We start from the raw sequence: 115,343 nt of genomic DNA on the forward strand, positions 1-115,343 counted from the left end.
TGAAGTAGCGCCCGCCGCGCTACCTCGAGGTAACGGCCGAAGCGAGCCGAAGGCTTCGAAAGGCTTCGGCAAGGGCGTCTGGCTGGTGAGAAGCATTCAATCCGCTCGGATTGGGCAAGACCCAGAGCCGGGCGCCCGAGATGAGTTCCGGCTGATGCCCTGGCGTGGCGGCCGGTTTCGCAAAGGCGATCCGGTAGGCACTGATGCCAAGGATGGCGACCCAGCGGGGCTGGTATCTGGCCACCTTGCGCTGCAGCCGACGGCGCCCGGCGACAAGTTCCTCCCGCGTCAGCTCATCGGCACCGGCCGAAGCGCGGGCGACGAGGTCAGTCAGCCCGAGTCCGAGTTCCAGTAGTTCCCCGCTCTCCTCGGGCAACAGGAGACGGCGGGTGAAGCCCGATGCGTGCATCGCCTTCCAGAAGCGATTGCCGGGGCGGGCGAAGTGCTGGCCGAGCGCCGCCGAGTAGAGCCCCGGGTTGGTGCCGCAAAAGAGCACCCTCAGGTTGGGCGCGATCAGGTCGGGTAGCCGGCGGTGGACTGCTGCCTGAAGTTCTGCTTTGGTGGGTCGGCGACGTTCTGCCACGGCCATCCTCCTCACGCTCCGCCTGCAATGAGCCCGCATGATGTGACGCCACCGGCGTTAGTCGGGTCCCCTCGGAGATACGATACATACCGCCGCAGACCCGTCCTCTGGAGCCATCATGTTCTCGAATCGCCCTTCATGGAAGAATCTTGCTGTTCGCGGTGCGATGGCCGCAACCGCCGCCCTCGCCCTCGGCTGCTCTTCCAGCCCAACGGACCAACGGATGAGACACACCAGCCCCCCACCGGCGATTCGTTCCTGTTGACGCCGGGACAGGTCTCGGCGCTCGACAGTGTGGGCCAGGTGGTCGTCGGGGCGAATCCCGGGAATAGTTCGCTCAAGTCACTGCTCGATTCCACGTTCCAGGTACTGACGGCCGGAATCACCGCGACGCGAATCAACGTCACCACCGATCTCACGACGGCACCGCTCTACTTCGTCGGCATCCACCGGGTCATCGAGCGCGCGACCGGGTCGTTCTCGACCTGGAACGTCGTGGGGATGGACGACCCCCAGGCGCTGACCAGTGTGATGGAAGTAAGCGGCTTCGCGCAGAACCAGACGGCGACGGCGCCCACCACGGTGTCTGGGCCCATCGGCACTGGCGCGGTCAACGCGCTCTTCCTCAACGTCGCGAACGGCGGTGCGGTGACGCAGTGGAACGGCAACAACGGCACCATCTCCTTCACGTCAGATGCGCCGACCAGCGCCTGCCCAGTGCCCAATCCGTCGGCGAACATGACCTGCACCATCGAGACGATGCACGTGCGCTTTGACGTGACCGCTGGCGGTGGCGCGACGACGCGTCACGCCGCGATTGCAACCGATGTGGCGATTCCGACGATGCGGCTCACCTACACGGGGCCGTGAGCCGGCCTACCCCCGACGCTTGCTCGCAGTTGTCGCACGAACCACCACCGACCCGATGCCGGTGGTGGGGTACGGGAGCTTGTTGCGTGCGATGGCGGCCTCGATCAGCGCCGTGACTGCCGGCTGAGTGAGCGTCGAGGCACCCTCCACCACAATCCATCGCGTCGTTGCCGCCCCGTTCAGTAATTTCTGGGGATCCGGCAACCCCTTCCCACTCAGGTAGAGCCTGATTTCGTCCGCGCTTGCGCGGATGGCAACCACGCCATCCTTCCCTTGCCCGTTCGGCGTGAAGCTGAGCACGACACTGTCGGCGTATTCGTAAACCAGTTCCTGCGACGTAGGAAGTCTTTTCTGCACGAACTTCCGTACCGCGGCCGCGAGCCTTTGATGGTCGGGAGCGATCCTGGCGAGGAGCGCCTTCAATTCGGCCTCGGCCGCGCGTCGCTCTGCTGGGGATTGGGGAGTTGGGACTGCAGGACTCATGGAGTGGTGCTCCGCGTGAGATGATGCGGTGCCTTGGCGGGACGCCGAACTGGTCGTCGTCCCGCCCTGAAGCATACTGCACTCCATTTCTTACCGCCGCAGCGGCACCAGACTCATCAGGCTCTCTACCAACGCCTGCGTCGCGGGCCCCTGCTCCGTGTTCGAGAGCAGGTAGACCTCGTCGCCCGCCCCATTCGCGGTGCGGGTGAAGATGAAGCCGCGGTCGGAGCCCCCGACCACCGAGCCGAGGCGATTGACCGGGTGGTGATCCGCGAAGAGTGCACCGCGCGCCATGCCGTCGTAGTAGCGGCGCAGGTCATCAAGGGTCGAGAACATCCCGCCACTCCCCATCACCAGCCAGGAGACCGGGCCCCACTTGGGCGGGATATTCGGGGTGCCCTGGCTCCTGGTGCCGTAGCCTGGCGCAAATTCGTGGTCGGCAAGGCCGAGCGATTCGCCGTAGAACCCCGTCCGGGTCATACCCAGCGGCTTCAGGATCTCGGAGCGCACGAATTCGGGATAGCTCTTGCCACTCACCGACTCGATGATGGCCGCGAGCAGCGCGAACGACGAGTGCGATGGTTGCCGCTGCGCTCCCGGCGCGAACAGCAGGGGCTGCGTGAGAATGCGGCGCAGTGCAGTCGCGCGATCGATGTAGGTCAGGTCGGGATCGGCATCGCCCTCACGATGATGGAAGTTCGGCAGCCCGGAGCGGCCCTCGAGAATCATCCGGATGGTCATCGGTGCCTTGTCGGCGGGGACATCCGGCAAGTACTTCGCGATCGACTCGTCGAGGCCGAGGCGGCCACGTTCGATCAGCAGGCTGGCGGCAGTCATCGTGAAATCGATCGGGGTCGAGCCGATGCAGTAGATCAGGTTTGGAGTCGTTCGTGCCCCGGACGTGCGATCGGCGATGCCGAAGGTCGTCCGGGTGGCATCCTGTCCGGCCCTGTGGGCATAGATCTGCCCCGCCACACCAGCGGCCTCCGCTTCACGCAGCCGCGCGGCCAACCCGTCCCAGGTCAGCGGTGGAGCAGCGGGCGGACGGTCGGCGGCACCCATGGCACGGAGATGAAGCGTCGCGATGCCGAATGGCGTCGCGTTTTCCATGGTGAAGTCCACCATCACGCCCGGTGAGCCTGGACCTTCGAGCTGGATATGGACGCCCGACGCATCCTCATTGGCGCGGACGTTGCCCGCGGCGGCCGCGGCCTCGCGCACCTGACCCAGAAGCGCTCGCCGCTCTGCGGGGGTGGTCGACTTGAGGTAGGCCGCACTGAAGTGCTGCCGGTCGAAGAGCGTCATCGCCGAGTCGAGGGAGATGCTGCCAACTCCGAAAAGCGCGCGGACGTGGAAGGGCCGCGCATCGGCGCGAGTCGCCGGGGGGTAGCTGATCTGTTTCGGAGGCGCCGGCTGCTCGGTCGGCCCTGCTTTCACCGGTTGTGCGAGCTCGAGCCGGGTGACCTTACCGCCGTCGCCGAGCGCGAGGCGGACCTTCACCCCTTGTTCACCGCCGAGCATGAGGATGAGCACATCATCGTCGCCGCGCTCCACGCCGACGCCGTCGAGATGGCCGCGGGCTGCGTCGCGCAGCGAGCGGAGATGTCGGGTGAGCGCGTCGCCCGCGAAGCTGGTCCGGTACGATGGCGCGAGATGATCGGCGGCGAACGTGGCGAGCGACGCATCGTCCGAAGCGCGGAGCATCGCGAGGACGCCGTCGATCGCGGCGCGGACCTCGGGCGGTGGACCGTCTTGCGCCGCTGCCGGGGCCGTGGCAAGGATGGTGCAGAGACCGGCGAGAAGTGTGAGTCTGCGTTTGAACATTGTTGCTGCCTCACCGCGTGCGGGACGTTGCCAAGAGCGAACGTCACGCAAGCTAGGGCGCGCGAGTTAAGACGGTGTGAAGATGCGGTGGGTGTACCGGACCCGCAGTTACGGCTGGTAGGCTCGCGCCCGCTTTACGCCTGCTTTCGCCTGAACAACTGCAAAGCTGTCAACGCGAATGCGCAGTGAGAGGTCAGCAATGTTCGCGGTCAAGGCCAGGTAGTCACGCGGAAAGCCGAATTGTGGGTCGAGCTGAAGCCGATCCACGATGCGACCAGGATCAACAAGGTCTCGTTCGACAAACGCGAAGAGGGAATCGATCGTCGTGAGCTGGGGAATTCCATCCGCCGGCCGGCCGGTGGCCCGACCAACAATCTTGCCGTTCCTGACAACTACCAGTAGGAGCGGTGTCGTCGAGTCCGGTTCCTCGAAGCAGAAGCATTCCTGGTGTGCCTGGATCTGGTACTCGATCACACCGGCAGCAGCCCAGCGCCGCCGCCCGGCGGCGAGCGAGTCCAGATAGCGCTGGCGCACGCGGAGCACGGCAGGCGTTCGGGCCTCAGCGGCGACGGTGGAATCCCGGACGTGCTCAGGCAGGAGGGTACTGACCTGCGCGTGGAGGGGTCCGCCCACAAGCAAGCCGGCGAAGGCGAGCGTGAGCTTGGTGACCACGCGGCTCACGGTTTCGACTCCGGTCGCATGAGCGTCCGATCGATGGCATCCATCACGACACCGATCCGTTCGCGCGCCTTGCGTGTCGACGATACCCAGTAGCGACGTGCGACAGTGAGGATGCTGGTGACTCCAGCGATGAAACCGCCAATCCCAAGCGCCGGAGCCACAGGGTACAGCGCGAAGGTCGCAATGATCACTGTGAAGAAGATCAGGATTCCGGAGATCAGCGCGACCATGCCGAGGGTGCCGCGGCGGTCGAGGACGACGGACACGCCGACATCACTCTCGTCGGGGCGTGCGGTGACGCTGAGTGGTTGGGTGTCGCCACCGTCGTGCCAGGTCATGCCTACTGCACTGGAGTGCCCGACATCCTGCCGGCCAGCGAGACTCGAGCCGACACGAACGGCTGACAGCAGCCGAGCCGCTGTCGTGTCGTCGAGCATGACGGGGAAACGGGTCTGGCGTTCGTGCCGCATCGGTCCACCGATCAGCCGTTCGAACGGAGAGAGCGCGACCGTGGTGGCGAGCATCCGTGCCGCGCGCTCGACGAGCGCGGGGTCGAAGCCGACCTGCGCAGCCGCGGCCTTCATTTCGGTGAGCGTCAGCCCGGTAGATGATGGGAGCGCTGGCTCCGCCTGCCGCCCCAGTTCCGCCGCCTTCCGCAGCACGAGCGCGAACTCTTCGTCGCTGTAGATCCGTGGACCATCGGACATCAGGAACCCCGGCGCCGCAGGACGACGTGCGTGGCCTTCTCCGACGGTACCAGTTCCACGCATTCGTATCCCAGAGCGCGCGAATCGACGCCTTCGAAGAGCCGTTCTCCTGTGCCAAGTAGCACCGGCGCAATCGCGAAGTGCATCTCATCGATGAGGCCGGTTCGAAGATATTGCCGAATGGTGTTCGCGCCGCCGCCGATGCGCACATCCTTGTTCCCGGCCGCCTCGCGTGCCCGCTCGAGCGCCTCGTGAATGCCGCCGGTGATGAAATGGAAGGTGGTGCCGCCTGCCATCTCGATGGATGCGCGAGGGTGATGCGTCAGGATGAAGGTCGGCACGTGATACGGTGGGTCGTCGCCCCACCACCCTTTCCAGTTCAGGTCCGCCCAGGGCCCGCGATCGGGGGAAAACATGTTCCGCCCGAGGATCCAGGAGCCGATGTTCTCGAAGCCACGCGCGGCGAAGTCGTCGTCGACGCCGGTGGTACCGTCGTCCTTGCCGAAGAGCATCCGCTGGAAGGTGCGGGTTGGAAAGACCCACTGGTGGAGATCTGTCCCGCCGAGCCCAAGCGGATTGTTGAGGCTCTGCTGAGGGCCGGCTCCATAGCCGTCGAGCGAGATGGAGAAGCTTGCGACGCGGACTCGTGACATGTGATTCCACTCCGTGCGGCCACCAGATGGGCGACTTCGAGGTTAGCTGTCCTCCGACAGGGCGAAATCTACTGCGGCCGCCGCGTGTATCTGAGTAGTGTCGAAGACTGGTACGGTGGTATCGGCGGCTGAAAGCAGCAATGGCAGCTCGGTGCAGCCCAACACGATCCCCTCCGCGCCCTCGGCGATGAGTTCATCGATGATCGTCAGGTAGGCGGCTTTCGTTTTCGGCAGGCAGACGCCTGTGCCCAGCTCGTCGCGGATGGTCCGCTGGATGAAGTCCCGGGTCTCCTGGCGGCCAGGCACCATTGCCTCGATCCCGGCATGGCGCAGTCGTTCACGGTAGAACGGCAGTTCCATCGTGAACTTTGTGCCAAGCAAGCCCACTCGGGTCAGCCCACGGGCGGTGATCGCTGAAGCTGTCGCGGAGACAATATGGATCAGCGGCACCGACAGCTCCTGCTCGAGCCGATCGGAGACGGCGTGCGCGGTATTGGCACAGAGGACGATCCCCTCGGCCCCGGCCCCGGTCAGGGTGGCGCAGGCATCAGCCAGGAGCCGATAGGTGGCGTCCCAATTGCCAGCCGTATTGTTCCGCGTGAAGTCGTCGAAGTTCAGCGACTCGATGACGCACTGGGCGAAGGTGAGGCCGCCGCAGCGCGCATTGATGCCTTGATTGATCAGGCGGTAGTAGTCGATCGTGGAGACCCAGCTGATTCCGCCTACCAGGCCGAGCTTCTTCATCGCCTTCTCCGCAGGGTTTGGGTCGCTATTCAGGGACTCCCCGATCAATGCGCAAACGGCGGTTGAATGGCGACATCACCCCTCCCGACGCCGAGCCCGCAACTTCGAGAGTGTTGTCTTCAGGTAGCTACGGTATCCTGCCGGGCTCATCCATCCCTCCGGCGTCTGGACGCGGCGTAACTGACTCGGCGACAATACCAGGAACTGGTTGCTCGCGCTGGTGGTGCGGCGGACACGGACGCGCCATTGCAGAGCAACGCGCTCACGCACCCGGCCTATTCGGCCGTCCGGCACCCGCACGCAGTCGCCAACGGTGAATCTCGCAGCCATCAGCTATCCCCGGTGATGCGCTCGCGCTGACTCAGGTTTGATCCTTGCCGGACCGCACCACCCGAACGGTCACAGAAAGCTGCCCGACATGGCGCATCGCGTGCTCTGCCCCATGCACGAGGCAGCCAATGACCGTGGAGGGGAGCTGGGCCCGCCCTACCCCGCGGAAGTCGCCGAGTGTGGTGACATCGATGCCGCGAAGCTCAGCAACGGCCGCGTCGACTCGCGCAGACAGTACACCCAGCGCTGTCGCGACGTCGGCAGTGAGAAGCTCCTGACCCTCCAACGGAATCGACGCCAATTGCTCTGCCGAGAGTGCGTTGCCGCGGGCGTAGGTGAAGAGGCGATCGATGACGCCGGCCATATGGCGCACGTGAAATGCGGCGGAGGCCACGCCAGCGGGGCGGGCGTTCCATTCCTCCTCCGTCAACGGCTCCACGATCTCGCCGACACTCTCGCGCACTTGCAGCAGGATGTGCGCAACTGGCTGCAGGACGGCAGGGACCCCTTCGACCGGGCCACGCTGCCACCACTCGGTATTTGCCATGTCTCCTGGACTCCCCTGTGCTGGCCAGCCGACCATGTCATGTGCCACAGCGCGCTAACGACAGAAACCTACCTCGCAGCCGGCCTGGCAAAGGTTCCTGCGCCATGTGTTCACACGGCGCCTCGACCGCGTCCCCGCGAGTGGATGCCGGATGACAATGCGCCTCAACCAGGATAGCGAATCATGAGCAAGGACCAGAGCGGCTACAAGCACAGCGCCAGCGACAAGGCGCTCGATGCCGCAGCCGAATCAGACAAGGCCCCCACCGAGGCCAAGTCGCATAACCACCCCGGGCACGACCCCGAAGAAATTGCCAAGCACGACGACAAGGGTAAGGACCGGATGTTCGAGGGCCGCGAGCAGCACGATGATGCCGACATGAAGAGCGAGAAGAATCGACTGACCAAGGATCTGGCGCGCCACGATCATCCGGTCGAGGGCGAGGATGCAGTCACCGAGTCGAACATGCACGTGAAGCACAAGGAGTGAGTCAGCTGGGAAGCGTCTAGGTCCCGATTATCTCGTTGAGCCCTTCGACGACGGTTGCGAGTTCTTCTGGTGATACCTTCGCAAGCCGTTTGCCGATACGTTCCACCGAGAGAGTGCGAATCTGACTGATCTTGACCCAGGATTGCTTCGGCAGCGTGGAGGAAGCGAGTTCAAGGGTCAGCGGGAAACCCGCTCGCTGCGGCTGGCTGGTCAGCGCTAGGGCGATGACCGTGCCCGACCGTTCGTTGAAGACATCCTGGCTGAGAATCAGGACCGGACGCAAGCCGGCTTGCTCCCGACCGCGACCTGGGTCGAGGTCGGCCCATCGAATCTCGCCTCTCAGTATGCGGGCCATGCGCCCACATCCGCGCCGAGGCCTTCTTCAGCGAGTGCCTGCTCGGACGCCGGATCGAGCTTTGCACATTCGGCCGCGAGTCGATGCTGTTCCAGGCGATCGAGTTTCTCCAGGACTGCGGCTTCGATCGCCTGGCTGCGGTTCGGGTAGAACCCTCCCTGCACCATGCGGTCGAGCCGAGTCAGCACCGGCTCGTCGAGTGTGACGGCAATCTTCGCTTTGGCCATGGCCTCCTCCCTGGTATGATGATATGTCATACCAGCGGACGACCGCAAGCCGGTGCAACAAACCCGGTATTTCTCAACGAATGGGCCATGGTTCGAAAGATGGCTTGGGACGCGCGTATCGCTTGGTACTTCGAAACGGCACGTGAACACTTCCGCTACAACGCCGACCTCAATCGTTCGCCTAGCTTGGCCAAGTCTGTCCCCACCTCCAGGAGCAGGCGCGCACCGTCGCCGACCTCCTGGCTTATCACGGCGTACCAGAGATGCAACGGGCCGACCCCCGGGCGGCGGCGGGAATCTGCTTCGCGCGTCGCCACGTTGAACGCCACCTCGGCCTCTGCGTCTCTGTGCAGTTCCTCACCGAGAAGCGGGTCGAGGTCGGGCAGTAGCCTGCTACCCATCCGGGTGCGCAAGAGCGGCATATCCGCGTCAGTGCCAAACAGGAACTGGAGGAATATTCCCTCCTGTACCCTGAGCACGCCGATGAGGATGTTCTCGACGATAATCGACCCCTGCCCCTGGCGTGCGGCGTCATCGGCAGCGAGTTGCAGCACACGGGTCGCCATCTCGTTCATCGGAGGTGGCGATGGCCGGGTCGCGTCGAGCGCCGCCTGAATTTCTTCGAGCGGACCCGCACTACAGATCGCGAGCAGCTGTCGGACCGACTCCTGCCTCGGATCGTGCAGGTTCTTGACAAGCGACCTGGCAGCCGCGCGCGCGGAGCCGTGATTCGGCCATTCCCGGTCGAGGTCGGCGCCGCGGCTGACGAGATACTCGGCGAGCGACACTGTCAGGTTCTCCACGGCATCGAGAATCAACGGCCATCCAAATGGTGAATAGTCCACACAGAATCCTGCTGCGAGCAGGGCATCCATCGACGCCCACCGCTGATTCCATCCGGCGATCTGGAACGCCTCGTACATGATCTCGAGATCATCGGCGTCATGCAGCGGCGGCGGGTAGCCCGTCGGGCTGGCCAGTGCCATCAGGTCCGGTCGATTGAGGCGCCCTTCGGCAGTCAGCCGCCCCCGCCCCGCCGTGAAACGACGGATACCCGCGACATCACCGAGGCCCGCTGCGATCCAGAGTCCCGACCGAGGAGTCACCCGGGCAGCGATCAGGTCGACGGCGGCGGGATTTCGGTAGCGAACGATGGCGTATTCGAGGATCGGGATACCGCTGGGGGGCAGCCAATCCGGGTCGGCGCCGCGATCGAGGTACCAGCGCACGGTCTCCGCCGGCATCGGGCGAGCCGGAAACCCGCCGTCGTGAGGCCAGCCGAGGAGGAGCTCATTGAGGTCATGCTGGAGGTCGAGGCCGCGGGCAGCAAGCAGTTCGGTGACGTGCCGGGCGTCGGGGGTTGTCGCGTCGCGCTCAGCCCGAAGCGCCTTCGGTCCGAGGGTATTGCGCCATTCACGGTCGGCGATCGATGGGGTGAGCACTTCTGGGTGCGCATCGAGCAGGGCCGTCAGCCCAGCGATGTCATGATGCTTCACCGCGTGCGCAGCGCGCGCCAATGGAGTGTTCGCAAGGTCCCATACGTGGTCACCGCCACCCGGTCGTGGGTCCTGCCCGCGAAGGATGAGTTCATCCCAGCTGGCCCGCCGGCGTTGGCGCGCCACTACCAGCCGAGCCTCGTCGTCGGTGATGGGTGTCGCGAGAATCTCTCCGATCGGCCGCGCAAAGAAGCGTGGAACGAAATGCGCGAACTGCCGCGCCACCAGCGGATTGCCACCCTGATGCCCGCGCACCACCTGCTGGGCAAAGGATTCCAATCGGTCGACCCCGTAGTTGTCGACGTTATAGCGCGGGGCGTTCCGATGCCTTTCCAGCTCCTCGAAATACTCCACCATTCGGGGCCAGCTCGTGAAGCCGTACTCTCTCGCAATCACATGCTGTGCGTCGGCAAGCTTCAGCTGACCTGGGCCGTGGTCGCGCAGGGAGGCGGGATGCGTCGTCCCCACGCGAGTGAGCGCCGCGGCGTCGCCAGCGTGTAGCTGCTTGAGGAACGCCTTGGCGTTCTTCCGTTCGTACTCGAGACTGGGATTGTTCGGGAGGGGGCGCGAGCTGACCGGGATGGGGTCGCGCGAGCCGGGGGTGCGGCGGGTGCCGGACATGGGATCTCCTTTCGTGGTGACCCGTGTCCGCCAGGTGGGTCCGAAAAGAGAGAGTTGTCGGGGCCCTGCGTTGCTGGGACTACATCGGAGGGGACCATCCCTTCCCGCGGACCGGGGGCGCTCCGACGGGCGCCTGGATCCAAGCTAGCACGGAAATTCGGAGGGCGAAAGCGTGGTGGCGCCTACCACTTCCGCAGCACCCACGTCGTCATCGCTCTCATATTCTGCACCACTGTCGTCTTGATCGGGTCGACGAGCTCGGCGCCGAGCTCCTGCGTCACCTGCATCAACATCGCCTCGTCGACCAGATATCGCTCGCTGCCGTCGGCCACCGCGTACCAGCGATCGTGCAGACGTCGGACGAGCCCTTCAGCGCCAATGGTGGATGCGAGCCGACAGAAGAAGAGCCCTCCCGGCTTGAGTGCCCGCCAGCAGCCGTGCAGCATCGCCTGGAAATGTTCGTCGTCTCGCGCGAAGTGCAGGACGGTGTTGATGATGACCACGTCGGCGAAGCGATCCGGGAACGAATGTGCTTCGACGGCCTCGACCCGGAAATTGTCAGCCGGCAGGTGCGGCGCGAGCCGGCGGACGGCGTCGATCGCCTGGCGGTCGGGATCGACGCCGAATACCTGGTACCCTTCGCGGAGCAGGTACACGATGTTCCGGCCGGTGCCACAGCCGGCGTCGAAGATCGTCATCCCCTGCGAGACATTGCCACGCAGGAGCTGATCGAAGAGGTAGATGTCGATCGCGCCAAACTGCTCCTTGAGCGTGGGCACCCGCTCAACGCCTCGGAGTGTCGTAGACGGCCACGCTCTGGACACCGTCCGCATCCGTCCGCAGCACCAGCACCTGTTGATCGTTGCCGCCGAGGACCTTTGCGGTAGCAGGCAGCGCAACCCGCCCGATGAGGGTCTCATGCCGCGCATCCACGATCCACCACGACGCGAGCGAGTCCTGCGGCTGCCGGAACTCCTGGAACCAGACATTGCTACCTACAGCGACCGCGCGTTGCGCAACACCCTGCCGCTCCACCATCGGGAAATCCGACCCGAACATCAGGCGGATCTTCCGCACCCATTGCGGGTCGGGAGCCTTCTCGGCGGCAATCATCGCATCCCCATAGACCTTCGCGCGTTCGCGCCCGGTCACGGGCTTGATCGGCAGGGTGACACTGCCGCGAGTTCCGTCGGCGTGCAGGAGCGCGACGCGCGCTTCACCCAGCGTGAGTAGCGCGATCTTTCCCGCTGCCGATTCAACGAGAGACTCCCCCAGGAACGGGGTCGCGTACGAGGCCGAGCCGCTCTTCTCGCCGTAGAAATAACTGTAGGTCCACGGATGCTGGCCGAGAGAGGTGCGAGTCGTGCCGTCGGCGGCGAAGAGCGCGACGGTGTTGAGATAAACGCCGTTCCGCGGTTGCTTGTCGTAGACGCGCACCGTCGCGACGTAGCCCGAAGGCGACTTGATCGACTCGAGCGAGACCAGACCTTTCAGACCTGGAGGCGCCTCAGGAGAAAACGACCGGATCACCGTGCCGTCGGCTCGCCAGAGCGTGATCCGAAGCAGGAGCCCGTCCCAGGTGACGATGGTGTCGCCGAACGTGGTGAGCCGGTCGAGGCCACCAAAGTCACCCGGCCCCGCCCCGGCCCGGCCGAAGCGCTTGTCCACTGTTCCGCGTCGATTCAGGATGACCACGTTCGATGTGCCGGCATTCGCGATGGCGATGCGACCGTCCGGCAGGAGGCCGGCACCGCGGACCCGGTCGAGCTCAAGCTGGTCGGTGGTGAACCGCGGCTTGCCGAGAGTGAGGGTGGGCGCGCCGCCCTGACCTGCGAGTGCAACCGGGATCGCCATCAGGAGACCGGTCACGAGATGCCGAATGGCCCGCACGAAGCTCTCCGTTGACAGGGAGTACGTCCTCTGTTTCTGCTGCGCCGCTAGCGCCGCGCGAGCCAGGTGAGCACCGCCGTCTGCAGCGCGATGCGCTTGTCGGACCAGGAGTGATCGGTCGGCTGATGCACCGTCGTGACGCGGGTATTTCCCAGTGCACGCATGCGCTTCACGAGCGGATCAGTGTGCGCCGCCAGCCCGTCGTCGGACGTCAACACCAGCATCGGGAGATGAGCCAGGCCTTGAGGTGCAGTATCGAATCGCCAGCGTGCCGCACCGGCATTGAGTTCCTCGGCCATACTCAGCGCAGTGACCCCCGATAGTGACTCCATATTGTCGGCCATCTCGACTGCCAGTGAGTCGCGCCGCACGGTGCCGTAAAGACCCATGTCAGCCGCAGAAATCAGGATGGCGCCACGTAGTTCCGGGTGGTGAGCGGCGGTGAGCGCCGTGACCCAGCCGCCCATGCTGTGACCGGCGATGACGATGCGCCGTGCATCAATGCCAAGCAGCCGAGCATTGGTTGAATCCCGCACAAACGCGAGCACCGCATCGGCATCCTCGAGATTACCACCGAAACGGAACTCGCCCGGACTGCCCCACGACCCGCGGTAGTTCACGGTGATGGCGTTCCACCCGGCACGCCGGACTGCCTGGGCCAGATCGAGGTTCTTTTCGTTGCCGGGGAGCCCGTGAAAGAACACGAACGTGGGGTGCCTGCCAGCGCCCGAGGCCAGATAGGCGACCCCGTTGATCTTCACGCCGCCTGAGGGGATATGCAGCACCTCCATGCGAGCTGGATGGGCACGATCGCGCGGTGGATCGGCACTGATCGCCCGCGGCGCCTGTGCGGAGAGGGACGACACCGTGAGCGTTACGACAGTCAGACCAAGGAATGCTCGCATCCGGATCTCCTCAAAGTGGGTTTCCATTCCTGCTGCACACCTTTAGAACACGATTCTCACGCCCGTGCCGATGCCATCGCCATCACCGGCGATCGGCTTCCCGGCCTTGTCGAATATCGTCAGCTTGATTGTTGAGGTGTACGATTGCGCATCCTCGGACAACGTGATCGTCTCGGTGAGGACTCCGTGACCAGCCGGCCACCAATCGCCACCCTTGACTGCAGCATCACCTGAATCCGGCGTCGCCGTCGTGAAGAAGAGGTATTTCGTTTCGAAGGTTCGTGGCTTGACCGCTTTCCAGACACCATACGCCGGCGGCGAGGAGTTCGCGGCTTCGTCGTAATTGGACGACTCGGTCATGGTGCCGCCCGCGTTGTAGGCATACAGGAACTCGAGATTCTTCATCCCGGCCAACGGGCCAGTTCGAAAGGCAATCGTCGAGCGCCACGCTCCGACGAGCGTGCTGGCATCAACGGACGCGGCAGGCTGCGCGGAAGGGCCGTTCCTGCAACCAGCGATCAGGAGAACTGCAACAAGGGCAACGAGCCGGGACGGTACGCCGAGATTCACTTGGGCTCCATTTGCGGTGCGGGATTTACGGGCCCGCCCAGCAGGTCGGGGTAACCGGCGATTCTCGCCGCGATATCAACGTACACCCCAGTGAGCGGGCCTGAGAGGAACGCCGCCAGGATGTCGGCCGCGGCCTGCTGGGTTGCCGCGGGCCCACGTTCGCCGCCCGTCATTTGGGCCAGGAGCCAGCGACCCGGCGGGGCGAAGAAGAACGGCGCATCGGTGAAGGAGAAGTGGTTCGCGTGCACCAGCTCGTAGCGGAAGCCTGGTGCGGTCATGTTCGCGAGCAGCTTGCCGTTCCCGCTGCGGAACAGGTCGCCGTGGGGGGATTCGATAAGGTCGCTCTGCAGCAGCAGGAAGGGGCGGGTCAACTGGCGGTCCGGCAGATCACCATACGGAGTGCCGTCAATGTTCGCGGCGGCGACGACGCGCGGGTCGTCGCTCAGCACCATCGCCGAGACCGCTCCCCCGAACGAGTGGCCGATCACCGCCACCTTCGAGGTTTCGATTCTGCCGCCCCGCAACGTCGGCGACAACACGTCCGGACGCGCGATCTGGTCGATGACAAAACGGATATCTGCGGTCCGCACGAGCTGCTGGTCGGCCATGTAGCGGGTGCGGTCCCGCTGGCCCGGCGCGAAGTTCTCCTGAGTTCCCACCACCTTGCCGTTGGGCAGCTGCGTCACCCCCGACTCGAAGGGATGATCGAGCACCAGGACGACGAAGCCGCGGCTCGCGAGTCGGGTCACCAGGCCGGTGTAGACCGCGCGCGGCGCGCCGTATCCCGGCGAAAAGATCACCACCGGCCAGGGCCGAGCGCTCTCTGCCAGCGGCGCCGACGCCTCGGCGTGGGAGTCGATCTGGCCGTAGCGATGCAGCAGGAAGCCGGGGAGGCCGCTGACCTGGCTCGGCATGTTGTCAGTGCCGTCGATGTAGGGGAGCCGCGCACCATGGCCCGATTGCTCGGAGCGCGTCGTGGGATACCAGGCCTGAGCAATCACGCTGCGCCGGTCGCTCGAGTCGGCGGTATGCGGCTCGCTGCGCGATGTATCGGTCCAGCGGTAGACCTCGGTTCCCACAGCGTAGCGGCCATCTGGCGGCGGCAGTGTCGGGACTGCAGGGAGGATCCAGACGCCGACGGATGCTGCGGCTATCGCGACGAGACCGATGCGACCTGCCAGTCGGATCAGGGTGCCGGTGTGCAGCGGCGGCAGGGCGCAGAGCGCTAGCAGCAGACAGGCAGGGAGATCCTGCCAGGTGAAGCCGAGGAGAAACCACTTGGCCGCCACCAGGCAGAAGCCCACGCAGGCGGCGACGATCCGCTCCCTCCCGCGCCATTCTGGCGCGATCAGCCGCCACGTCGCGAGCGCCAGCACGGCGGCGAGAAGGAGCAGATCGGGAATCAGCATACGCGAAGCAAGATACGAAGCTCGTTCACCGCGGCGAGGTGAGTACCACTTTCCGATACTCGATCGCCGTGTGATCACCCTGCAGCATCAGTGGCCCCGGCCCCCCCTCATCGCTGTCGAGCGCGCCACCGGTGATGCCAGGAATCTCCTGTTGCACGATGATCGCGACACCGTTGAGGACGACGGTCACGAGTCGCCCGACCAAGGTGATGTCGCACGATTGCCATTCGCCAGGTGCGAGCGCCGCGTCGCGGTTGGGCGTCAGGAATCCATACACGCCGCCCAGGTGATGACTGTCGAGTTCCATCCCCTTGCTGTCTTCCACCTGCACTTCGTAACGGCCGCGAAGGTAGATGCCACTGTTGCCGCCCTTCGGAACCCTGAACTCAACGTGCAGCTTGAAGTCGGTGAAGCGGGCCTCGCTGATCAGATTCGACCCAGGCTTGGCACTCGTGAGAATTCCGTCCTTCACGATCCACTGGTTCAGGCCGGTGGCCTTCCATCCGGTCAGGTCTTTGCCATTGAACAACGCGACTGCAGCTCCCCACGCGGGTGCCTCGTGGCGGAGCGCAGGCGCCCGCACGGCCGAGAATGGCGAGCGTGTCCCAGCGGGGTCAGTGAGGAAGCCAGTGAGGGTGCCGCCGTCCAGCGCTCCTTCGACGACGAGATCACCGGTGCCGCGTTCCCACTGAGGTGGAATCGCGAAGTGCACAGCGCCGTCCTTGAACTCCACTCGGGATATCGGACGCGCGCTGCCGAACTGACCGACGAATCGGCCGACGAGGGTGCTGTTCCCCGACAACTCGACCTCGAGCCACGACGGATAGGAGCCACCGGTAGAACGCACCGTGAGGTCCCAGCGACCGACGATCGCGGGCGGCGCAACCGGTGCCCCTTGCGTGGGCGGGGTGCGCGGCGATGCCAACGGGATGAAGAGCGCGAGCCCAAGCCCCATCAGGAGGTGGTGTCTCTTCTGAGGGCGATCGACCGTGTCTTGCTGCTGCATGCGCGGGCTCCGTTGGCGACCTGTCATTGCTTGAGATGACGTTTCAGAAAACCGATGGTTCGACGCCAGGAGTCCATCGCGTCCCGCTCCGAGTAACTCGGAGCCCAAGGGGCATTGAAGACGTGCTGTGCGCCAGGGTAGAGGTGCATCTCGACGTCGCCACCACGGGCGCGCATCCGGTCGAACAGCCGATGCGCGAGCGCGACCGGGACTTCGCTGTCGGCCTCGCCGTGCAGAATCAGCAGGGGTGGAAACCGTGGTATCTGGTCGTCCGGGGGGTCCGCGTCGCTCCCGGCACCATAGAAATCTACGACGGCCTTGATGTCCGGTGTCGAGCCAGCAACGGAGATGGCCAGGAACGCCCCGCGGGAATAGCCGACCACTCCGACAGGCATGTCAGCGACGGCTGGTGTGTTCTCGAGGTAGGCTACGGCATTGCGGACGGTGGCCTGCCACACGGGCCAGTTGCGGCCCTCGGCCGTCGGTGATGCGCCCCGACCACTCTCCGCGTAATAGTCGATGGCCAACGCGACGAAACCAGAGTCGGCAAAGCTCCTGGCGAACCGCGCGTAATCCGGGCGCCAGCCATACGATCCTGGCAGCAATAGCACGGCAGGGTGCGGGCCCGGTGCTGCGGGCACTTCAAGGATGCCCCACACCGCGGGAGAAACGCCGGGACCAGTGAGCCGACGCGGTGCCGGCACTCCGCTGGTGCAAGCGGCAAAGAGGAGTGGCAGGGGAAGCAAACTCAGCCCTGAAAGCCGCACGAGTCCTCGCGACAGAGGTTGGGCACCGCCGTGGTCCGCGAGTGCCGAATGAATCTAGCGCGCGCAGGCGCCCCCTCTGCATTGACAGGAAACCTCGGCCCCGGCAGCCCTGGCCCCCTGCAACCCTTTTCGCCCGCCGGTTGTCTTATCTTCAGATCATCTGAAGGAGGCACAAATGGCGACCGACAACGGCGAACTGCTCCAGGGCACCCTCGAAATGCTGGTGCTCCGGACCCTGGCCCACGAACCGATGCACGGCTGGGGCATTGCCCACCGGATCGAGGAACGTTCGGGCAATGTCTTCCTGGTCACGCAGGGGTCGCTCTACCCCGCCCTCCTGCGGATGAAGCGCCGAGGCTGGCTGAAGACCGAGTGGCAGATCACCGAGAACAACCGCCGCGCCAGGTACTACGCCCTCACCGCCGCCGGACGGAAACAGCTCTCCGTTGAACACGGCGGCTGGCTCCGCACCGTCGCCGCCATCAACCTCATCATGACCGCAAACTGGGCCGGGGCCGACGCATGAGCATTCTCTCCGACATCGCCGTCCGACTTCGCGCCCTCTTCTTCCGTCGTGCAGAGGAAGCCGAACTCGAGGAAGAGCTCCGCTTTCACGTCGAGATGGAAACCGAATTCCGGGAGCACGCCGGCGTGAGGGACCGCGAGGCCGCTCGCCAGAGTCGCATCGCCCTCGGCGGTGTGGAGCAGGTGAAGGACGCCGTCCGCGACGCACGCGGGACGCAGATGTTCGAGGAAGCGCTCCGCGACATCAGCTACACCCTGCGCAACCTCGGCCGGAATCGCGGGTTCGCGGCGGTGGTGATCCTCACGCTCGCCGTTGGCATCGGCGGCACAACGGCGGTCTTCAGCGCCGTCGACCACGTGCTGCTCAAGCCACTGCCGTATCAGGAGTCGGGTCGGCTGGTGCGGATCTACGGCACCAGTACCCAGGACCTCGCCGGGCACAACTTCCTCTCGCCGGTCTACTTCGGTGCCTACCGGAGCCAGCTCACCACCGCTGAAGGCGTTGCGGCGATCTACACCTACAGCAATGTCGGCGCCGACATCGGCAGTGGCGATCAGGCCCGCCGCGTTCGCCTGCTCTACACCAGCGCCAACTACTTCGACGTGATCCGGGTACGCCCCTCCCTCGGCAATTCGTTCGCGCCGGAGGACGAGATCGGCCCAGGAGTTGAGGACAATCTCGACGCAGCCCCGGTGACCGTCATTTCGCATCAGGTCTGGCAGGACAATTTCCAGAGCGATCCCGGCGCTGTGGGCAAGTCATTGCTGATGAACGGCAAGTCGTATCGGGTCGTCGGCGTGATGCCCGCAGGATACGAGGATCCGATCGCCGGCGCCGTCGACGCCTGGGTGCCGATTGACCTCCGGCTGGCGACGGACCCGACACAGGCGGGCAACCACTACCTGACGGCGATTGCTCGGCTCCGTGGGGGCGTATCGATCGAGCAAGCGCAGGCTGAGCTTGGTGGTGTCGCGGTCCGGCTGGGAGAGCAGTATTCGGGGCAGAAGCTCGAGCGTGCCCGCCTCGATCCCCTCAAGGACGACATCGTCGGTTCCTCGAGCCGTGCGCTGGAGGTGATGCTCGGCGCGGTCGGGCTGGTGCTGATTCTCGTGTGCGTCAACATCGCCAACCTGATGCTGGTCCGCAGCTCGGAGCGCACCCAGGAGTTCGCGCTGCGATCGGCCCTCGGCGCTGGCGGGACGCGGTTGCTCCGCCAGCTGCTGGTCGAGTCACTGACGCTGGCGATCGCCGGCGCGCTCGCTGGCTTCCTGGTCGCGCGATTCGCCGTATCGGCAATCGTGGTGCTCGGCACCGGCACGATTCCGCGACTCAATACCCTGACACTCGACCCGCGACTCCTCGGCTTCTCGCTCGTCCTCGCCGTGGGCTGCGCCGTCCTCTTCGGGCTGACGCCCGCCATTCGCGCCGCGAGAACCCAGCCAGGCAATGCGCTGCGCGATCAGACCCGCGGCGGCACCAGTGGTGGGCGCGCGCTCCAGTTTCGCGAATGGCTGGTGATCTCGCAGGTCGCCATGGCGCTGGTGCTGATGGTCGGCGCAGGACTACTGCTCGCCTCCTTCCGCGCGCTCGGCGATCTCGATCTCGGCATCAAACCCGCGAACGTGCTCACCTTCGAGCTCAACCTCCCCAGCGTGCGATATGACTCCACTGCGCGGGCCGCATTCTTCGAGCGCTTCGCCGGAGAAGTTGCGGCGCTTCCGGGTGTCAGCGCTGCCGGCGGAATCTCCAGATTGCCCGCGACCGGAGCGTACCATCAGTGGGGAATGGCCGTCACCAGCGGGCCGCTCGTGGGTGACGCTCAGCGGGGCCGGACCGGCGCCCAGAACCGCGTTGTCTCCGGGGAGTACTTCCGTGCAGTCGGCATCCCGCTCCTCGAAGGTCGGTTCTTCGATGCCCGCGATGACAATCGGGCCACACAGCACGTGATCATCAGCAAGACTCTCGCGTCGCGGCTCTTTCCCGGTATCAGTGCAGTGGGCCAGACATTGTCGCTCTCACACGGATCGGAGATCATCGGTGTCGTGGGCGATGTATCGGTCACGAACGAAGGGCGCGAGGATGGTTACGTCTATCACCCGCATCAGCAATTCGCGGGCGACCGCAACTGGCCGTTGCAGCAGGTAATTCTCTTCACCGGGGATCGCACCACGATCGAAGCCGCGGTGCTGCGTCAGCTCGCCACTGATGACCCTCAGCTGGTGATGTACCATCCGATGATGCTCGATGCGGCAATCGGCAAGGGTGCGTCGCAGCGGCTCTTCACACTGCGGCTACTGGTGGCCTTCGCCGCCATGGCACTCGCCCTCTCCGCCCTCGGTCTGTACGGCGTGCTCTCCTATGGCGTGAAGCTGCGCACCCGGGAGTTCGGCATCCGGATGGCGCTCGGCGCGGCGCGAGGAACGATCAGCGGGATGGTCCTGCGGCAGGGACTCATCGTCGCCGCGATCGGTGTGCTCGTCGGGCTTCTTGGTGCAGTCGCGCTGTCGGGCGTGATGACGGCGATGCTCTTTCAGGTGAGCCCGCTTGACCTGCGGGTATTGGGGGGTTCGGTGTTGTTCCTCGCGATGATCGCTGGGGCGGCGGCGTGGTTACCGGCCCATCGTGCGACATCGGTCGATCCGCGGAGCGCGTTGCAGTAGCGGTATCGGCGTCAAGCGTTACGCCGGCCCGCCTTCTGCGCGTGATCGCCAGCCCAGATGTCAGCCCTCCGACGCGCCGAATTGGCGCAATAGCGCATCCATGGCCGGGTCGCCGCTGGGGTATTCCGCGTCCTCGACACGAGCGCCGGCCCGCAGGAGGTCCTCGACAATCTGCGCGTGCGCGGGACGAGGCTCGTGCACCGCCGCCCAGACCGCCGTGCCCAGCACCGTGCCGTCATACATGCTTCGGCTTTCCAGCGGCGCGCCACGCTGAATAAGCAGCCGTACGATCTCGAGCTGACCGCGATTCGCCGCCCAGTGAAACGCGTTGAGCCCTGTCGCCGCACCCGCCGCAGGGTCAATCCCCTGCGCCAGGAAATACTCGGCAACGCGGATCTCCCCCAGGAAGCAAGCGCAGGTCAGCGCCTCGGCACGCACGTCGGGGGTGGCCACCAATGCACCGCTCTCATCCCACTGCTGCGCGAGGGGATGTGCGCCCTCGAACGCAGGCGCCATTCGGGAAAAGTCTCCGGCGCGTATGCCGTCGATGAAGCCCTGAACGGTCATGGAGTGATCCCTTTCAGCAATTGCTTCGGGAACCGGGCGACTACGTGAAGCACCCCGTCGACGACCTCGGCAATGTCGTATTGCACCCCGGTGCCCATCAGGAGCGCAACTTCACTGCGCGTCAGCTTGTAATCCTGTTCCAGCCAGGTCGCGAGGCGGGTAGTGGCCGAACGAAACGCCTGGTCGAGTGACCCACCCATACCTGACGCCATCAGGAATGCAGCATCCTCGGCGCGAGGCATGCCGATGCGCTTTCGTCGAATCAGCTCAACCGAGAACTCAACGTCCATCGACGTCTCGAGGGCGTCGCCGGTCAGTTCGCCGTCACCCTGTGCCGCGTGGCCGTCACCCAGATAGAGGTAGGCGCCGGGCTGCGAGATCGGCAGGTAGATCGTCGTCCCTTCGCCCAGGCGATTGTAATCCATGTTTCCGCCGAACGAGCCTGGCACGCCGGTACTCCGCACCTCGGCGCGTCCGATACTCCCCGGCGCAACGGCGATCGATCCGAGAATCGGATGGAGAGGCACTGTGTAGTGGGTGAGCTTTGCGCTCGGCGTCTTCAGGCGGACGATGCCAGCGGCAGCATCGATCGTCCACGTCGCGGGGCCGTCGCCGCCGCCATTCCCCCCACTCGAGCCGTATCCAGGCTCGAGGGCATCCGGTGCGATTGTCGCGCCGCTCACGGCCCACGACCGATTCGTGCGGACGCGCAGCAGCCGGATGACGAGCACGTCGCCGGGTAGGGAGTTCTCGATGTAGAACGGGCCGGTCAGAGGATTTCCGCCCTCCGAGCGACGCTTCCCCGCCGAGTCGATCCCGTCGGCGCCGATGGTCTCGGTCCGCACCGTGTCACCTGACCAGAGGTGGGCCAGCGGACGTGGCGTTGCCGAGACGACGCGAAAGAACTCCGCGGGGTGCACCGTCTGGCGCGTTGGTGTCGAGGAACGACGCTCGCTGTCGCGCACCATCCAGAGCACGCGGATGGTGTCAGGGCCTTGTATGCCGCGTCCGACGAGCGAGTCGCCGGACCAGCTCGCGGAGATCGTCATCGCGTACTCGCCTGTTTGATCGGCCCCCATACCGCTGAGCGTGATACCAGACGACGTCGATCGCCCCTGCAGGCGCAGCTGATTGGGTGCGGTCACCGTGAGTGAGTCACCCCGTGTTTGCAGTTCGACCCGGAGCGGCGTGTCGATGCCGTGCGGTTGCCGTCGCCACAATGTCCAGTTGCCGTCGAGAGTTGGCCGATTGGACTGCTGGGCGGAGAGCGACCCGGAGACGAGCATCGCGACGGCGGGAAGGAGCAATGCGCGATTAACAATGGCTCGCAGTTCCTTCATGGACTCACTCCCTTGGCTCCGTCGAGGTCGACGAAGCACTGTGCCGAACCGTGGCAACGGCATCCGTGATGGCCTGGACGACGAGGTCTGGTTGGTCGAACTGTACGTAGTGACTGCTTCGCTCCGCAACGATCAGGTGACCGTTGGAGGATGTCTGCGCGAGTTCACGGTGCAGTCGGTGCCAGACCGCTCGATTGGAGTCGGCGTCGCTCTGGGTGCTCCCAGGACGAAGGCCTTCGGGCAGGTAGCTGCCGTCAACCACGTACAGGGGAATATCGAGCGGACGTCGTGCCGCGCGGACTTCTGCCGGGCTTCGCGTGCGGAATGATTCAAACTCATCGCGCAGCGTCTGGAACCACTGGTGCCGGTAGCCGAGGGTAATGGCCAGTGGCCGTTGGCTGGCAGCCGCCGCGTTGGTATCTGCCGCGGAGGTGCGCGTGAGTCGCTGGAGACCAAAGACGGCGCGCGTCGCTTGGTGGCGCATCTCACTCAGGTATCCATCGTAGGCGTCGCTTTCCGAGGCTGTCCACTGGGGGAACTGCTCCTCATGCGACGGATCAACGAGCACGAGCGCCGCGACCTCTGATGGGTACGTGTAGGTGAAGAGCCGCACATTCAGGCCGCCGAATGAATGCCCGACGAGCACATAGGGTGGTGAGAGCTGTGCCGCCGTGAGCAGTGCGTGCAGCTCGCGTACGATCTGGGCGCTCCCGCGCGGCGTGGGCCCAGCGTCGCTGTACCCTAGCCCGGCCCGGTCGTAGGAGCAGACCCGGGTGCTGCGCGCGATCACTGGCTGGATCGATCCCCATGCGAGCCAACTGTCGCCGAGCCCGGCATCCATCACGACGGTGGGACTGCCGGTGCCCTCACAGACGAGGTGGAGGCGGTAGCCACCGACATCGATCATTCGGCCGGGGGGCGGGTATCGCCGGAGATCGCGAGCGGAGCCGACCGACTCGTAGGTTGCGCCCGAGGCGACCAGGATAAGGGCGAAGGCGCCGATCGCAACGATCCCTTGGATCCCCCGACGTACCCACCTGCTCCGCCGGACCAGTACGGCCTGCGAGGTCACTTCGAGATCATACCAATTGTGCCGAGCCACTTCTCCACCAACGGCGGCCAGTTGGTAATCGGATAGCGCGTGCGCCGCAGTCCGAACGCGTGCCCGCCCACCGGATACCAGTGCGTCTCGACCGGAACGCCTCCCTTCTTGAGCGCCGCCGCATAGACGCGCGAGTTCTCGACCGGATCGACGGGGTCATTCTCCGCCTGGAGCAGGAATGTCGGCGGTGTGTTGCTGGTGACCCGAATGTCGGGGTTCAACACGAACCTTCGTTCGGGTACCGCCAGATGCCCGGGATAGAGCGCGATCGCGAAATCGGGGCGGCAGCTCTCCTTGTCGGCCGCATCCACCGCGGGGTACAGACGTTTATCGAAATGCGTGCTCAGCGCCGCGACCATATGCCCGCCGGCTGAAAAGCCGATGACGCCGATCTTGTGCGGATCGATATGCCACTGCGCGGCGCGGAAGCGCACCAGCCCGACGGCTCGCTGCGCGTCTTGCAGCGCCGTCCGGCAATCCCGGTACGGCCCCGTCTTGAGGCACGGCACCCGGTACTTCAGCAAGACACAAGTGATCCCTCTCGGCGTGAGCCAGTCGCAGACTTCGCTCCCTTCGAGATCGATCGCCAGGCCGCTATAGCCCCCACCGGGGAAGACGACGACCGCCACGCCCGAATTGCTGCCCACCGGCGAATAGACGGTGATGGTCGGCTGTGAGACTCTATCGATATAGATCCACGGCTTGCCGCCAACGAGCTTCGGTTTGCCGGCGGCATCCACCACCGTCACGGATACCTCGGCTCCCTTCATCGGCCGCGCGTCAGGAATCGCCCCGGGCCAGATCGGGATTTGCGTGTGGCCCGGCGATGGCTGCCAGGGGGCCTGCCCTGCTACGCGCCCGGGCATTCCGGCCGCGAGGGCCAGCATAACAAACAGGCTGCGCGTCATCCGCTTTCTGGTCGTTGCACGAGAAACTCTCTCCCTAAGGCTTCCACGAAGTCTTCACGACCACCTGCGTGGCGGGCTGGGTCAGCAGGTTCAGCGATTTCAGTGCTCCCTCGCGCTGCATCGGGTCGTCGGGTATGATGGCGCACATCGGGTTCCCGGGGCTGCTGGGATGATACGTCGCCTCGATGTAGTTCTTCCAGCCGTTCTGCACCGGCGATTGGCCCGTGGCCATCGTGAACATCGCGTTCTGATAGAGCGGATACTTCCCCGACGCATCCTTCGCGAGGCCGAGGTACTGGCAGAAGAATGTCTGCGCGGGAAACGGCCGGCCCATGAAGTCCTTGGTGGGATAGGTTCCCGAGGCCGCCGGTGCGGCGGCTGTTGCGGCGGGCGGAGGAAGTGGCGTGGGCGCCTGAGCCGCTGCGCCCGGCGCGAAGTCCCAGTCGAGCTGGGTCACCTTCGGCTTCAGGTTCGCATACATCTGCGCCTGACCGTCGTAGATCGCCGCGTGGGCAGCGGGGTCCGCCGGGAGGAGGAGACAGCCAGGACTCGGGAAAAACCAGCCCGGGTGAAGACTCTTGATCTGGGCGATCCACGCGTTGCTCAACTCGCCGCCATGGTCTCCTGGCTTGAGCCGGAAGACCTTGCTGCTGAAGAAGTAGCTGCTGTCGGGCATTCCCGGGCGTCGGACGGTCGCGATGGCGAAGCAGCCGTAGGCCAGCGTGATGCCGGGAGCGGCCATCGTGAAGCCGGTCTCGACAACCTTTCTGCCCTGGGCGCGAAACTGAGCATACTGTCGCTGCATATCGGCCTGCAGCTCGGGGAGCGGTCGTCCGTCGGGACGCGCCACCGAGCAACCCACCCTCCCCTTGTATCCGTACTTGGCGAGCAGGTGTTGCTGGAAGGCGTTCTGCGCTTCAGCCGCGAGACCGGTCCAGTCGAAGAACGCGGTGGCATAGGTCGTCTGCGGGTCGGCCTGGGTGTCGCAGTACCAGTTCCCCCGGACAGGGCGGTCGAACTGGGCCAGCAGGGCCGAGACGCCGAGGGGCGCGAGGAAGGCGACGAGAAAGAGGGTGCGAGCGGCGCGGGACATGGGGATTCCTCCGGAGAGCCTCCCGAAAGCTACTGCGATTTCAAGAGGCCGGTTGGGGGGGCCTTGGCCTCAAACGTCTGCACGCATCGGTACCGTCGGCGAAGCGAACGGGCGGCGACTGTGAATCACTGAGGCAATGGTACCGGCCTGGGGCGACGGCCGAGCAGCAGGATGCAAACTGCCAGGACCAGATTGAGCAAGGCGATCGTCGCCAGGATAGTTGGGCCAGACGACGCGGAAGCGGCTGGAAAGTCGGGGACCCAGAGAGAGGCCGCACTCGCCCGCAGACCGGAAGCGTCCTGCGCAATGTTGGTCGCCGCGTGAAAGCCCAACGCGAGCGGGAGGCTCCGCCAGCGGGCAAAGATCGCTCCGAACACCAGCCCCGACGTGAACACGCCCGCGATCACGCTCAGCCACGGCAGTCCCGCCTGGAGATGCAACAGCGCGAAGGCGCCGGAGGTGAGCAACACCGTCACCACGGCGCCACACCGGTCGGCGAGACGCACGAAGGCATAGCCGCGATAGACCAGCTCTTCCCCGACATTATTGAAGAAATTGAAGGCGCACGCACCCAGGAGGGCGAGGCTAGCGAATGCCGGGTTTGGGCGCCAGGTCGCGCCGGTCGCGACGGCCACCAGAACGAGCCACACGCCGGTGAGGGTGCAGCCGGCGACGAACCCGATACCCAGCCGCTGGAGAGGTCGGTCGCGGGCGGTGAGGCCCAGCACCGCAGGCGAGAGTCCATCGAGTCGGAGAAAGTGAGCCGTGAGCCACCCGGCGCCCAAGGCGAGGACCAGGACCGCGATGACCCCGCCGGTCGGGGAGTTGCGGCCGGTCGGGGGGAAGTTGAGCAGGAAGAGGTAGACCAGGACGCAGAGGGCAGCGCCGAGGGCGAAGAAGAGGAGGCGTTTCCACAGGTTGCCCATAGCACACCTCCGAGGGAATCACGACGATGCGGTTTACTGCCGCGTCCCTGACGACTCCGCACGTGCCCACACCAGCGCCACGATGGCGGCGCCAAGAAACATCCCGGTGCCGATGAGACGCACGACATCCACTGGCCGGATGGTGGCGATGGTCGGGCGAGTGAGCACGTTGGCCAGACCCAGGAGACCAAAGACGACGAGAACAAGGGGGACTCGAAAAGATTCGCGGCGTGAGCTCATGGATTGTCACCTCTTAAGCGTGGTAAACGAGGATTCGGCGCGCGAAGTGGCGCCCTACACCACCAACGATTGCTAGAGAGCGACCGGTTACTTGCGAAGGAAGTCCGCCGGTGTCATTGCGCGCACCGGGAACGCCTTGAGCACCGCTCGGTCCGTCGTGACGAGCGGAACGTCCAGCACATTGGCCAATGCGACATATTCGCAGTCATAGGTCGTACAGGTCGAGCGGGACGCAAGCTCCAGGACCTCCTGGGAATCCACCTCGCCCTCCCGCCCGCCGAGGACCTCGTCCGCCTGCCCAAGCAGGGCAACCGCCCGTGCGACTGTCAGGTCTCCCCGCATGACGTACTTGTGCACGACACTGCGGAGCTCGCTACGCCACAGGGTAGGTGCCACCCACGTGGGGTCCTTCGCAAGCACCGCCTCTGCCTCCTCGGTGCGCTCACCCGGCATGACCAGGTACGCGATGAGGTTCGCGTCGGCCACAATCATGCGCGACCCGATTCCCGAGCGGCCCGCAGTTCCTTGTCCGTGAGATAAAGGCCCTTGAGTCGGGCGCGACTGCGCCGGAGCGTCGCGAGGAGCCTGGTTGGATCGCCAGCGCTGGCCTCGGTGAGGGCGCGCTCGACGGCGAGGATGGCCTCACTGTTGATGCTTCGCCTATGCTCTGCTGCTCGTGCCTTCAGCTGGGCGTAGAGCGAATCTGGCAGGTTCTTGATCGTCAGGGTCGCCACTGGGGCCTCCTTGCATCCGTTATGGATGCAATATGAAAGCACTACCAGGCCGGGTCAAGACCACAATTCGCTATCACCACCCTATTCCGACGCCTGCGCCGCCTCGAACAGGAACCAGGTCCGCCGCTCGGTCTCGTCGATCCACACCTCGATCAGCGACGCGCTGGCCACGTCCTGATGGGTATCGCAGACGCCATGCGCCTCCCGCAGCCGACCCGCGAGGTCCTTGTTGTCGCCCCGCAGCTCGGCCAGCATGTCCATCGGCGTGACATACTCCGCGTCGTTGTCGAGCACCCGCTTGGTCCGCGCAATCTGCCCGATCGATCGGATCGTGAGGCCGCCGATCTTTCGCACCCGTTCGGCCAGCGGATCGGTCATCGCGAAGAGCTGATCCGCCTGTTCGTCGAGCAGCAGGTGGAAATCGCGGAAGTGGGGTCCGCTCATGTGCCAATGGAAGTTCTTGGTCTTGAGATAGAGGGCGAAGACGTCGGCCAGAACCCCATTGAGGGCGGCGGAGACGTCCTTGACCGCGCGCGGCGGGAGGTCGGTCGGGGTCTGCAGCGGGAGGCCGCGACGGCCCGTGAGAACCGCGCGCTTCGAGGGAGAAATCCGTGACATGGTTGGCGCTCCGGTGAATGGTGAACCGGACCATACCAGCCGGGCCAGTCGCCGACAATAATCCGAATGGGGTATGCGAAGACCTCCCGGTCAGGCGATTCCAACGGGTGCCGTAGCGCGTATCATTTGCTGTTGATCACTTCCCGTTCCCTCTCCCCTCTCTTGGAGCATCGCCATGTCAAACAGTCCCGGGAATCAGCCGCGCGAAGAACGGATTCCGACCAGCGACGGACTCGAGCTCTTTGTCCGCTCCTGGCGGCCAGCCACCGCGCCGAAGGCGGTGGTCGCGATCGTGCCCGGCTTCAAGGCCCACAGCGGCTACTACGGCTGGGTGGCGTCTCAGCTCGTGGCCGCCGGCCTTGCCGTCTACGCCGTGGATCTTCGCGGGCGCGGCGAATCCGATGGCGAGCGGTTCTTTGTGAGCTCGTTTGACGAGTACGCCCATGACGTCGGACAGCTCCTCGCCCTCGCCCGCTCCCGCGAGCCGGGGCGCAAGCTCTTCCTGCTGGGCCACAGCGCGGGAGGCGTGGTCTCGTGCGGCTATGCGCTTGAGCACCAGCAGGAACTCGCCGGCTTGATCTGCGAGAGCTTCGCCTTCCAGGTGCCGGCGCCCGATTTTGCCCTCGCGGTCCTGAAGGGGCTGAGTCATCTGGCGCCGCACGCCCACGTGCTGAAGCTCAAGAACGAGGACTTCTCGCGCGACCCCGAGGCGGTTCGGGTCATGAACGAAGATCCGCTCATCGCAGACGAGACCCAGCCCTCACTCACCGTGGCCGCGATGGCACGCGCCGACGAGCGATTGAAGGAAGCATTCCCGCAGTTCACCCTGCCGCTGCTCATCCTGCACGGCACCGCCGACAAGGCCGCCAAGGCGAGTGGCAGCCAGTTCTTCTTCGACACGGCAGGCTCGAACGACAAGACACTCAAGCTCTACGAGGGGCACTACCACGATCTATTGAACGACCTCGGCCGGGAGAGCGTGATGGCCGACATCGTGACCTGGCTCGACGCGCGGCTGTGATCGCAGCACCGGGGCGACCCCGCGGAGGTGGGCGCGAATCGTTTCGAGGAGTCTTTGACTACCTCGGTCTGGAGAGGCGGACCTGCGCCCAGCACGAGGTTGCCCGCATCCAGGATCTGCCACGGCTCGCCCGCTTCCTGTTCAATGAGGGAGACTTTCGTGAAGGTGATGGAGAGCGGCGCGGCCAGAGCCTCGTACGTCGAAGGGAGATTCCACGGGGCACGCGGGTTCCGCGGATGGGCGATCGTGATGTGGGCCCGAGAATGCTGGATTCCCTCAGATCGCAGCAACGCGACACGCAGCCGGTGGTACGCCTCCTGCCCGGCAATGCAGGGCAGGAGCACGCCGTGTTCGTCGAACGACTCACCGGGCCCGAATTGCAGCGTGAGCGGGGGCTGGCCCATTGTTGCCACGCGCGCGCTGAGCTCCGCAGTGGAGATGCCGGCAAGCTCATCGTCGCGACAGAGAGTGACGTGCGCGGGGATGAGCCGGTGTTGAACGGGGTCCATTCGCTCCCTGATCGGTTCGAGCACGGCAGCAACACCTTCGGGCACGAAGAGCGTCAGTTGTCGGCGACTGCTTTGGCGCACCCTACTCCACGTCACGGCTTGCCGCCGATTACGTATCCGAACTGCAACTGGCCGAACGTGATCACCGTCAGCAGGTTCGAGACGATTCCCTGGACGCACTGGACATCGAGGCCGGCGTCGCGCAGTGTGGCGGCGTACTGGCGGGTGTGGCGCACGTCCAGGATCAGCACGCGGCCGCCCGACTTGAGCACCCGCGCGATTTCGCGCACGGCAGTCTGTCGCTCGCCGGCGTTGTAGATATTGTGCAGCGCCATGCTCGAGAGGACGACATCGAAGCTCGCGTCGTCGAACGGCAACGTTCGGGCATCGCCGGTTTGCACCTCGACCTTGTCGGCCACCCCTTCGATCATCGCGTTCTCGAGTGCCCCCGCAGCGCTGTTGCCGCTGAGATCCTCGGCCTGCCACTTGTCGATTCCGACCGCGCGGCCGGTTGAGAGTCGCTTTGCGGCGCCAATCAGGAACAATCCCAGCCCGCACCCCACATCCAGCACCCGCTCATCACCACGCCAGGCAATCTTGTCGAGATACTCTTCGCGCTCGCGCACCTTGCCGATCTTGCTGTCGTAAATCATCCACAAGGCCATCGCGCCGCAGCTCAGGCCGGCCCCCATCAGCGGCCTGGTGATCGAGGCGATCGGGTCTTGCCTCGACCACAAACCCAGCAGCCGGGTGACCAGCGAGATGATTCCCAGCGCCCCGACGATGAGCAGATTCCGCACCACCAGCGGAGCGTCCAGGCCGTAATTTGGACGGGGATTCTCTTTCATCCGATCAACTCCTGCGGATTGTGTCGCCGGCTCCTAGTCTTCAATTATTGGAGCGCCGTTCCTCAAGGCCAAGTCGACTTTTTCTCGAGCCACTTTGATCTCATCGGGAGAATGTCCCTGCCAATGCGTGACTTCAGCCACCACCTTGAAGCCATTCTGTGCCCGAAATGAGTTCGTGGGATTTCCGGGAAACTTCTTGTCGGTGAGATTTGGATCGTTCTCAATGTCACCCACCGGCTCAACGACATAGATCCTGCCGGGACCGTCGCCAACCGCCAGCTCCGCTCCCCAGATCGCCACATTCAAATTTGACGACGCGTAGACGAATTTCGCCCGCCGCTCCCCGTAATTGGCACGATTTCCGGGGACGATCAGATCTCCGATGCTCAGATGGGATTTGGTGCCGTGGAAATAGCTTTGAATGAAATTGGGGTGTTGGTCTGTCATCTCTTCACCACAGGCACAAGGTGAGTCGGTGTGACCGCCATATCATAGGCCTGCCCATCGGGTCAGCATGGGGCGACCAAGACGGCCATCCACGCCGAATCAGCACCTTCACGGGTCTACCTCCGTCGGCCTGACCTGAATCAGGCCGGCGTCGCGTAGGACTCGAGGAAGCCGCACCCGGGGCAGCGATAGGTCGTGACAGGCACGCGCTGATGTCCCTTGAGCTTGACGCCTGTCCAAAAGCTTGGTTCGGGCGCGCCATCGATCCAACTACTCCGCGTCCCGGTAGCGTGGGCTTGATAATCCAGCACAAAGCCGGCCTCCATTGCTTTGCCACACTTGGCGCACGTTGGTTCGCGGTCTGTCATGGTGTCAGCTCCGAGGATTGATCGTGGTGCGCGGCGATGGACGATGTTGGACTCTTCAGATCCGCTATGGTTCGTCCGCGCTCGGCCCGTAAATCTGCGGCACCGTGGACCCCATCGGTCGCAGGTACGTGGTGATCTGTCCGCGATGATGCACAATGTCGAAGAGGAAGCTCCAGGCCATCGTCGATGCGGGCCGCTGCGTGCCAAAAAACTCAAGCGTTCCGTCCCACCGCGCGTCCGCCAACTTCTCCCACCGGCCGGCCATTCCCTCACTCTGCTCCTCGTACGCCTTGAGCACTTCCTGCATTGTTTCCGGCAGCGGCGGCGGCGCCCATTCTGCCTTGCCCGTCTCGAGCGCTTCGATGATCATCTTCTCCTCGCATACGATCTGCCAAGCGATCTCGTGCGCGGTACGCGACTTCGGATCCGGGCGGTAGTCAGATCCCTCCGGGATTTTCGCGAGCACCTTGCGGGTTGTCGTTGATTCGTTCATCCAGAATGTCGTGAAGAGCGCTTTCTCGTTCATACTATCTCCTGTGAGTGCCCTGCCGAGCCTCAGCTCATTAATCCTTCCAGTATCCCGTTCGGCGTGACCTTGAGAAGCAGCACCTTGGGCTCCGACGGCGGAGCGCTCATGGGCTCACCGGGCTTTCGCCCAATGAAATTAACGTGGAGCTCCCGAGCGTCAGCGCGGATCTGCATGGACTCCGGGGCGATTCGGTCGCCAACAAGGAACGCATTGGTCGTAGTGTATTCCGAGGGCTTCTGCAACGCGACCACCACGTAGTAGAACGTGCCGCTTCCGCCGGCATCCTGCGTAACCCAAAATGCGATGTCCTCCAGTCCGTCGCCATTCAGATCTCCCACTGCCTCCCGACCCAGGTAGCGGGTCGTGGTCCTGGCGGAGGAGTTCTCTATTGGCGCGCTCGAAACGCCGTTGACGAGGGTGATCAACGCCCCGTTGATGGTAAAGGAGGCGTTCTGGCCGAACATCGCAGGCGCCACAGGGCGTTGGGCGGAGCTTTCGCTTTCCTTCGGGCTTTGCCCCGGTGAGCTACAGCCCCCGAACCCCAAAGCCCCGAGAATGACTAGACCAACGGCCGTCGCTCGTGTCATGACAGCAAACCCTTGCTAGGCTGCCGCTTTCGACGGACGCGGCATGTGTATCAAATGCTTTCGGAAATTGAGGACCGTTCCCGCGAACACGTTCGACACGACGAACGCAATGGGCAGTCCCGGCTCCACGTCGAGCACGACTTCAGCGCTGAATCCGCGGGCCGTGAGGAAGGCGGCAGCGGCGTGCGCCGCCGCGGCGGGGTCGTCCGCGACCAGCCCGATGCTCGCGGAGGCCGAGCCGAGTCGCTGTACGACAGCGGGGTCCGGGTAATTGATAATTGTCCCGTCCCACATGATGGAGCGCAGTACACCGCCCGAATCGGCCTGGAACCGCTCACGCACGCCATGCTGTGCGAGCAGTTCGATGATTGTGGCCTTGGCCGCCGGAGACGCCGCGGAGAAAATGCGAGAACCGACGTCCGGAAACGGTAGTGGATTGCGGCCCGCCAGGATCAGCGCGCACCACGCGACCAGGAGGAGCACAAGGACAAGTGCGGGAACACCGAGCCAAAGCGGAACGAACATCTACTCCTCCGGGGTCGGCCTAACGACTCTGCGCTTCTGCGGCGAGGCCAGCCGAGGCCGCCGCCCTCCCCAAACCTATCTAACGCGGCGGCCTCGGGGCTTCTGGCCTCGCCCGCAGCAAGCGCGGGTCAGGTAGCGCAGTCATCTATCGCACTGTGATGACTCGGATCATGCCAAGTTCACTATGTAACCGCGAAGTGTCTGACTGTGCGAACCCACACACCAGGAGGTAGGTACGACCCTTATGAAAGTCGACCAAGAGGCGTCCCGGTGTCTGCATTCCCGGTCGGGCGGTGAGAATGCCACTCGTTGGTTCGCGATACTCGTCCCATGCCGAGTCCGCCATTGCCAAAGGCAGTACGCGAGATAAGTCGACTCCGGCTCGCAGCTCGATAACCTTCACTTCGTGCAGGACGGTACCACTATTCTGGAAGGAAACCGCGGTCTCACCGAAAGGCACGGTGTCAGGGGCTGCAAAGGCGTAGTCAGTAGCTCCCACGTCAAGCTCAGCGTATTTCGGAGCCTGCTGGCAACTGACGAGGAAGCAGCACGCGAATAGTGCTCGCACCGGAAAACACATCAGCGCTCCATTGATGGGGTACATGGCGCTACCTAAGCCGTATTGGGCCGCCTCCCTCCACAGCCCAAATCACACTCAGGGTACCGCCTCGCCGTCCGATCTGCCAATCCTGCACGATCCAGCCACGCCCCTACGGCTTCCCCTGCCCCGCATCATTCCGCACCACCACCCCATTCTTCATCACGAACGACACCGCCTTCAGCGTCTTGATATCCTCGAGCGGATTGGCCGGCGTCGCGATCAGGTCGGCGGCCATTCCGACTTTGAGGAAGCCGCGTTGGCCGTCGAGGCCGAGGAGACGGTGGGCCTCGGTGGTAATCGCCTTGAGGATCGCCTTCGCAGGGAGCCCAGCCTCGACCCACATATCGACCCCCGAGATCGCGTCCTGGCCGCGGGTGACGCCCTGCTTGCGGGTCGTGGCATCGGTGCCGTAGACCAGGGTCACGCCGATCTTGTAGGCGCGTGCGAGCTTGTCGACCCACTGCTTGTGCTCGGCGTCGGAGGTGCCGATCGCGAGATACTCGGTGCCAACGAGAACGACATTGTTCTTCTTGGCGAGCTCGAGGTCGGCATCGCTGATGGCGTAGCCGTGTTCGATCGAGTTCACCCCCGCCTCGGCCGCGTTATGCGCCCCGGGGCCGGTCCAGGCGTGGGCCGCGAGCTTGAGCCCCGCGCGCGCCGCCTCGTCCTTGATGAAGCGGATATCGTCGGCGCTATAGATGTAGCGCTGGTCGTCGACGACGATCTTGATCACGGTGGCGCCGAAGTGGATGTTCTGACGGACGGCCTTGACCATCTCGTCGCGGGTGTCGGCGAAGAAGTATTCCGGTTCTGCAAGGCCCTGCTTGTCAGGCTGCAGATGGAATTGCCCGCCATACGGCGCGATGATCCGCCCGGCGGTGAGCAGCGTGGGGCCGGGGATCATCCCCTGCAGGATCGCGCGGCGCACCTGCACGCAATCGAAGTTCCCCTCGTTGCCGATGTCACGCACCGAGGTGAAGCCGGCCTCGAGCATCGTGCGGGCGTTAACGACCCCTTCAATGGCGCGGAAGGCCTCCGGGTCCTGCAGGGTGGTGAGGTAGTAGTTGTCGGCATCGCGCCGCGGCTGCACCTCCATACAGAGGTGGGCGTGGGCATCGACCAGCCCGGGAGAGATCGTCGAGGTCGAGAGGTCGATGACCTTGGCGCCCGCCGGGATGGTGACGTTGCTGCCGATCGCCGTGATGCGGCCCCGGTCGACCAGGATCACCTGGTTACGGGCAGTGCTGCCGGCATCGGGATCGACGATGGCGCCGGCGCGGATGGCGGTGATTTGTGCGCTAGCGAGGGCAGGCACGAACGCGGCGAAGATGACCGTGAGGAGCAGGCGCATCGGCAGATTCCACTCGTTGCGGTGGGATGGCGGGTTTTGAATCCAAATGTACGTACTGCGATTTCTGGCGACTACTGGAGGCCTGGGGTGAAGCGCAGGACCTTGGTCACGCGCACCGTATCCCCCAGGAACCTCTGCACGAGGACGAGGTCTGCCCCCCGGAGTACCGCCGTGTCTGCCACGAGCGAAGAATCGGGGGAATCCATCGTGGTCCAGGAATAGTAGGAGAGGACCACTTGATTGCCGACGCGCCGGACGTTGAGGGTGTCCACGCCAACGCCGAGGGTGTCCGGCCTCTGCCCTGGTCGGACCATTCGGTATTGCCAGCGGAAGATCGCTCGCGTCGAATCTCGGAAATCGAGAGTCCCCCAGATGATCTGGCTGCCCGAGGTGCTATCGGTCCCCAACATCATGGCGGGCACGGCGACGCCGTCGACGCTCACCAGCCGGTAGGATGGACCAAGTCGCGGCGCGGGCGTGCAGCCTGTGAACGCGCCCGCCACTGCGACGGCTAGCCACAACGCACTCCGCTCGGTCAACTTAGCGCCCTGCAACAATCAGTTCTCCGTCCCAGATTCACGGGGTCTCTTCACGCGTTCACAATCGAAGGCGCCCGCAGCAAGTACGCCAATGACACCCGCAACGACCGAGCCCCCGATCCACCCCATGATTTCAGCCTTTGGCTCGGGGCCGTAGTCGTAGCTCCGCGGGAGGGACATGTTGTAGACGAATCGGATGGTCCAGCCGGCAACGGGAATGAGTGCGCCAACGAGCTTCCCGCGCCGTCCGCCGACTCGCTTGCCGGAGAGCCAGCCGATGGCGAGAGGGAGGCCGACGACCAGTCCGAGAAATGCCAAGAGTTCGAGCGAGTCGGTCACAGGTACATCCTTTGGCCGCCAATGCGCCAGATAGGAGCAGCGGGCGGCGCCGTCCGCTCAAGTCGCTGGCACTCCCAGCTCACCGTGTCCCAGGCGATCACGTAGTGCGCCGTAGTCAACAGCCGGCGCATGTTAGACCGCGGTCAAGTTCAGACCATAAGAATTCTCGCGGATGCAGGCATTGAGAATTTGTACATGCGGGTAGTGCTTCTCCGTCAGGCGAATGACCTTCGTAGCCACCTCAGGAGCTATCCTCGCACCCAGGATGACCTGACGAAGAAAGCGGGGTTCGAATCTCTTGGTGCAAGCGCCATCTCGAAAATTGATCAAGCGCCATTCTTCTTCGTACGCCCATGCGTCGGCCTTCGTAAACATTGCCTTCTCTTCGACCACGTTGCGATCCTCAGCAAAGACTCGACAGACTGGCAAGTCTCGGCTGTATCTCACAGGCCTGGCGTTCCGGAATGGGGAATCGCATTCCTCGGTGCTGAAGCCCATGCAAATGCCGGCATGCGCGTCGGCATAGTGCGACCACATCAGAATATCGTCGCCCTTGGCGGTGAGGCAAAAAAGCCCAACTTGCCGATCCATCGCCTCATTCAGTTGCTTAACGGCGCGCGCAAAGTCCTGGGGCCACTGGTCTTTGTGTCCCCGCGCGATCTCGCGAACGCGGGCGCGTCGTTGTTGTCCGTTTAGCGGAGTTTTTTTCAAAATGCGATCTGCGGCGGCTCTGAGCTCCTCTTTGGTACATTCGTGCGAGAAGACTGGCCGGCACTCGAACGGGTCGTTGAACATTGCCCTGGTCGCCATGAACAGCTCCTGCTTTTCTAGTGCAGCTTCGGTGTACAACCAACTCGCAGGCGCCACGCTCCGATACTTGTAAAGGATGGCTGGCATTTGTGGACTCATCGCTTGCCCGGGGAGAAAGTTTGGAGGCCGCCCGACGTGCGTTGGACCTCCTCGGCGCGCAACGTAACTCAGACTCGTGGCGGGGCCCGACCGCCAATTCAGCCAACCCTAGGCCATCCTGTTCTGTTCCTACCGCTTCCACCGCCCAGTAACGTTCCGAACCATCATTCCATTCTTCAATTCCGAATGACCCTGCCTTCGGCGCCTTGACGTCGTGGGGCGGATTTGCCGATTTTCCGATTAGGTAGTCGGCCATCCCCACATTTCCAGCTTGGTCGATGAGCCCCATAAAGCGGCGTGGGCGGTCGTCGCCGCCTTGAGGACCGGCCCCGCGTCGACCCACGGGTCGACCCCGAAAGCTGCCCTGAAGCAGCCGTTCGTCAACGGCATCAACGTGAATGTCACGAGCCCTTCATCGGGCTCTTGGTCCACTGAATTCCCCAACGCGAGACGGAGGGCACAACTGGGGGGAGTGTGTCGAATGGAGGGTTCAATAGTACGTCGAGAGGAAGGCAGTTCAGGCTGGCCGTCAAATGGCCGTGTGCAACGCCGTTAGGAAAGGGTACCGCAGATCTACCTCGCTGCCTTGTGGTGGTTCGTCAACCTAGCTCTGAAGACTTGCCACCAGAGCTTCCGCCTCCGATTGGCCCCTCGGAGTTATCTGACACAAGCCATCATTGGAACACTCAACCAGGCGCGAGGCATGAAGTCTGCCGAGGATTTTGCGAAAATTTGTTTGGTTCCGGTATTCGATCTTTCCCTGCAGTGCGTCCCGATGCTGCGGACTGTCATCAAGCAAGTGGACCAAAATTTGCTCGCGGGCAGGGAGCGTTGCGCTCAAAACGCGCACGACATCGCCTGACTTCCAAAGCACTCCGATCCGTCGCTCAACGATTCGCGCGATCTCCGCCTGGACAACTTCTGGCGAAGCCGAAGATGAGAGGCGGAGGAACTCAGCTATGACCCACTTTGCTGAGTAGAGGATGTATGTGGCATCCATTTCATTTGGTGAGACGAGACCCAAGTGGCCGACCCCGCGCTTGTTCCGAATGTTATATATCGACTTGAGTGCCCTTGGGACTAACAGACGCAACGATTCGTCCCCGGGCAACTGTTCGAGCCGCTTTAGATCCACATCGGTGAAATTAGCAAGTGGTCGCCCAATCGGAATGTACACACCGGCGAGCGAATGATCGATCATTCGCCGTGCAGCTTCGACGAAGTGACCAGCGTCGAGCTCGCTAGCCTTCCATTTCCGTAACGCAAAATTTCCCTCTATTTCCTTGAATGCCGCCAGCAAGGCATCCACTAGTTCGGCGGGAAACATCCGCTCGAGTTCCGACTTGATGTCCATCTAGACGTTCAGTTGCTGGGCTATTTCGCGGGCCCGCTTCTCTCCCGGAACCGTAAGCTTCACACTCTTGTTTGCACCTGAACCGCTTATTAATAGATGTTCCTTCGCTCCCTTCAAGGCGCTTGAAAAGTTGCTAGAGTCCAGGCACGCATGCGCACTGCAGACTTCCCTAATCTCACCCCACTGGGTCGTGGGGCGTCCAGACAAGTTGTTGGCGAAGCAGAGTAGCAGAGCCGCACTCACCGTCTTTCCGGCCTTATTCCCTCCAGGGAGATCCTTGAGAATCTGGACCTTGTTGTCCGCCTCGGCGAAGACTGCCGAGAAGGCACTTAAATCACTTCCGCCACTTGGGGACGCTTCGCCAACACTGTCCTCTTTCGTACGAGGCTTAGCGCGTGGGGCCACGAAGGCATCTCGGATGACGGACTGAAGCGACGCGACTTGCGAGGCAACAAAGTCTTCGCCGCCTTCGACCTCAAGAACCCCCTCGCTTAGCGATATCCGGATCTTTGCAAGTCTGTCGCTCATTACCTCTCCAACTGGTGTGTGGTGTGGCGCCCATGGACTTCGCAGAATTGTTCCCGGTCCGACAATTCGCATTAGCCTCGCCGAGCCGTGGATTGAGGAAACGCCCCCGAGAATCACCACGAGTCGAATTCTGACACGGCAGGGCCAACCTTCTGCAAGGCTGCTCAGCCCGCTGCCGTCTTGTCAATGCAATAGTCCTTTTCCAAGGGTAAACCCTTAAAAAACACCCCCACGAACGCCAATTCCCCCCTTCCCTAGTACTTTTTCCGGGATGCACTCCGGATCCCCCAAGGCCGTCGTCCTCCTCTCCGGGGGAATGGACTCCGCCACCTGCCTCGCCATCGCCCGGGCGCAGGGCTTCGCCTGCTATGCCCTCTCCTTCCGCTATGGCCAGCGGCACGCCATCGAGCTCGAAGCGGCAACCCGCGTGGCCCAGGCCCAGGGCGTCACCGAGCACAAGATTGTCGATATCGACCTCCGCGCCTTCGGCGGCTCGGCCCTCACCGCCGACATCTCCGTCCCGAAGGACCGCCCCGAGCAGACCATGGGCGACGATATCCCGGTGACCTACGTCCCGGCCCGGAATACCATCTTCCTCTCGTATGCGCTCGCCTGGGCCGAAGTCCTCGACGCCCACGACATCTTCATCGGCGTCAATGCCCTCGACTACTCTGGCTACCCCGACTGCCGACCCGAGTTCATCGCCGCCTACCAGGCCACCGCCCGACTGGGCACCCGGCTGACCGACCTGACAGTACGCGCCCCGCTGGTCCGCTACTCCAAGAGTGAGATCATCGCCAAGGGCAACACGCTCGGCGTGGATTACTCGATCACCCGGACCTGCTACGACCCGCTCGCCGATGGCACCTCCTGCGGCCACTGCGACGCCTGCCTCCTCCGCCTCCGCGGCTTCGCCCAGCTCGGCCTCGCCGACCCGGCCCCATACGTCGCAGGCGTCCAGTGAGCTACGCCGTCAAGGAGATCTTCTTCACCCTCCAGGGCGAAGGGCGCCAGGCCGGCCGACCAGCAGTCTTCTGCCGCTTCGCCGGCTGTAACCTCTGGACCGGCCGAGAAGAAGACCGCGCGACGGCAGTCTGCACCTTCTGCGATACGGATTTTGTCGGCACCGACGGCCCCGATGGCGGCAAGTTCGCCACGGCCGAAGAACTCGCCGACAAGATCTTCGAGGCGTGGCCCGACGACCACGAATCCGACGGCCACTATTACGTAGTGTGCACCGGCGGCGAACCGACCTTGCAGATGGATGAAGAACTCATCGACGCGCTGCACGAGCGCGGCTTCGAGATCGCCATCGAGACCAACGGTACCCGACCCGTGCCAGATGGTATTGACTGGATTTGCGTGAGCCCGAAAGCCAACGCCCCGCTGGTGCAGCTCTCCGGCGACGAACTCAAGCTCGTCTACCCGCAGGCGACCGCGATGCCCGAACGCTTCGCAGATCTCGACTTCGAATACAAGCTCCTGCAGCCGATGGATGGCCCTGACCAGGCCGCCAATACCGCCGCCGCCGTGGCGTACTGCCTGGAGCATCCGCGCTGGGGCCTCTCGCTCCAGACCCACAAGTTCCTCGGACTGCGGTGAGCGGCGCTATGCACGGCTATTCCGACCGGATCAATCACGCCTTCGCCTTCACCGCGAAATACTACGCCCCGCGCGCGCCGCTCGAGGGAGCGATGTCGTTCCTGGCGCACCCCGCCAACGTGGCCGTGGTGCTCGCGCGGCACGGCGCTGATGAACTGACCATCGTGGCCGGCATTCTCCATCACGTGATCGAGGCCACGCCCGGCCCCGACCTCGCGGCGATGGGCGCCAAGATCCAGGAGAACTTCGGCTCCGTGGCACTCGCCATCGCGACCGACGCGGCAGACCATCACATCGACGACAAGGGCGACCCGATTCCGTGGGTCCACCGCAAGCGGGTGCTGCTGAATCATCTACTGATCATGGAGCCGCGCGCGCTCGATATCTGCTGCGCCGACGAGATCCACGATTGCGGCACCGCCATCGCCCTCGTCGAACGACTCGGCGGCGAATACCTCGCCACTCACGGCCTGCCACCCGCCCCGCAAGCCCTCGGCTGGTATGGCGACCTGCTCGACGCACTCGACCGCCGCACCGACTGGCCCGCACGCGCGATGCGTCACGAACTCGCGACGTTGCGGGCACGATTGATGGCATCGCTGCGAGAAGATTCCTGACCCCCACACCCAAGTATCTTTACGTATGAGCGCCATCGTCCCCGAACGGGTACTCGAACGCATTGATCAGGCACTCGGCGCTCGCTATCGGCTCGACCAGCCGGTGGCGGTGAGCCCCGAACGCCTGCTCTTTCGTGCCTGGGACAAGCTGCTCAAGCGCGCGGTATCGCTCCGTGTGAATGTCGACACCTCCGATGCACTGCGGCGGTGGTTCCTGAAAGAGGCCGAGGCGCTGGGACGGCTCGATCACCCGGCGATCAGGCACGTGTATGAGGCGGGAGTGTCGGGCGAGATCGCGTATCGGGTCGGCAACTGGATCGAAGGCGAATCGCTCGCCGACGCTATTCAACGAGGGCCGCGGCCGGTGCCCACGGTGCACGGCCTCGCGCGCGACCTGCTCGGTGCGCTCGAACACGCGCACGCGTACGGCATCATTGTTCGGCGCATCGTGCCGCCGTCACTGCTGCTCACCAACACCCAGCGCGGCACGGTCACCGACCTGCGCTACTGCTCGCTCACGCTGCCAGAAATTCCGGCGGCGGAGCAGCCGACGGGGATGCCGTTCCTGGCGCCTGAAGTGCGCGATGGCCGCGTGGGCGACCCGACAAGCGATGTGTACACGGCGGGTGCCATTCTCTACTACGCCATCACCGCGACGACGCCGCCGCTCGACCCGACGCAGCTCACGCCGCCGCGCGACATTCGCGCGGTGATCCCGGGCGCCCTCGAACGGGTGATCTTGCGCGCGCTCGACCCCGACCCCGATGAGCGTTATCTCACCGCGGCCGAGATGCTGGAAGACTTCGCGAGCGACGCGGGCGCGTATGGCGAGAGCACGGTGTCTCTGCCGACGATTCCGACGGACCTGCAGGACGGGCCGCACTGGGAGGCGCGCCTGCGCCGGGCGCTGGGTGACGACTACGAACTGCTCGCGCCGCTGGGTCAGGGTGGTTTCGGACGAGTCTATCGCGTGCGCGACCTGCACCTCGAACGCGAAGTCGCGCTCAAGATCCTCCATCCGCATCTCACGCAGGATGCCGCGACCGTGGAGCGCTTCCGTCGCGAGGCGCAGCTGGCCGCGCGACTCAACCACACCAACATCGTCAACATCTACGACATCGCCGGCCGCAGTGGCCTGCTCTGGTACACGATGGAGATGGTCGAGGGGCCGAACCTCGCGCAGCTCGTCCACGCCGATGGACCAATGTCGCTGGAGCAGGTGCTCCGCCTGCTGCGCGAGGCTCTCAGCGCGCTGGGCCACGCGCACGCGCTCGGCCTGGTGCACCGGGACATCAAGCCCGAGAACATTCTCATCGAGCAGCGCGGGAGTATTCGCATCACCGACTTCGGCCTCGCGCTCGCGCTCCGCGGCCAGGGGCGCTTCGGCGGTGCTACCTCGCAGAGCGGCACACCGCAGTTCGCCTCTCCCGAGCAGCTGCTCGGTGAGCGAGTCGATCAGCGCACCGACTTGTACTCATTGGCCGCGGTCGCGATCTACGCCCTGATGGGCCGCGCGCCCTTCCCTGGCGGCTCGGTCGAGCAGGTGCTCGCGAAGCAGACCATCGATGCGGTGCCCGACCTCACCACCGCGCGCCCCGATGTGAGTGATGCGCTCAGTGCTGTGCTCGGCCGCGCCCTGCGCAACGACGTGGAGGCGCGGTATGCGAGCGCCGGTGAGTTCCGCAGCGCGATCGAGGAGGCGGTGCAGAAGGGAGTGCGGCGGAAGGGGAGCGAGTTGGCGCGGCTGGCGGCGAGGATACTGGGGAACTAGATCGTCGATCGATGGTCGATGATCGTCGGTCGATGGCGCTGTCACCCTGAACGAAGTGAGGGGGCGGAGCATCGTCACGAGACGGCGCTTCGCCCCCTCGCTGCGCTCAGGGCGACAAGTCGAAAGGCCGGCTTCCCAATTCGGAGGCCGGCCTTCGTCAGTTATCTGTCATCGGTCATCTGTCATCCATCATCCCGCACTACTTGTGACGGTACACAACTCTTCCACGGGTCAGATCGTACGGCGACAGCACGACGGAGACCCTGTCTCCCTCGAGCACGCGGATCTTGAACTTGGACATCTTCCCGGCCGCGTAAGCAAGGATGGTATGTCCGTTCTCCAGGAGGACGCGATAGTTGCGGTCCGGGAGGACTTCCTGGACCATTCCCTCCATTTCGATCCCTTCTTCCTTCGCCATCCAGACTCCGCGCTTTGGTGGGTCCTGCAGGGCCCAAGTATCGGCCAAGTGTTAAATCTGAGGGGGGAGGGGGGCTAAGACAACAGGAGGAGGGCCCAAAGAGGAGGGAGGGGACCCTCCAAGTAGGCTTTTGCCCTTATGTGGGTGCCGCGCTCGCGCGGCACCATTCTCGAGGGTTTCTGATGTCATTGGGTGGCATAGGGGACATCTCAGCGCTGAGCCATCATCGCTCTACCCAGCAATGGTGCCGCGCTCGCGCGGCACCCACATAGGAGCAAGAGCCTACCCTTCTCCCTTCCCCCTTCCCCCTTCTCCCTTCTCCCTTCCCCCTCACCTCGCGATGGGCAGATCGATCTCCACCGCCGTCCCTTCCCCCGCCGTGCTCCGGATCCGGATATGCCCCCCGTGGGCCGAGACGATTTGCCGGGCGACCGAGAGGCCGAGGCCGGTACCGTCGGACTTGGTGGTGTAGAAGGGGTCGAACACCGATTCGAGCTGCTCGGCCGGGATGCCGACACCGGTATCACGCACCGTCACCCGAACTCCGCTGGTCACCCCCTCGACCGTCACGGTCGCCTCGCCGCTCTCCGCGAGGGCGTGGGCGGCATTGAGGAGGATGTTGAGGAAGGTCTGCTCGAGGGCGGCCTCGTCGCCGCGAATCGGCACCGGGGCATCGCCAAGGGCGGGCTCGTGCAACCGGGCGCGTCGCTGATCGAACGAGACGCGGGCCACCTCGATGGCCCGCTGCAGCGGCACCCGGAGGTCGACCAGATCCGAGCCGATGTGACCACTCCGGGCAATGCGCAGGGCACCGCTCACCGTCTGATCAAGGCGATCGACCTCGCGCAGCGCTCGCTCGAGCGGAGTACGCAGCGTGGAGTCGGCAGGAAGTTTTTCCTGGACGCGCTGCAGGTCGATGCGAATCGAGGTGAGTGGATTGCGGATCTCGTGCGAGAGCGCCGCCGCAAATTCTCCCACGGCCGCGAGCGACTGACGCTGCGAGAGTTCCTGCAGCGTGCCTCGTAGCGACTCGGTCATCGCGTTGAAGGCGCGGCCCACTCGCCCCACCTCATCGGTGGTGTCCTCGCGCACACGGCGATCGAGGTCGCCTGAGGCGACGGCCTGGGTGGCGGCGGCGAGGGATTCCATCGAGTTGGTCATCCGCCGCGTCAGCACCGTCGCGACCGTGAGCCCCCCAAGTGCAACAATAAGAATCGCGAGCGCACCCTTCCGAGCTGCCCGCTCGAACGGCACCGTGTAGGTGCTCAGCGGCGCCGCGGCGATCAGCGTGATCGCTGGCTCCTGCACTTCGCGCCGACGCACAAGCCAGCGTTCGCCGCCCGACTCGAAGTGATCTCCGTCGAGCAGTGAGCGATCGAGGGGCCACTCGCCAAGCACGGCTCCGGTGCGACGGTCAACCGCCACCAGCAGTGCTCCGAGCAGGTCGGCGCCTACGGTTCCCGACGGCACGATGCTCTCGGCCGTGAGCCGGGCCTTGGTAACACCGAGTGCGGCCTTTGTCAGTGCGCTGTCGAGCCGATCGCGCAACAACCCCTCACCGGAGCGGCCCGCAGTGCCAGTGAGCCAGAAGCCGACCAGCAGAAAGGGCAGCACCAGGCCACCGAGCACCACACGAAAGAACTTGCCCCGGAGTGATCGACGGGTGAAGAGCCGAAAGGGCATCAGTCGAGGCCGTGCTTCTTGAGCAATCGGTCGAGGCGAGGACGAGAGACGCCGAGGGCGCGCGCGGTGCGGCTCTTGTGACCGTGGAACACGGCGAGGACGCGCTCCACGTGCTCGCGTTCAAGCGCGTCGAGGGTGGCGAGCACCACCGGGTTGTCCTGCGTAGTGGCCGCGAGCTGGATATGCTCGGGCCGGATCACATCGCCGCTCGCCTGCACCAGGGCGCGCATCAGGCAGTTCTCCAATTCGCGCACATTGCCGGGCCAGTCGTATGCCGCGAGCAGGTCGATCGCCCCCTGCGACAGTACCGGCACCTGGCGACCGAGCGCTTCGCTGGCCTTGAGCATCAGGTGCTGCGCCAGCAACGGTACATCGGCAGCACGCTCACGCAGCGCCGGGACCTCGATGTCGACAACGCGCAGGCGATAATAGAGGTCGGCGCGGAAGGCGCCGCTGGCAACTAGCCCTTCGAGGTTGCGATGCGTGGCGGCCAGCACGCGGGCCTCGGTGCGCTCGGGTCGCTCGCCACCCACCGGGTAGTACTCGCGCTCCTGCAAAACGCGGAGCAGCTTGGCCTGCAGGTCGACCGTGGTATCGCCGATTTCGTCGAGGAAGATCGTCCCGCGTCCCGCGAGTGCGAAACGACCTCGACGGTCGCCCGTCGCGCCAGTGAAGGCGCCGCGCACGTGACCGAAGAGTTCCGACTCCAGCAGGTTCGCCGGCAGCGCGGCGCAGTTGACCGCCACGAAGGGCGTACCCGATTCGGGCGAGCTCGCGTGAATTGCGCGCGCGATCAGTTCCTTTCCGGTGCCGGTCTCGCCGCGGATCAACACCGTGGCGCGACTCCCCGCTGCCTGTCCGATCCGCTTGAAGACGGCCACCATCCGGGGGTCGTGCCCCACCAGCGCCCCGGGGAAATGTTCGGCGATGGCACCGCTCTCCTCATCGTGCCGCCGCGCCCCGACCCGCAGGCGTCGGTCTTCGAATACCTGCGCCAGCACCCGTCGCAACGCGTGCAGGTCCAGCGGCTTGACCAGGAACTCGACCGCCCCCTCTCGCATTCCGGCCACCACCGTCGGCATATCATCGAATGCCGTCATCAGGATGACATCGATGCTCGCCTGCCGCTCCTTCAGCAACCGCAGCAGGGCGATGCCATCGAGACCTGGCATCCGGATGTCGCTGAGGACCACATCGACGCCACCAGCGCCGATGATGCTCAAGGCGCTCTCGGCGCTATCGGCCGTGCGCACCGCCATGCCGTCATCCGCGAGCGCCTCGGCGAGGGCGTCACGGATGGTGGCATCATCATCGACGATCAGGAGGGAGCGGGTCATGGCATCAGGATCCCGGTTGCGGGAGTACGCCGTTCACTGCCAATCTAACTTCCACCGCTCACGGCCTCGCTGCGGCGACCACATCCACCACACGCGCCCCACCCGTCACCATCCGGCTGATCACCGCAAAGACCGCATCGGGCCGTTCCTCCTGCAGGTACGAGCCCGCGCCCGGCACCAGCTGCAACTCGAATCGCCTGACCCCTGATCGCAGCAGCTCGACCTCGCCGTCGGCCGTGCGCCCCTCGTGCGGGGCCGCGCCCAACAGGAGAATCACCGGGCAGCGAATCTCTCCCAGCCGTGGCAGCAGTTGCACCGCCTCAGTCGATTGCACCATCCCCCGGAACGCCGCGAGCGTGGCACCGAGGTCGGCGGTTGCAGGCCCGGTGTAATGCGCGATCACCGAGTCCGTGACCCAGCTGGTGTCGCCGGATGAATGCACCAGTGATCCGTGCACTCGTTTCCGCAGCGATCCGGCGCCGAGGATACGAAGGAGTGGCGCCCACGAGACGGCCCGCCGGAGCCCGGCAGTCGCCGCCGATTCGGGAATTCCTCCGCCGAGCGAAATGACCGAGCGCACCATCAGCGGCCGTGCGAGTGCGAGCCGCAACGCGATGCCGGTCCCGACCGCGTGCGATACCACCACCGCACTGTCGACGCCGAGGCTATCGAGGACAGCAGCGATACGAGCGGCCTGGGCGGTGAGCGAATAGTCGGCACCGCGCGGGCGTGAGGAGTTCCCCAACCCGAGCGGCTCGATCACGATGGTTCGCCTTCCCGCGGCGACCAGGTGCTCGACCACGGCACGATAGCCATAGGCCGAGCCGAAGAGCCCAGGAATCAGGACCACATCGGGGCCGGAGCCGCGCACCTCGACGTGCAGCGATTCGCCCGGAGCCACAACCACCTCTCGTGCGCAGGGGATGCAAGTCGCGACCAGCAGGAGCAGAGGCAGCATCTCACCCTCCCTGATGTGGCGCGCGCCACGCCCAGCGCGCGAGCGCAATACTTCCGGCCACTGCGCTCGACGCGCCGACGATCATCAGCAACAGCGCCGGCGACGGATGCAGCGTGGTGGCGAGCGCCGCGGGCAGAAAGAGTTTCGGGAAGCGGCCGATGGTGTCGGCGAGGACATAGCGACCCACCGGATAGCGCGCTGCCGCGGCCAGCACGCGCGTGAGTGTGTCGGGAACGGGTGAGAGCGCAGTGATTCCGATGGCGAGCGCGGGGCGCCGATGGAAGAGCCGCATCATTCGGCTGGTGGAGAGGCGCTGCCGCGCTCGACCGAGCACCGACAGGTCGAGCATTCCCCGCACCAGGTGCTGCGACACCACTTCGGCGTAGGCACTCGCCGCAGCGGCGACTCCTGCAACCAGCCACGGTGAGTAATGCTGGCCATAGATCATCAGCACCGGCTCCACGCCGATCGGCACCAGACCGGAGATGGGCCCCCTGAAGAGCAATGTCGTGAGTATCAGAGGGAGAAACGCCGCCGAGCCTGGCACCAGCAGCAGGATCGCGATAAGTAGTAGCCCTGCGGCGCCGGTGGCCCGCAGCATCGCATCCGCGCCGATACCGCCACGCGACCGCAACCAGGCCGAGCGCACCTCACCCGGGAGCGGAATCGCGACGGCGCTCACGGCATGACCTCGAGATCGAAGGGCTGAGCGCGATCGTGACGCTGGCTGGAGGTATCCAGTGCCTCTTCGACCAACTCGAGATCGCGCCGCGCGCGCGCCAGCGTCATCCCGCCGTCGCGACCCCGATCGATGGCCCCGAGGAAGTCGGCGAACATCGCGTGATACCCGGAGATGTCGGCGAAACCGGGGAAGATCCAGCGCGTCCGCTTGGGAGTGTGCACCTGGATGAAGAGGCCGTTGGATTCGAAGGTGGCCGACCCGCGCGTGCCCGCGATGCGCGAGAGCTGCAGACCACGCAGCCGGCCGGGCGTCTCCCACGAATGGTGCAGTGTGCCGATCGCGCCCTCGAGATAGCGGAGCACCACCACGATCGAGCGCTCGATCCCGTCCCCGCCGCCAGGGCGGAATCCCTCCACCGACTGCACGGTCAATCCGAGGTGCGCCACCAGGTCGATCCAGTGGATGCCGCCCTCGAAGAGAGCGCCGCCTCCGGCTGTCGAGAGATCGTTCCGCCAGCCACCGGGCTCCTGCCGGGTGAGCGCGTTAACGGACACAAATCGGATCTCGCCCAGCTCACCCGACTCGACCAGCTGTCGCAGCGCCCCGGCCAGTGGCTTGTAGCAGTAGTTCTCGGCCACGAAGACACAGCGACCAACCGTGGCGGCGGCCCATTCCACTGTGGTGACATCTTCCGAGCGGAGAAAGGCGGGCTTCTCGACGATGACATCCTTGCCAGCTTCGAGCGCGGCGAGCGCGAGTTCGAGATGGCTCGACGTCGGCGTGGTGATCATCACGAGGTCGACCGAGGGGTCCTCGATCGCCGCGGCGTACGAACCCCAGCTGGTGCTGCCGGCATAGCGTCGCTGGTACTCGCTCGCGCGCGATGCATCGCGACTCGCGAAGGAGCAGCGCACGAGCGGCGACACCGCGGCGAGGGTGCGCCGATGCTTCGCTGCGATCCGGCCGCAACCGAGGAACGCGAGATGGAGGGGGCGGTCAGGCGCGCGCATGGAAGGCGACCCTCCGCTCAAGGACAACATCACGATGTCCCGTCGTGCCACTCATCCCGATGCCATCGGCCACGCGCAGCCCATTGGCGGCGATGGTCAGGCTCGGATTGACGGCGGCCGAGGTGGGCAAGGCACTGCCATCGACAACGTAGAGATTGTGAAAGCCGCGAAACCGCCCGGCTCCGTCGAGCGCGCTCGTCAGCGGATCGAGCCCCATCCGGACGGTGCCGAGCGCGTGAGAGAAGGTGTCGATCGCCCGCGCGACCGAGGCGGCGGCGCCGGCGGCGGCGAGAATTTTCTTCGCCTCGGTGATGAGTACTCGGCGCCGCGCAAGGTCGCGGGGCGCATAGCGATGGTGCACCCGCAACCCAGGCAGGCCGAGTACGCTCACGTTGCGCCGGTCGAGGGCAACCCGATTGGTCCAGCGCGGCTCGTCCTCCGTCATCACGATGAGCCCGGCCAGATGTGACAGCATCGCCCGACCGAAGGGGCGCAGTGGGCGCGGGAGTTCCCGCTCGACCATCGCCGCTGGCAGCGCTTCCTGTTGGATGGAGCCGATGCCACCCAATTCGGGATACGCAGGATGCCCGAAGTAGAAGTCCTGCACCGCAAACTCCTTGTACGACAATCGCGCGAAGGGAGGGCGCTTCGCGAAGTAGCCGCAAATCACCGCGTTGCAGTGGCGGGTGAGGTAGCGACCAATCACCGCGCCGCCAGGGTTCTGGAACTGCAGCCCCGAGCCAAGGATGAGGTGAGGCGTCGCGAGTGCACCCGCGGCGAGCACGATGCTGTCGCCAAAGACGCGATGCAGCTCGCCCGTGGCGACATCCTGATATTGCACCCCGGTGACGCGCGAACCTTCGGAAAGGATCCGCACTACCGCAGCGCCGGTCCGCAGTTCGAGCCCTCGACCGAGCAGCGCGTTGACGACCACCGAGGCATCCCCTTTGGCTCCGACCGCGCAGGCGAAGCCGTTGCAGGCACCGCAGCCGACGCAGGCTGGGCGCGTGCTGCCGGCGCGTGCGATCGCAAGCGGTGGGCGGAAGGGACGCAGCCCACGCCGACGTGCCGCGGCGTGAAGCGCACTGCCGCCATCGGAGAGCGGCGGCGACGCTTGGCTGTAGCGCCCCGAGCGGAAGGGTTCGGTCGGGTCGGCTCCGGTATCCCCCGAGACGTGCAGCAAACGCTCTGCGCGCGTGTAGCACGGTTCGAACTCGCGGTAACCCACCGGCCACTCGGCGCCGGATGGGTCGCGCGGATCGGAGAGGAAATCGCGCTCGCGATAACGGAGGGCCACGGCTCCGTAGAACACCGATTGGCCACCGACGCAGTGGAAGGCGCCGTTCTGGCGCACGCCAGTATCGGTATCGGCGGCGTAGGGGGTCAGCGCGGAGTAGTGCTCCGAGAGCATTGCGACCGATTCCGGGGCGTGGCTGGTCGGATCACGACGCACCCAGCCACCACGCTCAAGCATCAGCACTTTCCCACCGCGGCGGACCAGGGCGTCTGCGGCCATCGCACCACCGGGTCCACTGCCAACGATGATCGCATCGTAGTGACTCATCGACGCTCCACTCGGGTTCGAGACGTTGCCAGGCACTGCCCGACACCGCCACGACTATCGCAAGCGAACCGCCAGCCACCCGTCCTCCACTAAGTGATGTAGTGGCAACGCAGTAGCAATCCGGGAGAGGAATGTCCGATGCGCGCCGATGTAACGAGGCGATACGCACTCGCATCAGGTCAATACATCGTGGCTGGCCTTCGATTGCACGACGTGGCTGGACGCGACGAGCGCCGCCGCACAACAGTGCGACGGCGCTCGAGGCACCGCGAGGCGGCACTGGCCGCTCGTCAGTAACGAATGCTTCCGGCCGTGGGGGCAGAGTGATGCGTCATCGGAGGTTGTCATCCTGAGCGAAGCCCGCACAGCGGGCGCAGTCGAAGGAGCCGAAGCTCAGCGGGCGAGCGGGTCTTCCTTCGACTTCGCTCGCCAGCGGCTCGCTCAGCTCAGGATGACAGCCTCCCAGAACGCCCGGGGAGAGATCAGCGCCGAGCCGCTTTAGCGGCGGTAGCCGAGCCGTGGCTTCAGCCACGAGCTCGGGACAGGGGAGCTTCCGTCGGAGGTGAGATCTGTGCCGCGCGAGCGCGGCACCCACATAGGAGAAGGAGCCTACCCTTCTCCCTTCTCCCTTCTCCCTTCTCCCTTCCCCTCTAAACCAGCCTGGCCCTCAAAACCCCCATCTCCCTCTCCACCAACGCCACCAGCTCACCGATCAGCTGGGGGCTGAAGCTCAACTCGACCCCCGCCGCCTCATAAAGCTCCGGCAACGGCCGGGTCGCCCCAAGCGCCATGAAGCGCCGGTAGGCCGCGACCGCCTCGACCGGATCGGCGAGCGCGTTGCGCCAGACCTGCAATGCCCCGATCTGCGCGATGGCGTATTCGATGTAGTAGAACGGGTAGAGGAAGATGTGGAGCTGACGATACCAGCGCGCGACCCGCTCGGCGCTGAGCCCGCTCCAGTCGACGCCCGCCTCGAATCTCTCGCGGATCTCCAGCCACGCCGCATCGCGCGCCGCAGCGTCGGCACCCTCAGCGTGCGTGTAGATCCAGGTCTGGAAGGCATCGACCGACGCGATGTGCGCCAGCGAAATGAGAATGTCCTCGAGATGCTCGAGCCGGGCCGAGATCGCATCGGGTTCGCTGTAGAAACCAGTCGGCTGCGTGAAATGCGGCGCCGCCAGCAACTCCATCGACATTGACGCGAGTTCCGCGCTCTCCGCGCCCGGATGGCGTTGCCAGATGAACGGCCGCTCGTGCGATGCGAAGGCGTGGAAGCAATGCCCCGCCTCGTGCATCAGCGTGTTGACATCCTCGGGCACGCCGGCCGCATTCATGAAGACGAATGGCCGACCACGCGCGTGCAGCGTGTCGCAATAGCCACCCGGCGCCTTCCCCGGCCGTGAATCGAGATCGAGCAGCCGCTCGGCCATCATCGTCCGGAACTGACCGCCCAGCACCGGATCGACACTGTCAAAGATCCGGGCCGAGACCTCCTGCAGCTCCTCGGCATCCTTGAACGGCACCGATGGCGCGTCACGCCACGGATCGACCGCCATGTCCCACGGCCGCACGACATCGAGCTTGAGCCGCTCACGCCGCGACGCCAATGCGCGGCCGATCGCCGGGCCGACCGCTGCCGCGATGCTCTGCTGCAGTGTCACCACCTCTTCGCGTGTGTAATCGAAGCGGCACTTCGCGGCCCAGATGTAATCGACGTAATCCTTGAAGCCGGCGTTGTGCGCAATGGTGTTGCGGATCTCGAACATCCGGTCGAAGATCGCGGCCATTTCGTCGCGCTTCGCCACATACGGCGCCGTCGCCGCGCGCCACGCCGCCTCGCGCACCGCCCGGTCGGCACTCTTGAGGAAGGGCGAGAGCCGCGGCAACGGCACCTCTTCCCCGCCCCACGGCGCCGTCATCGTCCCCGTGACCTGCTGATACTTCGCGGCCAGCCCCTCGGCCTCGGCCACCAGCGGGACGTTTTCCTCGCGGAAGATCTCGATCGCGGTGCGGAAGCGCTTGAGCGTCGTGACCATATCAGGCCGATCGGAACCGACCTCCACGAATCGCTTTGCGAGCGCGACTTCCGATTCCTCGAGCTGCGGCAGGATCTCGGTCGAGAAGCGGAGATGCGCTTCCTCAAGACTCTTGTTTGTCGTGTCGCAGGTGTAGGCGATCATCGCGAGCGACGCCGCCTCGGTCACCAGCTCATCGAGTCGCGACCAGCGCGCGAGCCACGCCTCACGGCTGTGGGCATCGAGCGGCATCTCGGCCAGCTCGCGATAGAACGGCGCGATGGTGTCCCAGGTGGCGGCGGCAAAGCCGGCGCTGGTCTGGGGCAATTGGAGCATCGTCATGATCGAGCACTCACGGGGCAAATAGACTCAGGTCGCGGGCGCCGGAACGGCCCGTGCCGCCGGTTGGACGAATCGGAAGGTGACTCCCGCCACACAGAGCATCGTGAAGCCACCAAGCCAGAAGGGCCAGTTCGTGCCGAGGCGCTGGAAGGCGATGGTGCCGAAGATCGGCGCGATGACGCGGGCGATCCCTGCGAAGGTCTGTGCGACGCCCATCGTGGTGCCGAGTTCGTTGGGGTCCGCCACGTGCGAGATGAGCGACGTCGAGGCCGGGAAGAGGAGCGCGGTACCGATCGGCACGAAGGGAATGATGAAGACCAGCGACCACACCGTGGGAGCCGTAGTGTAGAGCAGCAGCCCGAACCCAAGTGTGATGGCGCCGGCGCGCATCGCCCAGACTTCGCCGATCTTGTCGACCACGGGGCCGAGGAGCAGCGAGCGGAGCACCAGCGCGAGCAGGCCGTTGTACACGAAGAAGTAGCCGATGGTCTTCTCGTTGACGCCGAAGCGCGAACCGAGCCAGAGTGCCAGAATCGAGGTGAGCAGCGAGAAGGCGAGCATTCCCATCCCGTAGACCCAGATCAGCCGTTCGACCTTGCCACCAGGATTGCGAAGCACTTCCCAGGCGCCGTGCCAGACAGGCTTCCGCTGGGTGACCTGCCCGAGCTTTTCCGCCGGACGCGACTCGGGCAGCCACTTCCACGCCGCGAGCACGTTGAGGAAGCAGAGCGCAGCCGCGAAGTAGCCCGGCGCCTCGCGTCCCATATGCGCCGCGAGCGAACCAATGGCGGGACCGACCATCACACCGGCCGATGTCGCGGCCGAGAGCCAGCCGAGGGCACGCGCGCGATCGCTCGGCGCCACCGTGTCGGATACGTACGCCTGCGCGACGCCGGTGGTCCCGCCGCCGGCGCCCTGCACGATGCGCGAGAGGAAGAGGAGCCAGAGTGCGTTGGCGAGGCCGAAGACCAGGAAGGCGCAGGCCGAAGCGAGCAGGCCGATCATCAGGGCGGGGCGACGACCATACTTGTCGGAGACCCGCCCCCAGATGGGCGAAGCAATCAGCTGGGTGATCGAGAACGACGCGATCATCCAGCCGATGATCTCTGGCGTGGCCTGCAGCTTGAGCGCATAGAACGGCAGCAATGGCAGCACCATCGCGAAGCCGAGCATGTCGACGAAGTTCACGGCGATCAGCACCGAGAGCTGACGGAACTGATCGCGTTTGAGCTGGGGAGTCGCGGTCACGTGGTGGCCCGGCCTCGTTCGGCAAAGTAGAAGGCCATCGTGGAGATGGCGGTGAGCACGACACCGTATGCGGCGGCAACGCCGATCTCGCCCTGACGGATCGCGCCGAGAATCTCGAGCGAGACCGGGCGCGTGTCGTAGGTATACAGGATCACCGAAGTCATGAAATCCCCGAGACCGGTCACGAATGCGAGGGCCGTGGCGCCAGCAAGCGCGGGCCCTAGCAGCGGCAAGGTAATGGTGCGGAATGATCGCCATCCGCCGGCGCCGAGCGATGTTGCGGCCTCATCGAGCGCGGGGTCGAGCCCGCGAATCGCTCCGACCAGCGCCCGCCCTACAATCGGCAGTGCCCGCACCAGATACGCCAGCGGCAGCAGCCAGAGCGTGCCGATCAGTACGAAGCGTCCGGCACCGGGTTGCAGCCGCGAGAACATCGTCGCAAGGGCAATCGCGTAGACGGTGCCCGGCACGGCCCACGGCAGCGCCAGCGCTGCCTCGAGGGTGCGCGACAGCCGCCGCTTCGGGTCGCGCGCGGCCACGGCCACGCCAAGGGCGAGGATCGCGGCCGCCGCGGCAGCGAGCGTCGCCATCCAGAGTGAGGTCCCGAACGGCCGCCAGCGCGCCGGTTCCGCCACCAGCGCCACGTAGTTCCCCACGGTATATGCGCTCGGCAGGGCGGTGTTGTTCCACGCGCCGATCGGCACGAAGCTCACGACGACCAGTGCCAGGTGCGGCAGCAGCAGCCACGCCGTGGCAGCCCACGCAATGATTCCGACCACTTTGCGGGTGCGCGGGCTCGATGCCCGCGGCGCCGGAGCGAGCCCCTTCCCTGCGCCGCGTGTGCCGGGGCCGCCGAGTCGCGAGGCAAGCAGCAAGGCAATCAGGGCGAGCGCCACCAGCGCGAGGGTCTCGACCATGGCGACCGAGATGTCACCATTGAGTCGCGTGGTGACCACCTGTGTCGGCAGCACCCGGAAGCCGCCGCCGAAAACATAGGGGGCCGAGTAGGAGGCGAGCGATGAGAGCGCGGTAAGAAGAGCGCCATTGCCGATCGCCGGGCGGAGCAGCGGCAGCACGATGGTACGGATCGCGCGCCAGCGGCCGGCACCGAGCGCAGTCGCGGCCTCGAGCAAGGCCGGGTCGAAGGTCGCGAGGGCAGCGCGCACCAGCAGATAGGTGTAGACGTACATCGTGGTCGCGTGGATCAGCACGACGGCGAAGGCACCCTCGAAGCGCCACGGCGCCTTCTCCGCGCCGGTGACGGCCATCACCGCCCGCGCAATGACACCACTCTCGCCATAGAGGAAGAGAAAGGCGACCACGCCGACGAGCGGCGGCAGTACTGCGGGAAGGGTGAGCAGCGCCGAGACAACGCGCCGGCCGGGGAAATCCACCAGCCGGGTCGCGAGTGCGAGCGGCACACCGATGAGGGCGCCGAGCACCACGCTGACCACGGCGAGCCAGAGCGAGTTCCAGGCGGCGCGCCATTCGTTCTTCTCGACGAAGAAGGCGCGCACCGATTGAAAAGTCCATGCGCCATCGACGCGGACGGCATCGATCGCGACCAGCGCGAGCGGTTCGACCACCAGCCAGGCCAGCAGGAGGAGGAGTGCCCAGCCGGCCAGCTTGCGGTTCACGCGCCGCGATCCGGGTAGGCGTGCGCGCCGATACCGTTGGGGCGCACTCGCAGCTCGGCCCCGATCTGCACGTCGCTCGCCTCAACCATCACCTCGAGTTCTTCGCCGCTCGCGAGCAGCAGGGTGATCACCGTGCTTGCGCCGGCGAAGCGGCGAGCACGCACGACGCCAGAGAGCGGGCCGGCGGGGTCAACGGTGGTGGCCTCGGGACGCACCAGCAGGAGCACCTGCCCCAGCATCTGCAACGGACCGTTCGCGAGCCAGCGCACCCCGGCCGCCTCAACATCGAGATGACCATCGTGCATTCCCATTACCCGACCGTGCAGCGTGGCGGTGCGACCGACGAAGCCCGCCACGAACGGCGTATCGGGATGGCGGTAGAGATCTTCTGGCGTACCGACCTGCTCGAGCTTGCCGAGGTGGAGCACGGCGATCCGATCGGCGAGATCGAACGCCTCTTCCTGTTCGTGGGTCACCAGGATGGTGGTGATCCCGATGCGACGCACCAGCTCGCGGAGTTCGCGGCGAGTCCGCTCGCGGAGTGATGGGTCGAGGTTCGAGAGCGGTTCATCGAGCAGGAGCACGCGCGGCCGCGGCGCGAGCGCACGAGCGAGTGCGACACGCTGCTGCTGGCCGCCGGAGAGCGCGGTCACTGCGCGATCGGCATAGCCGCCGAGATCGACGAGTGCGAGCACTTCGTTCACGCGCGCAGTGCGATCAGTGGCGGAGAGCTTCTCGCGCTCGAGGCCATAGGCGACGTTCTCGCCAACTGTGAGATGCGGAAAGAGGGCGTAGTGCTGGAAGACCATGCCGCAGCGGCGATCGAGCGCCGATTTTGCCGTGACATCTTCGCCATCAAACTTGATGCTTCCCGCATCGGCCTGCTCGAATCCCGCAATGAGCCGCAGCAGCGTGGTCTTGCCGCTGCCACTCGGCCCCAGCAGGGCAACGAGCTCTCCCTCGCCCACGGCAAGCGAGACGTCGGCGACAACCGGCGTCTCGCCGAACTTCTTTGCCACGCCGGTGAGTGTCACCGTGCTCATTATTGCTGCTTCCCGGTGCCACGCACCCGTTGATCCCAGTAGCGCATCCACCCCGCTCCTTCCTTCGCGAGCAGCGGCCAATCCATTGGCGCCGTCACCATCTTCTTCTCGACCTCGGCGACCCAGGCCGGCACCCTGTTTAGCGGCAGGTCGCGACGCGCCGGGAGCCGCCAGACCTTCTCGGCCGTGAGCACCTGCGCATCGATCCCGCCAACATATTCGATGAATCGCTGAGCCGCGAGGCGATGCTTGCTGCCCCGCACAACGCCGATCGCGTCATCGATCACCACCGTGCCGCTGGTGGGAAAAGTGTAGCCGTAAGGGAGCCCCTTGGACTTCGAGATCAGGACGTCGGGGAGGTCCCACAAGGTGATGAGCCCTTCCCCCCGCGCCAGCATCTGATCGAGGATCGCCGGGTTCAGCGCGTAGGTGCGCGTCTGGCCATCGAGCAACCGGAGCCACGCCATCCCGGCCGCCGTGTCGCCATTGCTCCGGAGCCCGCGCTGGATCATCAACCCCCAGATCGCGCGCATCGTGCCGCTCGCCACTGGATCGCGGATGATGACCTTCTCGCGCCAGTGCGGCGAGAGGACGTCATCCCAGTCCTTCGGCGCCTCGGCCTCGGTGACCAGGGTCGAGTTGTAGGCGATGACAGCCGGCGTGCGGTAGACCGGATAGTAGAGATCGTTGGGGCCGATGCCGGTGGTGTCAACCGATTTCCACCACGACGGCCGATACGGCTCGAGCACGCCTTCCTTGATGCCGCGATCGAAGATCGTGGTCGGACCACCAAACCAGAGATCGGCCACCGGGTTGGGGTTCTCGAAGCGGAGCCGATCGAGAATCTCCTGGCTCCCCATATCGAGCCAGCGGACATCAATATCGGGATTCTTCTTCTCGAAATCGCGCTCGAGCAGTTCGAGCTGCTCGCGCACGTGTGGCGAATAGAGCGTCAGCGGCTCGCGACCATCGCCGCACCCCGGGAGGAGCAGCGCGAGAAGGAGAGCCGCCCGCTCAATGCGCAACGCGGGGCTGGCCGAGGGCAAGGAGATTGGCGAAGAGGCGCCACGCGCCCGGGATCGCCGCCGGGAGCTGTCGATTGAAGGAGAGCCCGGTGTAGATCGCGGTCCCCTTCCCGACGCGCGCCACCAGCAAGCCACCCTCGCGCGCCACGTCGTCGGCGTCGTGGGTCTCAAGAATCGGCGTCCACGCGGGATCCCAGCTGCGCGCGAAGTCGAGGCCGCGCTCCTGGATCCAGTCGTCGAAATCGAAGTCCGTAATCTTGTTCGGACTCAGCAACGCAGGGTGAGTCTTCGCGAGGAAGGTCACCTTGGCCTTCTCGTCGGTGACGCGATCCATCGGGTTGTTGATGAGGAACGGCTTCGGCGCAAAGTTGCCGCGCATGTACGGCTGCTGCTCGTACTGAATGAGCAGGGTGCCGCCGTTCTGCAGCCAGCGCATCAGCCGCGGGTGGGCGCGTCGCAGCGATTCATCCGCCTCGTAAGCGCGCGCGCCGAGCACGATCACCTTGAAGCCGTCGAGCGACCCGCGCTCGAGCGCCTCGCCGGTGAGCAGCTTCACCGGAAGCCCACTGTTGAGCAGCGCCTCGGGAACCAGGTCGCCACCGCCGCGCACATAACCAATGGCTGCCAGCACCGGGAACTTCACATCGGCCACTACCACCGTGGCCTTGGCCGTGGTGAGAATGTTCCGCGGCCCGACGTGCGGATAGCGAATCCGGTAGAGGCCCTTGTTGAGCGTGTCGGCGCCTTGCAGCACGAGGGCCGAGAGTTCGTATTCACCCGGTGGCTGATTGAGCGGACCCGTCACCACAAAATCCACCGTCGCGCGTTCGCCCTCGCGAGTGAACTTCACCCTCTGCGGCGCCGCGGCCTTCCAGGTCGGCGGCAGCACCAGCGACACCAGCACTTCGCTGCTGTCCTTCGCCAGATTCTCGAGCGAGACCCGGAACGGATGCTTCGTGGTGTTGCGAGGCCAGAGCAGCCTGTCAGGCGACAACTCGACCGCCACGCGCGGCACCACGGCCACACCGCGCCGCACCTCTCCGAGCACCGGATCGAGGAAGCGCGCCTGCACTTCCTTGCGAGTGCGGATCTCGTTGCCGTTCCGCGGCTGCACGATGAACTCGGCCTGCAGCGCCGGCGCCTCGAACGGTTCGCCCCACGCGAGGCGGGAACCAGTCCAGCGATACATCGCGCCAGCACGAGGTGCATTGAGGAAGTAGGGTGCGGTGTAGACACCCGGCTTCCACGCGGTTGCAGTGTACTTGCAGGTGTAGAGTGCGCCCGGTGCGAGCGGGGAGAGTTTGCCCAGGCACTGGTCACCGCGCTGTGCGAAGCCACTCCCCGTGGAGGGGCGCGAACCGACGTTCACGGTATCCTTGCCGCCATTCCAGATCGACAACGTCACGGTGAGTTCCTGCTCGGGCACGACCTCGTCGTCGTCGGTCGTGGCATCGAGCACGATCCCCGATTCGATCAGCTGCACGTTGTCGCGATGCCGATCGTTCACGGGCGCCGGTTCATTCGGCACGCCGGCGAAGACGGCAGTATCCGGCCCGGTGACGCCCGGCGCCTTTTCGATGAGGCCGAGACGCGGCGACGAGGGTCCGAGATTTTCGAGATTCCCCTGATTCTGCGATCGGTGCTGATCGCGACTGCGCACCGCGAGCTGGCGGTATGAGAAGCCGGTCACCGGATCGGTCGCGCCACCATCGAGGGTGATGAGCGGCCCCGGCGGTGCGGCGCCGTAGTAGGAGCGGTAGAACTTCGCGACGGTGTACGGCTCGAGCCCTTCCTCGCGCTTGAGTTCCGGGAAGCGGGTGCTGTCACCGGCCGCGTGGAATGCGTCGAGCGCGACGATGCCGCTCGCCTGATGATGGCCGTGGCCGTCGGCCGGGGTTCCCGACCAGACCGAGATGATCACCTGTGGCCGGAAGCGGCGGATGATCCGCACGGCATCCTTCAGCACCGAGTCACGCGGCCAGAACTCGAAGGCCTCGGCAGCGTGCTTCGAGAAACCGAAGTCGAAGGCCCGGGTGAAGAACTGGTGGCCGCCATCGACCCGCCGCGCCGCGAGCAATTCCTCGGTACGGAGCACGCCGAGTGCGACGCCGAGTTCGTTGCCGATCAGATTCTGGCCACCGTCGCCGCGCGTGAGCGAGAGATAGGCAGTCTCGACTCCCTGCCCCTTGGCGAGAATCGTCAGGATCTCGGTGTTTTCATCGTCGGGGTGGGCGCCGATCATCAGGGCGCGGCGCCAGTTGCCGACCAGCCGGCGTTCCTCGGCGAGGCGCGCGACACCACCGGTCCCCGCGCCACCCGTCTGCGCGACGAGGGGGAGTGCGGGCAGAGCCGCGATGAGGACCGCGGCAGCGAGATGACGAAGTGGCAAGTTCATTCCGGAGTGTCTGGGGAACGCGGCTTGGCGGGGGGAGGTTCCCTGCCGATGGCAAAGGCCAGGATGAAGGCGATCAGGGCAGCGAGCAGGAGGGTCTGTCCGGCACCGCCGCCGCCTGCACCAGAGAGGAGCAGGAGCATCCCCACCGATACGCAGATGGTGCCGACGCCGCGGAGCACCTCATCGAGGTTGCGCCACGCCGTCTGGCGACCCCAATGGATGGCACCGGCGAGACCGATCACGCCGAGAACCAGGATGCCGTACCAGACCCAGATCCAGTAGCGCCTGCCGATCATCGGCCACTCGAGTGCAGGGGGTGTCGCGGAGTTGCGCAGATTGCCGGAGAAACGGTAGCGGTCGATGGCACCCGGGCCAAGGGGTCACCCCACCTCAGGGCGACAGACCGGGCAGGGGCAGGCCTCGAGCAACCCCCGGAAGGTGTAGATCCCGGTGCTGTGGCCGTCGTTCCAGCGGATTCGGATGCCGTAGGCCCCCACCAGTTCCAGCCCGTCGGCGTGGACATCGAAGGGGACGGAATCGGGGTCGAGAATCGGCCGTCCGGTCATCTCCTCGACACAGGCGGCGCAGGGGCAGGCGAGGCGGAGCGCCCGCATCCCGAAGCTCCCCACGTGCCCCACCCCATCCCAGTCGAACTCGATCCGGTCGCCGCGCCGACGAATCGCCTTCGGGACCACATCTCCAGCCATCAGCAACGCTCCCGACGCGGTTAGTTTATGGGCTCGCTTTGGAATCTTAGCCCATATGGGGCCTGCCATGAGCCATCCTGATCCGTTCAATGCGCGCGCTACCCTCGCCACCAAGGAAGGGTCCGCGGTCATTCACTCCATCGAGGCACTCGAAAAGGCCGGGTTGGCCAGACTCGATTCCCTCCCCTTTTCCATCCGGGTGATGCTTGAGAATGCCCTGCGGCACGTGGGGCGGGGCTTCGTCACCGAAGAGCACGTGAAGACGCTCGCCGCGTGGACACCGGCTCGGGCCGGCCAGGGCGAGATCCCCTATATGCCCGCCCGCGTGGTGCTCCAGGACTTCACCGGCGTGCCCTGTGTGGTCGACCTCGCCGCGATGCGCGACGCGACGGCCCGGATGGGCGGCGATCCCGAGCGGATCAACCCGGTGGTCCCCTGCGACCTGGTAATCGATCACTCGGTGCAGGTCGACCATTATGGCAGCGCCGAAGCCTTCAAGCTCAATGTCGCGCTGGAATTCGAACGAAACGCCGAGCGTTATCAGTTGCTGAAGTTCGCGCAGCGCGCCTTCGAGAATTTCCGGGTGGTGCCGCCGGGCACCGGCATCGTGCACCAGGTCAACCTCGAATATCTCTCGCCCTGCATCCAGCTGCGCGATCAGTACGGCGCCCTCACCGCCTATCCCGACACGGTGGTCGGCACCGACTCGCACACGACGATGATCAACGGCCTCGGCGTGATGGGCTGGGGAGTGGGCGGCATCGAAGCCGAAGCGGTGATGCTCGGCCAGCCATATTTCATGGTGGTGCCCGAAGTGATCGGGATGAAGCTCACCGGCACCATTCCCGCCGGCTGCACCGCGACCGACCTGGTGCTGACGGTGACGCAGATTCTCCGCAAGCAGGGCGTCGTCGACAAGTTCGTCGAGTTCTTCGGACCGGGGCTCTCGGAACTCCCGCTCGCCGATCGCGCGACGATCGCGAACATGGCCCCGGAATACGGCGCCACGATGGGCTTTTTCCCGGTGGACGCCGAGACGCTCAAGTATCTCGAGCGTACCGGGCGCGACGAAGCAGCGGTGAAGCTGGTTGAAGACTTCTGCAAGGCGCAGCGCCTTTTCCGCACCAACGACACGCCCGATCCGATGTACAACGCCGTGCTCGAGCTCGATCTCGGCACCGTCGTGCCGAGCGTGGCGGGACCGAAGCGGCCACAGGACCTGGTCAAGCTCACCGAACTCGAGCGCAACTTCGCAACCTCGCTGCCAGGGCTGATGCAGCCGACCGTGCCCGAGCAGCGTCGCGCGCAGGCGGCAGCGGCACTCTCGCGCTGGAGCAACGAGGGTGGCGCGGTGGCCACCACGCCGGAACCGCTGCTCCGCTACAGCTGCGACATCAACGGCGAGACGCACGAGCTCCACGACGGCTCGGTGGTTATTGCCGCCATTACGAGCTGCACCAACACCTCGAACCCGAGCGTGATGATCGGCGCGGGGTTGCTCGCGAAGAAGGCGATTGCCAAGGGGCTGCGGACGCGGCCCTGGGTGAAGAGTTCCCTCGCGCCGGGCTCGCGCGTGGTCACCGATTACCTCGACAAGGCGAAGCTCTCCGACTCGCTCGACCAGCTCGGCTTCCAGACCGTGGGCTATGGCTGCACCACCTGCATCGGCAACAGCGGCCCGCTGCCGGAGGCGGTGGCGAAGGCGATCGAAGATCACTCGCTCGTGGCCGCGTCGGTGCTCTCGGGCAACCGCAACTTCGAGGCGCGGGTTCATCCGCAGGTGCGCGCGAACTACCTGATGTCACCGATGCTGGTGGTGGCGTTTGCGCTGATCGGCCGGGTGAATGTCGACCTCGACAAGGAGCCGCTCGGCATTGGCGATGACGGTACGCCGGTATTCCTGCGCGATATCTGGCCTTCACCGAAGGAGATTGCCGATGCGATGTCGGCGGCCGTCGGGCCCGATCTCTTCCGGCATCAGTACGGCAACGTCTTCAAGGGCGACCAGGAGTGGCAGGACCTGAACGTGCCGGGTGGCTCACGCTTCGCGTGGGACCGCAAGTCGACGTACGTGCAGGAGCCGCCGTTCTTCATCGATATGGCGAAGGACGAGCACGATCTCACCGATATCTCGGGCGCACGGGTGCTCGCGATTCTCGGCGACTCGGTCACCACCGACCACATTTCGCCGGCCGGTGCGATCCCGAAGAACGGGCCGGCGGCGCGTTACCTGATCGAGCACGGCGTGGAGCAGCCCGACTGGAACACCTTCGGTGCGCGCCGCGGCAATCACGAAGTGATGATGCGGGGCACCTTCGGCAACGTGCGGATCAAGAACCGCCTGACGCCGGAGAAGGAAGGAAACTGGACGCTGCACATTCCGAGCGGCGAAGTGATGAGCATCTACGATGCCGCGATGAAGTACATCGCCGACAGCACGCCGCTGGTGCTGCTGGTGGGCAAGGAATACGGCACCGGCTCTTCGCGTGACTGGGCCGCCAAGGGCACCACCCTGCTGGGCGTGAAGGCCGTGATCGCCGAGAGCTACGAGCGAATTCACCGCAGCAACCTGGTTGGGATGGGCGTGCTGCCGCTGGCGTTCGAGGCGGGCAAGAACGCGGAATCACTCGGACTCACCGGGAAGGAAGTGATCGGCATCAGCGGCATTGCCAGCGGGCTGGTGCCCGGTGGCAAGGTCACCGTGACCGCGACGGATAGCGCTACCGGAAAGAGCACGACCTTCCCGGCCATCGTGCGGCTCAACTCGCCGGTGGAACTCGAATATCTCCGCCACGGCGGGATTCTCCCTCGCGTGCTGCGGATGTTCGCGAAGGCGTAGTTCGCGGCGCTCCGAAACGAGAAAGCCCCCGCCGATTGGCGGGGGCTTTCTGTTTGTGAGGCAGCGCCGGAGTTACGCGACGAGATCCTTGAGCTTTTCGCCGGTCTCGCCTTCACGCAGGCGGACGAGGGCGCGGTCGCGGAGCTGACGGATCCGCTCGCGGGTGACGCCCATCATCCGGCCGATCTCCTCGAGGGTGCGCGGCTGGCCATCGTCGAGGCCGAAGTAGAGCCGGAGCACCTTGGCGTCACGCGGCGGGAGCGAGTCGAGCGCGGTCTCGATGTCGGCGCTCTGCGAGCTCGCCATCGTGTGGGCGTCGGTCCCTTCCTGCTCGGCCAGCGCGAACCGCTCCATCCGCTCGTTACCATCGCCCTCACGGGTCGGATGGTCGAGGCGCACGGCCTCGGTGTTGAGCGACGAGAGCGAGCGCACCGCTTCTTCGGTGAGGCCGGTGGCGCGGGCGAGCTCTTCGGTGGTCGGCATCCGACCCAGCTTCTCCTTGAGAAGCGTGGTGGTCTTGCCGAGGCGCGAGAGGTCGGCAGTACGGTTGAGCGGTACCCGGACCGGGCGGCCGTGACGCGCGATTGCTGCCTGCACCGCCTGACGGATCCACCAGACGGCGTAGGAAATGAACTTCACGCCGCGATCCGGATCGAACTTGCGGGCAGCCGTCATCAGGCCGAGGTTGCCCTCGCCGATGAGATCGACCAGCGGAACACCACGATTCTGGAACTTCTTGGCGACTGAAACGACGAAGCGAACATTGTGACGCGCCAGCCGCTCCTGGGCCAGCACATCGCCATTGAACGCCTTTCGCGCCAGGTCCATCTCTTCTTCACGGTTCAGCAGGGGGACCCGCGAGATCTCGTCGAGGTACAGATCGAGACTCTCACGTCCCTCGTCCACCGCCCGGGCAATCTGCGCCGGACGGAGGGACCGCCGCTTCCCGCGGGCACGAATGGTCACTGCGTACTCCTATTCCTTCAGACCCGCCCTGGCGAGTTCGGCGCCCCAAGCACCGACCCCCCGTCGCGGGATTATGTCAACAAAATCGAGCTAAAATAACAAAAATCGACGCGTTGCGCAACTACAATTGCAAGATGTTGTGAAACATACGGTTAGGCAGTGCTCTCATCCGTGAAACACCGGACCCTGCCTGCTAACAGTACGCCTTCACTGCCCCGCTGGTTCCTCAACGTCGCCGGGCACTCATCCCTTTCATGCGTAAAAGGGTGCGCCCCGCCGTCAGAAGTATGACGCGCGGGGCGCAGATTAAGTCACACCCCACCACGGGGTTGGCCGTCAGCGGCGGGTCAGAGCGCCTTGATTTCGGCCACCAGCTTGGTGAGCGAAGCCTTGGCGTCTCCGAAGAGCATCGCGGTCTTGGGATCGTAGAAGAGCTCGTTCTCGATCCCGGCGAAACCCGCACTCATCCCCCGCTTGAGGACCAGGATACTGCGTGCCCGGTCTGCATTAAGGATCGGCATCCCGTAGATCGGTGAGGAGGGGTCGGTCCGGGCGGCCGGGTTCACCACGTCATTGGCCCCGACCACCAGTGCCACGTCGCACTGGTCGAACTGGTCGTTGATCTCATCCATGTCGTACAGCCGATCATACGGCACATTCGCCTCGGCCAGGATCACGTTCATGTGGCCGGGCATTCGTCCGGCGACCGGGTGGATCGCGTACTTCACTTCTCCACCATGCTTCTCGATCAGCTCGGCCAGCTCGCGCACCACGTGCTGCGCCTGGGCCACCGCGAGTCCATATCCCGGAATCACGATCACGCTGCGGGCATAGGCGAGCTGGACCGCGACATCTTCAGCAGTCGTCGCGCGGACGGAGAGCCCCTCGGTGCCGGCGCCGACAGCCGCCGGGGCACCACCGAATGCTCCGAACAGCACATTGGTGAGCGAACGGTTCATCGCCTTCGACATCAGCATCGAGAGCAGGAAGCCGCTCGCACCGTTGAGGGCACCGGTGATGATCAGCACGTTGTTGCCGATCGCGAAGCCGGTGGCCGCCGCCGCGAGGCCCGCGTAGGAGTTGAGCAGCGAGACCACCACCGGCATATCGGCGCCGCCGATCGGCAGCACCATGAGGATGCCGATGCAGAACGAGAGCCCGAGCATCAACCAGAAGGCCAGCGGGTTCGCCGGATTCCAGACCAGCCAGCCGAAGAGACCAACCGTGCCGGCCAGCAGGCTCAGGTTCATCACATTCTGGCCCGGCCAGGTGATCGGCTTGCCGGGCAGGACTTCCTGCAGCTTGCCCCACGCCATCACCGAGCCGGTAACGGTGAGCGCGCCGAAGAGAGTCTCGAAGCCGAGGGCGGCCATGGTGCCCGAGGAGATCTGCGCGCCGAAGTCGTGGATGATCCATTCATTGACGCCGACGAGCGTCGCGGCGAGTGCCCCGAATGCGTGGGAGATCGCGACCACCTGCGGCATGCCGGTCATCTTGACGCGGGTGCCGAGCGGGATGCCGATGACGGTGCCGATGATGACGCCGGCCACAATCCACTGGTAGGTGACGATCTCCTGCACGAAGAGAGTGCCGATGACGGCGAGCAGCATGCCGATGGCGGCCTGGTTCATTCCCGACCGGGCACGATCCGGATGGGCCAGCGACCGGAGACCGAGGATGAAGAAGATCGAGGCGGCGAAGTAGGTGCCTTGCGTAAACAGGTCGCGCATTACTTCGCCTCCGCCGACTTGTCTGCTCGCTTGAAGAGCTTGAGCATCCGGTCCGTGATGATGAAGCCGCCCACCACGTTGATCATCGCGCAGGCCACGGCGAGGCAACCCAGGATGTTGCTGATGCGGTGGTCACCAGAGCCGGCCGCCACCAGTGAGCCAACGAGCGAAATGCCGGAGATGGCGTTGGTGGCAGACATCAGTGGCGTGTGCAGCAGCGGCGGCACGCGCGAGATCACCATATATCCCACGAAGCCGGCGAGCACGAACACGTAGAGCTGAATCACGACTGTCGCATTCATTTCGAGCCTCGGGATCAGCGGGTGGCGCCGGCGTGCGCGATGCACATCGCGCCGGTGATTTCGTCGGAGAGATCGACCTGCAGCTTGCCATCCTTGCGAAGGTGCTCGATCAGGGTCTGCACGTTCCGCGCAAACATCTGCGAGGCGTGCTGCGGCATCGCACTCGGCAGATTGAGAGTACCGATGATCGTCACACCATGGTGAACCACCGTTTCGCCCGGCACGGTGAGTTCGCAGTTGCCGCCGGTCTCGGCCGCGACATCCACGATCACCGAGCCCGGCTTCATCTTCTCGACCGTGGCGCGGAGGATGAGGCGTGGCGCGGCGCGGCCGGGGATCGCGGCCGTCGAGATCACCAGGTCGGACTGGGCAGCCGCACCGTCGACCGCTTCGATCACCTTCTTCTGCTGCTCTTCGGCCAGTTCCTTGGCATAGCCGCCGGCCGTTTCGGCATCGCCGGCGATCGCCTCGGGGGCGAGGAACTTCGCGCCAAGGGAGAGCACCTGTTCGGCCGCCGCTGCGCGGACGTCGAAACCGGTGACCACAGCACCGAGCCGGCGGGCGGTCGCAATCGCCTGCAGCCCGGCGACACCGGCGCCGAGTACCAGCGCCTTGGCGGGTGTCAGCGATCCGGCGGCGGTGGTGAGCATCGGGAGGAATCGCGGCAGCGCCGCAGCGCCGATGAGGGCGGCACGATAGCCCGCGACCGTGGCCTGCGACGAGAGGACGTCCATCGATTGTGCGCGGGTGATCCGCGGCACCTTCTCGAGAGCCAGAATGGTGACCTGCCGGGCGTTGAGCGCCGCCACGGCCGCCGCACTGTCGCCCGTCGTGAGGGCGAGCACCACCGCTCCGTCGCGAATTACGGAGCCGACCGGGCACTGCACCGCGCAGATCAATTCGCTCTGCCCCACCGTGGCTGCATCGGCGAGTTCGGCACCGGCGGCCGTGTAGGCCTCATCGGGAAAGAAGGCGCCGGCACCGGCACCTCGCTCGACGACGACACTGTCTCCGGCCTTGATGAGACGGGCGACGGCATCCGGGACAAGGGCCACGCGACTCTCGCGGGCGGCGGTCTCCTTCAGCACTCCAATACGCATCGGCTGGCGGCTCCATTGGTGGTCCGTGGACTTTCACCACGGGTAATGGTACCGTGCCCGCATGCCTCCCGCACCTCGACGTCCCGGTATCCACAAATTTGGCGGCGCCTCACTTGCCGATGCCGCTGCCATTCGTGGCGCCGTGGAGATCATCCGCTCCCGCTCTTCCCCGCGCGTCATCGTCCTCTCCGCCCTCGCGGGAGTGACCGAGCAACTCCTCGACGTGCTGAGCCAGGCCACCGCAGGCAATGAGAGTGGCGCACTCGCCGCGGTCGCCGCATTTCGCGCCAATCACCGCGCGGTGGTGTCGGGATTGCTGCCCACCGCCGACCGGCGTGCCCTGCGTGATGTCATCGATGCCACCAGCGATGAACTCGAAGCGCTGGCCCGTTCGCTCGCGGTGTTGCGTGAAGCGTCGCCACGGGTCCGCGATCACGTCGTCGCCCGCGGTGAGCGACTCTCGGCGCGGCTCGTCGCTGCGGCGCTGGAGGCAAAGGGAGAGAAGGTTGCCTTGGTCGAACCGTCGGATGTGATCATCACCGATGGTCCCTACGGCGGCGGCACGCCCAATCTCGTCGCCACGCGTGCCGCCGCTCGCACGGTGCTGCTGCCGCTGCTCAAGCGCGGCGCGACAGTAGTCGTGCCCGGTTTTCTTGGCCGCGCTCCCGATGGTGGCACCACGACGCTCGGCCGCGGTGGTTCCGATCTGACGGCGACGATGCTCGGCCGCGCGCTCGATGCCGAGAGCGTCACTCTCTGGAAGGATGTGCCCGGCCTGCTTACGGCCGACCCGCGCGTGGTGCCCGATGCGCGCCTCCTACCGCACGTTCACGTGCGCGAAGCGGCCGAGCTGGCGTACTACGGCGCCAAGGTGCTGCATCCGCGGGCGTTGCTGCCGCTGGCCGACACCAACATCCCGCTCTTCCTGCGCCCCTTCGGAGATCCGACTGCGGCGGGAACCGAGATCTCGACGCGCCGCGACAGCCATCGCTCCCCGGTGCGCTCGCTGTCGGCCGTACGGGAACAGGCGCTGGTCACGGTGAGCGGCACCGGTATTCTCGGCGTGCCCGGCATGGCGGCGCGGACCTTCGGCGCCCTCCAGGCGGCCGGGATCTCCGTGTCGCTGATCGCGCAGGCGTCGTCGGAATACACCATCGACTTCACCGTGCCGGCCGATGCCGCGAAGCAGGCGGTGTCGGTGCTGCGTCACGCCTTCCGCGCCGAGATTGCGCAGGGTGAACTCGACGGGGTCGAATTGCGGGCCCGCATCGCGATCATCGCGGTGGTCGGACTCGGCATGGCCGGACATCCCGGGATTGCGGCGCGAGTGTTCGATGCGCTCGCCGATGGCGGCGTCAACGTGGTGGCGATCGCGCAGGGCTCGGGCGAGCAGAACATCTCCGTGGTGGTCGACGAGGCGCAGGTCTCGGAGGGGTTGCGCCGGATTCACGCGGCGTTCCAGCTGGGCAAGCTTGGCGGCGGACAGTCGCATCGGCGCACCGGCTGTGATGTGATCCTGCTCGGCGCCGGGACCGTGGGACGTGCCGTGCTGCGACTGCTGACCCGGACCCCGGAGAAGTTCACCACGGTGCGGATCGTCGCGGTGGTGGACCGGAGTGGTGCCCTCATCGATGGCGCGGGGATGAGCACGCGCACGCTCAAGCAGATCGAGGCCGCCAAGGGAGAGCACAAACAGCTCGCCTCGATGGAAGGCGCCACCAGGGGAACGCCGCACGAGATCATCGCTCAGCTCACGCAGCGCGCGCTGGTGCGGCCGATCGTGATCGACTGCACCGCCGACGACACTGCCGCGCTGCTCACGACGGCCGCCGAAGCAGGCTGGGACATCGTCCTCGCGAACAAGAAGCCGATTGCGGGGCCGTGGGCGAAAACAGCCCGGCTCCGTGAGGCGCTGGCCCGTGGCGGTGGTCGACTCCGCCACGAAGCGACTGTTGGTGCGGGAACGCCGATCATTCTTGCCGTCGAGCAACTGATCGCGACCGGCGACAGGATTCGCTCGCTCGAGGGTTCGCTCTCGGGCACACTCGGCGTCGTACTCAGCGGCCTCGATGCTGGCGAGCCCTTCTCGGAAGTGGTCTATCGCGCACTGCGCGAGGGATATACCGAGCCCGATCCGCGCGACGATCTCGGCGGCATCGATGTGGGGCGCAAGGCGATCATCCTCGCACGGATGCTCGGGCAAACACTTGATGTGGGCGATATCGCGATCGATTCACTCGTGCGCGGTGGCGCGCGACTCTCCCGCGAGGCGTGGCTCGCCGCACTCCCCAAGGATGACCCGTGGTGGCGCGCGAGGGCGGAGGCGGCGCGGGCGAAGGACCGCTCGCTCCGCTTTGTCGCACGGGTGACGCCGCGAGCGGTGAGTGTACAATTGCGGGAAATGCCGCGGAGCCATCCGCTCGCGCAGCTCGTTGGTTCGGCGAATCAGCTGGTGATCTCGTCCGATCGTTATCACGAATCACCGTTGGTGATCACCGGGCACGGCGCAGGTCCCGAGGGGACTGCTACCGGCGTGCTGGCCGACCTCCTCACGCTGGCGTCGATCTGATGCGCACGAGTGCGACAGCGTACGCACCGGGTTCGGTGGGCAATGTCGGACCCGGACTCGACATCCTCGGCCTCGCGGTGGCCGGTGCTGGCGATGAAGTGACGCTCACCTGGAGTGACGCAACCGGTATCACGGTGCTCGATGCCGGTCATCCTGATTTGCCTTCGGCCGCCGCGAAGAACACCGCCGCGATTGCGGCACAGGCGGTCTTCACACGTGCCGGGATCACGCGCGGCGTGGAGCTGCGAGTGCACAAGGGGTTGCCGCTCTCAGGGGGCCAGGGTGGCAGTGCCGCATCGGCCGTGGCCGGCGCGGTGGCCGCGAACTTCCTTGCCGACGCCGGTCTCGACAGCGCGGCGCTGCTGGAGTGTGCCCTCGTTGCGGAGAGCACCGTGGCGGGTCGCCATGCCGACAACCTCGCGCCGAGCCTGCTGGGTGGGCTCGTGCTGGTGCGCAGCCTCGAGCCGATGGATTTCATTCGAGTACCGCTCCCTTCGCAATTGCGAGTAGTGCTCGCGCATCCCGATCAACGGTTGCGCACACGCGATGCGCGCGCGGTGTTGCCGGCGGACGTCTCGCGGGCCACCGCGCTGCAGCAGGCCGCCAACATCGCTGCGATGGTGATGGGCGCAGCATTGGGTGATCTCGCCATGCTCGGGCGCGCGCTCGACGACAAAATCGCCGAGCCGGCACGCGCGCCACTGCTGCCGGGATTTCTCGCCGCGAAGGCCGCCGCACTCGCGGCCGGTGCACTCGGCTGCTCGATCAGTGGTGCCGGGCCAACCGCCTTCGCGCTCGTCGATGGTGAGAGGATCGGCGCCGCCGTCGCGAGCGCGATGAGGGCCGCATATGCCGCCGCGGGAGTCACTGCAACGGTACGCGTGACGACAGTGGACAACGATGGAGCACGGGTCTGGTGACTGAACGACTGAGCTGGCAGCGTTGCGACGACTGCGCGCACGAACTCGACGAACTCGATGCGGCACCTCGCTGTCCGGCGTGCGGCGGGCTGCTGGCAATTGTGCATCGGACGCCGCTACTGCAGGGAGAGGCCCTGCGGACGTCGTTTGCCGATGCCTGCTGTGCCCGCCCTTCGCGGAGTGCCTCCGGAGTCTGGCGCTTCGGCGAGGTGGTCCTGCCCACGGCAGTGGATGTGGCGGTGTCGCATCCCGAGGGGAATACCCCGCTGCTGCAGCGGAAGAGCCTGAGTGCATTCGCCGGCGTCGAGGCGCTGCACTTCAAGCACGAAGGGCATAATCCGACCGGCTCGTTCAAGGATCGCGGGATGACTGTGGGGGTCACTCAGGCGAAGCGAATCGGCGCGACCGCCGTCGCCTGTGCGAGCACCGGCAACACCTCCGCTGCACTGGCATCATATGCGGCGCACGCCGGGATTCCGGGGCTGGTCTTCATTCCCGATGGTCAGGTCGCACTGGGCAAGCTCACTCAGACGCTGGCTTACGGCGCGCGCACGCTGCTGGTCGATGGCGACTTCGATGCCTGCCTGCGCCTGGTGCAGGCCGCGGCCGATGAGCTGGGCGTCTACCTGCTCAACTCGATCAACCCGTTCCGGCTCGAGGGACAGAAGACCATCGTCCTCGAATTGCTGCAGCAATACGACTGGGAGCCACCCGACTGGATCGTGTTGCCGGCCGGGAACCTCGGCAACACGGCGGCATTCGGAAAGGCGCTCGACGAAGCGATGGCGTGGGGGCTGATCACCCGACGTCCGCGCCTCGCCTCGGTGCAGGCCGCGGGTGCGGCGCCGTTCGCGGCGGCGTTCGATCGCGGCTTCGATCGACTCGAGTCGGTCGAGGCGCACACGATTGCCACCGCGATCAAGATTGGTGCGCCGGCATCATACGGCCGTGGCGTGCGAGCGATCCAGAACTCCAATGGCTGCGTGTTGAGTGTGAGTGACGAGGAGATTCTCGAGGCGAAGGCGGCCATTGATCGGGCCGGGGTCGGCTGCGAACCTGCGAGCGCAGCGTCGCTCGCCGGGGTCCGCAGCCTGCGCCGCCGAGGCGTGATTGGCGCCGGCGAGCGGGTCGCGGCGGTGCTCACCGGGCACATTCTCAAGGACCCGGGGATCCTCCAGCGGATGCACCAGGAGGAGTCGCCACCACCGGTCTGGGCCAACGCTCCGATTCGCATCTCGGCCACGACTGAAGCGGTCCGCCGTGTCCTCGAGGCCTCACCCTGAGGAAATACACGACGAAATCGTTGCCTCACCACCACAGGTGGACTTGATTCCGGCGTGGCGACGCGACACTCCGCCACGGTAGATGGTGGCTTGAAAGCAACACCTTTGCCCCAAAGCAAGTCAGGGCAACAACTTACGTTTTCCTGGGGTGGTGGGCACCGGCTTTGCTATTATTAGCGAGCAATCGGTGACCTCTTCCGGCGCCGAACCCGAGGGAAGTATGCGAAATCCGTTGCGCTCAATCGCTCTGCTGGCACTTCTTGGCTCGCTCGCTGCGGCTCCGCTGCGCGCCGATGACCCACCCAAGGCATTCTCGAGCAACTTCGGCCTCTCCGGCGGCATCATCGCCACAGGCGACCAGATCACGGCGACGTATTACGGATGGGAAGGGACCACGGTCTTCGGTCACACCATCTGGGCGATGACGACCGCGCAGTATGCGCAGAACCTCACCAACAACTGTTTCTGGTGGGTGGCGTGCGGCAGCCTCACCGGCACGTCGCTCTTCACCAAGCCGTACGGCGTCAGCAACAACGACAACCTGAATAATCCGGCTGTCAGCCAGTTTGCCTGGACCATCGGCACCGAGATCATCTTCGCGCTGCAGGTCGATCAGGGAGACGGCTTCAACTGGTTCTTCTCCGGTGATCCGGCGCGTAACAGCGACGGGCTCGCGCATCTCGCCTATTTCTCGCCGCAGGCTTTCCCCGACGGCGTGCCGGGGAATGGTGGCCAGGGCTTCGTGCCGAACACCGCCGGCAAGAGCCTCTTCGGCTTCGAAGACGTGACCTATCAGCACAGCGACTGGGACTTTGACAACTCGATCTTCGCGCTCGATAACGAGACCGTCGGCGTGCCGACCGACGTCGTGCCCGAGCCGGCCACGCTGACACTGCTTGGCAGCGGGCTCGCCGGCCTCGCCGGGGCACTGCGCCGACGTCGCCGCCGTGAGGCAACGTCTCCAGAGTGACCGCGTCGCCATCGGCCGGTAGCCACCGGATCACCACGAGGCCGGCCTTTCAGGCCGGCCTCGTCGCGTTCGTGGTCGGGTTGCTGGCGCAGTGGTGGTCACATGAATACCATCTCGTCTTCGCCTTCTGGGACTCGCAGGCGCATCTCGATATCGCACGGCGCATCGTCGATTCCACCACGCCGGGAATCCAGATGCTGGGCACCGTCTGGCTGCCGATTCCGCATCTGCTACTGTTGCCGTTCACGCTCATCGACAGCTGGTGGCAGAGTGGCATGGCCGGTGGCGTCGTGGGCTTGCTCGCATATGTCGCGATCGTCGCGAGCGTGCACGACCTCCTCGTGCGGCGCACCGGCTCGCTCCCACTCGCCTGGATCAGCACCGCGCTGGTGTTGCTGAATCCTTCCCTGCTCTACCTCCAGACCACCGCGATGACGGAACCGGTGCTCCTGGCTTTCATCACCACCGCCGTCGTGGCTATCGATCGCTGGAACGACAGCGGCAAACCGCAGACATTGCTGACCGCCGGCCTGCTCGCAGCGCTCGCCGTCGGGAGCCGCTACGACGGCTGGTTCTTCGTCGCGATGGCGGTGCCGGTCGTGACCTGGCTTTCATGGCGCAGCCAGCGTCGCTGGTTCGCTGACACGCTGCGCTTCGCGTTGCCGAGTGCGTTGATGGCGGCGCTCTGGTTCGGATACAACTACGCCTTCTTCGGCGACCCGCTCGAGTTCCAGCGCGGCATCTGGTCGGCACAGGCGCAGCAGGCCGCTCTCGCGGCCCGCGGACTGCTACCGACCAAGGGTGCCCCGCTCCTCGCCATCGGCTACTACCTCGGCGCGACCGCGCTCGTGTCGGGCCTGATCGTGACCACCCTCGGGCTGCTCGCGACGCCGTTCCAGTTCCGGCGCATCGGGCGCAACGCTCCGGCGCTGCTGCTGATGACGGCGCTCCCGTTCAACATCCTCGCCCTCTGGGGCGGCCAGAGCGTCATCGCGCTGCCGTGGACGACTCCGGCCGGAATTCTCAATGTCCGCTACGGGGTGATGCTCCTGCCGGGACTCGCCGCGATGCTCGCGATGGGCCTCGCCATGGCGGCTGATTGGCGTCCAGAGTGGGCCCGGGGCACACTCCTCGCTGGTATGTTGGTCGTGCTGGCGCAGGGATCGCTCTTTTCGCGGGATTGGCCGGCGAACGCTGGCGCCCTGCGGGAGGGCCTCGCGATCCGCGACGGCGACCAGCGGCAGCAACGGGCCTCTGACTGGCTGGCCGAGCACTACGATGGCGGCCGGGTACTGGTGGATGGGGCAGTGAATCTCTCGCCCCGTACCAGGATTCCGCTCCGCGACCGGATCTACGACTGGACCTGGCAACTCGGGCAGGCCGCCCTGGCCGCCCCCGACCGCGAGGTCGACTGGGTGATCGTCGATGGGCAGGACAGTACTGATGCGGTGTCCCGCGCCATCGCCCGGCGCGCCGGTTTCGCCGACAAATTCGACCGTGCGTTTGCCGACGGTGGCCTGGAGATCTGGCGACGCCGTTGATGGTCCGGCAGCAAGGAGGAGTATCGTGACGACCTGGATGGCACCACGCGGGCGCATTGTCGCGCCGATTGCGCTCGGACTCCTGATCGCCCTCGGCGGCTGCAAGGGGAAGGAGAGCCCACTCGCACCGGCAGCCCGGGCGCCGCTTCCGGCCGCGGTCGATTCGGCGGCGGGCCGCGCTGGCGCCGCAGGTGCCGCTGGTGGCGCCGCCGACAGTCACGAAGTGCTCCCGACCATCCTGACCTCGGCGGTCGACTCCACCTCATCACCAACGCTCACGTTCGCCGACATCGGCTACAAGAGTGGCGTGACGCTCATCGGCGCCAACGACGAAGCGACAATCGCGGTGCCGGTCAACGATGGCCTGCACGCGACCGAATTGCGGCTGCAGGTGATGCCGACGCCCAACATGCCGGCGGCGTCGCTGGTGCTCCGTCAGCGAGACCGCGTGCTCGCGGTGCGGCCCCTCTCCGACAGCACCACGGTGCTCACGCTGCCGCTGGTCGACGCAATCGTGGTGGACGGCAAGGCAACGCTCTCGATTTCACTCAGTGTGCCGAGCCGCGATGCCTGCCAGGCGCAGCTCTACTATCGCACCGTGCTCGCGCCCGAGAGTCAGGTGCATTACAGCGGCTTGCCGGCCGCCGTCGCCGGCATCAACTCGTTCTTCCAGCCGTGGGTCCGCAAGGTCACGTTTTATGTGGCCGAGAAGCCGTCGCTCGACGCCGCGCAGGCGGCCCTCGATGCGGCCGCGTTCGTGGCCCGACGCTATCGCGGGATGTCGACCACCTTCGAGATCAAACCGTTGCCCGCGACCGATTCGATGCCGGAGCCCGGTCCGTACGATCGCGCGCTGGTGTGGAGCCCCACGGGCGGGACGATGATCGCGCGCGCCGAGGGAGGTCGCGGCACCGTGCTCGCGATCGCCGGCCGCCGTGATGCGCGTCAGCTCTTCACGGTGGCCGACGGCGCCGACCTGGTGACCGCTCCCGGCTTCAAGACGACCACGGTCGACCTCAGCCACAACACGCCCGACAACAGCGACGGCGTACGGACGCTCGGCGACCTCGGCTTCACCAACCGCACGCTCGAGGGAAGTTCGCTGCTGGTTGCCGCGTATCCCTTCTCGCTGGCGGATTTCGGCAACAGCACGGTGCCGACGGCGTTTCGCCTCGTTGCCGAACATTCGGTGCTGCCGCCCAACGGCAATGGCTCGCTCCGGGTGCATCTCAACGGATCGCTCATCTACTCGCGTGCCATCGATCACACCTCGCTCGACGTCGTGGTCCCGCTGCCGTCGCACCTGGTTGGTCGTGACAATGTCATCGAGGTGCGCTTCCAGGTCGTGCTGGGTGAGGGAGGCTGCCTGTTGGGTGGGCCTGTCTTCACCGCGACGATCGACAACGGCTCGTCATTTGTTATCAACGGTCGCAGCAACATCGCGCCCGGCTTCGGTCGCTTCCCGGCCTCGTTCGTTCCCGCCTTCTCGGTGCTGCTTGAGCCGCGAGATCGCTTCCGGGTAGAACTTGCGAGCCAGATCATCGGGGCGATGCAGCAGACGACCCACACGCCGCTCGCGCCGGGGCTCGCGCGTGACTTTGCTGCTGCCAGCGGACCGCTGCTTGCCGTCGGCACCACCGGGCTCGCGAATGCGCTCGACGCGCCGGTGCACACCGATGGCTTCCGTCTCCGCGACCGCGCGGGCAAGGTGTGGGACGAGTTCACACCGACCGCGCCATACGCGGCGATGCAGGGGTTCGAGCGTAACGGACAGGACGTCCTGCTGCTGCATCACACGCAGGCGAATGGGCAGCCGCTGGCGGACCTCGTGCGCGAGGCGCTCGGCCCCTACGGCTGGTTCGGTGTGCGCGGCGATCTGGCCGTGCGGGGCGAGCAAGGGCCGATGCGTCAGCTGACCGTGGCGAACGCGGGCTGGCGGGTTGACCTCACGGGCGAGGGTGCCACCTCGAGGCTGGCGCGCTACCGCAGCGCGATATTCCTGGTGGCCGCGATCCTGATCATGGGCCTGCTGCTCTGGCTCTACCCTCGCGTCGTCCGTCGTGAGCTCGATTCGCCTCGGTGATTACCTCGTTGAACGAGGACTGATCTCGTCCCAGCAACTCACCACCGCGCTGCAGCAGCAGCAGCGGACGGGCGAGCGGCTGGGGCGCCTGCTGTTGATCTTCGGATTCGTCCGCCGGCTTGACCTGGCCCGCGCCCTGGCCGCGCTCTGGGGCTATCCGTTCGCGACCGTCGAGGAAAAGACGGTCGATGCCGCCGTAGCCCAGCGTTTCCCACTCGATGCCACCCTGCAGTATCGCGCCGTGCCGGTGCGCGACGACGGCGCCATGGTGACCGTCGTGGTCGCCGACTCGCCACCGGACGCCCTGTCGCAGACCCTCAACGTGGTTTATCCGGGCCGCGCGATCGACTATCGCGTTACCACGGAGTGGGACCTCGACCGTGCCATCGCCCTCGCACACCGGCGCAAGGTGGTCGACACCTCGATCTACGGCCTCTACTTCCGCGATCAGGCCGAGAGCGCGTTTACGGTATTCACGCTGCCGCAGTACCTCACTTTCGCTGTGGCGTGCTTTGCCCTGCTGGCAGGCTTCTATTCGGCACCGCTCGAGACGCTGCTGGTGATCAACGTGCCGATCACGGCGTTCTTCCTGCTGGTGGTGGCGTTCCGCACCTGGGTCGGAGTCAGTGGCGCATCGGCAGAGACCGCGATCTCGCTCACGCCGGAAGATCTCGCGGCCATTGATGAACGCGCACTGCCGGTCTACAGCATCCTGGTGCCGATCTATCGCGAAGCCGCCGTCATCAAGACGCTGCTCAAGTCACTTGCCGAACTCGATTACCCGGCCGACAAGCTCGACATCCTGTTGCTCTTCGAGGAGGACGACCCGGAGACGCTTGCCGCTGCGAAGGCTGCGGCCCCTGGGGCAAACGTTCGCTTCTTCGTGGTGCCGACGGGCGACCCGCAGACGAAGCCGAAGGCATGCAATGTCGGCCTGCTCTTCGCGCGCGGCGAGTACCTCGTGATCTACGACGCCGAGGACCAGCCCGAACCGGACCAGCTCAAGAAGGCCTACCTCGCCTTCCAGCGCGGACCCGAAGCGCTTGTCTGCGTGCAGGCCGCCCTCAACTACTACAACTGGAACGAGAACTTCCTGACCCGGATGTTCACGCTCGAGTATTCGTTCTGGTTCGACTATCTCCTGCCGGGCCTCGACATGCTGCGTCTGCCGATCCCGCTCGGCGGCACCAGCAATCATTTCAAGTCGCAGATCCTGCGCGACCTCGGCGGCTGGGATCCCTTCAACGTGACCGAGGACGCCGACCTCGGCATCCGCGCCGCGATGCATGGCTACCGCGTCGGGATCATCAACTCGACGACCTACGAAGAGGCGAACAAGGAAGTCGGCAACTGGATCCGGCAGCGCTCTCGCTGGATCAAGGGATACATGCAGACGGCGCTGGTCTTCTCACGCGACCCGATGGCACTGGTGAAGAAGGTCGGCCTGCGGCAGACCCTGGGCTTCGGACTGCTGATTGGTGGCACGCCGCTGATTTTCCTGATCCAGCCGGTGAGCATCGTCCTCACGATCGTCTGGATCGCGACCCGCACCGGGGTGCTCGATCCGATCTTCCCGCCGGTCGTGCTCTATCTCTCGCTCTTCAACCTGCTGATCGGCAACGCGCTGGCGATCTACATCAACATGTTCGCCGTCTTCAAGCGGCGACTGCACGTGCTGGTGCTCTTCGCGCTGCTGAATCCGTTCTACTGGATCCTGCACTCGATCGCCGCGTACAAGGCGCTGGGGCAGTTGTTCACCAAGCCGTACTACTGGGAGAAGACCACACATGGCCTCACCCGTCACGGCGCCGCCGCGTAGGGCCGTCGCGCCCTACTGGGTGCGCGCCCTGCTGGCGAGTGTGGCGGCGGCACCGCTGCTGATCGCGGCGCTCCTCCTCGCGCGTGACGGCTACCTCAGTGATACCCACGGCGCCTTCCTGAGCAAGGTGCTCTTTGCACTCGATCGCGGCCAGCTCGAGCTGCTCGGCTTCGAGTACCCGCCGCTGCCGTTCCTGATGCTGCTGCCGTGGCCCACCGCGACGCTCGCAATGATCTTCGGTGCGCTGGCAGTCTTCTCGATCGCGTGGCTGGTGCTCAACGACTGCACCCTGCGCCGATCGATCCTGCCCTTCATCCTGCTGCTGGGTGCCCTCTGGTCTCCCATCGGCCTGCACCTCGTGGCGGGCGATTTCAACGAGGCAGTCGGGCTCTTCGCGCTCTTCGGCGGCTGGCGGCATTACCGGCGCTGGTGGGAAACGCGAAAGACGATTCACGGCCTCTATACCGGCCTCTGGCTCGGGGTCGCGTTCTACACCTCGCCGCTCGGCCTTGGCCTCGCGCTCATTGCCGGTGCGGTGCTCCCGTTGCTCTTCCCGCGGCTGCAGATCCCACCGTTCGCGTCACAACTGGTGCTGCTGGTCTTTCCTGGCATCGCGGCCACCGCGACCTGGGCATACCTCTCGTGGGTCTTCACGCGCCGGATCGCCTTTCCCTTCGCGCCCTGGGAGCCGGAGTCGCCGGGTTTCCTCGCGATCGTGGTCTGGACCGTGCCGTACCTGATGGTGGCTTGCTTCAACCTGCTCAGACCGAAGGCGACCACTGCCGGCGTGCTGCTGCCATTCGTGCTGCTGCTCGCCGCGAACCGGATCGGCTGGCACTTCTCGCTCGCCTTCGCGGTGGTGCTGCTCACTCTCGTCGCGGTGATCGCGATCCCGACCTGGCTCGACAAGGCGCAGCGCACCCTCCTCGGCACGGCTGCCGTACTGCAAGCCGTCGCCGCGTGGGTGCTGGTGCCGTGGCCGCAGGTGTCGGCGGCGGACGCGGCCAATCACGCCGTCGCCGCAGCGCTCGCCCCGGCACCGGCGCGGAGCGTCCTCATCGACGATCGCTACGCGATGGGCCTGCTGAAGTGGGCACCGTCGCTCGCGCCTTATCTCACGACGCGCGATACCGGATTCGAGATCGCGCTCGCCGACCCCGGTGCCGCCGTACAGTATGTACTGGTGACCCGCGACGATGATGGCCTGACCCTTGATGTCGACCGCCGCCCCCCGGCCGGGTTCCAGGTCGACTGGAACTGGGCGGGGTACACGCTCTACCGTCGCGCCGGCGCACCGCGGCTGCCGGTACGCTATGACAAGCTCATTCCCTACGCCAAGGTGCAGCCGTGACCGGACTCCGCGTGCAACGCCCCTTCGTGGTTGCGATCGCCCTGTTTGCCCTCGTGCCGGCCGCGTTGCAAGCACAATGGACCGTCAAACCGGGCGGCTGGTTCATGTCGCACGGCTTCAATGTCGGCCGTTTTCCCGATCGCTTCTCGAGCGGACCATTGGCAACCGAGAACGCCCTCGAGAAACGCGACTGGGGGATGTACTTCATCTACGGCTGGAAAGAAGGTCTCTCCGTCGGGCTGGGTCAGGGCTATGCGCGACTCGAAGACAAGCGCGACGGCACCTCCACCGTGACGACCGGGTTCGGCGCGACCGGACTCTTCCTGATGAAGCGCCTCGCCCAGGGCAAAGGCGGGATTCTCTCGCTCCAGCCGCGCGTCGACATCCCACTCCTGTACAACACCAAGGATCGCCCGGTACTTGGGCCCGTCAGCACAGACGCCGAAGTCCGACTGCTCTACGGCAATGGCTTCGGTGCCCTGGGGACGCGCGGCTTTGTCACGGCGTCAGTGGGCGGGGCGTGGTGGCGCACCGGCGCGGACGAACTTCGCTACGACACCACCGTGGGCCTCGACGCCGGACCCAAGGTGCTCCTGATGCTGCAGACCTTCAACGTCGCGGCCTTCCAGGGCGGCGGCCTCGCTTACAGCGCGACCAAGCTCGGCGGCTCGGCCGTGCTGCGCGTCTCAAAGTCGGTGGGGATCCAGGCAGGCTACTACGGCGGCATCTCCGGCAAGAACACCGCCCGCGAGCGCACCTGGTCGGTATCGCTCTGGCTCAATCACGATGCGCCGACGGGGACTAGCGCGCGGTAGAGCTGAGCCGCGACTATACTCGCCGGCGCTCGGTGCAGGAGCCACCCCGAGCCCTCGCACCCATTCAAATCGCACCGAGGGATTCGCGGGCGTTGAGTCGTGGGTCCCTCGCAGCGGCCTTTACAGCCGTCGCTCACCAATCCCGGCACCGCTAGCGCGATCGCGGGCGGCTGTAACAGACGCGGAGAGGGAGCCCACGAGCAACGCTGGCGAATCCGCGAACATCCCTGGCGGGTGCTCGGTGCAGGAGCCGCGGTCGTCGGATCAGGATCCGCGCGTCCGCGATTCGGTCGCAACCGGCGGCGGGCGCGTCCGCCCGCTCGGCGGTCGCTCCTGCGAATCGCTCGCCGGCGCAGAGAGCGCCGGCTACGGACGCGCTCCCTACTGATTCTCCTCCCGCGGCCCCCGCACCGAGCCCTCGCACCCATTCAAATCGCACCGAGGGATTCGCGGGCGTTGAGTCGTGGGTCCCTCGCAGCGGCCTTTACAGCCGTCGCTCACCAATCCCGGCACCGCTAGCGCGATCGCGGGCGGCTGTAACAGACGCGGAGAGGGAGCCCACGAGCAACGCTGGCGAATCCGCGAACATTCCTGCCGGCGCTCGGTGCAGGAGCCGCGGAGAGGGAGCCCACGGCGTAACGCCCGGCAGGCAGGCCTCCGTCGCTCAGCTTCGCGCCGATTGCAGCAAGCGATCGATGATGCGCGCGTTCAGCACTCCTTCGTCGGGACCGAGCAGCGGCGGAGTGCCCTGCGCCACGGCACGCGCGAAGTCTTCCATCTCCAGCTGATAGGCATTCACCGGGTCGGCCGTGAACTGTTCCTCGCCGCGCCGGGTGCGGAGCGTCACGCGCGGTGAGACCACGGCGACACCAGCGATGTCGGTGGTCTTGAAGGGCTGGTGCAGTTCGAGAACACCTTCCGTGCCGACCAGCGCCAGCCGTTGATGGAGTCCGCCGTCGAACGAGCAGGAAATGGTGGCGTGACGGCCGTCGTCCCAGCCGAGGACTCCATGGAGGGTACGATCGACATCGTGCACCGTGTCGAACGTGGCCGTGGCCATCACCTGGCTCGGTGTGTTGCCGAGGAAGAGGCGAGCAGCGTTGACGCAGTAGCACCCCACGTCCATCAGTGCCCCACCGCCCCATTCCGCGTGCAGCCGCGACGGCTCGTCGTCGGCGAGGCGGAAACAGAACGATGCTTCGAGGTGCCGCAGCTCGCCGATCGCGCCGGACGCGAGCAGCCGCTGCAGCGCATCAATCTGGGGATGGTAGCGGTACATGAACGCCTCGACGAGGACGCGGCCGGTCTCTCGCGACACTGCCAGCATCTCGGCGCACTCCGCAGCGTCGAGCCCGAGCGGCTTCTCGCAGATCACGTGCTTTCCGGCACGCATCGCCGCAATCGCGAGTTCGCGATGGAGGCCGTTGTGGGTCGCCACGCAGACCGCGTCGACGGCGGGGTCCTCGAGGAGGGCGCTGTAACTGTCATGGCTCACGAGTGGCAAGAGCGCCGTGGCGCGCGCAATGTCACGGCTCGCGGCGGCGTAGAGGGTGGCGTTGCGCGCACTGTGGATCGCGGGGGCAAGGCGATTGCGCGCGACCCGTCCGGCGCCGATGATGCCGAACTGGACCCGCTTCAGCGGAACCGTGGCATCGGTCACGGCAGCATCTCCGTGGCAGTGGCACAGGGGAGGAGCGTTGCGCCGAGCACTTCCCCCACGGCGTCCACCACCTCTTCGGCCATCTTGCGATAGGTGGTGAGTTTTCCGCCGGCAATCGTGAGCACGCGGCCTTCACGCACCAGATGGTGCTCCCGGGTCCGGCCGCTTTCTGTGCCGCTCTGCTTGAGCAGCGGACGAACTCCGGCCCAGCGCGCAGTGATGTCGTTCGCGCCGAGCGCCAGCCCCGGAAAGTGATGCTGGACAGCGCGAAGCAGGTAGGCCTCATCAGTAGCAGGAACGGTCAACGACTCCGGCGGCTCGCTGGTTTCGGTATCGGTCGTCCCGACGAGCACGCGCTGCAATTCCGGTTCGGGAATGCAGAACATCACTCGGCGATCATCGGGGTGGCGCAGCGCGATGGCGTGTGTCAGCGGAAAGCGCGTGTTCGCAAAGGTGATGTGAATTCCCTTGGTCCCTCCGACGAGGTCGCGCTCCGGCAGCCCGATTGCCGCGCGCACGCTGTCGGTCCAGGGTCCGACCGCGAGCACCATGGCTCGGGCGTCGATTCGCTCGCCACGCGGCAGCGTCGCCGAGACGCCATCGTCACTGATGGCGAGACGGGCGTCGGTGTGCTCATGGATCGTGGCACCCGCCGAACGCGCCGATGCGATGTTACTCCGGACCAGACCGATGTCATCGCCGTGCGCGTCCTGGTAAAGTGCGCCGCCGAGCATGGGCGACTGTCGCAGCAGCGGCTCACGGGAGACGACGGTGTGCCGACTCAGCGGCCGGTGCGTGCCAAGAGCATGTCGGCCGGCAAGCAGCCGATAGAGAAGCACGCCAACACCGACCCGGAAATACTGCCAGTATTCGCCGCGGTCGGTGAGAAAGAGAAAGGGGAGCGGGCGAACGAGGTGGGGTGCGATGCGGAGCAGGATCGCCCGTTCTGCGAGCGCCTCGTGCACCAGGTGAATGTCGCCAAGCTCGAGGTAGCGGATGCCGCCATGAATGAGGCGGCTCGATCGGCTACTGGTGCCCCACCCCGCGGTCTCGCGCTCGAGCAGCGTCACGGTGAGGCCGCGCATTGCGGCATCGCGCGCCACGCCCGCGCCGACGATCCCCCCTCCAATGACCAGCAGATCCTGCATCGGCGTGACTCGCGGTGGATGGGGAGTTGCTGGAAAATAGTCCGGTTCCCGGTCTGGCCGGGCCGCGATTGCCAGTCGGGGGCATCGCAAGTAAATACTCTGATATCGGAGTCTCCCTACCCTCACGCCTGAGTCTTGAAAATGTCGATTGGTCGCGCCTTGCGAACCGCCGGCCTGGTGATTGTTGCGGGGATCGTGCTCTTCGCACTCTTCGTCGTCGTCCAGAGCGGCAGGGCCCTGAGCCGGAAGTATCCCGTCCCCGCGATTGCGCTTGCGGTGCCGACAGACAGCACGGCGATCGCGCGCGGCGAGCATCTGGTGCAGGCGGTCGGCGCCTGTGCGACCTGCCACGATGCCGACCTGGGCGGCAAGGTGTACGCCGAGATGGGGCCGGTGGGAGTAGTCGCGGGGCCAAACCTTACTCGGGGTCAGGGCGGCCGCGGGGCGGGCTTCGTCGATGCGGACTGGATCCGTGCGCTTCGCGTCGGTGCCCACCGCGACAGCACTTCCCTGTTGATGATGCCGAGTGAGGTCTACACCAACTTCAGTGACGCCGACATTGGTGCGATCGTTGCCTATCTCAAGCAACTCAAGCCGGTCGATCGCGAAATCATCACCAGTTATTTCAAGCCGCTGGGGCGGACCCTGCTCGCGGTGGGCGCACTCGACATCCTCAGCGCACCGAAGACGACCGCGCGCATCACGGTACCTGAGGTGCTGCCGACGGAGGAGGCGAGCTACGGTCGCTATCTCGTGGAGGCGGCGGGGTGCGCGGGATGCCACGGCCCGGGACTCTCAGGCGGTGCGGTGGCCGGGCCTCCCGGATTGCCACCGGCCGCCAACCTCACGCCCGCCGGGCTCGGCAAATGGACCGAGGCGGATTTCATTCACGCCATCCGCGAGGGGAAGCGGCCCGGCGGAACGGCGATCAACCCCTTCATGCCCTGGGAGTCGTATCGCGGCATGACCGACAGCGAGTTGCGGGCGATCTGGCACTACCTGCAGAGCGTCCCATCCAGGGCCTTCGGCGGCCGGTGATGGCTGGCCGCGTCGAGGCACTTTGGAGCAAGCGCGCCCATGGTGGCCCAATGGATCCGCTACAGTCTGCGGTGCTGGAGGTCGGGCGCGGGGTGGCCGGCAGCGCAGGCCGGAGCAGCACGAGACAGATCACCATCATCTCGAGCGAGGCATGGCAGGCGATGATGCACGAACTCTCCGCGGACATTGCTCCGTCTGCCCGCCGGGCGAACGTGATGGTGACCGGCCTCAACCTGGCCGCGAGCCGAGGTCGGATCCTCTGCCTTGGGGCGGCGCGAATCCGGGTCCGGGGTGAAACACGCCCGTGCGAGCTGATGGATGCGGCGCTCCCAGGACTACGCCTGGCGATGGATCCCCAGTGGCGCGGTGGTGTATTTGGCGAGGTGATCGAAGGGGGCGAGGTTCGCGTGGGAGAGCCCGCCCTGTGGGCTCCCGCCTGACCCGCTCAGACTCCGCTGCCAGCGACCGATAAAGGGGCATCTTCGTCCCGGCTCGGTACGGTTGCGCAGCATTCGGCAGCACTCAGACTCCTGGAAGTCGCTCGGCGCGCCCTGCGCCCGCGCGTGGCGTGGCCGCATCCCGTCGATGCTTCGCCGCCTGGCCATGCTCGGGGTGCTGGTCGGACCGGTCGCAGGCCAGGTGCCGAACCGGCATCACCCGGAACCGGGGGGCGGCGGCTGGCAATTCAGCCGCTATTCCACCGCCGAAGGCCTCCCGTCCGATGAGGTCACCGGCCTCCTCGAATCGCGGAGCGGTACGCTGTGGGCCGGGACAGCCCGCGGGCTGGCCTGGTTTGACGGCTGGCTCTGGCACGAACTCCCCGCCGACTCCACCGGGATCCCCCGTCGGCCACCATCACTGATTGCCGACGCTCCCGGCGACTCGGTCCTCGTCGTGGTGCACAACCTTCTTTACATCGGGACGACGACCGGGTTCACCCGGCTCGCCGTCGTCGTTGAGGGCAAGGAGAAGCAGGTCACCTCGGCCGCGACCACCAAGGACGGGATGTTGATTCTCATCCCTCCGGGGAGCGCCGACCCGCTACCGCGACTGGTTCGCTATCGCAACAATCAATTCCAGCTGGTTACCCCGCCGGCAGAGCTGGGGAACCACGATGTCGCCGCACTCTTTCCAGGTGCTGGTGGCGTGGCGTGGCTCAACACCACGACCGGGCTCTGGTATAACGACGGCTCAGGCTGGACGCTGCGCTTTCCGAGTGGCGCCGTGCCTTTCCGCGTGGGCGCCGTGCTGCAGCGCGAAGATGGCTCCGGTCTCTTCTCTCTCGTGTCGCCTGATGCACGCGCGGGGCTCTGGGAATGGAACGCCGGGGAACAACCGCGGCGCCGGGCCTCCGAGGGTGAAGTCCGACTGCTGCACGCATCGTTTGCGCGTGATGGCGTCGCCGTGGCCGTGTACATGGGTGGTCAGATGCGGATTCGCGAGCACGACAGCTGGTCGACGTATGACCTGCCGGGTTCGCAAATCCTCGATGCGCGCACGGTACTCCACGACCACCTCGGCGATACCTGGATCGGGACCGGCTCGGGTCTGGTGCTCTTCCGCGGCTCATCAGGTCTCTGGGCGGGGATTCCGCACGGTTTCCCGTCGCCGCGCGACCGGATCAACGCCATCGTGACCGATACCAACGATGGCACCTGGGCCGGCACTGCCGACGGCATCGATGTCTTCGAGGCCGACGGCAGCATTCGCCATATCGCCACCGCGCTGGGCAAGCCGGTAGGTGGAGTGACCGGGCTCGCGCGCGATTCGGCGGGGAATATCTGGGTCGCCCGCGGCTCGACGCCGGGCGGGGCGCTGCGCTGGGATGGCAAGAACTGGCGACTCTTCGGCGCGGGCGATGGACTCCTCGCCTCGCGGATTCACGACATCTCCGTCGATCGCAGCGGTCGGGTCTGGTTCCTCGGGCTCGAAGGAAGTGCCCAGTCGAGTAGCGGCCCCGGCGCGTTCGTGCTCGACGACGGCCACTTCACTCAGGTCGGTCCCGAACAGGGCCTGCCGAGCGGCAAGGTCTACGCGTTCGCCGAGGCACCCGACGGGACGCGATGGTTCGGGAGCGGAGGCGGCCTGAGCCGGTGGAGGAAAGGCGCCTGGACGCACTGGACGCAACGAACCGGCCGCACGGGCAACAGGAAATTCCGCGCGCCACTGCGTGTCTTCACGCTCGCCGTCGATTCGACCGGCAAGATCTGGTTTGGCGATCAGCAGGAGCCGCTCGCCTACGGGATCGGCACCGTCGACGCACGTGATTCGCTGGCGTTCTACACCACGGCCGACGGATTGCTCAACAACCGCGTCTGGCGACTCGTTGCGGGCGCCGATGGCACGATCTGGGCGGCGACGGAATCGGGCCTCTCGGCGATGCACGACGGCAACTGGTTCTCGTTCGGTACCGATCGCGGGCTCGGCTATCCCCAGCTCTGGGCACTCGAAGTCGATGGCACGGCGGTCTCGGTCGGGACGCAGGGCGGCGGCATGCGCCAGCTCGACCTCGACGCGGCGCGTCAGCCTCCGCCACGCGTCACCATTCTCGAATCGGTCACCGAGGGACGCCGCGCCTATCTCCGCTGGATGGTCGTTGCCTATCGCGGATCGCTGGCCTCTGCGCTCATCGAGACCCGCTATCGCGTCGACGGCGGCACCTGGTCCGGATGGAGCACCGATCGGGTCGCCACCCTCAATGACATGAAGCCCGGCGAGCACCGAGTCGAGGTACAGGCCAAGGGACTCTTCCTGCCGCTCGATCCGGTCTCGGCCAGCGCGGCGATTGTTGTGGCCCGGCCGCTGATGTTGCGCAAGGAGTTCGCAATTCCCGTTGGCGGGCTGAGCGTTGCCTTGCTGGTGTTGAGTATCGCCGGCATCCGCCGCAAGCGCGAAGCCGATGCCGTACTGCGCGAAAGCGAGACTCGCTTCCGCACGCTCTCGGCCTCGACGTTCGAAGGGATCGGCATCTCGGTGGACGGCTCGCTCGTCGAGGCAAATGACCAGTTGCACCGTATGCTCGGCGCAGCACCCGGCCAGCTGCGCGGCCGCCGTCTCGCCGATTTCCTCGGTGGCGATGCCGATGCCCCGGCGCGACGCATCGATGGCAGCTCCTTCCCGGCCGAAATCCGCGAACGCACGATTCCCTATCGTGGCAGCGAGGCGCGCGTGAGCACGGTGCGCGACCTCAGCGAGCAGCAGCTTGCCGACGCGGCCCTCCGTGCATCGGAGGAGCGCTTCGAGCGGATGTTCCGCTCCAGTCCTTCGTCGATCACGATTGCGAGCTATCCCGATGGCCCGTACATCGACGTCAGTGAAGGGTTCGAGAACCTCACGGGCTGGACCCGCGCCGAAGCCGTGGGCAAAACGGCCGAAGCACTGGGTATTTTCCAGGGCCCTGCGGACCGGTCGGATCTGCTCGACTCCGTTCGGGCGACGGGGTCAGCCCGCGGGCATGAAATCACCATCACGACCCGCACCGGCGAGCGTCGCGCGCTCCTTGTCTCGGCCGACCTGATTCAGCTCGACGGCAAGCCGCATCTCCTCTCGGTCGCGACCGACATCACCGAGCGTCGCTCCCTCGAGGCGCAGCTGGTGCAGTCGCAGAAGATGGAGGCGATCGGCCAGCTCGCCGGCGGTGTTGCCCACGACTTCAACAACCTGCTCACGGCGATCATCGGCCACGCCGACCTGGTGCGTGACTCCTTGGTCGATACCGAGGCAGTCGAAGACATCGACGAAATCCGGCGCGCGGCGCAGCGCGCATCCGATCTCACGCGTCAGCTGCTGACCTTCGCTCGCAAGAACCAGGTCAAGCCAAGCGTCGTCGACCTCAACGACATGGTGCACCGCACGCAACGGATGCTCGGCCGCCTCCTTGGCGAGCAGATCGTCATCGTGACCCAGACGGCCTCCGATCTGCCGCCGGTCACGATCGATCCGGGGCAGATCGAGCAGGTGCTCGTGAACCTCGCCGTCAACGCGCGCGACGCCATGCCGACCGGCGGGCAACTGATCATCGAGACCCACGCGACCGAGCTGGGCGAGGAATACACTCGCGAGCATCCCGAGGTGCAGCCCGGCAAGTACGCCATGATCGCCCTGACGGACACCGGCACCGGCATCCCCGCCGAGTCGCTCTCACGCGTGTTCGAGCCGTTCTTCACGACGAAGGGCGTTGGTCAGGGCACGGGGCTCGGGCTGGCCATTTGCTACGGCATCATTCGCGAGGCGGGCGGGCACATCTCGCTCTACAGCGAGGCGGGCCGCGGCACGACCGTGCGCGTCTATCTGCCGCGTGCCAGCGCGCCGGTGACCACCACGGTGGCATCGAGCTCAACCCAACCGGTGCGCGGCGGCAAGGAAGTCATTCTGCTGGTCGAGGATGAGCTGCTGGTGCGGACGCTGGTCGAACGGGTCCTCACCAATCTCGGCTACTCGGTGCTGGTGGCCGGCAACCTCGAGGAAGCAATTGCCGCGGTCGCCAGCGCTCCCGCTCCGCCACGACTGCTGATCTCCGATGTCGTCCTCCCTGGTCCCGGCGGGCCGGAGATCGCGCGCGCCGTGCGGGAGCGGGTCGAGGGAATCGCCGTCCTCTACATCTCCGGCTATACCGAACGCGCGGCCAACCAGGCGGTGGTGCTCGACGCGCCGCTGCTGTCGAAGCCGTTTACGCCGAACGCACTCGGCAGGCGTGTCCGCGAGGTCCTCGACGGTGTCTGAGACCGGGATCAGCAACAGCCATCGCGAACGGGTCCTCACTGAACTCGGTGAGCGGGTCAAGGAGCTCGAAGCGTTGCACGCTTCAGCCCGGCTCATGCTCAATGACCGGCTGGACCTGCAGACGCTGCTCGACGAGCTTGCCGCGCTCCTGCCACCGGCGTTCCAGCATTCGTCACAGGTGGCCGCTGCGGTCAGCTATGGCGCGCTCGCAAGCGCGACGCCAGGATTTGCCGCGAGCCCGGGCGCCCTGGTGGTGACCTTCGCAGGGCGTGACGGCACCGAAGGGCGCATCGACGTGGTTCACTACCGCGGCCCCTTGCATCAGCACAGCGCGGGATTTCTCGCCGAGGAATGGAATCTGGTGCGATCGGTGGTCGATATGCTGGTGACCACGCTGAACCGGCGCGCCGCCGAACACGCTTTGCGAGTGAGCGAGGAGCGTCTGCAACTCGCGCAGACTGCCGCCGGACTCGGGCTCTGGGAACTCCACCTTGCGACAGGCGCAGTGCACTGGTCGGTCGGGATGTCGCAGATGATGGGGTTGACCGAGGCCACCGCGCCGACAACACTCGAAGCCGTCCGCGCGATGATTCACCCCGACGATCGGAATCATCTGAGCCTCAACGTGCAGCGCGCCATCAACGACCCCGCGGCGCGCGACCGGTTCGAGTATGAATCGCGGATGTGCCCCCCCGGCGCCCCCGACGTCTGGATTGCGAGCAAGGGTCGTATCGTGCGCGACAGCAACGGCGCCCCTTCGCGGCTGCTCGGTGTGTCCGTCGATATCAGCGGCATGCGGCGACTCGAAGGCCAGTTCCAGCAGTCGCAGAAGATGGAAGCGATGGGTCGACTCGCCGGCGGCGTCGCGCACGACTTCAACAACCTGCTGACGGCAATCAAGGGCTATTCGGAATTCGTCATCGATTCCCTCGAGCCCGCTGACGCTCGCCGCGAAGACGTCGAGCAGATTGCCGCGGCGGCCGATCGGGCGGCGGGCCTGACCCGGCAACTGCTCGCCTTCTCGCGACACCAGGCCCTCGCGCCGACGGTGGTCGATCCGACCGTGCTCATCGGCGGGATGGAGACTCTGCTTCGACGCCTGATCGGCGCCGACATCGACTTCCGCGTCACGCTCAACAGCGCCCACGGCGCCATTCGCGTGGATGCCGGGCAGTTCGAGCAAGTGATCATGAATCTCGCGGTCAACGCACGCGATGCGATGCCGAACGGTGGGGTGCTCAGCATCGAGACGTCGAGTGTCGAGTTCGATGAACAGGTCAGCATGCCGCACAGCGACCTGCCGGCGGGGCGCTATGTCGTGATGTCGGTGAGCGACACCGGTAGCGGCATGAGCCACGACACCAAGGCCCGGCTCTTCGAGCCCTTCTTCACGACCAAGGAACAGGGGCGCGGTACCGGACTCGGCCTCGCAACCGTGTACGGCATCGTGCGGCAGAGTGGCGGGGCGATCTGGGTGTTCAGTGAACCGGACCGCGGCTCGACCTTCAAGCTCTACTTTCCCTGGGTCGGGGAAGACGCGGTGGCCGCGCGACCGACGAAGATGGCCTTGCACTCGCTGCGTGGCAGCGAGCAGATCGTGCTGGTGGATGACGACGCGCAGGTTCGCGCACTCGCCGAGCGCGCACTGCGGTCCCACGGCTACCGGGTCCTTGCGCTCGCCAGTGCCGCGGACGCCATCACCGTGGTCGATCAGCATCAGGTTCCGGTGGATCTTCTCATCACCGACATCGTGATGCCCCGGATGCAGGGCCCCGAACTCGCCTCACGCATCCGCGTGCTGCGGCACCAGACCCGGGTGCTCTACATCACCGGGTACGCAGAGGGGCGCATCGAACTCACCGACCCGACCCGGGCGAGTGTGCTGGAGAAGCCGTTCACGCCCACGACCCTGTTGCGACGCGTGCGCGAGCTGCTCGATCAGAGCAGTCCGTCGAGATAGAACTCCAGCCGCCACCCGGTCGGCGCCCGCAACGCACGCGCGAGATCGATGCGCACCAGGCCATCGAGGAATGACGCACCGACGCCGGCACCGATGAGCGGCCTTCCGCTCGAGAAGTTCGCCCGGCTCCCGGCCCAGCCCGCGTCGACGAATCCGATCAGCCGTACTGCGGGGAGCGAGTTCCCGACTTCGGCACGTCCAAGCCAGAACGCATTCCCCGAGACCACACCGCCCGCATACCCGCGCAGGCTCCCCGCGCCACCGAGGTAGAACTGCGACTGCACGGGCACATCGCCGCGAGTGGTTCCCGCGGAGAGCGTGAAGGCGCCAGCAATGGGGCCACCCGGGGTGATGAAGCCGCGCAGGGTGACCGCGCCCTTGCCGAAGTCGAAGCCGCCGGTGCCGCCCTCCACGTTCGTTTCGGCACCGAGCGTGAAGCTGCGTGAGAGCGCCTTGCTCCCGCGCAGTGTGACCACCGCGCCGGCCTGGGTGGCGCGGTCGGCGACGATGTTGGAACGGAACCGACGATCACCATCGAAGAGATGCGGCAGGCTTGCCGAGGTTTCCACGTCGGCCGTTCGCTGCTGCTCGTAGTAGAGCCGTGCGCCCCAGCCACCGGTGGTGCTTCCCGCGGTGATCTCGGCGCCCAGGGTGCGGAAGTATTCGCCGTCATCGCGCCCGGCCAGCAGCCCCAGCATCGAGTTGATCGCGCCGAGCGGGTGGGCATCGGGATTGGCGGCCGCGAGTCGGCGATAGCCCGCCAGTGAGAAGCGGCGTGATGTCGTCTCGCGAGTGAGCGAGAGTTCGCCATTCGGGATCCCGTCGGCGAGGCCGATCCGGGCGAGCGCGTCGACGCGGAGCGGACCGAAATCGGCGCGGGCATTGGCACTCAGCGAGAGCGCCTCGATCCGGTTGTAGCGGGCGTGCTGCAGCACGGTCGAGAGTCCCGACGGAAGCTCGACATGATTCTCCCACTTGCGGTCGGGAAGTGCGCCGATGGCACCCTCGAGTCCCTTGAGTTCGCTCTCCGAAATCAGGTCACCCATGTCGAGAATCGGTGCACCGAGCTCCGGCGACGTCAACAGCGAGGCGGTGTCCTTCGGGATGACGACGACGAGGTTGCTGTCGTTGGACCAGCGTCCGCGGGTGGAATCCTGCTCGGGCTCGCCGGCGTGGCGCTTCGGACGCGCCGCCACCCGTCCGGCTGGACGGAAGGTGCTGGCCGGGTCGGGCGCGACCCCGCCCTCCACTTCGTAGTCACGGTAGACCCGCTCGAGCCGGAACGGGACGTTCATCCAGGAGCCCATCGAGCCAACGGCATCGATCGCAACGAAGCGTGGCATCCACCAGCGATTCTCGTAAAGGCCGTATTCCAGCGTGATGAACTTCACTTCGCCGCGCGCGTTGATGTACTTGGGGACGTCCTTCATATCGTCGGCATCGAGATCGCGACGCATCTCGAACGGGCGCGCCGGTCGGAAGGCCGCTCGCACCAGCCCGAACGTCTCGGCGTCGAACCAGAGCGTTCCGCTCATCAGCTTCCAGTCGGAACGACGCGGCGTGACTTGCAGCGCGAGGATGCGAATCTTCTTGCCACCGGGAAGGCCAATCGTCGTGCTGTCGCCGAGGGCGAAGGTGTAGTCGGCTTCACCGCCTTCACGCAGCGGATAGGAGAAGCCCTCGGGATCGCCGTCGGCCCCGACGATCCGGAGATAGTCAGCGGAGGGGTCGAAGACGAGATCGCGACCGTTGCCGCTCAACTCGCCCGGGACGCGGTCGCCGCGTTCGGCGATCGGCGAAGAGGAGCGCGCGCCGATGAATTCAATCCGCGAGGGCGAGTCCCGCTTCCAGGAAATCTTCGCGACCATCTCCTCACGGTAGAGCATCCGGTCGCGAAGCAGGGCCTTGATGCCGACACCCATCCGGGAGGAGACGGTGGTGGTGTATGCCGTCACCAGCCGCTCATTGCGTTGCCGAGCCTGACGGGCGCGGGTGACGAGTGCCTCGGTGGCGGCATCGGCGTAGGCAGCGGGTACCTGGGCCGTCGCGGCGCCCTGGACTTGGGCAAAGAGCAGCAGGGTTGCGAGCATGGTTCCCGAAATGGCTTGAGTAAGCGGACAGGTACGGGGCGCCGAGCCCCATTGTTTCAGTTCGCACCGTCGAAGAAATATCGGCAGATCGGGCCTTCCCTGCCTACTCTTGTCTCCCGGCGAAGCCGCTACCACGGTGGCCCCGGACGGCAATTCTTTCGGAAGCGAGTCAACATGGCCCTGCTGGGCTTGCAGGAAGTGACCCTGTCCTTTGGTGGACCCAAGCTGCTCGATCGTGCCACGCTGGCGATCGAGCGGGGCGAGCGCGTCTGCCTGATCGGGCGAAATGGTGCCGGCAAGAGCACGGTGATGAAGCTGCTCGATGGCACCCTTGCCCCGGATAGCGGTGAGGTGGTGCGGCAGGTCGGGCTCAGTGTCACGCGGCTCGAGCAGGAAGTACCCGGCGATGTCAGTGGCAGCACCTTCGATGTGGTGGCCGAAGGCCTCGGCGAAGCAGGCAAGCTCCTCGCCCGCTACCACCAGGTGAGCCACGACGTGGCCCTGCATGCAAGCGATGCCGCCATGCGTGAACTCGGCCGGCTGCACGAGGCCCTCGATGCGGCACGCGCCTGGGAAACCAGTGAACGCGTCGACACCGTCCTGTCACACCTCGGACTAGATCCCGATGCGCCGTTCGCCAAGGCATCGGGAGGGCGGAAGCGTCAGACGCTGCTCGCGCGCGCACTCGTCCGCAATCCGGACGTGCTCCTTCTCGATGAGCCGACCAACCATCTCGACATCGAAGCCGTGGAATGGATGGAAGAGTTTCTCATCGGCCACGGCACGACACTGGTATTCGTGACCCACGACCGGACCTTCCTCCGGCGCGTCGCGACGCGGATCGTCGACCTCGATCGCGGCAAGCTGATCGACTGGGGCACCGGCAGCTACGACAGCTACCTCGAACGCAAGGAAGCGGCACTCGCGGTCGAGGCGAAGGAGTGGAGCGAGTTCGACAAGAAGCTCGCGCGCGAAGAGGTCTGGATCCGCACCGGGATCCAGGCGCGCCGGACCCGCAATGAAGGGCGCGTACGGGCGCTCGAGGCGCTGCGACTGGAGCGGGGTGCCCGACGCGAGCGCACCGGTACCGTGCGACTCCAGGCCCAGGAAGCGGAACGCACCGGCCGGATGGTGATCGAAGCAAAGGATGTGAACTTCGCCTACGGCGCGCGGCCGATCGTGCGCGACTTCACCACCACGATCTCGCGGGGCGATCGCGTCGGCCTGATCGGCCCCAACGGTTCCGGCAAGACCACGCTGCTGCGGTTGCTGCTCAACGAACTCGCGCCCGATAGCGGGACGATCCGGATGGGGACCAATCTCGAGGTCGCCTACTTCGACCAGCTGCGCGAACAGCTCGATCCCGAGCAGACCGTGGTCAACAGCATCGGCGATGGCACCGAGTTCATCGAGATCAACGGCGTGCGCAAGCACGTCCTCGGCTACCTGCAGGACTTTCTCTTCTCCCCCGACCGCGCCCGGACCCCGATTCGGGTGCTTTCGGGCGGCGAACGGAACCGGCTCCTGCTCGCGCGGCTCTTCACCCGCCGCTTCAACGTGCTGGTGCTCGACGAGCCGACCAACGACCTCGATATCGAGACCCTCGACCTGCTCGAGGAGTTGCTGCTCAATCTCAAGGCCACCCTGCTCGTGGTCAGCCACGATCGTGAGTTTCTCGACAATGTCGTGACCAGCACCCTGGTGATGGAGGGCAACGGTCGCATCGGCGAATATGTCGGCGGCTACTCCGACTGGGTGCGGCAGCGCGGCACCGCGGCCGCGGAACTGGTGCGAGCCACGTCTCGGCCGGCCAGCGCACCGGCAAACGGCACGCCGGCGTCCAAGCCTGCGAAGAAGAAGCGCCTCACGAGCAAGGAAGCGAGCGAGCTCGCCGGCTTGCCCGAGCGAATCGACGCGGCCGAGCGAGAACGGCAGCAGCTCTTCGACTCACTCGCCGACCCGGCCTTGCTCCGGAATGGCGCGGCCGTCGCGACGGCAAAGACCAGACTCGCTGCTGTCGACGCCGAGATTGTGACGCTCACCCAACGGTGGGAGGCGCTTGAGCTCCTCGCGCACGACGCCTAGTTTCGTTGCGGTTCCTTCACCTTCAGGAGTTCACCATGAAGTTCCCGGTCAAGTCCCTGGTCATTCTCGCCTGTGTTGCGGCTCCACTGCAGGCGCAGAGCGCCGATGTCGGCGTTCCGGCACTGCGTTCGCTCTGGCAGCAACTCGCGGGCTACGTGCTGGCATCGGCAGAGGATATGCCCGAGGCGAAGTACAGCTTCAAGCCGACTCCCGAGGTCCGCAGCTTCGGTGAAATCATCGGGCACGTGGCCGGCTCGCAGAACATGTTCTGCGCCGCGGCGCTCGGCGACAAGGCGCCCGCCGAAGACGCGGTCGAGAAGACCGCGAAGAGCAAGGCCGAGCTGATCGCGGCGATGAAGGCGTCGATCGCGTATTGCACCAAGGCGTACGCCCAGACCGACAAGGCATCGGCCGCCGAGATCACCCTCTTCGGGCAGAAGCGCAACCGGATGTACGCCCTCGGGATCAACGCGACGCACGATGGTGAGCACTACGGCAACCTGATTACCTATCTGCGGATGAACGGTATGGTCCCGCCGTCGTCGAAGGGGATGTAACCGCAGCCCGGAACGTGCGACTCGGTACCGGCACGGCGTCCCCAGATCGAAAGGGCGCCGTCCCGGTGCCTCTCGTCCGTCTTCTGGAGGTCCCAGTGACTCTCGTTCGCCGATTCTTCTCGGCCGCCACGGCCGCCGCAGCGGTACTGCTCCTCACCGGCTGTCCCGGTGCCACCGACATCAAGAAGCTCCTCGATGACCCATCGCACTACGAGGGGAAGAGCGTGCGGATTGCCGGTGAAGTGACCAAGGCCGTCGGGGCGCTGGGATTTGGCGTCTATGAAGTGAAGGACGGTACTGGCACGCTGACGGTGGTCAATCAGACCGGCAGTGGCGGGACGCCGCGGGTGGGAGCCCAGATTGGTGTCGAGGGAACCTTCCGGTCGGCGTTCACGGTCGGGAGCAAGACGATCGCCGTGCTGCTGGAGAAGCGGCACAAAGTGCGCTAGGCCCCACGGTTCACCCGGCGCGGGAATCGCGCCATTCGCCCACGCCTGTCAACGCGGCGCCACAGTTGTGGCGCCGCGTCGTCGTTTCGGGCAACCCCGAGCGAGGGGGTACGGATTGGGAAGTCGTGGGCAAGCATAGGGATGACGGTGGAATAACGCCGCAGAAATCCGGCGCACGGCACGTGCGGTGGCCTCCTTGGCTCACCATCACATTCGCTCTCGCCCCGTTCTTCAAGAGAGACCCCCATGATGCCCTCCCGCCTTCGGCGCGGATACCTCGGCGTGGCCGCCCTCGCGCTGGCTGCCGGCTGTACCGCGGATCCGGTGGTACCAACCAACATCCCCGGCTCCGGCACCGAGTTGGCACCAGCCGGCACCGCGAACCTCGGCGGGACCGTCGTGGTCAAGCCCAGCAGCATGAATGGCTGGTACTTCTGGAACGACAGGAATGACGTGTTCACCGGCAGCCCGGGGGAGTTGGTCACGGGTCCGGCGTCCCCGCCTGCCGGAGTTGGCAGCGTCCGACTTGGCCCTCTCACTGATGACGGAACGACGGCGGCCGGGCATTCGGTGATTGCGACGAATGCGTATGCCGGAACACCGCTCGCGAACATCACCGACCTTTCATACGCGAGCTATCAGCCTGGCCCCACCCTGGCTGTCGCGATGCAGTTTGACGTGAAGTACCGCACCACCGACGTCGCCTATGGTGGGCGGCTGATATTCGAGCCGTACCAGAACGGGGCGGCCTCGGTCGGCGCGGGTTGGCAAAGCTGGACGCCACTCGCGGGGCGCTGGTGGGCGTCGAAGACGTCGGCCGCGGGTAGCGGTGGGGCTCAGGTGGTCGCGCTGCCCGCTGGCAACTGCGCCCAGGCGACGCCATGCACGTGGGCCGAGCTGATGGCGGCCTTTCCTCAGGCGACGATCTCCGGACGCTTCCTGCTCAAGGCGGGCTCGAACTGGAATGGCTTCGACGGCAATGCGGACAACCTCGTCGTTGGTGTCAGTGGCCTCACCACTACCTATGACTTCGAGCAGGAAGCGCAGTGTACTGCCGTGTGCTATGCAGATGCTGTCACCGGCAATGATGCGTTCGGCGGCGGCACCGCAGCAAACGCCAAGCAGCACATCCAGGCCGCGATCAACCAGGTCAGCGCCGGCGGTGTGGTCCGCGTGCTTCCCGGCACCTACAACGAGTCGGCGCCGAACAGCGTCGCGACGTCGGTGGGTGGGACCTATCAGTTCGGCCTCTTCTTCGGCTCCTCGAAGCCCGGTATCACGCTCATGGGAGTGACCGCGGGAGACGTGCCGATCACGAATGCGGCAGCGACGCTCGCGACCATCAATACTGACGCGACCAACAATTTCGGCACCAGCGGCATCTTCGTGGAAGCGGTCAACACCACGATTCGTGGCGTCACGGTGGGGCCGAATGTCAGCGGTGACAACAAGACCATCGAAGTCGTCGCGGACAACTTCACGCTGCAGTACGCGGCAACCGCGGTCCCTGGTGGCGGCGCAGTGTACATCAGCGAATTCGACGCACCTGCCGGCGCGGTGTCGAGCTATCACCTGCTGAACAACCGCTTCACCGATGCGACCCAGATCGCGATCTCCAGCGGCGCAGGCCTCGCGGGCCCGGCATCCGCCCGGGAAATCAAGGGCAACGCCTTCGATCTCGGCGGAGCCAGCTGGCCGTCGATCAGCTTCAACGGCAGCGGCGGCGTCCCGTGGTTCACCAAGAGCGTCGGTGGTGCCGATATCAGCGGCAACAGCTTTACCGGTGGCTCGGCCCAGTACATTCGCGCCCGCGGTACCTACATCGAGGCACAGTTCGCCTGGCAGGCGTGGTGGACAGGCAATACCTACGACAAGGCGACGGTCGCGCTCGTGACCGAAGCCCCGTTCGACGTGCGGTCATTCTCGTATACGAGTGCGCCGTATACGTTCACGAATGTGCGGCGAATCGGGTCGACGATTCAGGGAGAAGTGGATATCGCAGTGGCTGGCGACGCTGTGCTTGCCAGAGCGGGGACCTACCCCGAGGATGTCGTCGCCAACAAGGCAAACCTGAAGCTGAAGGGCGCCGGGATTGACGCTTCGGTGATTGTCGGGCCCATCGGGGGCCCGGGGTCGACCATCGCGATTGCTGCGGCCGGCATCCTGATCGACGGATTCACGATCACCCGCGCAGGCAATACGGTGGCTGACTGGAACGGCGCGCTGAATTCGGCAGGTGTCGCGGTTCAGGGTCAGACCAATTCGGTGGAGCTTCGCAATTCGAAGCTCAGCGGCCTGCGAACCGGTGTCGATATCAACAACAGCAACGGCAATTCGATTCACAACAACATCATCGACAACAACCGCACCGGACTGATCTTCCGAAACCAAACGGACAACACATCCGTCATCAACAACTTCATTACCAACAACTGGACCCTCGGCGTTCTGTTCCTCGATGGCAGTGGGGGCACCAACAGCCCCGTGCAATCCGCCATCAACTCGACCTTCAGCTTCAACAACATCAGCGGGAACTGGTACGGCCAGATTGGTGATCGGCAATCAGGCGGGTCCTTGCCGTCGCCGGGAACGAATCTCAAGAACTTCAGCGGCAACTGGCTAGGAAGTACGGCGCCCGTGATCAGCGGCGCGGCGAGTGTGGAGCCGGGCTATGCGGCACAAATCCCCATCGTGTTTGGTGGCGGGGCGAGCGCACCTGGCGGTCAACCCGATCTGACGGGCCCCGCCACGGCGAACATTGTGTACATCCCATTCCAGTGCACCGGCACGGACGTTTCTCCGGCCATCGGCTTCCAGCCGGCGGGGATCCTCTCCACGCTCGCCGGCGGGTGCGTGTTCGACACCCAGGGCCCCCTGACCACCCTCACGCCCCCTGCACCGGCGCCGACCAACACGACGATCGGGATTCCGGTGAGCATCAGCGACTTGACCACCGGCAACTCGCCGCTCAAGTCGTACACCTGGACTCGTGACGGTGGCGTGCCAACAACGATCACGTTCGGCAGCAGCGCCGTGACTCAGGCGTTTGTGCTGAACGTGCCGGCCGATGCGGCCGCTGACGTCGACAACATCTGCGTCCGTGGCACCGATATCTGGAACAACGTCGGTCCCGAGGTCTGCGTGATGGCGGTGTGGTACGATCCGAATGCCGGCTTCGTGACCGGCGGGGGCTGGATCAATTCTCCGGCTGGTGCGTTCCCGGCGAGCCCGCTGCTCACGGGCAAGGCCAACTTCGGCTTCGTCTCCAAGTACGAGAAGGGGAAGACGATCCCGACCGGCAACACCGAGTTCCAGTTCAACGCGGCAAACTTGAACTTCAAGGGAACGGTCATGGAGTGGCTCGTGGTCTCTGGCGCCAAAGCCCAGTACAAGGGGTCCGGTACGGTGAACAACGCCGGCGACTATCGCTTCATGCTGACGGCCATTGATGGCAGCGCACCCGGCGGGGGCGGCGCCGACAAGTTCCGCATCCGGATCTGGAATAACCTCGGCGGCGGCCTGGTGTACGACAACCAGCTGAATGCACCCGACAGCGCCGACCCGACGACTCTCCTCGGTGGGGGCAGCATCATCATCCACAAGTAGCCCCGCTCGCACAGGCACGACGGAAGGGCGCCCCAAGGGGCGCCCTTTTGTCGTTCGCGAGATCGCCGCCTCGCGCTCCCGCTACCTTCAAGGGATGACCGACCCTCTGCCCATCCCTCCCGGCGCGCCTGGCATCGATGCGCGCTGGACCTCGAGCGCCAAGGCGGGGGTCGGGACCGCGTTCTCCGATGCCTCGCGCGTCTGGTTCACGATCAGTCACGGCATCCTCAACGAGATCTACTTTCCTGACGTCGATGTCGCCTGTACTCGCGACCTCGGAATGGTGGTCACCGACGATCACGGCTTTCTCTCCGAAGAGAAGCGCGACGCACACCACGAGGTCGAGTGGCTCGGTCCCGGCATCCCCGCATTCCGCTTTACCAACAGCTGTGCCTCGGGGCGCTACCGGATCGAGAAGACGATCTTCGCCGCGTCAGAACACCACACGATTCTCCAGCATACCCGCTTCGTGCCACTCATCGGCACACTCGACGACTATCACGTCCACGTGGTCTGCAGCCCGCATCTCGGCAACCAGGGCGCCGACAACACCGCGTGGGTCGGTGAGTACAAGCAGGGGCACGGGCTCTTTGCCCAGCGCGCCGGCTATGCCATGGCGCTGATGGCGAGTGTGCCGTGGCGACGCCGCTCGGTGGGATTCGTCGGCGCATCCGATGGCTGGCAGGAGTTGCAGGCGAGTGGTCAGCTGGTCAACGAATATCCGCGCGCAGAACATGGCAATGTCGCGCTCTCTGGGGAACTCGACCTCCGCGCGAGTGGTGGCGAGTGCGTGATCGCGATCGGCTTCGGCCACGACTGGCCCAAGGCCGCGCATCACGCGCTGGCCTCGATGTTGGTGCCCTGGGAAGAAGTGTTGCAGCGCTACACCCGTGAATGGGAAGAGTGGCAACGCACCCTGATTCCTCTCGACGATGCTGATCCGACCCCGGACCTCTTTCGGGTCTCGATGGCGGTGATGCGCACGCACCAGTCCAAGAGTTTCTTCGGCGGCACCATCGCTTCCCTCTCGATTCCGTGGGGCTTCGCGCGGGGCGATGGCGACCTCGGCGGCTACCACCTCGTCTGGCCGCGTGATCTGGTACAGACGGCAACGGGCCTGCTCGCCGCCGGCGCCGTTGATGACGCGGTGAAGGTGATCCGCTATCTCCACGCGGTGCAGGAAGTCGATGGTCACTGGGCGCAGAATTGCTGGCTCGACGGCACGCCCTACTGGAAGGGCATCCAGATGGACGAGACCGCGCTGCCGATTCTGCTGACCGATCTCGCGCACCGCGAAGGCGCCCTGACCGAAACCGATCTGCGCTGGCTCTGGCCGATGGTCCGCCTTGCCTGTTCCTACATCGTGCGCAATGGTCCGGGCACGATGCAGGACCGCTGGGAAGAGGACAGCGGCTTCTCGCCATACACACTCGCCACCGAAATTGCGGCCCTCCTCGCGGCGGCCGACCTCGCCGAGAAGATGGCCGAAGGCGTACTGGCGCAATATCTCAGGGAGACCGCCGACGCCTGGAACGAGTCAATCGAGCGATGGACCTACGTCAGCGACACCCCGCTCTCGCGTGACGTCGGCGTCGCGGGCTACTACGTGCGCATCGCGCCGCTTGACGTCCCGGAACAGGGAAGCGCGGCGGCCGGCAACACGATCATCAAGAACCAGCCGGCGGAACGCGGCAGCGCCCCCACGCATGAGGTGATTTCACCCGACGCGCTGGCGCTGGTGCGATTCGGCATTCGTCGAGCCGATGATCCGCGGATCCGCGACACGATTGCCGTCATCGATGCGCGACTCAAAACCGACTTCGCGGTGGGCCCCGCGTGGCGGCGCTACGGTCAGGATGGCTATGGCGAGCACGAGGATGGCGGCGCCTTTGATGGCGTCGGCGTCGGGAGGCCGTGGCCGCTGCTCACGGGCGAACGCGCCGCCTATGAAATCGCGGCGGGCAATCTCGTGCGCGCCGCCGAACTGACCGCGACGATGGCGGCATTCGCCAATTCTGGCGGACTGCTCCCGGAGCAGGTCTGGGACGGCGCCAACTCCGCCGATGGCGAACTCGTCTTCGGCAAACCGGCCGGCTCTGCGATGCCGCTGGTGTGGGCCCACGCCGAGTATGTGAAGCTGCTCCGCTCGCTGCGCGACGGTGCGATCTTCGGCACCCCGTCCCAGCCGCTCGCGCGCTACGGAGGCGCAACCATGCCCACCGCGCACTTCCCGTGGGGCTTCAACCTCAAGGCGCGCCGGATGCCTGAGGGGCGCAGCGTGCGAATCACGGTACTCACGCCAGCCGTCATTCGCTGGAGCACTGATGGCTGGGCCACGGCGGTCGACACACCCACTCGCGACTCGGGATTCGGCACCAGCATCGCAGATTTGCCCACGGCGGAGCTGGGGCGCGGCGCAACCGTGGAATTCACGATGCAATGGCTCGAAAACCAGCGCTGGGAAGGGGAGAACTTCTCGCTCACGGTGGAGTGAGCCGCCTGCGGGCGTGTTTCCGAGACCCGGCGCCGCCGTCCTAGAGGCGTCCCACTGGCTTCGCCCACTCAGGAGAGAGCAGCAGATGCGCGTACTCGTGATCGATATCGGCGGTTCCCACATCAAGGTCGCCACTAACTTCGGCACCGAACACCGTGCCGCCGTATCAGGACCGGAGCTGACCCCCGACCAGATGGTCGCAGCGGTGAAGGAGATGACGGCCGACTGGAGCTGCGATGCGATTTCCATCGGAGTGCCCGGGCCCGTCGCGAAGAACACCCCCGTCGCCGAGCCGAAGAATCTCGGGCCAGGGTGGGTGAACTTCGACTTTGCCGGCGCCTTCGGCCTGCCGGTGAAGGTCGTCAACGACGCCCTGATGCAGGCGATCGGCAGCTACGAAGGCGGCCGAATGCTCTTCCTCGGACTCGGCACCGGGCTCGGCAGTGCGCTGGTGCTCGACAACCACGGCTTCCCGCTCGAGCTCGCGCACCTGCCCTACCGGCGCCGGAAGAGCTTCGAGGATTACCTCGGCAACGCGGGCCGCAAACGGATGGGGAACCGCAAGTGGCGCCGGCGGCTCGTCGAGGTCGTCCGCAGGCTCCAGGCAGCTACGCTGGTCGATTATGTGGTGCTGGGTGGGGGTAACGTCGAGCACGTCGAGGAACTCCCCGAGGGCGCTCGCCGCGGCGACAACGATAACGCCTTCATCGGCGGCTTCCGGCTCTGGGATATCGGCGGAATCGACGGCTGAAGAGCGGCTTTCGTAGCAGTAACGGGGCGAGTGCGGTGGCGATGCCACACGTTCTCGCCCCTGGTGTTGCGCGCCAACCCGTTGACTTATAGCGACTTACAGAAAAAAGACCGACTAGCACGCGAGTTGCCTTGGATAGTGGCCAGATGAACGCGCAACAGATCGTTGCGAAGTGTTGGCCTGACACCACAATCCTGGGTACCGAGGTTTCCGATGCGTCGCTTCCGTCTGGTCCCTGCTCTCGCCCTCGCACTGCTCGTGGCGCCGACCGCTGCACGAGCTCAGCTGGGGGTGGACTTCACCTCGGCGAGTGACGCGAACAACGGCTGGTTTTCTCTCGGCTGGAGCTTCAACGTGCTGACGCCGTTCAGCGTGAGCGGCCTGGGGTTCTACGATGCCGGGAAAGATGGTCTCAACCAGTCTCATGAGGTCGGATTGTGGACGAGCGGTGGGACGCTCCTGGCTAGCGCGACGGTCAGCAGCAGCGACCCGCTCATCTCGTTCTGGCGGTTCGCCACGATCACACCGGTCAATCTTGGCGTCGGCTCCTACATCATTTCGGGCGCGAGCCACAATGAGTTGTACCCCTTGAACAACTCTGTCGGGACGGTCTTTGACTCGAAGATCACCTACGGGACCGACTGGTGGACCGGCGGAGACCCGTTGGTGTTCCCGACGACCAGCAACGGACTGAACGCAGGAAACCCGGGTTGGCTGGCGGTGAACTTCCTAGAAGAGAACCCCAACCACCCGCAGGACATCGCCCCCGAGCCGGCCACGATGTCGCTGCTGGCCACCGGCCTTGCGGGCCTTGCCGCCGCCGGCCGCCGGAAGAAGATTCTGCGAAGCTGAGCACACCCCTCTCTCCGCGGATTCGCCGATGAAGCTGACCCGTGTAGAGCTGCGTACCTCCCCGATCGGACTGGCTCGTCGCCGTCTGGTCGGGGAGGTCGTCTTTCGCGACTCGCCCTCTCAGCGTGAAGAGATCTGGTTCGACGTCCCGGACAGCCTCGGCGACCAGCTGAGCGTGACAGGGAATCCCTGGCTCGCGTGCCTGCTCCCCCTCGCGGTCACCCTCAAGGAGCCACTCGAACTCTGCCTCCCGGTCGACCCCGCCCTGCGCGAAGGGGTCGATGCGCTGATGCAGGTATGGAAGGGGTGGTATCCCGGTGTCGCCGAACCAGTGGCGATCGAGACCGACCTGCTCCCCGCCGGCACGCCGGACTTCACGGCCCGCACCGGAACCTTTTTCAGTGCCGGACTCGATTCGTTTTACACCCTGCTCCGACACGAACCTGGCGGCGGCGCGCACCATCGCCTTCAGATCGACGACCTGATCACCATCTGGGGCTTCGACATTCCGCTCGAGAACCCGGCGGCCTTCGATCGACTCTCCGCGCGGAACTCCGCGATCGCAGCGGCGCTGGGCAAGGAACTCGTTCCGATCGCCACCAACTTGCGCGAGTCGAGCTGGCAGCGCACCAACTGGGGCCGGCTCGGACAGGCATCGGCGCTCGCCGCCGTCGCCTACGCCATCGAGTCGCGTTTTCAGCGGGTGCTGCTGCCATCGAGCATTCCCTACAAATCCAATCGGCCGTGGGGCACGCATCCGCTCGTCGATCCCCTGCTCTCGACCTCCCGCATCGATCTGCGCAACGACGGCGCGGTCGCGAGGCGAATGGCCAAGGCTGCATCAGTCGCCGCGTCGGACCTGGCGATGCGGGAGTTGCGTGTCTGCTGGATGGGGCGCTCCGATTCGAATTGCGGCCGCTGCGAGAAGTGCCTGCGCACGCTGACCGTATTCGAGATCCTCGGACTGCGCGATCGTTGCGTTTCGTTTCCGCGCGATGCGTGGAGCGTGGCGGCGCTGGCCGGGTTACGCCTGCGACAGGATCTCGACCGCGGCCAGATGGAGCGCGTGCGTGAACTCGCGATCGATCGCGAGCGCCCCGAGATCGTGCGGGCCATCAACCAGTCGATCCGTCGCTACGACACGCGCCGTTCCCTGATGAAGCTCGCCCGCACCCTGCGACTCCGCCCCCCCGCCGCCCAGAGGTGATCGAATGACCGCGTCCGCCACCGGCATCCTGCCTCGACGACTCGGCACCCTCGCGGCAACCGGCACGATCGTCGGCATCATGGTCGGGAGCGGCATCTTCAGGATTCCCTCGTCGGTCGCGGGTCACCTCGGTTCACCCGGGCTCTTCATGCTGGTCTGGGTCGTCGGCGGCCTGCTCGCCCTCGCGGGCGCGCTGGTGGTGGGTGAGTTCACAGCGATGTTCCCAGTCCCCGGCGGACACTACATCCAGCTCCGCGAAGGCACCGGCGAAATGTCGGCCTTCGTCTTTGCCTGGACCACGGTCTTTCTGCTGCGGCCCGTCGCACTCGGCGCGCTCGGGCTCGTCTTCGCTGCCTACCTCGGCACCCTGATTCCGGTGACCGCGCCGCACGAACGGCTTGTGGCAATGTCTTTGATTGTGGTCGTGAGCGCGGTCAACTACCGCTCCGTGGCGGCGAGCGGCGTGATCGCGACTCTCCTCAGCGCGGCCAAGGTCCTGGCGCTCGGGGCGATGGTCATCGGCATCTTCCTCGTGGTGCCCACCTCGGCCTCGAGCAACACGGTGGCAGCTGCGCCCTCGACGCTGCACGGCTTCGGGCTCGCGCTCGTGACAGTGATGTGGACCTTTTCCGGCTGGGGCTCATCCACCTCCATCGCCGGTGAAGTGCGCAATGCCGAGCGAGTGATGCCCCGGGTGCTCTTTGGCGGTGTCAGCTTCGTCGTGCTGCTCTTCCTCGCGATCAACGCGGCATACCTGCACGCGCTCCCGATGGCCGAGATCGCCGCGTCGAAGACGGTGGCCGCTGATGCGGCGACGCGCGCCTTCGGGAATGTGGGTGGCTCGCTGATCGCCCTCCTCGTGGTGGTGGCGACCTTCGGATCAATGCACGCCACGATGTTGAGTGCGCCGCGAATGCTCTTCGCCCTGGGTCGTGACACGCCCGCGTTGCGACGCCTCGCGGCGGTTCACCCGGAATTCGAAACCCCGGGCATCGCGGTCGCGGTGACCTGCGTGCTCGGCGTGGTCTACCTCACCACCAACACCTTCGAGGAACTGGCCGGTGCGTACGTTCTGGGATCGTGGCCGTTCTATGTGCTGACTGCGGTCGGGCTCTTCCGGCTCCGTCGCCTCCGCCCCGACTTGCCGCGCCCGTTCCGCACCCCGGGTTACCCGATCGTGCCGGGGCTCTTCCTCACTGCCGCGCTGGTGATGGTAATCAACGGTGTCTGGGCCGACCCGGTCCAGGCGCTCAAGGGCTCGGCCCTGATCCTGAGCGGCGTGCCGGTGTTCTGGCTGATGCGCCCCGAATGCCGCCCGTGGGGTCGCCCGGCGCGCTGACAGGCGCTTCGGGCGGCTATCTTCTCGCATGGATATTTTCGTCGCCAGGCAGCCCATCTTCGACCGCGGCCGTCGCGTGGTTGCCTACGAGTTGCTCTTCCGGTCCGGCCTCCAGAATTCCTTCGGAAACACCGACCCCACGGTCGCCTCCCTCTCGATGGTGGGGACGACCCTGATGGGGTTCGGCCTCGATGCTCTCCTCGGCGACCGGCGCGGCTTCTTCAATGCCTCGCGCAGACTGCTGGTGGAGGAGCAGTGGCGTTCATTGCCAGTCGAGAGCGCCGTCATCGAGGTGCTCGAGTGGGTCAGCCCGGATGAAGAAGTCATCGCCGCCTGCGCTGCCCTCAAGGCGGCGGGGTACCAGCTCGCCCTCGATGACTTCGTCGCCTCGCCAGAGTATGAAGCGCTGGTAGAGTACGCCGACATCATCAAGATCGACTTCCTCGCGACACCGGTGGCGGAACGCGCCGAACTGGTGCAGCGCTTCAAGCCGCGCGGAATCGTGATGCTCGCGGAGAAGGTCGAGACCTACGAAGATTTCGCGATGGCACTCGATGCCGGCTACGATCTCTTCCAGGGCTACTTCTTCTGCAAGCCGGAGATGATGAAGGGGAAGGATCTCGCGCCGTTCAAGGGGAACATGGCGCGCCTGATCGCGGAGATGAACCGGCCGGAGCTCGACTTTCCGCGACTCGAGGAACTGATCCAGCAGGAAGTCTCACTGTCGGTAAAGTTGCTGCGCTTCCTCCGCTCGGCGAGCTTCGGCTGGCGCCACGAGGTCACCAGCATCAACCAGGCGTTGCGGATTCTGGGCGAGAAAGCGGCGCGAAAGTGGGCCTCGCTCGTGGTGCTCACGATGATCGGCGACGACAAGCCGATGGAACTGGTGACCACGTCGCTGGTGCGAGCCCAGTTCTGCGAAGAAGTCGGTGCGCGACTGCCGAACGTCGACCGACGCGGCGACTTCTTCCTGGTCGGGCTCCTCTCGACCATCGACGCCCTGCTCGATCGGCCGCTGCCGGAGTTGCTGCAGGAGATGTCACTGAGCGAGGATGTCCGCGAAGCGCTGCGGGGTGAGGCCACGGCGCTGGGCGAGTGCCTCGCGATGGTCACCGCCTACGATCAGGGTGATTTCTCGCGGGCTGAATCGCTCGCCGCCGAACGCGGGCTCGATTCCGAGGAACTCCCGGCGGCATACACCAAGTCGATCGCCTGGGTCGACGAGATCTTCGCTTCGCTCTAACCTGAGACGCGCGCCTCGAGCAGTGCGATGACCCGGGCGCGCGCGTCGAGGCCGTGAACGGGGAGCACCAGCAGGTCTCCGACCCTGGCCCACCGCAACGCCTCCACCACCGCATCCACTTCGTCGAGCACCGTTACCAGCTGATCCTCCGCGGCGCCGAGACGGCGGAGTTCGTCGTGGATCAGCGCGGGAACCTCGCCGACATCGCGCCCGCGACGGTACCCTTCCAGCTCCTTGATGATGATCCGATCCGGCCGCGCGTCCCACGCCGCCCGGGCGAGTGCCGCGATGGCGTCGTCGCCGCGGTTGCCTGCCTGACCCAGCAACAGCAGCAGCCGCGCCGGGGCCTGCGATCGTGCCACGGCGAGGAGACCTGCGAGCCCGGTCGGGTTGTGGGCATAGTCGAGCAGGACTTCGATGCCATCGAAGCGGTACCTGCCCAGCCGGCCGGCATTGTCCGCGGGCCGGACACCAAAGGTGCGCAGCACTTCGGCAATCGTGGCCGGTGCGACGCCGAGTCGGCTGGCGGCGAGTGACGCGGCAAGGGCGTTGGCGACGTTATAGCTGGCACTGCCTCCAACGGTGAGTGGCATCGCGGTGATCGCACCGAGATCGTGACGGCCGCTGGCATCGTCGAGTAGCAGTCGATCGCCATCGCGCCACGCGGCGACCTGGTGGGTGCGAGTGGTGACCGCAGCTCCACTCGGGGAAAACCAGACGGCGGCATGCTCGGTTGGCAATGCGCTGTCGAGCAGAGTCGGGTCATCGCCGTTCAGCACCAGCACACCATCGCGACGGAGCCCCTTGGCCGCCACGAGTTTGACCGTGGCAAGATCGGCCAGCGAGGTGATGCCGTACTCGCCGAAATGATCCGCTTCGATGTTGGTGACCACCGCCACATCAACGCCGAGCACCCCGAGCCCGCGCCGCAGGATGCCACCGCGCGCCGTCTCGAGCACGGCACCCTGCACGGCCGGGTCGGCAATGACGCGTTGCGCTCCGGCCGGGCCCGACCAGTCACCAACCTCCACCGCTTCGCCCGCGATGAAGACGCCGTCAGTGCAGCACCAGCCGGTTCGCCAGCCGTGTGCCGTCATCATCGCCGCGATGAGGCGAGTCGTCGTGGTCTTGCCGTTGGATCCGGTGACGAGCGCCACGTGACGATCGGCGTGCGCGACGATCGCGAGATCGTTGCTGGGAGCGAGGATCTCGGCCTCCGCCATTGCGGCGAGCTGGGCGATGGCGCCCGCTTCGTCACGCGGCAAATCACCAGGCGAGAGGAGCGGGGGCAGCGGTGCAAACCCCGCGCGACGCACCGCATCCGCCCACGCCCACTCGTTGACCTCGGTAGCGGTGAGGAGCCGGTCACCGGGGGCCGTAAAGGCGAGCATCAGGTGCCCGGCACGCTGCTCGGCCACCAGATGCGGCACCGGCCAGCCCAGGGCCTGGAGCAGTCGGCGAACCGTCTGCTCCCAGGCAGATGCAATCGTGGCCGCCGCGTCGGGTGGCGCGGTCCCTTCGAGCACGACACCCGGCAGGTCGAGCCAGAGACTGGGGCCGAAGAGTCGTCGCGAGTCGCTGAAATCCGGTGTGTCGGAGAGCGGAGAATCCACGGCGGTCAGTCGTCGCTCTCTCGTGCGAGTCGCACCCCGCGTTCATCGCGAATCAACGTTGCCCCTTCGAGCGGGATGCGCTCCTCGCGGCGCAGCGGAAGCGGGACCACCGGGAATTCACCGGTGGTGCGCGCGGCGGGTTCGCTGCCATCGGCGCGGAAGCCGGTCACCTGATCCCACGAACGCTGCAACGAGTCCGCGAAGATCAGCACCAGGTCGCCGACCTTGGCCGATCGGAGGGCGTGATCGATGGCGAGCTGCTCGTCGGGAATCTCGGTGATGCGCTCGGCGGGCACCCCGGCGGCGACGAGCGTCCGCGCAAGCATCCGCGGGATTTCATCACCATCGCGTCCACGCAGCGAGTCATCGCGACGGCAGATGTATTGATCGAACGCACCGGCGACCGCCGTGGCGATAGCGCGAATGTCCTCATCACGACGATCGCCGGGTGCGGCCACCACCACAATGCGCTTCCCCTTGACGTCGAGTCGACGCGCCAGGTCCACCATCGCGCCAACCGCGTGTGCGTTGTGGCCATAGTCCATGATCACCCGGAACGGATGGTCGGAGTAGACATTCATCCGCCCCGGCGCCTGGAAGAACGAGGTATCGAAGGTCCGCAGCCCCTGCCGGATGCTGTCGAGCTTGATCCCGAGCGAGAAGGCCATCACCGCGGCGAACATCGCGTTCTGCACGTTGTGCAACGCGCGCCCCTCGAGCGTGGCCGGGATCAGGTGAGTCCAGAGCAGAGGAATGTGCGCTCCGTGATCGTAGAGCGTGATCATCTCGCCGTTGACCCCGGCCTCCAGGGCGCAGGCGCGACCGCCAGCGCGGATATGCTCGCGCACGAGCTCGTGCGCCGGATTGGTGGTCACGTAGCAGAGATGCTTCGACTCGGTATAGGCGGCCATCTTGAGCACGAGTGGATCATCGGCGTTGAGTACCGCGGTATCGCGAGCCACTTCGACCACGACGCGCTTGACGTCAGCGAGTTGCTCGATGGTATCGATCCCCTTGAGTCCGAGGTGGTCCTCGCGCACGTTGAGCACGGCGCCGACGTCGACATAGCGCGTGCCCATTCCTGCCCGCAACAGGCCGCCGCGCGCCACTTCGAGCACGGCGATATCGATGCTCGGGTCGCTGAGTACCATGCGCGTCGAGGTCGGGCCGGTCATGTCGCCCTCGACGGTACGCTGACCGTTGACATAGACGCCGTCAGTGGTCGTGAGCCCGGGGGTGTAGCCGGCCATCTGGCAGATGTGCGCGAGCATTCGCGCTGTCGTGGTCTTGCCGTTGGTGCCCGTCACCGCGGCGATCGGCACCACGCTCGGCGTCCCCTTCGGAAAGAGCATCTCGATGACGGGACCCGCCACGTCACGCGGTCGCCCCTCGCTCGGCGCCGAATGCATCCGGAACCCCGGTGCGGCGTTCACTTCGCAGATGCCGCCGCCATGGGACTTGTAGCTCTCGCTGATGTCGGACGTCAGGAAGTCCACGCCGCCGACATCGAGACCGACGGCCTTGATCGCCCGGACCGCCATCTCGGCGTTGTCGGGGTGGATGATATCCGTAACATCAGTCGCGGTACCGCCGGTCGACAGGTTCGCGGTTGAGCGAAGCGGCACTACCTGACCCGCCGCAGGGATACTCGCCGAGGTGAAATCGAGCTTCGCGAGCATCTGCTCGGCCTGGGCGTCGAGTTCCAGCCGCGTCAGCACCTTTTCGTGACCGATGCCGCGCCGCGGATCGCGATTCACTTCCTTCACCAGTTCGGCCACGCTCGAGTGGCCATCCCCCACCACGTGCCCCGGCGTCCGCTTGGTCGCAGCGACCAGCACACCATCGACCACCAGCAACCGGTGGTCATCGCCGGTGACGAAGCTCTCGACGATGACCGATCGCGAGATCTCCTGCGCCACTGCGAAGGCCGCCCGGACCTGCTCATCGGTGGTGAGGTGAATGGCGATGCCGCGGCCGTGGTTGCCGTTGTACGGCTTCACCACCACCGGAAATCCGACGCGGCGTGCCGCGCGAGCCGCCTCATCGGCACTCTGGACCAGCTCCTGCCTCGGCACCGGAAGGCCGAGCGCACCGAGGAGCTTGTTCGTCTCTTCCTTGTCGCTGGCGAGTTCGACGGCGATGTGTGAAGTGCGCCCAGTCACCGTGGCCTGAATCCGTTGCTGATACTTGCCGAGCCCGAGCTGCACCAGCGAGAACGAATTCAGGCGCATCCACGGGATGTCGCGCGCTTCGGCCGCGTGCACGAGCGAGCCGGTGCTGGGCCCGAGCGCGCGGCGCTGGGCAAAACGGATGTAGGCGTCGCGCTCGGTGGCGAAGTCCCAGTCTGCGGGAACGGCATTCGCGGGCCGACAGGCATCGGGAAGAAGCGAGAGCAGGAAGCGAAGGGCGAGTTCGCCCGCCTCGAGACCTTCATCGCGCTGTTCGTATTCGTAGACGACGTCGTAGACGCCATCGACCCCGGCACCACGCGTCTTCCCGAAGGTGACCTTGATCCCGGCGACATTCTGCAGTTCGATGGCGACGTGCTCGAGCACGTGCCCGAGCCAGGTCCCTTCATCCTCGGTGAGGCGACGGACGAAGCCGCCCGGCTCGCCATAGCTGCAGCCGTGTTCGCGGAGGCCGGGAAGCGCTTCGAGCAACCGGTCGATGAATGGTGCGCCAAGCCGGCTCGTCGGCCACGCCTCGAGTGCACCGAGGTCGAGTCGGAGCCGGATGACCGGGAAGTGCGCATAGAGCGAGGGGCCGACGTAGACCGCGCGATCGAGAATCTTCATGTCGTCCCCTCGGGGAGGTACTCAGCTCTTGCTGGTGGCCAGCGATCCGGCGGCAGCTTCGCGCGTGTGCAGATTGAACTGGGCGCCGCGGGTGAGGATATGCAACTGGATGCCGAGCAGCGAGACCGGCTCGTTTTCCTGGACGCGATCCATCGAGGAAAACTTCAGGCCACCACAATCCAGCACCGTCACGGAGCCGCTTCCCTCGACTTCCACGGTCTCATCCGGCCCGATGAAGGCGGCGGTGTCTTCGTCGAGCCCGAGGCCGATCGCGAAGGGGTTGTATGCGAGCGCACTCAGCAGCCGACCAAGCCGGTCGCGCTGACGGAAGTGCTGATCGATGATCACGCGATTGGTCAGGCCCAGCCCCGGCGCGAGTGTCACGCCACGCGCCTGCGGTGACGCACCTTCGGCTCCGAATGCGATCATGTGCTCGGAGAGAAACGCGGCTCCTGCCGATGTCCCGGCGATGTTCGCGCCACTGGCGTTCAAGGTACGCAGCAGCCGCGAAACCGACGTCCCGCCGAGCAGGGTCGAGAGCCGGAGCTGGTTGCCACCGGTGAGGAAGATGCCGTCGCAGCGCGCGAGATCGGCGAGCCGACCGGCCTCTTCGCAGTCGCGGCGGGTATCGAAATCCATCACCACCACATCCGATGCGCCGAGATCTCGGAAGAGCGCTTCATAGCGCGCGCCAGTGTCGGAGAGTTGCGATGCCGTCGGGATCACGCCGATCTGAGCATCGCGCCCACCGCAGAGCTGCACGAAGCGTTCGAGGATCAGCGGATTGCCTTCCTTCGCCTCGGCACCGCCGATCGGCACGATCCAGCCGCGCTGTTCGCCGGCGGGCACCCGGGCCGGGCTCACAGGTTGACGCCCTCGAAGTTTCCGGCCCGCTGCAGCGCGCCGCCAAGGACGTGCCAGGTTCCACCACACATCACGTCGTGTATTCCTCCGTCAGGGTCGAGCACCACCAGATCGGCATCCATTCCTGTCGAAATATGCCCCTTGGAGGAAAGGCGCAACAACCTCGCGGGAGAACTCGTGAACGGTGCCAGCGCCACGCCGAGCGGCACCCCACGCCCCAGCAGGACACGCAGCGTCTCGGCCAGCGCGCCCGGCTCACCGATTCCCATCGAGACGACCCGACCATCGTCGCCGAAGACCGGCAGACATCCACCACCGTCGGAACTCACCGAAAGTCGCTCGAGTGGTGCGCCGCTGTCGAGGTAGCGGACCACTGCGGTCGCGGCATCCCAGGCGTCTTCGTCGGGGGCGACCGGGAAAGCGGTGACATCGATGCGAGATCCGCCGTGCGCGAGAGCAATTGCTTCCTCGAAGAGTGCGCGGCGGCGATTCACGTGGGTCGGATTGAAGACTCGCGGTGGCAGCTCACTGGTCGCGATCGCCTGACGGATGAGCTCGAGGCCGCGCGGGCCGTCGCCGACGTGCAGGTGCATCACGCCGGCCTTCCCCGACATCAGCCCGCCAACGTGCGCTTCGCTTGCGAGCCGCAGGAACTCGTCGAGCGTGGGCTGACTCGAGCGATGATCGCTGATGGCACTCTTGAGGCCGATAATGCAATCGATCGTCGCAATGTCGCCGCGCACGGTGCCAGTGATGGTGACCGGCGGCACGTGGTACCCGGCCGTCCAGCACCACGCCGAAAGTCCCTCGGCGCGCAAACCGTGAACCGCCGCGACCAATTCGGCCGGGTGGCGGGTGGCGTCGTCGGTGCCCAGCAATCCCACGACCGAGGTGATACCGTGGCGGGTGAAGCGGGAGAGTCCCAGCGGTGGGACCTTGGTCCCTGGCCCCGCTTCGCCACCGCCACCGGTGAGGTGGACGTGGGCGTCGATGAGCCCCGGAATCAGTCGGGCACCGGCCAGGTCGCGGCTTTCGACGCCGAGGGAGGCCGGAAGCGACGGCTGGGTCTCACCGATCCAGAGGATCCTGCCCGCGCCGATAAGGAGGTGACGGGTTCCGACCGCCTCGGGGGCATAGAGATCGGCATTGAGGAGGAGTTGCATCACGGCAGAGAATCTAGCCGGGGGCGCGGTGCTCCCGGTTGTGGGCGATCGGGCGCGGCCTTCGTCCCCCGGGCTGAGACACCCACCAGAACAGGAGATCGAAATGAACATCAGACAGAACCGGCTCGCCGTGGCCGTGCTCCTTCTCGCCGGCTGCGCCACCAAGTCCCAGACCGGAGCGGTCATCGGGGCGGGTGGCGGCGCAGTGGTCGGCGGCGCGATTGGCAAGGCCACCGGCTCGACTGCCCGGGGTGCCATCATCGGCGCAGTGGTGGGCGGTGCCGCCGGGGCCCTGATCGGCGCCAAGATGGACCGGCAGGCGAAGGAACTCGAGCAGAACATCAAGGGCGCCAAGATCGAGCGCGTCGGCGAAGGGATCCAGGTCACCTTCGACAGCGGCTTGCTCTATGACTTCGACTCGGATGTCGTCAAGGCGGATGCCCGCACGAATCTCCGTGAGCTCGCGCTCTCACTCGACAAGTTCCCCGATTCCGACCTGCAGATCATCGGGCATACCGACGCGCAGGGGAGCGATAGCTATAACCAAGCCCTCTCCGAGCGTCGCGCACGTTCGGCGGCGAGTTACCTGACTTCACAGGGCGTGGCGAATTCGCGGATCATCACCCGCGGCCTGGGCGAGTCCGAGCCGGTTGCCTCGAACGACACCGACGCAGGCCGGATGGCCAACCGTCGGGTCGAGGTAGCGATCTACGCCAATGCGGCGGCGCGGGCCGCAGCGAAGGCAAGCGCCAACTAATACTCCGGGCCGGGGCGCAGGGGCGGCTACTTTTCGGGAAACCCCTCCCGAACTGCGAGCCGCCATGCGCTCCCGACCCACCCGGACTCCGCGCCCGCTCGTCGCGTATCTCGGCCTGCTCGCGCTCCTCGCCTGCAGCGCGCGCGCACCGCTCTATCGCGACGCCTCGGCGCCAATCGAGAACCGGGTCGCCGATCTACTGAGCCGAATGACCCCCGAAGAAAAATTCGGACAGCTCTTCGCCGTCGCCGCCAACGTTGATCCGGCACGCGACTCGGTCCG

Annotated in this window: 103 protein-coding genes (2 of these 103 only partly in view); 36 read left to right on the plus strand and 67 right to left on the minus strand. The window is 65.8% G+C overall.

The features are described from left to right. A protein-coding gene (locus V4558_13630; GenBank protein MES2306544.1) for an SRPBCC domain-containing protein crosses the window boundary here: on the plus strand, positions 1 to 8 show its 3' end. 481 nt of this gene lie to the left of the window's left edge; 8 of the gene's 489 nt are visible here — the last part of the coding sequence; the start codon falls outside the window, past its left edge; the stop codon is at positions 6 to 8. Between the two features lie 11 nt (positions 9 to 19). On the opposite strand, the gene mug is transcribed toward V4558_13630, so the two are convergent. Next, positions 20 to 583 carry a G/U mismatch-specific DNA glycosylase gene (gene mug / locus V4558_13635; protein ID MES2306545.1) on the minus strand — a complete coding sequence of 188 codons (564 nt, stop codon included), beginning with the start codon at positions 581 to 583 and terminating at the stop codon, positions 20 to 22. Between the two features lie 261 nt (positions 584 to 844). Between mug and V4558_13640 the strand changes: the two genes are divergently transcribed. Beyond that, positions 845 to 1,453: a hypothetical protein gene (locus tag V4558_13640; protein MES2306546.1), complete on the plus strand. Its 609-nt coding sequence runs from the start codon at positions 845 to 847 to the stop codon at positions 1,451 to 1,453. A 6-nt stretch (positions 1,454 to 1,459) separates the two neighbouring features. Here V4558_13640 and V4558_13645 read toward each other — a convergent pair whose 3' ends face one another. The 7 genes from V4558_13645 to V4558_13675 all read right to left on the minus strand — a co-directional run bounded on the left by V4558_13645 (position 1,460) and on the right by V4558_13675 (position 7,422). Beyond that, positions 1,460 to 1,936, minus strand: coding sequence for a hypothetical protein (locus tag V4558_13645; protein MES2306547.1), 477 nt, complete (start codon positions 1,934 to 1,936; stop codon positions 1,460 to 1,462). Positions 1,937 to 2,026: 90 nt separating this feature from the next. After that, positions 2,027 to 3,760 (minus strand): serine hydrolase domain-containing protein, encoded by a 1,734-nt coding sequence (locus V4558_13650; protein MES2306548.1) that lies wholly within the window; start codon positions 3,758 to 3,760, stop codon positions 2,027 to 2,029. Positions 3,761 to 3,868: 108 nt separating this feature from the next. Continuing rightward, positions 3,869 to 4,441 carry a DUF6174 domain-containing protein gene (locus tag V4558_13655; GenBank protein MES2306549.1) on the minus strand — a complete coding sequence of 191 codons (573 nt, stop codon included), beginning with the start codon at positions 4,439 to 4,441 and terminating at the stop codon, positions 3,869 to 3,871. Continuing rightward, on the minus strand, positions 4,438 to 5,148 hold the full coding sequence (locus tag V4558_13660) for a hypothetical protein (GenBank protein MES2306550.1): 711 nt from the start codon (positions 5,146 to 5,148) through the stop codon (positions 4,438 to 4,440). Before V4558_13660 ends, V4558_13655 begins: the two co-directional genes overlap by 4 nt. Then, the gene (locus tag V4558_13665) at positions 5,148 to 5,801 is read right to left on the minus strand and encodes a dihydrofolate reductase family protein (GenBank protein MES2306551.1); all 654 of its coding nucleotides are present in this window, start codon (positions 5,799 to 5,801) and stop codon (positions 5,148 to 5,150) included. The genes V4558_13660 and V4558_13665 overlap by 1 nt, the downstream gene beginning before the upstream one ends. A gap of 42 nt (positions 5,802 to 5,843) precedes the next feature. Continuing rightward, a complete protein-coding gene (locus V4558_13670) occupies positions 5,844 to 6,545 on the minus strand; it encodes an aspartate/glutamate racemase family protein (GenBank protein MES2306552.1) in 702 nt (233 codons plus the stop codon). Positions 6,546 to 6,906: 361 nt separating this feature from the next. Next, positions 6,907 to 7,422 (minus strand): DinB family protein, encoded by a 516-nt coding sequence (locus V4558_13675; protein ID MES2306553.1) that lies wholly within the window; start codon positions 7,420 to 7,422, stop codon positions 6,907 to 6,909. 183 nt (positions 7,423 to 7,605) lie between these two features. Here V4558_13675 and V4558_13680 point away from each other — a divergent pair, with 183 nt between their 5' ends. Further along, positions 7,606 to 7,911 carry a hypothetical protein gene (locus V4558_13680; protein ID MES2306554.1) on the plus strand — a complete coding sequence of 102 codons (306 nt, stop codon included), beginning with the start codon at positions 7,606 to 7,608 and terminating at the stop codon, positions 7,909 to 7,911. A gap of 16 nt (positions 7,912 to 7,927) precedes the next feature. Here the strand turns inward: V4558_13680 and V4558_13685 are convergent, their stop codons facing one another. The 10 genes from V4558_13685 to V4558_13730 form a co-directional block, all read right to left on the minus strand. Continuing rightward, entirely contained in the window at positions 7,928 to 8,266 is a 339-nt protein-coding gene (locus V4558_13685; protein MES2306555.1) for a type II toxin-antitoxin system PemK/MazF family toxin, read from the minus strand. Next, entirely contained in the window at positions 8,251 to 8,493 is a 243-nt protein-coding gene (locus V4558_13690; protein MES2306556.1) for a ribbon-helix-helix domain-containing protein, read from the minus strand. The genes V4558_13685 and V4558_13690 overlap by 16 nt, the downstream gene beginning before the upstream one ends. A 155-nt stretch (positions 8,494 to 8,648) precedes the next feature. After that, positions 8,649 to 10,610, minus strand: a complete 1,962-nt coding sequence (locus tag V4558_13695; protein ID MES2306557.1) for a Clp protease N-terminal domain-containing protein — start codon at positions 10,608 to 10,610, stop codon at positions 8,649 to 8,651. A gap of 182 nt (positions 10,611 to 10,792) precedes the next feature. Further along, positions 10,793 to 11,389, minus strand: coding sequence for a methyltransferase domain-containing protein (locus tag V4558_13700; GenBank protein MES2306558.1), 597 nt, complete (start codon positions 11,387 to 11,389; stop codon positions 10,793 to 10,795). A gap of 4 nt (positions 11,390 to 11,393) precedes the next feature. Further along, on the minus strand, positions 11,394 to 12,500 hold the full coding sequence (locus tag V4558_13705; protein ID MES2306559.1) for a hypothetical protein: 1,107 nt from the start codon (positions 12,498 to 12,500) through the stop codon (positions 11,394 to 11,396). Between the two features lie 47 nt (positions 12,501 to 12,547). Further along, entirely contained in the window at positions 12,548 to 13,405 is an 858-nt protein-coding gene (locus V4558_13710) for an alpha/beta fold hydrolase (protein MES2306560.1), read from the minus strand. Between the two features lie 42 nt (positions 13,406 to 13,447). Further along, positions 13,448 to 13,975, minus strand: coding sequence for a hypothetical protein (locus V4558_13715; GenBank protein MES2306561.1), 528 nt, complete (start codon positions 13,973 to 13,975; stop codon positions 13,448 to 13,450). After that, on the minus strand, positions 13,972 to 15,384 hold the full coding sequence (locus V4558_13720; GenBank protein MES2306562.1) for an alpha/beta fold hydrolase: 1,413 nt from the start codon (positions 15,382 to 15,384) through the stop codon (positions 13,972 to 13,974). The genes V4558_13715 and V4558_13720 overlap by 4 nt, the downstream gene beginning before the upstream one ends. A 25-nt stretch (positions 15,385 to 15,409) precedes the next feature. Next, entirely contained in the window at positions 15,410 to 16,390 is a 981-nt protein-coding gene (locus V4558_13725) for a DUF1080 domain-containing protein (GenBank protein ID MES2306563.1), read from the minus strand. A gap of 23 nt (positions 16,391 to 16,413) precedes the next feature. Further along, positions 16,414 to 17,094 (minus strand): dienelactone hydrolase family protein, encoded by a 681-nt coding sequence (locus V4558_13730; protein MES2306564.1) that lies wholly within the window; start codon positions 17,092 to 17,094, stop codon positions 16,414 to 16,416. A gap of 238 nt (positions 17,095 to 17,332) precedes the next feature. Here V4558_13730 and V4558_13735 point away from each other — a divergent pair, with 238 nt between their 5' ends. Both V4558_13735 and V4558_13740 read left to right on the plus strand, forming a co-directional pair. After that, positions 17,333 to 17,683 (plus strand): PadR family transcriptional regulator, encoded by a 351-nt coding sequence (locus V4558_13735; protein ID MES2306565.1) that lies wholly within the window; start codon positions 17,333 to 17,335, stop codon positions 17,681 to 17,683. After that, on the plus strand, positions 17,680 to 20,343 hold the full coding sequence (locus V4558_13740; protein MES2306566.1) for an ABC transporter permease: 2,664 nt from the start codon (positions 17,680 to 17,682) through the stop codon (positions 20,341 to 20,343). The genes V4558_13735 and V4558_13740 overlap by 4 nt, the downstream gene beginning before the upstream one ends. Positions 20,344 to 20,403: 60 nt before the next feature. Here the strand turns inward: V4558_13740 and V4558_13745 are convergent, their stop codons facing one another. The 10 genes from V4558_13745 to V4558_13790 form a co-directional block, all read right to left on the minus strand. After that, positions 20,404 to 20,910 carry an ankyrin repeat domain-containing protein gene (locus V4558_13745; protein ID MES2306567.1) on the minus strand — a complete coding sequence of 169 codons (507 nt, stop codon included), beginning with the start codon at positions 20,908 to 20,910 and terminating at the stop codon, positions 20,404 to 20,406. Beyond that, the gene (locus tag V4558_13750; GenBank protein MES2306568.1) at positions 20,907 to 22,250 is read right to left on the minus strand and encodes an acetamidase/formamidase family protein; all 1,344 of its coding nucleotides are present in this window, start codon (positions 22,248 to 22,250) and stop codon (positions 20,907 to 20,909) included. The genes V4558_13745 and V4558_13750 overlap by 4 nt, the downstream gene beginning before the upstream one ends. Before the next feature lie 4 nt (positions 22,251 to 22,254). After that, a complete protein-coding gene (locus V4558_13755; protein ID MES2306569.1) occupies positions 22,255 to 23,352 on the minus strand; it encodes an alpha/beta hydrolase in 1,098 nt (365 codons plus the stop codon). Next, complete coding sequence (locus V4558_13760) at positions 23,319 to 24,260, minus strand: alpha/beta hydrolase (protein MES2306570.1); 942 nt, start codon at positions 24,258 to 24,260, stop codon at positions 23,319 to 23,321. Before V4558_13760 ends, V4558_13755 begins: the two co-directional genes overlap by 34 nt. Before the next feature lie 34 nt (positions 24,261 to 24,294). After that, on the minus strand, positions 24,295 to 25,353 hold the full coding sequence (locus V4558_13765) for a hypothetical protein (protein MES2306571.1): 1,059 nt from the start codon (positions 25,351 to 25,353) through the stop codon (positions 24,295 to 24,297). A gap of 125 nt (positions 25,354 to 25,478) precedes the next feature. Beyond that, positions 25,479 to 26,279, minus strand: a complete 801-nt coding sequence (locus V4558_13770; protein MES2306572.1) for a type II CAAX endopeptidase family protein — start codon at positions 26,277 to 26,279, stop codon at positions 25,479 to 25,481. A gap of 33 nt (positions 26,280 to 26,312) precedes the next feature. Further along, positions 26,313 to 26,519 (minus strand): hypothetical protein, encoded by a 207-nt coding sequence (locus V4558_13775; GenBank protein MES2306573.1) that lies wholly within the window; start codon positions 26,517 to 26,519, stop codon positions 26,313 to 26,315. 87 nt (positions 26,520 to 26,606) lie between these two features. Then, entirely contained in the window at positions 26,607 to 27,011 is a 405-nt protein-coding gene (locus V4558_13780) for a type II toxin-antitoxin system VapC family toxin (protein MES2306574.1), read from the minus strand. Continuing rightward, positions 27,008 to 27,253, minus strand: a complete 246-nt coding sequence (locus V4558_13785; protein MES2306575.1) for an Arc family DNA-binding protein — start codon at positions 27,251 to 27,253, stop codon at positions 27,008 to 27,010. Before V4558_13785 ends, V4558_13780 begins: the two co-directional genes overlap by 4 nt. 81 nt (positions 27,254 to 27,334) lie before the next feature. Continuing rightward, the gene (locus V4558_13790) at positions 27,335 to 27,871 is read right to left on the minus strand and encodes a DNA starvation/stationary phase protection protein (protein ID MES2306576.1); all 537 of its coding nucleotides are present in this window, start codon (positions 27,869 to 27,871) and stop codon (positions 27,335 to 27,337) included. Between the two features lie 175 nt (positions 27,872 to 28,046). On the opposite strand from V4558_13790, the gene V4558_13795 reads away from it, so the two are divergent. After that, a complete protein-coding gene (locus V4558_13795) occupies positions 28,047 to 28,892 on the plus strand; it encodes a lysophospholipase (GenBank protein MES2306577.1) in 846 nt (281 codons plus the stop codon). Here the strand turns inward: V4558_13795 and V4558_13800 are convergent. The 13 genes from V4558_13800 to V4558_13860 all read right to left on the minus strand — a co-directional run bounded on the left by V4558_13800 (position 28,814) and on the right by V4558_13860 (position 38,326). After that, the gene (locus tag V4558_13800) at positions 28,814 to 29,482 is read right to left on the minus strand and encodes a 2'-5' RNA ligase family protein (protein ID MES2306578.1); all 669 of its coding nucleotides are present in this window, start codon (positions 29,480 to 29,482) and stop codon (positions 28,814 to 28,816) included. The genes V4558_13795 and V4558_13800 overlap by 79 nt on opposite strands. An 11-nt stretch (positions 29,483 to 29,493) precedes the next feature. Then, positions 29,494 to 30,249: a class I SAM-dependent methyltransferase gene (locus V4558_13805; protein ID MES2306579.1), complete on the minus strand. Its 756-nt coding sequence runs from the start codon at positions 30,247 to 30,249 to the stop codon at positions 29,494 to 29,496. 33 nt (positions 30,250 to 30,282) lie between these two features. Next, positions 30,283 to 30,696, minus strand: a complete 414-nt coding sequence (gene arr, locus V4558_13810; protein MES2306580.1) for an NAD(+)--rifampin ADP-ribosyltransferase — start codon at positions 30,694 to 30,696, stop codon at positions 30,283 to 30,285. A gap of 432 nt (positions 30,697 to 31,128) precedes the next feature. Beyond that, the gene (locus V4558_13815) at positions 31,129 to 31,590 is read right to left on the minus strand and encodes a DinB family protein (protein ID MES2306581.1); all 462 of its coding nucleotides are present in this window, start codon (positions 31,588 to 31,590) and stop codon (positions 31,129 to 31,131) included. A gap of 29 nt (positions 31,591 to 31,619) precedes the next feature. Further along, entirely contained in the window at positions 31,620 to 32,057 is a 438-nt protein-coding gene (locus tag V4558_13820; protein ID MES2306582.1) for a hypothetical protein, read from the minus strand. A gap of 138 nt (positions 32,058 to 32,195) precedes the next feature. After that, a complete protein-coding gene (locus tag V4558_13825) occupies positions 32,196 to 32,705 on the minus strand; it encodes a hypothetical protein (protein ID MES2306583.1) in 510 nt (169 codons plus the stop codon). Between the two features lie 710 nt (positions 32,706 to 33,415). Then, positions 33,416 to 34,657, minus strand: coding sequence for an amidohydrolase family protein (locus V4558_13830; GenBank protein ID MES2306584.1), 1,242 nt, complete (start codon positions 34,655 to 34,657; stop codon positions 33,416 to 33,418). A gap of 71 nt (positions 34,658 to 34,728) precedes the next feature. Beyond that, complete coding sequence (locus V4558_13835; GenBank protein ID MES2306585.1) at positions 34,729 to 35,100, minus strand: hypothetical protein; 372 nt, start codon at positions 35,098 to 35,100, stop codon at positions 34,729 to 34,731. A gap of 114 nt (positions 35,101 to 35,214) precedes the next feature. Further along, the gene (locus tag V4558_13840; protein MES2306586.1) at positions 35,215 to 35,535 is read right to left on the minus strand and encodes a hypothetical protein; all 321 of its coding nucleotides are present in this window, start codon (positions 35,533 to 35,535) and stop codon (positions 35,215 to 35,217) included. Continuing rightward, positions 35,532 to 35,666: a hypothetical protein gene (locus V4558_13845; GenBank protein MES2306587.1), complete on the minus strand. Its 135-nt coding sequence runs from the start codon at positions 35,664 to 35,666 to the stop codon at positions 35,532 to 35,534. Before V4558_13845 ends, V4558_13840 begins: the two co-directional genes overlap by 4 nt. 1 nt (position 35,667) lies before the next feature. Continuing rightward, positions 35,668 to 36,432 (minus strand): DUF2971 domain-containing protein, encoded by a 765-nt coding sequence (locus V4558_13850; protein ID MES2306588.1) that lies wholly within the window; start codon positions 36,430 to 36,432, stop codon positions 35,668 to 35,670. A gap of 616 nt (positions 36,433 to 37,048) precedes the next feature. Continuing rightward, positions 37,049 to 37,798 carry a hypothetical protein gene (locus V4558_13855; protein MES2306589.1) on the minus strand — a complete coding sequence of 250 codons (750 nt, stop codon included), beginning with the start codon at positions 37,796 to 37,798 and terminating at the stop codon, positions 37,049 to 37,051. Continuing rightward, on the minus strand, positions 37,799 to 38,326 hold the full coding sequence (locus V4558_13860) for a hypothetical protein (protein MES2306590.1): 528 nt from the start codon (positions 38,324 to 38,326) through the stop codon (positions 37,799 to 37,801). A 271-nt stretch (positions 38,327 to 38,597) separates the two neighbouring features. Between V4558_13860 and queC the strand changes: the two genes are divergently transcribed. The 4 genes from queC to V4558_13880 are packed head-to-tail and all read left to right on the plus strand — an operon-like array spanning position 38,598 to position 42,316. After that, entirely contained in the window at positions 38,598 to 39,290 is a 693-nt protein-coding gene (gene queC, locus V4558_13865) for a 7-cyano-7-deazaguanine synthase QueC (GenBank protein MES2306591.1), read from the plus strand. After that, positions 39,287 to 39,928, plus strand: coding sequence for a 7-carboxy-7-deazaguanine synthase (queE, locus tag V4558_13870; GenBank protein MES2306592.1), 642 nt, complete (start codon positions 39,287 to 39,289; stop codon positions 39,926 to 39,928). The genes queC and queE overlap by 4 nt, the downstream gene beginning before the upstream one ends. Positions 39,929 to 39,936: 8 nt before the next feature. Then, entirely contained in the window at positions 39,937 to 40,545 is a 609-nt protein-coding gene (locus V4558_13875; GenBank protein ID MES2306593.1) for an HD domain-containing protein, read from the plus strand. Between the two features lie 25 nt (positions 40,546 to 40,570). Beyond that, complete coding sequence (locus V4558_13880; GenBank protein ID MES2306594.1) at positions 40,571 to 42,316, plus strand: serine/threonine-protein kinase; 1,746 nt, start codon at positions 40,571 to 40,573, stop codon at positions 42,314 to 42,316. Between the two features lie 199 nt (positions 42,317 to 42,515). Here the strand turns inward: V4558_13880 and infA are convergent, their stop codons facing one another. The 15 genes from infA to V4558_13955 all read right to left on the minus strand — a co-directional run bounded on the left by infA (position 42,516) and on the right by V4558_13955 (position 60,380). Next, positions 42,516 to 42,734 carry a translation initiation factor IF-1 gene (gene infA, locus V4558_13885; protein ID MES2306595.1) on the minus strand — a complete coding sequence of 73 codons (219 nt, stop codon included), beginning with the start codon at positions 42,732 to 42,734 and terminating at the stop codon, positions 42,516 to 42,518. A gap of 330 nt (positions 42,735 to 43,064) precedes the next feature. Then, a complete protein-coding gene (locus V4558_13890; GenBank protein ID MES2306596.1) occupies positions 43,065 to 44,417 on the minus strand; it encodes an ATP-binding protein in 1,353 nt (450 codons plus the stop codon). Continuing rightward, a complete protein-coding gene (locus V4558_13895; GenBank protein MES2306597.1) occupies positions 44,417 to 45,754 on the minus strand; it encodes a sigma-54 dependent transcriptional regulator in 1,338 nt (445 codons plus the stop codon). The genes V4558_13890 and V4558_13895 overlap by 1 nt, the downstream gene beginning before the upstream one ends. Positions 45,755 to 45,812: 58 nt before the next feature. Next, positions 45,813 to 46,712: an alpha/beta hydrolase gene (locus tag V4558_13900; protein ID MES2306598.1), complete on the minus strand. Its 900-nt coding sequence runs from the start codon at positions 46,710 to 46,712 to the stop codon at positions 45,813 to 45,815. A gap of 1 nt (position 46,713) precedes the next feature. Beyond that, positions 46,714 to 47,394, minus strand: a complete 681-nt coding sequence (locus V4558_13905) for a VTT domain-containing protein (GenBank protein MES2306599.1) — start codon at positions 47,392 to 47,394, stop codon at positions 46,714 to 46,716. After that, on the minus strand, positions 47,391 to 48,404 hold the full coding sequence (locus V4558_13910; protein MES2306600.1) for a Gfo/Idh/MocA family oxidoreductase: 1,014 nt from the start codon (positions 48,402 to 48,404) through the stop codon (positions 47,391 to 47,393). The genes V4558_13905 and V4558_13910 overlap by 4 nt, the downstream gene beginning before the upstream one ends. Next, entirely contained in the window at positions 48,391 to 49,968 is a 1,578-nt protein-coding gene (locus V4558_13915; GenBank protein ID MES2306601.1) for a GMC family oxidoreductase, read from the minus strand. Before V4558_13915 ends, V4558_13910 begins: the two co-directional genes overlap by 14 nt. A 650-nt stretch (positions 49,969 to 50,618) precedes the next feature. After that, positions 50,619 to 52,325: a M3 family oligoendopeptidase gene (locus V4558_13920; protein MES2306602.1), complete on the minus strand. Its 1,707-nt coding sequence runs from the start codon at positions 52,323 to 52,325 to the stop codon at positions 50,619 to 50,621. A 27-nt stretch (positions 52,326 to 52,352) separates the two neighbouring features. Beyond that, positions 52,353 to 53,573, minus strand: a complete 1,221-nt coding sequence (locus tag V4558_13925) for an MFS transporter (GenBank protein ID MES2306603.1) — start codon at positions 53,571 to 53,573, stop codon at positions 52,353 to 52,355. Continuing rightward, positions 53,570 to 55,210: an iron ABC transporter permease gene (locus tag V4558_13930; GenBank protein ID MES2306604.1), complete on the minus strand. Its 1,641-nt coding sequence runs from the start codon at positions 55,208 to 55,210 to the stop codon at positions 53,570 to 53,572. Before V4558_13930 ends, V4558_13925 begins: the two co-directional genes overlap by 4 nt. Continuing rightward, on the minus strand, positions 55,207 to 56,253 hold the full coding sequence (locus V4558_13935) for an ABC transporter ATP-binding protein (protein ID MES2306605.1): 1,047 nt from the start codon (positions 56,251 to 56,253) through the stop codon (positions 55,207 to 55,209). Before V4558_13935 ends, V4558_13930 begins: the two co-directional genes overlap by 4 nt. After that, a complete protein-coding gene (locus V4558_13940; GenBank protein MES2306606.1) occupies positions 56,253 to 57,278 on the minus strand; it encodes an extracellular solute-binding protein in 1,026 nt (341 codons plus the stop codon). Before V4558_13940 ends, V4558_13935 begins: the two co-directional genes overlap by 1 nt. After that, positions 57,268 to 59,673 carry a PIG-L family deacetylase gene (locus V4558_13945; protein ID MES2306607.1) on the minus strand — a complete coding sequence of 802 codons (2,406 nt, stop codon included), beginning with the start codon at positions 59,671 to 59,673 and terminating at the stop codon, positions 57,268 to 57,270. Before V4558_13945 ends, V4558_13940 begins: the two co-directional genes overlap by 11 nt. Beyond that, the gene (locus V4558_13950; GenBank protein MES2306608.1) at positions 59,670 to 59,969 is read right to left on the minus strand and encodes a hypothetical protein; all 300 of its coding nucleotides are present in this window, start codon (positions 59,967 to 59,969) and stop codon (positions 59,670 to 59,672) included. Before V4558_13950 ends, V4558_13945 begins: the two co-directional genes overlap by 4 nt. An 84-nt stretch (positions 59,970 to 60,053) precedes the next feature. Then, the gene (locus V4558_13955) at positions 60,054 to 60,380 is read right to left on the minus strand and encodes a DUF971 domain-containing protein (GenBank protein ID MES2306609.1); all 327 of its coding nucleotides are present in this window, start codon (positions 60,378 to 60,380) and stop codon (positions 60,054 to 60,056) included. Positions 60,381 to 60,447: 67 nt separating this feature from the next. On the opposite strand from V4558_13955, the gene acnA reads away from it, so the two are divergent. Beyond that, complete coding sequence (gene acnA, locus V4558_13960) at positions 60,448 to 63,219, plus strand: aconitate hydratase AcnA (protein MES2306610.1); 2,772 nt, start codon at positions 60,448 to 60,450, stop codon at positions 63,217 to 63,219. Positions 63,220 to 63,291: 72 nt separating this feature from the next. Here the strand turns inward: acnA and V4558_13965 are convergent, their stop codons facing one another. The 4 genes from V4558_13965 to V4558_13980 all read right to left on the minus strand — a co-directional run bounded on the left by V4558_13965 (position 63,292) and on the right by V4558_13980 (position 67,317). Continuing rightward, positions 63,292 to 64,185 (minus strand): sigma-70 family RNA polymerase sigma factor, encoded by an 894-nt coding sequence (locus V4558_13965; protein ID MES2306611.1) that lies wholly within the window; start codon positions 64,183 to 64,185, stop codon positions 63,292 to 63,294. Between the two features lie 347 nt (positions 64,186 to 64,532). Beyond that, positions 64,533 to 65,915, minus strand: a complete 1,383-nt coding sequence (locus V4558_13970) for an NAD(P)(+) transhydrogenase (Re/Si-specific) subunit beta (GenBank protein ID MES2306612.1) — start codon at positions 65,913 to 65,915, stop codon at positions 64,533 to 64,535. Next, positions 65,915 to 66,217, minus strand: coding sequence for an NAD(P) transhydrogenase subunit alpha (locus V4558_13975; protein ID MES2306613.1), 303 nt, complete (start codon positions 66,215 to 66,217; stop codon positions 65,915 to 65,917). Before V4558_13975 ends, V4558_13970 begins: the two co-directional genes overlap by 1 nt. Positions 66,218 to 66,231: 14 nt before the next feature. Next, a complete protein-coding gene (locus V4558_13980; protein ID MES2306614.1) occupies positions 66,232 to 67,317 on the minus strand; it encodes an NAD(P) transhydrogenase subunit alpha in 1,086 nt (361 codons plus the stop codon). 61 nt (positions 67,318 to 67,378) lie between these two features. On the opposite strand from V4558_13980, the gene V4558_13985 reads away from it, so the two are divergent. The 9 genes from V4558_13985 (at position 67,379) to V4558_14025 (ending at position 80,668) form a co-directional block, all read left to right on the plus strand. Next, positions 67,379 to 69,886, plus strand: a complete 2,508-nt coding sequence (locus V4558_13985; protein ID MES2306615.1) for an aspartate kinase — start codon at positions 67,379 to 67,381, stop codon at positions 69,884 to 69,886. Beyond that, the gene (locus V4558_13990) at positions 69,886 to 70,806 is read left to right on the plus strand and encodes a homoserine kinase (GenBank protein ID MES2306616.1); all 921 of its coding nucleotides are present in this window, start codon (positions 69,886 to 69,888) and stop codon (positions 70,804 to 70,806) included. Before V4558_13985 ends, V4558_13990 begins: the two co-directional genes overlap by 1 nt. After that, positions 70,803 to 72,089 carry a threonine synthase gene (gene thrC / locus V4558_13995; protein ID MES2306617.1) on the plus strand — a complete coding sequence of 429 codons (1,287 nt, stop codon included), beginning with the start codon at positions 70,803 to 70,805 and terminating at the stop codon, positions 72,087 to 72,089. Before V4558_13990 ends, thrC begins: the two co-directional genes overlap by 4 nt. 220 nt (positions 72,090 to 72,309) lie before the next feature. Further along, on the plus strand, positions 72,310 to 73,059 hold the full coding sequence (locus V4558_14000; GenBank protein MES2306618.1) for a PEP-CTERM sorting domain-containing protein: 750 nt from the start codon (positions 72,310 to 72,312) through the stop codon (positions 73,057 to 73,059). Continuing rightward, positions 73,056 to 74,600 (plus strand): phospholipid carrier-dependent glycosyltransferase, encoded by a 1,545-nt coding sequence (locus V4558_14005; GenBank protein ID MES2306619.1) that lies wholly within the window; start codon positions 73,056 to 73,058, stop codon positions 74,598 to 74,600. The genes V4558_14000 and V4558_14005 overlap by 4 nt, the downstream gene beginning before the upstream one ends. Before the next feature lie 25 nt (positions 74,601 to 74,625). Beyond that, on the plus strand, positions 74,626 to 76,683 hold the full coding sequence (locus V4558_14010; GenBank protein ID MES2306620.1) for a hypothetical protein: 2,058 nt from the start codon (positions 74,626 to 74,628) through the stop codon (positions 76,681 to 76,683). Further along, entirely contained in the window at positions 76,661 to 78,502 is a 1,842-nt protein-coding gene (locus V4558_14015) for a glycosyltransferase family 2 protein (protein MES2306621.1), read from the plus strand. Before V4558_14010 ends, V4558_14015 begins: the two co-directional genes overlap by 23 nt. Beyond that, positions 78,471 to 79,853, plus strand: a complete 1,383-nt coding sequence (locus V4558_14020; protein MES2306622.1) for a hypothetical protein — start codon at positions 78,471 to 78,473, stop codon at positions 79,851 to 79,853. The genes V4558_14015 and V4558_14020 overlap by 32 nt, the downstream gene beginning before the upstream one ends. Then, positions 79,850 to 80,668: a hypothetical protein gene (locus tag V4558_14025; GenBank protein MES2306623.1), complete on the plus strand. Its 819-nt coding sequence runs from the start codon at positions 79,850 to 79,852 to the stop codon at positions 80,666 to 80,668. The genes V4558_14020 and V4558_14025 overlap by 4 nt, the downstream gene beginning before the upstream one ends. A 664-nt stretch (positions 80,669 to 81,332) precedes the next feature. Here the strand turns inward: V4558_14025 and V4558_14030 are convergent. Next, entirely contained in the window at positions 81,333 to 82,328 is a 996-nt protein-coding gene (locus tag V4558_14030; GenBank protein ID MES2306624.1) for a Gfo/Idh/MocA family oxidoreductase, read from the minus strand. Then, positions 82,325 to 83,476: a glycerol-3-phosphate dehydrogenase/oxidase gene (locus V4558_14035; GenBank protein MES2306625.1), complete on the minus strand. Its 1,152-nt coding sequence runs from the start codon at positions 83,474 to 83,476 to the stop codon at positions 82,325 to 82,327. Before V4558_14035 ends, V4558_14030 begins: the two co-directional genes overlap by 4 nt. A gap of 141 nt (positions 83,477 to 83,617) precedes the next feature. Here V4558_14035 and V4558_14040 point away from each other — a divergent pair, with 141 nt between their 5' ends. The 4 genes from V4558_14040 to V4558_14055 all read left to right on the plus strand — a co-directional run bounded on the left by V4558_14040 (position 83,618) and on the right by V4558_14055 (position 91,196). Then, the gene (locus tag V4558_14040) at positions 83,618 to 84,514 is read left to right on the plus strand and encodes a cytochrome c (protein MES2306626.1); all 897 of its coding nucleotides are present in this window, start codon (positions 83,618 to 83,620) and stop codon (positions 84,512 to 84,514) included. A gap of 50 nt (positions 84,515 to 84,564) precedes the next feature. Then, entirely contained in the window at positions 84,565 to 84,954 is a 390-nt protein-coding gene (locus V4558_14045; protein MES2306627.1) for an MOSC domain-containing protein, read from the plus strand. Positions 84,955 to 85,099: 145 nt separating this feature from the next. After that, complete coding sequence (locus tag V4558_14050; protein ID MES2306628.1) at positions 85,100 to 89,236, plus strand: PAS domain S-box protein; 4,137 nt, start codon at positions 85,100 to 85,102, stop codon at positions 89,234 to 89,236. After that, on the plus strand, positions 89,229 to 91,196 hold the full coding sequence (locus V4558_14055) for an ATP-binding protein (GenBank protein MES2306629.1): 1,968 nt from the start codon (positions 89,229 to 89,231) through the stop codon (positions 91,194 to 91,196). The genes V4558_14050 and V4558_14055 overlap by 8 nt, the downstream gene beginning before the upstream one ends. On the opposite strand, the gene V4558_14060 is transcribed toward V4558_14055, so the two are convergent. Next, positions 91,175 to 93,286, minus strand: a complete 2,112-nt coding sequence (locus V4558_14060) for a BamA/TamA family outer membrane protein (protein ID MES2306630.1) — start codon at positions 93,284 to 93,286, stop codon at positions 91,175 to 91,177. The genes V4558_14055 and V4558_14060 overlap by 22 nt on opposite strands. A 174-nt stretch (positions 93,287 to 93,460) precedes the next feature. Here V4558_14060 and V4558_14065 point away from each other — a divergent pair, with 174 nt between their 5' ends. The 10 genes from V4558_14065 (at position 93,461) to V4558_14110 (ending at position 107,869) form a co-directional block, all read left to right on the plus strand. Continuing rightward, complete coding sequence (locus tag V4558_14065; protein ID MES2306631.1) at positions 93,461 to 95,371, plus strand: ATP-binding cassette domain-containing protein; 1,911 nt, start codon at positions 93,461 to 93,463, stop codon at positions 95,369 to 95,371. A gap of 35 nt (positions 95,372 to 95,406) precedes the next feature. Next, positions 95,407 to 95,928: a DinB family protein gene (locus V4558_14070; protein ID MES2306632.1), complete on the plus strand. Its 522-nt coding sequence runs from the start codon at positions 95,407 to 95,409 to the stop codon at positions 95,926 to 95,928. Between the two features lie 95 nt (positions 95,929 to 96,023). Continuing rightward, the gene (locus V4558_14075) at positions 96,024 to 96,377 is read left to right on the plus strand and encodes a hypothetical protein (GenBank protein MES2306633.1); all 354 of its coding nucleotides are present in this window, start codon (positions 96,024 to 96,026) and stop codon (positions 96,375 to 96,377) included. 246 nt (positions 96,378 to 96,623) lie between these two features. Then, on the plus strand, positions 96,624 to 99,983 hold the full coding sequence (locus V4558_14080; GenBank protein MES2306634.1) for a right-handed parallel beta-helix repeat-containing protein: 3,360 nt from the start codon (positions 96,624 to 96,626) through the stop codon (positions 99,981 to 99,983). Positions 99,984 to 100,077: 94 nt separating this feature from the next. After that, positions 100,078 to 102,477 carry a glucan 1,4-alpha-glucosidase gene (locus tag V4558_14085; GenBank protein ID MES2306635.1) on the plus strand — a complete coding sequence of 800 codons (2,400 nt, stop codon included), beginning with the start codon at positions 100,078 to 100,080 and terminating at the stop codon, positions 102,475 to 102,477. 85 nt (positions 102,478 to 102,562) lie between these two features. Beyond that, positions 102,563 to 103,228 carry an ROK family protein gene (locus V4558_14090; protein ID MES2306636.1) on the plus strand — a complete coding sequence of 222 codons (666 nt, stop codon included), beginning with the start codon at positions 102,563 to 102,565 and terminating at the stop codon, positions 103,226 to 103,228. A gap of 213 nt (positions 103,229 to 103,441) precedes the next feature. Beyond that, entirely contained in the window at positions 103,442 to 104,080 is a 639-nt protein-coding gene (locus V4558_14095) for a DUF4082 domain-containing protein (GenBank protein MES2306637.1), read from the plus strand. A gap of 28 nt (positions 104,081 to 104,108) precedes the next feature. Further along, positions 104,109 to 105,287 (plus strand): hypothetical protein, encoded by a 1,179-nt coding sequence (locus V4558_14100; protein ID MES2306638.1) that lies wholly within the window; start codon positions 104,109 to 104,111, stop codon positions 105,285 to 105,287. 4 nt (positions 105,288 to 105,291) lie between these two features. After that, positions 105,292 to 106,626 (plus strand): amino acid permease, encoded by a 1,335-nt coding sequence (locus V4558_14105; GenBank protein ID MES2306639.1) that lies wholly within the window; start codon positions 105,292 to 105,294, stop codon positions 106,624 to 106,626. 28 nt (positions 106,627 to 106,654) lie between these two features. After that, on the plus strand, positions 106,655 to 107,869 hold the full coding sequence (locus tag V4558_14110) for an HDOD domain-containing protein (GenBank protein MES2306640.1): 1,215 nt from the start codon (positions 106,655 to 106,657) through the stop codon (positions 107,867 to 107,869). On the opposite strand, the gene V4558_14115 is transcribed toward V4558_14110, so the two are convergent. The 4 genes from V4558_14115 to iadA are packed head-to-tail and all read right to left on the minus strand — an operon-like array spanning position 107,866 to position 114,304. Continuing rightward, positions 107,866 to 109,482: a Mur ligase family protein gene (locus V4558_14115; protein MES2306641.1), complete on the minus strand. Its 1,617-nt coding sequence runs from the start codon at positions 109,480 to 109,482 to the stop codon at positions 107,866 to 107,868. The genes V4558_14110 and V4558_14115 overlap by 4 nt on opposite strands. Before the next feature lie 5 nt (positions 109,483 to 109,487). Continuing rightward, a complete protein-coding gene (cphA, locus tag V4558_14120; GenBank protein ID MES2306642.1) occupies positions 109,488 to 112,277 on the minus strand; it encodes a cyanophycin synthetase in 2,790 nt (929 codons plus the stop codon). A gap of 21 nt (positions 112,278 to 112,298) precedes the next feature. Continuing rightward, positions 112,299 to 113,141 (minus strand): cyanophycinase, encoded by an 843-nt coding sequence (locus tag V4558_14125; GenBank protein MES2306643.1) that lies wholly within the window; start codon positions 113,139 to 113,141, stop codon positions 112,299 to 112,301. Then, positions 113,138 to 114,304 (minus strand): beta-aspartyl-peptidase, encoded by a 1,167-nt coding sequence (iadA, locus tag V4558_14130; protein MES2306644.1) that lies wholly within the window; start codon positions 114,302 to 114,304, stop codon positions 113,138 to 113,140. The genes V4558_14125 and iadA overlap by 4 nt, the downstream gene beginning before the upstream one ends. Before the next feature lie 103 nt (positions 114,305 to 114,407). Here iadA and V4558_14135 point away from each other — a divergent pair, with 103 nt between their 5' ends. Next, positions 114,408 to 115,061 (plus strand): OmpA family protein, encoded by a 654-nt coding sequence (locus V4558_14135; protein MES2306645.1) that lies wholly within the window; start codon positions 114,408 to 114,410, stop codon positions 115,059 to 115,061. 64 nt (positions 115,062 to 115,125) lie between these two features. Then, positions 115,126 to 115,343 carry the beginning of a glycoside hydrolase family 3 N-terminal domain-containing protein gene (locus V4558_14140; protein MES2306646.1) on the plus strand. It continues 2,398 nt past the right edge of the window, so the window shows 218 of its 2,616 coding nt (coding positions 1–218); it begins with the start codon at positions 115,126 to 115,128; its stop codon lies beyond the right edge, outside the window.

The sequence above is a fragment of the Gemmatimonadota bacterium genome (assembly GCA_040388535.1).
Classification (GTDB): domain Bacteria; phylum Gemmatimonadota; class Gemmatimonadetes; order Gemmatimonadales; family GWC2-71-9; genus Palsa-1233.

Coding starts and splice junctions, on each gene's coding strand:
- V4558_13690 (MES2306556.1), bottom strand. CDS start 8,493: ATGGCCAAAGCGAAGATTGCCGTCACACTCGACGAGCCGGTGCTGACT.
- V4558_13650 (MES2306548.1), bottom strand. CDS start 3,760: ATGTTCAAACGCAGACTCACACTTCTCGCCGGTCTCTGCACCATCCTT.
- V4558_13645 (MES2306547.1), bottom strand. CDS start 1,936: ATGAGTCCTGCAGTCCCAACTCCCCAATCCCCAGCAGAGCGACGCGCG.
- V4558_13775 (MES2306573.1), bottom strand. CDS start 26,519: ATGAGCTCACGCCGCGAATCTTTTCGAGTCCCCCTTGTTCTCGTCGTC.
- V4558_14085 (MES2306635.1), top strand. CDS start 100,078: ATGACCGACCCTCTGCCCATCCCTCCCGGCGCGCCTGGCATCGATGCG.
- V4558_13860 (MES2306590.1), bottom strand. CDS start 38,326: ATGAGCGACAGACTTGCAAAGATCCGGATATCGCTAAGCGAGGGGGTT.
- V4558_14000 (MES2306618.1), top strand. CDS start 72,310: ATGCGAAATCCGTTGCGCTCAATCGCTCTGCTGGCACTTCTTGGCTCG.
- iadA (MES2306644.1), bottom strand. CDS start 114,304: ATGCAACTCCTCCTCAATGCCGATCTCTATGCCCCCGAGGCGGTCGGA.
- V4558_13845 (MES2306587.1), bottom strand. CDS start 35,666: ATGCGCCGGCTGTTGACTACGGCGCACTACGTGATCGCCTGGGACACG.
- V4558_13920 (MES2306602.1), bottom strand. CDS start 52,325: ATGACGATGCTCCAATTGCCCCAGACCAGCGCCGGCTTTGCCGCCGCC.
- V4558_13760 (MES2306570.1), bottom strand. CDS start 24,260: ATGACGCGCAGCCTGTTTGTTATGCTGGCCCTCGCGGCCGGAATGCCC.
- V4558_13875 (MES2306593.1), top strand. CDS start 39,937: ATGCACGGCTATTCCGACCGGATCAATCACGCCTTCGCCTTCACCGCG.
- V4558_14105 (MES2306639.1), top strand. CDS start 105,292: ATGACCGCGTCCGCCACCGGCATCCTGCCTCGACGACTCGGCACCCTC.
- V4558_13850 (MES2306588.1), bottom strand. CDS start 36,432: ATGCCAGCCATCCTTTACAAGTATCGGAGCGTGGCGCCTGCGAGTTGG.
- V4558_14095 (MES2306637.1), top strand. CDS start 103,442: ATGCGTCGCTTCCGTCTGGTCCCTGCTCTCGCCCTCGCACTGCTCGTG.
- V4558_13990 (MES2306616.1), top strand. CDS start 69,886: ATGCGCACGAGTGCGACAGCGTACGCACCGGGTTCGGTGGGCAATGTC.
- V4558_13660 (MES2306550.1), bottom strand. CDS start 5,148: ATGTCCGATGGTCCACGGATCTACAGCGACGAAGAGTTCGCGCTCGTG.
- V4558_14065 (MES2306631.1), top strand. CDS start 93,461: ATGGCCCTGCTGGGCTTGCAGGAAGTGACCCTGTCCTTTGGTGGACCC.
- V4558_13820 (MES2306582.1), bottom strand. CDS start 32,057: ATGTTCGGCCAGAACGCCTCCTTTACCATCAACGGGGCGTTGATCACC.
- V4558_13815 (MES2306581.1), bottom strand. CDS start 31,590: ATGAACGAGAAAGCGCTCTTCACGACATTCTGGATGAACGAATCAACG.
- infA (MES2306595.1), bottom strand. CDS start 42,734: ATGGCGAAGGAAGAAGGGATCGAAATGGAGGGAATGGTCCAGGAAGTC.
- V4558_13825 (MES2306583.1), bottom strand. CDS start 32,705: ATGTTCGTTCCGCTTTGGCTCGGTGTTCCCGCACTTGTCCTTGTGCTC.
- V4558_13880 (MES2306594.1), top strand. CDS start 40,571: ATGAGCGCCATCGTCCCCGAACGGGTACTCGAACGCATTGATCAGGCA.
- acnA (MES2306610.1), top strand. CDS start 60,448: ATGAGCCATCCTGATCCGTTCAATGCGCGCGCTACCCTCGCCACCAAG.
- V4558_13915 (MES2306601.1), bottom strand. CDS start 49,968: ATGAGTCACTACGATGCGATCATCGTTGGCAGTGGACCCGGTGGTGCG.
- V4558_14135 (MES2306645.1), top strand. CDS start 114,408: ATGAACATCAGACAGAACCGGCTCGCCGTGGCCGTGCTCCTTCTCGCC.
- V4558_14080 (MES2306634.1), top strand. CDS start 96,624: ATGATGCCCTCCCGCCTTCGGCGCGGATACCTCGGCGTGGCCGCCCTC.
- V4558_13770 (MES2306572.1), bottom strand. CDS start 26,279: ATGGGCAACCTGTGGAAACGCCTCCTCTTCTTCGCCCTCGGCGCTGCC.
- V4558_13855 (MES2306589.1), bottom strand. CDS start 37,798: ATGGACATCAAGTCGGAACTCGAGCGGATGTTTCCCGCCGAACTAGTG.
- V4558_13975 (MES2306613.1), bottom strand. CDS start 66,217: ATGAATGCGACAGTCGTGATTCAGCTCTACGTGTTCGTGCTCGCCGGC.
- V4558_13720 (MES2306562.1), bottom strand. CDS start 15,384: ATGCTGATTCCCGATCTGCTCCTTCTCGCCGCCGTGCTGGCGCTCGCG.
- V4558_14045 (MES2306627.1), top strand. CDS start 84,565: ATGGATCCGCTACAGTCTGCGGTGCTGGAGGTCGGGCGCGGGGTGGCC.
- V4558_13945 (MES2306607.1), bottom strand. CDS start 59,673: ATGAACTTGCCACTTCGTCATCTCGCTGCCGCGGTCCTCATCGCGGCT.
- V4558_13955 (MES2306609.1), bottom strand. CDS start 60,380: ATGGCTGGAGATGTGGTCCCGAAGGCGATTCGTCGGCGCGGCGACCGG.
- V4558_14020 (MES2306622.1), top strand. CDS start 78,471: ATGGCCTCACCCGTCACGGCGCCGCCGCGTAGGGCCGTCGCGCCCTAC.
- V4558_13890 (MES2306596.1), bottom strand. CDS start 44,417: ATGCCCTTTCGGCTCTTCACCCGTCGATCACTCCGGGGCAAGTTCTTT.
- V4558_13900 (MES2306598.1), bottom strand. CDS start 46,712: ATGCTGCCTCTGCTCCTGCTGGTCGCGACTTGCATCCCCTGCGCACGA.
- cphA (MES2306642.1), bottom strand. CDS start 112,277: ATGAAGATTCTCGATCGCGCGGTCTACGTCGGCCCCTCGCTCTATGCG.
- V4558_13670 (MES2306552.1), bottom strand. CDS start 6,545: ATGAAGAAGCTCGGCCTGGTAGGCGGAATCAGCTGGGTCTCCACGATC.
- V4558_13680 (MES2306554.1), top strand. CDS start 7,606: ATGAGCAAGGACCAGAGCGGCTACAAGCACAGCGCCAGCGACAAGGCG.
- V4558_14110 (MES2306640.1), top strand. CDS start 106,655: ATGGATATTTTCGTCGCCAGGCAGCCCATCTTCGACCGCGGCCGTCGC.
- V4558_13695 (MES2306557.1), bottom strand. CDS start 10,610: ATGTCCGGCACCCGCCGCACCCCCGGCTCGCGCGACCCCATCCCGGTC.
- V4558_14035 (MES2306625.1), bottom strand. CDS start 83,476: ATGCAGGATCTGCTGGTCATTGGAGGGGGGATCGTCGGCGCGGGCGTG.
- queC (MES2306591.1), top strand. CDS start 38,598: ATGCACTCCGGATCCCCCAAGGCCGTCGTCCTCCTCTCCGGGGGAATG.
- V4558_13745 (MES2306567.1), bottom strand. CDS start 20,910: ATGACCGTTCAGGGCTTCATCGACGGCATACGCGCCGGAGACTTTTCC.
- V4558_13805 (MES2306579.1), bottom strand. CDS start 30,249: ATGAAAGAGAATCCCCGTCCAAATTACGGCCTGGACGCTCCGCTGGTG.
- V4558_14090 (MES2306636.1), top strand. CDS start 102,563: ATGCGCGTACTCGTGATCGATATCGGCGGTTCCCACATCAAGGTCGCC.
- V4558_13735 (MES2306565.1), top strand. CDS start 17,333: ATGGCGACCGACAACGGCGAACTGCTCCAGGGCACCCTCGAAATGCTG.
- V4558_13935 (MES2306605.1), bottom strand. CDS start 56,253: ATGAGCACGGTGACACTCACCGGCGTGGCAAAGAAGTTCGGCGAGACG.
- V4558_14040 (MES2306626.1), top strand. CDS start 83,618: ATGTCGATTGGTCGCGCCTTGCGAACCGCCGGCCTGGTGATTGTTGCG.
- V4558_13675 (MES2306553.1), bottom strand. CDS start 7,422: ATGGCAAATACCGAGTGGTGGCAGCGTGGCCCGGTCGAAGGGGTCCCT.
- V4558_13910 (MES2306600.1), bottom strand. CDS start 48,404: ATGCGCGCGCCTGACCGCCCCCTCCATCTCGCGTTCCTCGGTTGCGGC.
- V4558_14100 (MES2306638.1), top strand. CDS start 104,109: ATGAAGCTGACCCGTGTAGAGCTGCGTACCTCCCCGATCGGACTGGCT.
- arr (MES2306580.1), bottom strand. CDS start 30,696: ATGACAGACCAACACCCCAATTTCATTCAAAGCTATTTCCACGGCACC.
- V4558_13980 (MES2306614.1), bottom strand. CDS start 67,317: ATGCGTATTGGAGTGCTGAAGGAGACCGCCGCCCGCGAGAGTCGCGTG.
- V4558_13795 (MES2306577.1), top strand. CDS start 28,047: ATGTCAAACAGTCCCGGGAATCAGCCGCGCGAAGAACGGATTCCGACC.
- V4558_14050 (MES2306628.1), top strand. CDS start 85,100: ATGCTTCGCCGCCTGGCCATGCTCGGGGTGCTGGTCGGACCGGTCGCA.
- V4558_13830 (MES2306584.1), bottom strand. CDS start 34,657: ATGCGCCTGCTCCTCACGGTCATCTTCGCCGCGTTCGTGCCTGCCCTC.
- V4558_13685 (MES2306555.1), bottom strand. CDS start 8,266: ATGGCCCGCATACTGAGAGGCGAGATTCGATGGGCCGACCTCGACCCA.
- V4558_13985 (MES2306615.1), top strand. CDS start 67,379: ATGCCTCCCGCACCTCGACGTCCCGGTATCCACAAATTTGGCGGCGCC.
- V4558_14070 (MES2306632.1), top strand. CDS start 95,407: ATGAAGTTCCCGGTCAAGTCCCTGGTCATTCTCGCCTGTGTTGCGGCT.
- V4558_13740 (MES2306566.1), top strand. CDS start 17,680: ATGAGCATTCTCTCCGACATCGCCGTCCGACTTCGCGCCCTCTTCTTC.
- V4558_13725 (MES2306563.1), bottom strand. CDS start 16,390: ATGCAGCAGCAAGACACGGTCGATCGCCCTCAGAAGAGACACCACCTC.
- V4558_13765 (MES2306571.1), bottom strand. CDS start 25,353: ATGTCCCGCGCCGCTCGCACCCTCTTTCTCGTCGCCTTCCTCGCGCCC.
- V4558_13780 (MES2306574.1), bottom strand. CDS start 27,011: ATGATTGTGGCCGACGCGAACCTCATCGCGTACCTGGTCATGCCGGGT.
- V4558_13970 (MES2306612.1), bottom strand. CDS start 65,915: ATGCGCGACCTGTTTACGCAAGGCACCTACTTCGCCGCCTCGATCTTC.
- V4558_13710 (MES2306560.1), bottom strand. CDS start 13,405: ATGCGAGCATTCCTTGGTCTGACTGTCGTAACGCTCACGGTGTCGTCC.
- V4558_13665 (MES2306551.1), bottom strand. CDS start 5,801: ATGTCACGAGTCCGCGTCGCAAGCTTCTCCATCTCGCTCGACGGCTAT.
- V4558_14060 (MES2306630.1), bottom strand. CDS start 93,286: ATGCTCGCAACCCTGCTGCTCTTTGCCCAAGTCCAGGGCGCCGCGACG.
- V4558_13950 (MES2306608.1), bottom strand. CDS start 59,969: ATGATCGGCAGGCGCTACTGGATCTGGGTCTGGTACGGCATCCTGGTT.
- V4558_13790 (MES2306576.1), bottom strand. CDS start 27,871: ATGTCACGGATTTCTCCCTCGAAGCGCGCGGTTCTCACGGGCCGTCGC.
- V4558_13895 (MES2306597.1), bottom strand. CDS start 45,754: ATGACCCGCTCCCTCCTGATCGTCGATGATGATGCCACCATCCGTGAC.
- V4558_13750 (MES2306568.1), bottom strand. CDS start 22,250: ATGAAGGAACTGCGAGCCATTGTTAATCGCGCATTGCTCCTTCCCGCC.